Source organism: Thioalkalivibrio sp. ALE14, assembly GCF_000376845.1.
Taxonomy (GTDB): domain Bacteria; phylum Pseudomonadota; class Gammaproteobacteria; order Ectothiorhodospirales; family Ectothiorhodospiraceae; genus Thioalkalivibrio.
The window spans coordinates 1-92,632 of sequence record NZ_AQXY01000021.1; the positions used below are offsets into that span (position 1 = coordinate 1).

Consider the following 92,632-nt stretch of genomic DNA (forward strand, 5'->3'; position numbering starts at 1 on the left):
ACGGCTGGATGCGTTGGGCTTCGTGCCCTCCATGAGCCGCAAGGGCAACTGCTGGGACAACGCGGTGATGGAGCGCTTCTTCGGCGCACTGAAAAGCGAGTGGACCGACGCCCGGACCTACCGTACCCGCGAGGCCGCCCGACTGGATGTCGTGGAGTACATCGAAATGCAGTACAACAGCGTCCGACCCCACACGGCCCTGGGCCAACTTACCCCCCGGGAGTGGGAAAAGGCCGTTGCTTAGAGGGGTGTCCGTTCTCACTTGACCAGAACAACCCGACGTCACGAAGACGCAGAGCAGCCGGTTCTCTTGGGCTCAGAGATAGCGTGAAACGCGCGGCACGGCATCCAGCAGGTGGCGGGTGTAGTCGGCCTTCGGGTTGGCGAGCACCTCCGCGGTAGTACCGATCTCCTCCATGCGTCCGTCGTGCATCACCAGCATGCGGTCGGAGAAGTATTCCACCACGCCCATGTCGTGGGTGATGAAGATCATCGCCAGGCGTCTTTCCGCACGCAGCCGCCCGAGGATCTGCAGCACCTCGGCCTGCACCGAGACGTCCAGCGCACTGGTGACCTCGTCGCAGATGATCACGTCCGGGTCCAGCACCAGGGCCCGCGCGATGGCGATGCGCTGGCGCTGGCCGCCGGAAAACTCGTGGGGATAGCGCCACAGGGTGTCCTCCGGCAACGCCACCTGGTCGAGGACCCGACCGGCCAGGGCGATGCGTTCGTCCGTGTCCGTCCCGATGCCGTGCACCGCCATCGGCTCGGTCAGCAGCGTGAGCACGTTCAGGCGCGGATTCAGCGACGAGGCGGGGTCCTGGAACACCACCTGCAGGTGGCGCCGCAGCCGCCGCAGGGGCTTGCGCGGCATGCGCGTCAGCGACTCGCCGCGGTAGCGAATCTCGCCCCCGGTGGGTTCGATCAGGCGCAGGATCGCCCGCCCCAGCGTGGTCTTGCCGCAACCGGATTCCCCTACCACCGCCAGCACCTCGCCGTTCTCCAGGTCGAAACTGACGTCGTCCACCGCCCGGACCACATCGACCTGGCGGCGCATCAGCCCCTTCAGCACCGGGAAGTGCACCTGCAGACCGGAGACCTGCAGCAGGGCGTCGCGCCCCGCCCCCGGGACGGGCGGCAGCGGTGGCAGGTTCTCCGGCAGGGCCTGGATCAGCTTGCGGGTGTAGGCATCCTGCGGGTCGCGCAGCAGCGGCAGGCATTCGCCCTGCTCCACCAGCCGGCCCTCGCGCATCACCGCCACGCGGTCGGCCACCGAGGCCACCACGCCGAAGTCGTGGGTGATCAGCAGTACCGCCATGCCGTTCTTCTCGCGCAGGTGATCGATCAGCTTGAGGATCTCGGCCTGGATGGTCACATCCAGCGCGGTGGTCGGTTCGTCCGCAATCAGCAGGTCCGGCTCGGCGACCAGCGCCATCGCGATCATCACCCGCTGGCGCTGGCCGCCGGAGAGCTTGTGCGGATACTCGTCGCGGCGCTGTTCCGGGTTCGGCAGCTGCACCTCGCGCAGTACCTCCAGGGTGCGCGCGGCGCGTTGCTCCGGGCTCATCTGCGGGCGGTGCAGGCGCAGGACCTCCTCGATCTGGTCGCCCACGGTCAGCACCGGGTTCAGCGAGGTCATCGGTTCCTGGAAGATCATCCCGATCCGGTCGCCGCGGACCCGTTGCATCACCGCACCCGGCAGCCCCAGCAACTCCTGGCGCCCCTCGCGCCCGGCGAGCCAGACCTCGCCCGTGGGGCGTTCGAAGCCCTCGTCCAGCAGGCGCATGATGGCCAGCGCGGTAATCGACTTGCCGGAGCCCGATTCCCCGACCAGCGCGAACAGCTCGCCGCCGCGGATAGCGAAGCTCGCGCCCTCCACCAGAGGGGCCTCGGTGTCGCGATGGCGAATCTGCAGGTTGCGCACCTCCAGCATGCTCAGCGCACCCCGCCGCTGGTCGCGCCGCTGGCGCCGGCGCCGGCTGCCGGGCGCGCCCCGGCGTCGCGATTGGCGGTGCGCGCCGCCGAGCGGGCATGCGGGTCCACCGCGTCGCGCAAGGCCTCGCCGATCAGGTTGTAGGCGAACACGGTCAGGAAGATCGCCCCGCCCGGGAAGGCCGCCATCCACCAGTTGAAGGTCGAGCTTTGCACGGCCTGGTTCAGCATCTGGCCCCAGGAGGGATCATCGACCAGGCCCAGGCCCAGGAACGAAAGCGTCGCCTCGGCGAGGATCGCGGAGGCGACGCCGAAACTGGCGGCGACCAGGATCGGCGCGATCCCGTTCGGCAGCATGTGGCGGAACAGGATCGACGGCAGTGACAGCCCCGAGGCGATCGCCCCCTGCACGAAGTCCTGCTGGCGCAGGCGCAGGAACTCCGCCCGCACGTAGCGCGCGTAGCCGGACCACGACGTCAGGCCGATGATCAGCATCATCAGGTACAGCGAACGCCCGAAGAAGGCCACGAAGGTCAGCAGCAGGAACAGCGTCGGAATCGCCTCGAAGATCTCCACCAGGCGCATGCCGATCATGTCGACGATGCCCGAGAAGTAGCCCATGAGCCCGCCCAGGATCACCCCGATCCCCAGCGCGATGCCGGTGGCGATGAAGCCGATGGACAGCGCGATGCGCGAGGCATGGATCATGCGCGAGAGCACGTCCGCGCCGGTGTCGTCGGTGCCGAACCAGTGCACCCGGTCCGGGTCCTCGCGCGGGGCCTCCAGCCCGGTGTCGGCGTAGTCGCGCAGGTAGTCGCGCGGGGAATACGGGATCGGCGCGCGGATCACCGTCTGGTATTCGCCCATCCGCTCGGCCTCGCGGTACTGCTCGTGGATCACCAGCGACGGCGGCGAGACCGTCTGCCAGGCCACCACCGCCAGCACCGCACCGAGTACGGCCCACAGTCCGAAGCGCCGCCACGGGCGCCCGGGCAGCCGCCAGAAGACCAGCGCCAGCGCCAGCAGGCCGAACAGGGTCACGTCGGCCGCGGTCAGGTAGCGCAGGAACGGCATGGACCACGTGCCATCGGCGGTCTGGATCAGCAGCGGGTGGGACGTGGCCAGCACCGGCGCGAGGATCGCCACCAGCGTCAGCAGCGCGATCCAGCCGATCCCCAGGCGCGCGCCCCAGCGCAGCAGGACCTCGCCCACCACGCGCCGCGCCCAGGAACGGCTGCGGCGCCCGCCGGTTTCCGGGTTGGATCGGGCCTCAGTCATAGTTCACCCGCGGATCGACGATGGCATAGGCAAGATCGGCCAGAAGGTACCCCACCAGGGTGAGCAGGCCGGAGATCAGGGTGATCGACAGCACCAGTTCGCGATCGCGCGTCTGCACGGCCTCCACCGCCAGCTTGCCCATGCCGTCGATGGAAAAGATGGCCTCCACGATCACCGAGCCGGCCAGCAGCGAGGGCAGCAGGGTGGCCGACACGGTAATGAGCGGCAGCAGGGAGTTGCGGAACACGTGGCGCCACAGGACATCGTGCTCGGCGACGCCCTTGGCCCGCGCCGTGCGTGCATAGTCCGAGGTCAGGTTCTCCAGCACCGCCGAGCGCGACAGCTTGGCCAGGAACGCCAGCCCGCCGTAGGACAGACACAGCACCGGCAGCACCAGGTGCCAGGCACGGTCCAGCAGGAAGCCCGGCACGATCTCGCCCGGCGCCAGGCCCAGGGCCAGCGCCAGTCCCGCACCCAGCCCGAGGGTGCCCAGGTAGAAGCCGCGCAGCACGCCCCAGTCGCTGTGCGCCATCAGCCAGCCGACCGCGGCCCCGACGATCACGGCCACCCCGGTACTGACCATCCCGGCCACCGCCAGGTCGCGGAACATCAGCCAGCCACACAGCGCCCCGAACGCGGCCCCGATCCCGCCACGGATCAAGGCCGGCAGGGTACGGGCCAGGTAGATCCCCAGCGCCGCCCCGAGAAACGGCAGGATCAGCAGAAGCGGCAATGCCCAGACCACCTCCACCGTTGGCAGGAACGTCATATCCAGTGCCGCGCGCTGGCTGATGCCCCCGGTCGGGAACCACTGCCAGAACTGGTCGGAGGCGAAGAAGCCGATCATCAGCACGCCGGCCAGCATGGTCGGCACCGACCACAGGGCCAGCAGGACCACGCCGGATTGCGAGTCGAAGGCCTGGCCGTGCCGGGTCGCCGCCCGCACCCCCACCGCGACCGCAACGATATAGATCAGCGGGATCGACAGCACGTTCAGCAGCAGCGTGATCGGCAGACGCTCGGCGACCAGATCGGTCACCGGCCGCCCGTAGCGAAAACTGGTGCCCAGATCGGGGGCCTTGAAGTGCGGCCAGCCGGTCAGCGAGCCGTCCTCGTCCTGGGCAAAGCCGACCGGCGAGATATTGTTCAGCCAGCGTCCGAACTGCACCGGGGCCGGCTGATCCAGGCCATAGAGACGGTTGTAGTACTCCTCCATCGCCTTCTGCGCCTGCGGCTCCAGGCCCTGCCCCTCCACCAGGGTCAGGGCGCTGATGCCGCCGGGCGCGGCCGCCATCACGGCGAACACCACCACGGTGATGCCGAACAGGGTCGGCACCATCAGGATCATGCGGCGCAGGATGTAGGTCAGCATCGTGCGCGCCGGGTCCTTGTCGCTTCAGCTGCTGCGCGCATGAACCGCTACTGCCCGTGGCGCTGCTGTTCGAACGGGACGTAGATCTCCAGCGGCACCGCCCCGAGATTGAGCCCCAGCGCGGTCTGCTGCAGGTTCTGGATACGCCGGTCGATGAAGGCCAGCGTCTGGCGCCGCATCAGGAAGGTATACGGCTGGTCCTCGTGCAGGATGCGCTCGGCCTCGCGCCACAGCTCCATGCGCGCCGGCTCGTCGACCTCGCCGCGCGCCGCCTCGATGATCGCGTCCAGCTCGGGGTTCTGGTAGTGGATGAAGTTGTCGCCACCGGCGACGGTCTGGCTGGAGTGGAACATCTGGTAGATATCCACCTCGACGCCACTGGTCCAGCCGAGGGTAATCGCATCGAAGTCCTGGCGGCTGAGCTGCTCCAGCATCACCGACCACTCGGTCGGCGCCGGACGCATCTCGATCCCGGCCCGGGCATAGAGATCGCGCAGGAACAGCACGATGCGGCGGGTATCCTCGTTGTCCTGGAAGTACGCAAGCTCGAAGGAGAACGGCTCGCCATCCTCGTTCACCAGCACGCCATCGCGGTTGCGTTCGCGATAGCCGGCCTCGGCCAGCAGTTCCAGGGCCCGCTCGACGTCATAGGGGATCGGATCGAGATCCGGGTTGTGCTGATCGCTGCGCGGCGAGAAGGGCGAGATCGCCCGCTCGGCATACCCCAGCATGACCTCCTCGATCAGCCGGTCGACGTCGGCAAGATGGCTCATCGCCTTGCGTACCCGGGGATCGGCGAAGCGCGTTGGCTCCCCATCGCGGCGCTGGTTCCACGCGATGTAGGAATAACCGGCGGTGGGGCTCATGTACTCGTGGGTATCCGCGCGCTCGCGCAGCGCCTCGTCGTCGCGCAGTCGGGCGTACTCGCGCGGACGCGCGCCGTAGACATCGATATCGCGGTTGCGGAAGGTGGTCAGGCGCGCGCTGTCGTTCTGGATCACGCGCCACACCAACCGGTCCAGGGGTGGCTCCACCGGGCCCCAGTAGCGCGGGTTGCGCTCCAGCTCGATGCGGCCGGCATCCGGCGTCCATCCGGTCGGGTCCTCCAGGCGATACGGCCCGGACCCGAGCAGGATGCCGCGCGACTCGTTGAAGGTCTCCGGGTCATCGAGATAGCGCTCGTAGAAGTGCTTCGGCAATACGTCGAGCCCCCCGGCCACCCGCATCGCATCGAAGTACGGCTCCTCGAAGGTGAACCGGACCGTGCGCTCGTCCAGTGCTTCCACCGCCTCGACCTTCTCCAGGAAGGCACGCGCCCGCGGCACCGCGATGGCATCGGTCATCAGGAAATCAAAGGTGAATTCGATGTCGGCGGCCGTCAGCGGCTCCCCGTCGGAGAACTGTGGCCCGGAACGCAGGCGGAAGGTCAGCTCGGTCCCGCTGTCGTCGAACGCCCAGGACTCGGCCAGCAGGCCCTGCCATTCCAGGCTCTCCGGATCGCGCACCACCAGCGACTCCAGCACGTAGTTCTGCACCTCGGAGGCATAGGCATCCGAGGAGACATACGGCGTAATGGTGGCGAGCCCCGTGCCGAAAGCCTGCACCAGCCAGTCGCCCTCGGCGTAATCCTCCTGTTCCGCCGCCCGCGCCGCACGGCGGAAGGCCGACGGCACCTCGTCCGCCCGCGGGGCCTGACCGGCCTCCATGCCGGCGAAGCGCCCGGAGGCGAGATCCGCCTCCAGCCCCTGCAGGCTGCGCCGCAGAGCCCGCAGATCCCGGGCCTGCTCGCTCATGGTGTTCTGCATGGAGGCCATACGCTGCCACTGGCGGTCGATCTGGACCATCACCAGCAACAGCAGGATGCCCAGCACGATCAGGGTCACGATCCAACCAAAATGACGACTCACAAGGCCTCCGGGTTGTTGCGGTGGCGATCCGACGGCCCCGTTTCCGGGGCCGCGATCGGACGGTCGCCGGGACCGCCCATCTCGGGGAAACACCGGCACTATAGCAAGCCACCTGGCTCGGCTCATCGGGTGCTGGCCGCACTTGCGGCACATCGGTATGATCCGGGAGACAGTCGCGTCCGTCCCCGGTTCCGCCCGCGGCCGGACGCCGTCGAGACGACCCGCCCGGGTGCGTCGGCACGGATCCGAACCAAGGAGTTTCAAATGGGTTTTCTGAAGGGCAAGCGCGCACTGATCGTCGGCGTTGCCAGCAACCGTTCCATCGCCTACGGCATTGCCGCGGCCATGCACCGCGAGGGCGCCGAACTCGCCTTCACCTACCAGAACGAACGGCTGCGCGATCGCGTCGAGAAGCTGGTCGCGGATTTCGATTCCGACATCCTCGTCCCCTGCAACGTGGAAGACGACCGCGAGATCGAACAGGTCTTCGAACACCTGGACAACTACTGGGACGGCATCGACATCCTGGTGCACTCGGTGGCCTTCGCACCCAAGGAGCAACTGGAGGGCGACTTCCTCGACAACATGACCCGCGACGGCTTCCGCATCGCGCACGACGTCAGCTCCTACAGCCTTGCGGCCTTTGCCAAGGCCGGCCGCGCGATGATGAAGGATCGCGACGCCTCCATCCTTACCCTCAGCTATCTGGGTGCCGAACGCTCGATGCCCAACTACAACGTGATGGGCCTCGCCAAGGCGAGTCTGGAGGCGAACGTCCGCTATCTGGCCTATACGCTGGGGCCGGAGAGCACCCGGGTGAACGCGATCTCCGCCGGCCCGATCCGCACCCTCGCGGCCTCCGGAATCGGCGAGTTCAAGCGCATCCTGGATCACGTGGAGGCGAATGCGCCGCTTCGGCGCAACGTGACCACCGAACAGGTCGGGAACGCCGGCGCCTTCCTCTGCTCCGATCTCGCCTCCGGCATCACCGGCGAGATCATGTATGTCGACTCCGGCTACAACACGGTTGGCCTGGGCGCGGCCGAGATCGGCCTCGACAAGTAGGTCGCCGGCTTCCCGCCCCGTCAGGGGCGAGAACGTAAAAAAGCCCGGCCCGCGCAAGCGGAGCCGGGCTTTTTTGCCTGCGGGCCTCAATACCGTACACGCGAGCCCACGCCGGGGGTCACATCAGCCGTCGGACCACAGAAAGGCGCCTCGTCTGTGGTGAAAAGGCTGTTTGTCCTTCCCTTCTTCGTGCCTTCGTGTGCTTCGTGGTGCAAACGCCCTTGACCTTTACACTCGGCGCTTGAAGCTAGTCGAGCGCCTCCGGGAAGCGCTTGATGTCGGCCTGGTCTTCCAGCCAGGCCAGATAGGCCCGGAACTCGGCACTCCCGTAGGCATTGCCAAGCTGGTCGCGCGCCTGCTGCCGGGCGGCGGCATCGGCGATGTCATCGCCCATGCGCACCTGTTCCAGCACGGTCACCGCGAAGTCGCCATCCCCGACCCGGGCGCCGGCGATCTCCACCGCATTCTCGCCCGGGGCCGGCAGACGGAACAGGTGATCCTGCAACCCGGTCGGCAGCTCGGTCGCACGTTCGCGTGTCACCTCGACCGAACGACTCCAGTCGCCGTTCTCGTCCGCCTCCGCGGTCCAGTCGTCCGCTGCGTGCAGGCGCTCGATCAACGCCTCGCCGGCCTCGCGGGCGGCATCGGCGGCCGCCTGGCGCTGCAGGCGCTGGCGAATCTCGTCTGCCACCTCGGCCAGCGGGCGCACCTCGGAAGGCTCGTGTTCTTCGACGCGCAGGATCACGGTGGAGCCATCCTGCAGGTCGATTGCCTCGCTGTTATGGCCGTCCTCCAGCACCCGCGGATTGAAGGCCGCATTGCGAATCGCGCGGTGACGGGCGATGCCATCCCCGGAGCCGCGGGAGAACCAGCCACTGCTCTGGATCTCCAGTCCCGTCGCATCGGCGGCCGGTTCCAGGCTGTCCGGGAATTCGATCGCCAGGGCCATCAGGTCGTCCAGAGCGTCGATCTGCATCTGCTCGGCGGTGCGGTCACGCAGATCCTGCTCGACCTCGTCGCGGACCTCCTCGAATGGCTGCGGCTGGGCCTCCTGGATATCGGTGACCTCGAGGATGAACCAGCCGCGATCGGTGCGCACCGGCTGGCTGATCAGGTCCTGCGGCAAGGTAAAGATGATGGTCTCCAGCGTGGAGTCCAGGTCCCCGCGGGCGATCTCGCCCAGGCGCCCGCCACGGTCGGCGGTCAGGCTGTCCTCCGAGTGTTCCTCGGCCAGTTCGGCAAAGTCCTCGCCGGCATCCAGGCGCTCGCGCAGCTCGCGGATGCGGGCCTCGCCCTCCTCGCTCGTATCCTGGATACGGATCTGGCGCACCTCGCGCAGCTCCGGTTCCTCGTAGCGGCTGCGATTCACCCGATAGTGCTCGAGCACCTCTTCCTCGGTGACGTCGACCCCGGCCTCCAGCCCCGCCGGGTCCAGGCGCAGATAGTTCACGCGCACCCGTTCGGTCGTGGTGAACTCGCCCGGGTTGGCCTCGTAATAGTCCTGAATGGCGTCATCGTCGACCACATCCGGGCGGTCGAAGTCGTCCGCGGAGAAGATCGTCCAGCTTGCGACCCGGGTCTGGTTGCGCAGGCGGCTGTAGTCCTCCACCAGGGCCTCCGGGACCACGCCGGTGGCCTGGATACCACGCTGGATCTGCGACATGACGATGCTGCGCGCGATGTCCTGCTCGAAGTCTGCCGGACTGATGCGCTGGGCATTCAGCAACTGACTGTACCGCTCACGGCTGAAGCGCCCCTCTTCCTGGAACACCGGCATGCCCCGAATCTCGCGCAGGACGCTGTCGCCGGCGGCCTTGAACCCGGCGGAGTCGGCAGCCTGGCGCAGCAGCTCCTGGCGGATCAGGGTCTCCATGGCCTGCAGCCGGATGCCCTGCTCGTCGAGCACATCGGCCGGGATCTCGCCGCCGAACATGCGGGCCATCTCGTCGCGCTGGGCGCGGGCCTCCTGGTGCACGTCGCGCACCGCGATATCCGTGCCGTTTACCTCGGCCGCCACCAGCGGCCCGGCACCGCCGAAGTACTCGCCCAGGCCCCACAGGGCAAAGGGGATGGTGATCAGGCCGATGATCACATAGGCGAGCCAGCCGCTCGCCCGGTCACGAATTGCTTGCAACATGATGGTCTCTGCTCACTCCGCCGTGGAGAGGAAATCGGGAATCAGCGGCCGATGGTAGCAGGCGCGCCCGCGCACGTCTGCGCCTGAACCACCCACCACGAACCACACGAAGCAGGCCAAGGGCGTTTACAGGAAGATCAGAAGACTGGAAGGCGAGTTGGTGAAAACCTGAACTTCTGGACTGGCGTCCAGGTATGAAGCCGTGCGGACTCGCGGGGCCGGGACCGCCTGGTGTGGGGGCCCGCCTCGTCGTGGCCGGCGCGGAGCCCGGGGCGCTGCGTCCGAAGCTCCGTCACGAGGACAGCGCCCGCCCCGCATTCCCAAGATTCCTTTTCAGGGGTTCTTCCGTCCTTCCCATCTTCCTGTCGATTGATCTTGACCTTGATCCGGCCCTCCTTCGTGTCTTCGTGTGCTTCGTGGTGGCCCAAAAAAGAAAAAGGCGCCACAAGGGCGCCTTTCTCGGAGATGGCGGAGCGGACGGGACTCGAACCCGCGACCCCCGGCGTGACAGGCCGGTATTCTAACCAGCTGAACTACCGCTCCTAATTATTGCAGTGCAACCAGGGTCAGGGTTGCACTTGGTGGGTGCTGACGGGTTCGAACCGCCGACATTCGCCTTGTAAGGGCGACGCTCTACCAACTGAGCTAAGCACCCGATAAAGCGCGCTAGTTTACTCGATCCTTGAGCGCTTTACCAGCCTTGAACGAAGGCGTTTTCGATGCGGCAATCTGAATGGTCTGGCCGGTACGCGGGTTGCGGCCGGTGCGGGCTTCGCGCTCGCGCACCAGGAAGGTACCAAAGCCAACCAGGGAGACCTGGTCACCCTTGGCCAGGGTATCGCCAACAACACTCACCATGGCATCCACGATCCGGCCGGCCTGGGCCTTGGGGACATCGGCTTCCGCCGCGATCGCGTCGATCAATTCGGATTTATTCATGAAGCGCTTCCTTATCTCAGTGGTGACTCAGGCTTTCTGCCGGACGGGGCCTAGCTTACACCAGCCCCGGGCCTTTTCTCCATGGCCCGGTGGCTACCCTCGGCGAGAAATCAGATGATGCGGTTGGGGTTATAGCAAGCCCCCCGAAAACGAGTCAAACGCCGTTCGGCACGGGCCCGCGAACGGGTGTGACGCGGCGCACAAAAAAACCGCGGGAACCGGTCAACCCGGTGCCCGCGGTTTTCTGAGGATTACAACTGCTTAGTGATGCCGAACCCGCCGGCGACCGGATTCCTTGGCCGGCTTGACGACCTCCTCGACCTTCTCCGGGACCTCGCCCGCCTTGCCTTCCGGCATATGCGTCAGGGCCACCTCGAGCACCTCGTCGATCCAGCGCACCGGACGAATATCGAGCTTCTGCTTGATGTTCTTCGGGATGTCGACCAGGTCCTTCTCGTTCTCTTCCGGGATCAGGACCGTGCGGATGCCACCGCGATGGGCCGCCAGCAGCTTCTCCTTGAGCCCGCCAATCGGCAGGACCTGACCCCGCAGGGTGATCTCGCCGGTCATGGCGACGTCCGCACGCACCGGGATCCCGGTCAGCGCCGAGACGATTGCCGTGCACATGCCGATCCCGGCCGAGGGACCGTCCTTGGGCGTAGCGCCTTCCGGCACGTGGATGTGCAGGTCCTTCTTCTCGTGGAAGTTCTCTTCCAGCCCCAGGGCCTCGGCGCGCGAGCGCACCACGGTCAGGGCGGCGTGGATGGACTCCTGCATCACGTCGCCAAGCTTGCCGGTCTGCTGGGTCTTGCCCTTGCCCGGGACCACGCTGGCCTCGATGGTCAGCAGCTCGCCACCGACCTCGGTCCAGGCCAGGCCAGTCACCTGCCCGATCTGGTCGTTCTCCTCGGCCAGGCCGAAGCGGAAACGGCGCACGCCCAGGTACTTCTCGAGCGTCTTCGGCGTGACCGAAGTGGTCCGTGCCCGCTCCTTCTCGCTGGCCAGGAGACGCTGCTTGGCCACCTTGCGGCAGACCTTGGCGATCTCGCGCTCCAGCGAGCGCACGCCGGCTTCGCGGGTGTAGTAGCGCACGATGTCGCGCACCGCGGCATCGGAGATCTGGATCTCCGATGCCTTCAGGCCGTTGGCCTTGATCTGCTTGTCCAGCAGATAGTTGTGCGCGATATTGACCTTCTCGTCCTCGGTATAGCCGGACAGACGGATGACCTCCATCCGGTCCAGCAGCGGCCCGGGGATGTGCATGCTGTTGGCCGTGGCCACGAACATCACGTCGGACAGGTCGAAATCGACCTCCAGGTAGTGGTCGCTGAAGGTGTGGTTCTGTTCCGGGTCCAGCACCTCGAGCATCGCCGAAGCCGGATCACCACGGAAGTCCATCGCCATCTTGTCGATTTCGTCCAGAAGGAACAGCGGGTTGCGCACCCCGACCTTGGCCAGGTTCTGGATGATCTTGCCCGGCAACGAGCCGATATAGGTACGGCGGTGGCCACGGATCTCGGCCTCGTCACGCACCCCGCCCAGCGCCATGCGCATGAACTTGCGATTGGTCGCACGCGCGATGGACTGCCCCAGGGAGGTCTTGCCGACCCCGGGCGGACCCACCAGGCACAGGATCGGTCCCTTCAGCTTGCGCACGCGGGACTGCACCGCGAGGTATTCGAGGATGCGTTCCTTGACCTCCTCCAGGCCGTAGTGGTCCTCGTTGAGGATCTTCTCGGCACGCGCCAGGTCCTTGCTGACCCGCGTCTTCTTCTTCCACGGGACATTGACCAGCCAGTCGATGTAGCTGCGCACGACGGTGGCCTCGGCCGACATCGGCGACATCATCTTCAGCTTGTTCAGCTCGGCGGTAGCCTTCTTCTTGGCCTCCTCCGGCATTCCTGCCTTCTCGATCTTCTCGGCCAGGTCTTCCTGTTCGTTCGGCGCGTCCTCGAGATCACCCAGCTCCTTCTGAATAGCCTTCATCTGCTCATTCAGGTAGTACTCGCGCTGGGACTTCTCCATCTGCTGCTTCACGCGGCCGCGGATCTTCTTCTCGATCTGCAGCACGTCCATCTCGCCCTCGATCTTGGCGACCAGGTGCTCCAGGCGTTCGCGCACGTTGGCGATCTCGAGGACCTGCTGCTTCTCCTCGAGCTTCAGCGACATGTGCGCGGCGATGGTGTCGGCCAGACGCGAGGTATCGTCGATCCCGGCCAGCGAGGTCAGGATCTCCGGCGGGACCTTCTTGTTCAGCTTGATGTACTGCTCGAACTGGTTCAGCGCGGAACGGCCGAGGACCTCGAGTTCCTTGTCCTCGGTGTCGTATTCCTCGTCGATCAACCGGATGTCGGAGACAAAGTAGTCCTCCTCCTTCTCGGCATCGCCGGTGGTGGAAACATCCATCACGCGGGCGCGCTGAGCCCCCTCCACCAGCACCTTGATGGTGCCATCGGGCAGGCGCAGCAGCTGCAGGATATTGCCGAGGGTGCCGATCTCGTGCAGGTCGCCCGCCTCGGGCTCGTCGACCTCGGCGCTCTTCTGCGCGACCAGCAGGACCTGCTTGTTCTCGGCCATGGCCGAATCCAGCGCGCGGATCGACTTCTCGCGACCCACGAACAGCGGGATGACCATGTGCGGATAGACCACGACATCGCGCAGCGGCAGCACCGCGACGCGCTTGACGGGGGGGTCCACCTCGTTCTGGGAGGAGTGAGTATCGGTCATGTTGCCCCCTCAGGGCTGGACGAATGTACAGGAGGAAGTGGGGGCGGCGGCGCCCATTTCAAGGGCGCCGCGACACTTCCGCTCAGGAATCCGCGGCCGCCTGCTTCTTGACGAACGAGTCGTTCTCGTACACCAGGTACGGCTCGGCATCGCCGCGGATCACCGCCTCGTCGATCACCACCTTGCTGACCCCTTCCATGGACGGCAGTTCGTACATGGTGTCGAGCAGGATGTTCTCCATAATGGTGCGCAGGCCGCGGGCGCCGGTCTTGCGCTCCATCGCCTTGTGGGCAATCGCGGACAGTGCGTCGTCGCGGAATTCCAGCTCCACGCCTTCCATCTCGAACAGGCGGGCGTACTGCTTGACCAGGGCGTTCTTCGGCTGGGTCAGGATGGTGATCAGCGCATCCTCGTCCAGCTCGTCCAGGGTTGCCTGCACCGGCAGGCGACCCACGAACTCGGGGATCAGGCCGTAGCGCACCAGGTCGTCGGCCTCCAGCTGCTTGAGCCACTGACCACCGGACTTCGCCGCCTCGGTGGTACGCAGCTCGGCGCCAAAGCCGATGCCGCCCTTCTCGGCGCGCTGCTGAATGACCTTCTCCAGCCCGGAGAAGGCCCCGCCGCAGATGAACAGGATATTGCTGGTGTCCACCTGCAGGAATTCCTGTTGCGGGTGCTTGCGCCCGCCCTGCGGCGGCACCGAGGCGGTGGTGCCCTCGATCAGCTTCAGCAGGGCCTGCTGCACGCCCTCGCCCGAGACGTCACGGGTGATGGAGGGGTTGTCCGACTTGCGCGAAACCTTGTCGATCTCGTCGATATAGACGATGCCGTTCTCGGCCTTCTCGACGTCGTAATCGCACTTCTGCAGCAGCTTCTGGATGATGTTCTCGACATCCTCGCCCACGTAGCCGGCCTCGGTCAGGGTCGTGGCGTCGGCGATCGTGAACGGGACATTGAGTACCCGCGCCAGGGTCTCGGCCAGCAGCGTCTTCCCGGACCCGGTGGGGCCGATCAGCATGATGTTCGACTTGGACAGCTCGACTTCGTCCTTGCCGGCCTTGGCCTGCAGGCGCTTGTAGTGGTTGTACACCGCCACCGAGAGGATCTTCTTGGCGGAGTTCTGCCCGATCACGTAATCGTCCAGGATCGCGCGGATCTCGTGCGGGGTCGGCAGGGAATCGCGTTCGGCGTGGCCGGCCTCCTGCATCTCTTCGCGGATGATGTCGTTGCACAGCTCGACGCACTCGTCGCAGATGAATACGGATGGCCCGGCGATCAGCTTGCGCACCTCGTGCTGGCTCTTTCCGCAGAAAGAACAGTACAGGAGCTTGCCGTCGGCGGAAGGGGTGGTTTCGTCGCTCATCCGTTTGCCTCGGTTGCGATTTCAGTGTTCTTCAGAACATGCCCCGTTTGCCTGCGGGATGCAAACGAGCCAAGCAGAAGTCCGGTCTTGAGGCCCCACCCCGGAGTGGGTTCCGGGGCGCGGTTGCGAACGATGCGGACTCAATCGTTCGCGGAGTCGCGATGGGTCAGCACGTGGTCGATCAGCCCGTATTCCTTGGCATCGGTCGCGGTCAGGAAACGGTCGCGATCGGTGTCCTGCTCGATCTTCTCGATCGGCTGGCCGGTGTGGTGGGCCAGCACGCGGTTCAGCTCATCGCGGATCTTCAGGATCTCGCGGGCGTGGATATCAATATCCGACGCCTGACCCTGGAAGCCGCCCAGGGGCTGGTGGATCATCACCCGCGAGTGCGGCAGCGAATGCCGCTTGCCGGGGGCACCACCCGCCAGCAGCACGGCACCCATGCTGGCCGCCTGGCCCACGCAAAGGGTGCTGACCTCGGGCTTGATGAACTGCATGGTGTCGTAGATCGCCATGCCGGCGGTGACCGCACCACCCGGGGAATTGATGTACAGGCTGATCTCCTTGTCCGGGTTTTCCGACTCGAGGAACAGCAGCTGGGCCACGATGACGTTGGCCATGTAGTCCTCGACCGGACCCACGCAGAAGATGACCCGGTCCTTCAGCAGGCGGGAGTAGATGTCGTAGGCGCGCTCGCCGCGGGCGGTCTGCTCGACCACCATCGGGACGAGGTTCAGGCCCTGGGCATGCTGCGCGCCCTGGTCGGCCATGTCGTGGCTCATTCAGTCGACTCCTTGTTCGGATTCATCACGTCCTGGAAGCTGGTTTCCTTCTCGGTAACCTTGGCTTGATCGACCACCCAGTCGACCACCTGGTCTTCCAGCACCAGTGACTCCAGGTTGCTCTTGGCCTGGGGATTGGAGCGGTAGTAGTTCTTCACCTCTTCCGGGTCCTCGTAGGTCGCGGCCATCTCCTCGAGATCGCGCTCGACCCGCTCGGCGTCCACCTCGAAGCCCTTCTGCTCGATGATGGCCCGCAGTGCCAGGCCCAGACGGACACGGCGCTTGGCCTCGTCCTCGAACAGGCTGTCCGGCAGCGGCTGGGTCTGTTCGGCCCCGCCAAAGCGCTTTTCGGCCTCTTCGCGCAGACGGTTGATCTCCGACTTCACCAGGGCGTCCGGCAGATCGAAGCCGTGCTTCTCGACCACGGCCTCCAGCACCTGCTGCTTGACGCGGCCCTTCAGGGCCTGGCGCAGTTCCCGTTCCATATTGGACCGCACATCGGCGCGAAGTTTCTCGACCGAGCCGTCCTCGATGCCGAATTTCTTCGCGAATTCCTCGTCCACCTCCGGCAGCTTGGGCCCCTCGACCTGCTTGATGGTCAGGGCGAACTGCGCGGTCTGGCCCTTCAGGTTCTCCGCCGGATAGTCCTCGGGGAAGGTGACGTCGATGGTCGGTTCCTCGCCGGCCTTCACGCCCTTGAGCTGCTTCTCGAAGTCCTCGATCAGACGCCCGGCGCCCACTTCGACCTGAAAGTCCTCGGCCTTGCCGCCCTCGAACTCCTCGCCGTTCAGGCTACCAACGAAGTCCAGGGTTACCCGGTCGCCCTTCTTGGCCTTGCGCTTGACCTCGGCCCACTCCTTGTTCTGCTCGCGCAGGGAATCGATCACGCGATCGATGTCCTCGTCGCCCACCTCGGCCTTCGGGCGCTCGATCTCGACGTCGGAGAAATCGGCCACCTCGACCTCCGGGAACACCTGGAAGCTGGCGGTGAACTCGATGGCGTCGCCGCCCTCCAGGTTGGTCGGCTCGATACTCGGGTTGCCGGCCGGCTCCAGACCTTCCTGCTGCACCGCCTCGCGGTAGCTCTCCTGCAGGACCTCGCTCAGCACTTCCTGGTAGACACCGGTGCCATAGCGCTGGCGCACCACCTTCAGCGGGACCTTGCCCGGGCGGAAACCGTCCAGCTTGACCCTCTTGGCCAGGGACTTCAGGCGATTGTCGACCTCGGTGTCGACCCGCTCGGAGGGGACCTGGATGGTCATCTTGCGTTCCAGGTTGCCGGTGGCTTCAACAGAAACTTGCATGGAGGGCCTCGTCATAGTTCGGATATCGGTCATCCCTGCCGATCGCAGTGGTAACCTTCATGGCTTTTCGAAATGCGGACAGTGGTGCGAAAGGAGAGACTCGAACTCTCACGGGTTTTACCCCACTGGGACCTAAACCCAGCGCGTCTACCAGTTCCGCCACTTTCGCGATCTTGCAGAAAACTCTTGTTGCGTTCGCGCGTTAGCCGCGCATTCTAGCGTGTTCCCCGCCCACAAACACAAAAGGCCCGCATGAACGGGCCCATGTGCCGGCGCGGGGACCGGAGAATAATGGTGGGTCGTGTAGGATTCGAACCTACGACCAATTGGTTAAAAGCCAACTGCTCTACCAACTGAGCTAACGACCCTTTTCGGTTCGGCCCGGAGCGAACACCTGGATCGCCCTGGCCGTTGCAAAGTCGAAGGCCCGGGATCGCCGGGCCTCCAGTGCCGCGTAGTTTACGGCGCGACGGGGAAAACGCAAGACGCGCCCCCGTCGCTACGCCATCAGATGGCTTCCAGCTTGCGCATGCCACCCGGCAGCAGCTTCATGTCCACCAGTGAGGTAATCAGCGCCTTGCCGAAGCTGGCCTCGTCTTCGTAGACCATCTTGTAGTACTGGATCTTCATGGTCAGTGCGGCGCCAAAGACGATCATGATGAACGTCAGGAAGCCGCCCAGCGCGAGGGTGGAGATCCCGGTGATGCCCTGACCGATGGTGCAGCCCATCGCCAGCACGCCGCCGAACCCCATCAGGATCGCGCCGATGAAGTGGTTGACGAAGTCACGCACGGAGGCGAACCACTCGAAACGGAACGCACGGGTGACCAGCGCCCAGAACAGGGAACCGAGGATTACGCCGGCCAGCGCCATCACGCCGAAGTACAGAACGGTGTTGTCAAACCCGGTCGACACGTAGCGCAGGCTCTGACCCATCGGGTTGATGAAGGTGAACGACTGGTTGGCCCAGGGGCCGCCCTCGGCCGGACGTTCGGCATCCGCCGGCGCCACGAAGTCCCAGTCGGACACATAGGCCTGCGGGGTGTAGGTGTCCATGCCGTCGTCGATCTGGATGTTGCTGGTCAGCCACCAGGCGCCCAGCACCATCAGGCCGATTACCAGCCCGCCGAGGATGTTGTCGAAGCTCTTGCGGAAGTCGGCGGCCTTGAAGATCAGGGCCAGCAGCAGCACGCCGATCACCAGACCCAGCACCAGGCGCGCGGTCAGGCCGTTCTCTTCACCGGCCACGAGCGTGCCCAGATCCTGGCCCGCCGGGGTGGAGATCGCCAGCGCGGTGGTCCAGTCCATGAACAGCAGGGAGTACAGGGTGTCGGAGGTGCCCGGCAGCGGGCGCACCATGTAGAAGGCGATGATCGCGATCACGATCAGCACCATCAGCGACTTGATGTTGCCGCCGCCCACGCGGACCAGGGTCTTGTTCCCGCAGCCGGAGGCGTAGGTCATGCCGATCCCGAACAGGAAGCCGCCCAGGGCGTGCTCGACCCACTGGAACTCGCTCATGCGGTAGTTCGGGAAGGAGCCGTCGGCGCTCAGCACCCCGAAGAACTCGAGGATGGCCACACCCAGCATGGCCACGGCGATCGCCAGCAGCCAGGAGCGCATACGCCCGGTATCACCCATGTTCACCCAATCGGAGACGGCGCCCATGGTGCAGAAGTTGGTCTTGTTCGCCACGGCCCCCATGATGAAGGCGAGGATGAACGCCCCACCGAGGAACGCCATCGCGGCAGTTGAAAAACTGGAGAATTCCATCACGTATCCTCTCGACGAAAGATTTCAGGGCAGGCCTGCACCCACGGGGTGCGCAGCATACATCGGACGACTAGACGATATCGACCCCATTTTAATTCCGGGCTCGCGAATACCCGCCTCCGGGGCACCGCGCATGCGCCGGCACGGCGTCAGGACGGGGCGTAGCGGGTGGGATCCGGCACACCGGCGGCGGCAAAGCCCTCGCGCCGGATACGGCAACTGTCGCAGCGCCCGCAGGCCCGGCCGTCCGCATCGGCCTGGTAGCAGCTGACGGTCCGGCTGTAGCCCACCCCCAGACGGCTGCCCGCCTGGATGATCTCGGCCTTGGACAGGTGCATCAGCGGCGCCCGCACCTCCCACGGCGCGCCCTCCACACCACTGCGGGTCGCCACCCGGGCGAGATTCTGGAAGGCGTCGATGAAGGCCGGCCGGCAGTCGGGATACCCGGAATAGTCCACCGCATTGGCACCGACATACAGCAGACGCGCGTCCAGGGTCTCGGCCAGCCCCAGCGCCAGCGAGAGGAACACCGTGTTGCGCGCGGGTACGTAGGTTACCGGGATACCCTCGGTCGGGGCCGTGGGCACCTCGATCGCGGTGTCCGTCAGCGCGGAACCGCCGATGGCGCTCAGGTCCACCGGCACCACGCGGTGGTCGGTCACGCCCTGGTCCGCGGCGACCCGCCGCGCGGCCTCCAGCTCGGTCCGGTGGCGCTGTCCATAGTCGATGGACAGGGCGTGGCACTCCAGGCCCTCGGCACGTGCCATCGCCAGGCAGGTCGCCGAGTCGAGCCCGCCCGAGAGCAGCACTACAGCCTTCTCCGCACGCCCGTCCATGTCAGCGCCCCGGCTGATCGCCCCAGAGGAGCTTGTGCAACTGGACCTGGAAGCGCACCGGGACGCGTTCGGCCACGATCCAGTCCGCGAGGGTTCGCGGCTCCAGTTCGCCAAATACCGGCGAGAACAGGACCTCGACCTCCGGGTCCAGGCCCAGGCGGTCCAGCTCGGCCCGGGCCCAGTCGAAGTCCTCGCGCCCGGCCAGCACGAACTTCAGCTGATCGCCGGCCTTCAGCCGGGGGATGTTCGCGGCGAGATTACGCGCGGATTCGCCGGACGCCGGCGCCTTCCAGTCCATCACGATGGCCACCCGGGGGTCGACCCCGGCCACCTCCATGGCCCCGCTGGTCTCCAGCGAGACCGCGAACCCGGCATCGCACAGGGCCTCCATTAGCGGCAGACAGCCCGGTTGCGCCAACGGCTCGCCACCGGTCACGCAGACATGCCGGACGGCGGTGCGCCCGACCCAGTCCAGGACGGTCGGCAGCATCAGTGCCTCGCCGCCCTCGAAGGCGTATTCGCTGTCACACCAGCGACAGCGCAGGGGACAGCCGGTCAGGCGGACAAAGGCGGTGGGCCAGCCGACCTGCGCCGCCTCCCCCTGAAGGGAGACGAACATCTCGCTGATCCGGAGCCGCACGGATGCCGGGTCGGCCACCCCCGTGCCCCGGGCGTCACGCAACGGGGCGGTGGTCATTGGGCGCGGTCGATCCGCTGCAGGCGCTCGCGGGCCAGGCGGTCGAGCGTGGTACCGCCATAGTCGGCACGCACCGCTTCCAGCGCCTCGCGGGCCGCGTCGAAGTTCTCCAGCTCGTACTGGGAATACCCGATCTTCAGCAGGGCATCGCCACTCTTGTCGCTTTCGGGGAAGTCCTCGCGCAGACGCTGGAAGTCCTCCAGCGCGGCCTCGAATTCCCCGCTGGCGTACTTGGCCTCGGCCAGCCAGTACCAGGCGTTCGCGGTAAAGCTCCCGTCCGGGTAGTCCTCGATGAACCGCTCCAGCTTGCGCATCGCGGTGGTGTAGTCCCCCGCCATCAGATTATCGAAGGCGTCCTGGTAGGCGGCCTGTTCGTCGGCCTCCGGCAGATCCAGGTCGACGACCTCCTCGCGCGGGGCCGCCTCCGGCGCCGCCGCCCCGCCCTCGACGGCGGCCACCCGCTCGTCCAGGTGGCGAAACTGGTCGCGCTGGCGGGTGCTCAGGCGGTTCACCTCGTGGCGCAGGGTCTCCACCTCGCCGCGCAGCTCGCGCAGGTCCCGGTTCAGTGACTCGGAGACCTGCAGCAGCTCGTTCATCGCGCTGGAATCCAGCACGCGCTCGATGCGCTCCAGACGACGATCCAGCTGGCGGATCTGCGACTGGGTCGCGAACACCGTGTCGTCCTGGGCCCCGGCCGTCCCCGGCATCAGGGCCAGCGGGATCAGGATCATGGTCGCGGCCAGCATGGCTGCGGGGAGAAGGCCCGAAGGTCCCGGGCACCGAAACAGAAATGCCCCCGAGGGGGCATTTCCGCAAGACGTGTCGAACTGTGATGGCATCTCGTGTCCCGTCGCTCAGCGCCGGGATTCGTAGACCAGCTCGACCCGGCGATTCTTGGCCCAGGCCTCCTCGTTCTGCTGGAAGGCCACCGGCATCTCCTCACCATAACTGATGACCTCGAGCTGGTCATCCGAGGCGCCGTTGAGATTCAGCACCCGGCGCACCGACTGCGCGCGGCGTTCGCCCAGAGCCAGGTTGTACTCGCGCGTGCCGCGCTCGTCGGTATGCCCCTCCAGGCGCATGCGCGCGCCCGGGTTCTGCGACAGGTAGGCGGCATGCGCCTCCAGCATCGGCATGAATTCGGACTTCACCTCGTCACGGTCAAAGTCGAAGTACACCAGACGCTCGGCCAGCGGGCTGTCCGGGTCGTCCAGGGCGGCGGCATCGAACTCCCGGTCGCGGCCGATGCCGCGGGCCTCGGCGGCCTCGCGTTCGGCCCGCTCCTGCTCGGCGGCGGCCTCGCGTTCGGCGGCGCGCTCGGCATCCTCGGCATCGCGGGTCGGCGTGGCACAGGCCGACAGGGCCGCGATCACCACGGCGGCAAGGGTCAGACGAAACAGGTTGTTCATGATGTTGGTTCCTCGCGAGAAGGTGATAGTCAAAGGGTCCGAAAATCAGTTCAGGGGTGACCAGGCCGGCTCGCGCACCTCGCCTTCGCGGGCCGCCAGTCGCTGGTGCACCTGGCCGTCGCGGCTGACGGAACCGAGCACGCCTCGCCCCCCATCCGTCATGGCATAAAGAATCATGCTGCCATTGGGTGCAAAGCTTGGCGATTCTGCATCGCGTCCGTCCGTGAGCTGCGTCACACGGCGGTCATCCAGATCGAGACGGGCCAGCTGAAATCCGCCATCACCCCCGTGTACGTACACAAGCGAACGTCCATCCGGGGAGATCGTGGCGGCCGCCGCATAACCACTCTCGAAGGTGAGCCGGCGCGCGCTGCCACCCCCGACCGGCTGGGCATAGATCTGCGGGGCACCCGCACGATCCGAGGTGAAATAGATCGTCTGGCCGTCGGGCGACCAGACCGGCTCGGTCTCAATAGCGCTGGAACGCGTGACCTGGCGCAGATCCCCGGAGGCCAGGTCCATCACATAGATATTCGGCGAACCGTCCCGCGACAGGCTGAGCGCCAACTGGCGACCGTCCGGCGACCAGGCCGGCGCACTGTTGATGCCGGTAAAACTGGCGATGCGACTGCGCTCGCCGGTCTCCACGTTCTGGCGAAAGACCTCGGAGCGGCGGTTCTCGAACGAGACGTACACGAGCTCGCGCCCGTCCGGGGACCACTCCGGCGACATGATCGGATCCTCGGAACGGAACAGCGTGCGCGGGTTGGCGCCATCGGAGTCCGCAACCTCCAGACGGAACACGCGCGAGTCGTTCCGGCGTTCGACGCTCACGAAGGCAATGCGCGCGCTGAAGGCGCCCGGGTCACCGGTAATCTGCTCGTAGACGATATCCGACACGCGATGGGCGCCACGCCGGAGCATGTCCGCCGGCACCGGGATGCGCCAGCCGCCCAGGCGCTCCTCCGCCAGCACATCGAAGACGTGGAATTCCACGATCACGTTGTCGCCGTCCCGGCGCTTGGAGCCCACCACCAGGTACTCCATGCCGGCGTCGGCCCAGGGCTGCGCGATGAAGTCGGCCGGGCCCGAGGGGGCCCGCGGCAGCCCCTCGCGCTCGACGTCGAACAGCCCGCTGCGGGTCAGGTTCGCCGCCAGGATCCGGCTGACGTCCTCGTCCGGGCGCCCCTCACCTTCCCAGGTGAATGGGGCCACGGCCACCGGAATGGCCCCGGTCACCCCCTCGGTCACCGTCACTTCCAGCACCGCGTGGGCCTGCGCCGACCACAGCAGTGCCAGTCCCAGCAGCATCGCGTGAATCATTCGTTGCATGGTATTCCTCATGGGCCGGTTGGCAGCGGGCCGGTCAGTCAGGCTCGAAACGGATGCGCATTCCGCCACGCACGGCATCCGCATCCGGCGGGCGCGGCAGCGAGGACAGGCGGTCCATGGTCTGGCGAACCGATTCGCAGAAGGCGGCCCCGCCCGAGCAGCTCTCGATATCGAAATTGATGATACGCCCGGTCTCGTTGACGCGCACGAGAACGATGGCACGATCCGAGGCATCCAGCCCCGACGGCTGGCGCCAGCGTCGCTGCACCACGGACTGCACCTGGGCACGCCATTCATTCAGATCCCGGTCCAGTTGGGCCTGACGCTCCGCGGCCTCGCGCCGGGCCTGCGCCTCGGCCATGCGCTCCTGTTCGCGCTCCATCGCCTCGCGCCGTCGCTGTTCTTCCAGTTCGCGCTCCTGCTCGGCGCGGCGCTCCGCCTCCTCCCGCGCGCGGCGTTCGGCCTCCTCGCGCGCCCGCCGGCGCTCTTCCTCCGCCTCCCGGCGGGCCTGCTCGGCCTCTTCCAGCGCCCGCTGGCGCGCGCGTTCCTCTTCCTCGCGGCGGCGCTGTTCCTCGGCCTGACGACGCTCTTCCTCGCGCCGGGCCTGTTCCTCGGCGCGGCGGCGTTCCTCTTCGGCGCGCAGCTGCTCGGCGATCTGCTCCTGTTCGGCGACCTCGCGCTCGTGCTCGATGCGGTCGAAGGTCTCGGCATCCACCGCGACCGCGTCGATCACCTCGATATCCTCCTGCACCGCAATCTCCACCGCCGCCCGGGTGGAGGTCGGCGACATCAGGCTCACGTTCAGCAGCAAGGCCGCGAACAGCACCCCGTGCAGGAGCAGGACGAGGAGCAGGCTGAGGGGGTGACGGCGCAGGAGCTCGAACACGGCGTGTGGCTCAGTCCTGGTTGTTACGTGGCGGTTCGGTTATCAGGCCGACACGACCGCCCCCTGCGCGCTGCAGGGCGACCATTGCATCAATCACCCGGCCGTAGTCCACGTTGCGGTCCCCGCGCACGAAGGTCTGGGTGCCGGGGTTCTCGGCGAGGAACTCGCGCACGATCTCGGTCATCTCCTGCGGCGCCAGGGGCTCGTTCACGTACGGGCCCTGGTTCAGGCTCATGGCCCCGGACGCATCCACGGTGACCACCAACGGCTCGGCTGCGGATGGGTCCTCGTCCATGGCCTCGGCATCGGCCTCCGGCAGATCGACCTCCACGCCCTGCTGCAGCATGGGTGCGGTGATCATGAAGATGATCAGCAGGACCAGCATCACGTCGATAAACGGCACGACGTTGATCTGCGACATGGGCCGCCGCAGGCGGCGGCTGTTACGACGCGACTCGGCCATGGCTCAGGCCGGCGCCCCGGCGGCGCCCTCGGCCGGCTTGCCCGCGCCCTGGCGGTTCAGCAGGGCCACGAACTCGTCGCTGAAGTTCTCCAGCCGGACCGCCACACGATCGACGTCCCCCGCAAAGCGGTTGTAGGCGATCACCGCCGGGATGGCCGCGAACAGCCCCAGCGCGGTGGCGATCAGTGCCTCGGCGATCCCCGGTGCAACCATCGCCAGCGTGGCCTGCTGCACCCCGGACAGCCCGAGAAAGGCGTGCATGATGCCCCACACCGTCCCGAACAGACCGATGTACGGGCTGGTGGAACCGACCGTGGCCAGGAACTGCAGGTAGCGTTCCATCTCGTCGGTCTCGCGCGCGATGGCCACCCGCATCGCGCGGTGGGCGGGCTCGCCCGGCGTCATGCCGTGCTGCCGAGCACGCAGGAACTCCTTGAAGCCGGAGGAGAACACATGCTCCATGCCGGACATCTCGGCCTTGCGGCGCACCCCCTCGTACAGGTGCGAGAGGTCCGCACCCGACCAGAAACGCTCCTCGAACTCGTCACTGGCGCGCTGCGCCGCGTTCAGCGAGCGTGCCTTGATGATGATCACCAGCCAGGAGAGCACCGAGGCGATCACCAGGATCACCATGACCAGCTGCACGATCAGACTGGCGTCCATGATCAGCTGGTACATCGAAAAGTCGACTGTCACTTGTCCATCTCCCGTTATGCCTCTGTTCCTTCCGCCGCACGCATCGCGCGCGCCACTTCACTGGGGATCGCCACCGGCGCCTGCCGGGCCACGTCGACGCAGGCAATGGCGACCTCGCCGGTGGCCAGCGCCGTCGCCTCGCGCTGCACCACCTGCTCGAACTCGATGCTGGCGCGGCGCATGCGCTGTACCCGACAGGTGACCGTCAGGGCCTCGTTGAAGTGCGCGGGGCGCTGCATCTCCACAGCCAGACGCCGCACGGCGAACACAATTCCATATTCGGCCCGCAGCCGATCCTGCTCGAAGCCCAGGGCGCGCAGCCATTCGGTCCGCGCGCGCTCCATGAACTTCAGGTAATTCGCGTGGTAGACCACGCCGCCGGCATCGGTATCCTCGTAATACACCCGCACCGGCCATTCGAACGTCGCGGTCATGGCTGGCGCGAATCCTCCGCCGCGGGCATCAGCAGGTCGCCCTCGTCCATCCGGGTCAGGCCGAACATCGCCAGCGTGCGCCGGGTCGCCTGGCGCCCGCGCGGGGTGCGCTGCAGGTAGCCCTGCTGGATCAGGAAGGGCTCGACCACATCCTCCAGCGTGCCGCGCTCCTCGTTCATCGCCGTGGCCAGGCTCTCGACCCCGACCGGGCCGCCGTCGAATTTCTCCACCAGCACCTCTAGCAGGCGGCGGTCCTGGGCATCCAGCCCCGAGGCGTCGATCGCCAGCAGGTCCAGCGCCTGCGCCGCTACCTCGTGGGTCACCACGCCATCGGCCCGTACCTGGGCGAAATCCCGCACCCGCCGTAGCAGGCGATTGGCCAGCCGCGGCGTCCCGCGCCCGCGGCGCGCGATCTCCGCCGCGCCCTCGGCCTCGATCCCCACGCCCAGCAGCCCGGCCGCGCGATCCACAATATGCGCGAGGTCGGTGACAGTGTAATGATCGAGGCGCTGCACGATACCGAACCGGTCACGTAACGGGGCCGAGAGCAGCCCGGCGCGGGTGGTCGCGCCCACCAGCGTGAACGGCGGCAGGTCCACCTTGATCGAACGCGCCGCCGGGCCCTCGCCGATCACGATGTCCAGCTGGCCATCCTCCAGCGCCGGATACAGGATCTCCTCCACCACCGTCGGCAGGCGGTGGATCTCGTCGACGAACAGGACATCGCGCGGCTCCAGCGCGGTCAGGATGGCGGCGAGATCGCCGGCGCGTTCCAGCACCGGACCGGAGGTCTGGCGCAGGCCCACGCCCAGCTCGTTGGCCACGATGTGCGCGAGGGTGGTCTTGCCCAGCCCGGGCGGCCCGGCGACCAGGGTGTGGTCCAGGGCCTCGTCGCGCCGGCGGGCGGCCTCGATGAACAGCCCCAGCTGCTCGACCACGCGGGGCTGGCCGGTGTAGTCCGCGAGCCGCTTCGGGCGCAGGCTGACCTCCGCCCGATCTTCCTCGGACCGACTCTGCATATCCACCAGACGTGATTCCATAGCCCCGCAGTATGCATGGCCGCCGGTGCCGTTTACAGGGCCAACCGGCGGGTTCAGGGATTCACGCGCGCGCGGGCGCCGCGACCCGCTCCGGCCTCAGGCTGCGGGCAGGTCGCGGGCGTGGACCAGGAACACCCCGTGCCCGCCGGCCTCGAACTCCAGCCAGATCAACGGCAGGTCCGGGAAGGCCGCCTCCACCGCGGCCTGGCTGTTGCCGACCTCGACGAGCAACACGCCGTCTTCCGTCAGGTGCCCGCGGGCGCCGGCCAGGATGCGCCGCACGATATCCAGGCCGTCGCCACCGGCGGCCAGCCCCAGCGCGGGTTCGTGACGGTATTCGTCCGGCAGGGCCGCCATGTCCTCGGCATCGACGTACGGCGGGTTGGACACAATCAGTTCATAGCGATCCCCGGGCTCCAGCCCGTCGAACACGTCGGACTGCACGGCGCGCACCTGATCGCCCACCTGGTGGCGCTCGATATTGATTGCCGCCACCGCCAGCGCATCCGTCGAGACATCCGCCAGGTCCACTCGCGCCTGCGGCAGCGCCAGCGCCAGCGCGATCCCGATGCACCCGCCGCCGGTGCACAGGTCCAGCGCGCGGGTCACGGCATCGGGGTTGACCCAGGGCTCGAAGCCCGCGGCAATCAGTTCCGCCAGCGGCGAGCGCGGCACCAGAACCCGCTCGTCGACATAGAATGACAACCCGGCGAACCAGGCCTCGCGGGTCAGATAGGCGGCTGGCTTGCGGGTCGCGACGCGCTCGCGCAGCACCGCCACCACGCGCGTGCGCTCGGCCTCGCTCAGGCGCGAATCCCACCACGACTCGGGCAGATCCAGCGGCAGATGCAGGGTGTGCAGCACCAGCCAGGCGGCCTCGTCGAAGGCGTTGTCGGTGCCATGCCCGAAACTCAGGCCGGCCGCGCGAAACTGGCTGGCGCCGAAGCGAATGAAGTCGCGCAGGGTGCGCAATCCGGTGGTCGAATCCATTCCGGTCTTTCCGTTGCGTGCGAGGGCGGTCATCATACCGCCTCGGCCTCAACGCCACCCACCCCATCGGACACCGCATGAGCAAGATCGACCCCTGGCTGGCGCGCTTGTCGCACCTGCTGCCCCAGCACGCCCTTTCGCGCGTCGTGCACCGACTGGCGCGCATCGAGTCGCCGCACCTGCAACCGCTGCTGCGCGCCTTCGTACGCCGCTTCGGCCTGAACCTGGACGAGGCCGCCGAGCCGGATCTGGCCGCCTACCCCAGCTTCAACGCCCTGTTCACCCGGGCCCTGCGCGACGACGCGCGACCACTGGAGGGAGACGCAAATACATTGGTCAGCCCGGCCGATTCCCGGGTCAGCGCCGCCGGGCGCATCGAGGCTGGCCAGATCTTCCAGGCCAAGGGGCATCACTACACGGTCCGGGAGCTGCTGGGCGGGGAGGACGAGCTGGCGGAGGCCTTCCGCCATGGGCACTTCGTGACCCTGTACCTGTCACCGCGCCATTACCACCGGCTGCATATGCCGCTGGCCGGCACCCTGACCCACATGATTCACGTACCCGGCCGGCTGTTCTCGGTGGCCCCACGTATCGTGCGCCACGTGCCGCGGCTGTATGCCCGCAACGAACGGGTCATCGCCTGCTTCGACACCCCGGTGGGGCCGATGGCCATGGCCCTGATCGGCGCCCAGAACGTCGGTTCCATCGAGACCGTCTGGGCCGGGGAGGTCACCCCGCCGCGCGGGCGCGAAATCAGCGTGAGCGAATACCCCGACCGGGCCATCACGCTGGAGCGCGGCGCGGAGATGGGGCGCTTCAACCTGGGCTCGTCGGTCGTGCTGCTGCTGCCGGAACACCCGCTGAAGCTTGCGGACCACCTGACGCCCGAGACCGAGGTCCAGGTCCGCTCCGCACTCGGCCAGTTCTACTGACTTGACTCACCACGAAGCCCACAAAGGGATGCAAGGGCGTTTCACAGGAAGATAGGAAGTTCGGAAGGTTTTCGGGCTGGACGCCCGGGTTACCCGGGGGTGATCGGTTCACACCATCTTCCGGGTTATTCCCGCCGCCGTGTAACTGCAACTTCCCGTCTTCCCCTCTTCCTGTAAAAGCCCTTGAACTGGCTTTCGGGACGGGCGGGGAATTCAGGCGTGGGCGCGGGTCCCGGCGGGCGGGTTGAAGTAGGCGGCCTTCCAGCTTTCGTAGTCGGCGACCAGCTGTTCGACGTCGGCGGCATCGAACGGGCGCAGGCCGCTCAGCACCAGGTGCTTGCTGCCGTCGGCGACCACGGACTGGCCGATGACCAGCTCGTAGTCCAGGCGGATCTCGCCGCGCTTGCCGTTGACCGTCATCACCGCGTCCTTCAGGCGTGGCTCCGGCAGCCCGGCGCTCGCCGCCAGCGGCTCGGGCAGGCGAAAGCCCATGCGCTCGTACATCACCAGCGGCCGCTTCGGGTTCACCATCACGCCATGCTCCTCCATCAGCGGCACCAGCACGTGCGGGAAGTTTTGCCCGGAAAAGCCGACATAGCTGCGGATCAGGGACTCGATGGCATTGGGCTCGTCAATCACCGGCCCGGAGCGCTCCACCTCGATCACGCTCTTGCCACCCTCGTCGGTAATGGCAAAGGCCTCGCCCGGGTTGGCCGGGAAGACCAGTGGCACGTTGCCACCCACCATGCCGGTAAAGCGGAAGTGCATGTTCGCGCTGGCGCCGTAGGTATCCAGCACCAGTGCGAACAACAGGTCACCCGGCACGCAAAAGCGCCGGTTGTCGGCGTCATGGATCGGATTGAAGTCACCGGCGAGCGTCTTGGCAAAGTCGCTGCCCTGCTCCGGGGTCACGACCAGCTGCCCGTCGCGATGGCGGTAGAAGTCCTCAAGGAAGCTTTTTTCGGTCACGCGGTCTCCCCGAAATCATCGTTCAATGTGCAACTTGGTTCTTCCGCCACTATAGCCCGAAATGCCCCTCGATGGCCTGGATGAAGGCGTCACCATAGCGTTCCAGCTTGTGCTGCCCCACCCCTGAGATCCCGGCCATCTCGTCGCGCGTCCGGGGGGCCGCGGCCACCATCTCCAGCAACGTGGCATCGCTGAAGATCACGTAAGGCGGTACCCCCTGGTCGCGCGCGAGATCGGTGCGCAGCGTGCGCAGGGCCTCCCACAGGGCGCGATCCTCGCTGTCCATCGCCGCCACGCTGCGGGCCGTGTCGCGGCGGGCCGGACGCGCCGTGCGCGCCTCGCGCTCCGGGCGGGCCGCCTCCTCGCGCAGGTGGATCGTCTCCTCGCCCCGCAGCACCGGGCGGCAGGCCGGGTCCAGCTTCAGGCCGCCGTAGCCCTCCTCGTCCAGCCGCAACAACCCGCGTGCCAGAAGTTGTCGGACGACGCCCCGCCACTGCGCCTTGTCCAGTTCCTTGCCGATGCCAAAGGTGCTCAGACGGTCGTGTCCCAGGCGGCTCAGGCGCTCGCTTGCGGAGCCGCGCAGCACGTCGATCACGTGCCCCGCCCCGAAGCGCTCGCCAGTGCGATAGATACACGACAGGAGTTTCTGCACCGGCACGCTGGCATCCCACGTCGCCGGCGGCTCCAGGCAGTTGTCGCAGGCCCCGCAGGGCTCGGGCATGTGCTCGTCGAAGTAGCCCAGGAGCGCCTGGCGCCGGCAGCTGGTGATCTCGCAGAAGCCCAGCATGGCCTCCAGTTTTTGCTGTTCGACTCGCTGACGTTCGGCCCCGGCCTGCGAGCCCTCCAGCATCTGGCGCAGGGTCACGACATCCTGCAGCCCGAAGACCATCCAGGCATTGGCCGGCAGGCCGTCGCGGCCGGCGCGACCGGTCTCCTGATAGTAGCCCTCCAGACTCTTCGGCAGGTTCAGATGGGCGACGAAACGCACGTTCGGCTTGTCGATGCCCATGCCGAAGGCGATGGTGGCGACCATCACCACGCCCTCCTCGCGCAGGAAGCGGGTCTGGTTCGCCGCGCGCGTGGCCGCCGACAGCCCGGCGTGATAAGGGAGCGCGGTGACGCCCTGCTCCGCCAGCCACTCGGCCACCGCCTCGACCTTCTTGCGCGACAGGCAATAGACGATTCCCGCCTCGCCCGCGTGTTCCTCGCGGATAAAGCGCAGCAGGCGATCGCGCGCGGAACCGCCACGCCCCCCGTCCGCCTGGGCGATGCGGTAGCGGATATTGGGCCGGTCGAAGGAACTGACGAAGGCGCGCGCCTGCTCGAGGCACAACCGCTCGCGAATCTCCTGGCGGGTCGGGCCGTCGGCGGTGGCGGTCAGCGCGAGGCGCGGCACCTGCGGGAAGCGCTCGGCCAGCACCGCCAGCTGGCTGTACTCCGGACGAAAGTCATGCCCCCATTGCGAGACGCAGTGGGCCTCGTCGATGGCGAACAGGGCCAGATCAATGCCTTCCAGCCGCTCCAGCATGCCCGGGGCGAACAGCCGTTCCGGCGACATGTACAGCAGGTCCAGTTCACCGGCGTGCAGGGCCGCCAGCACGGAGCGCGCCTCGTCCGCCTTCTGGCCGGAGTCCAGGCTGGCCGCGGCCACGCCGTTCTGGCGCAGGGCGGCCACCTGATCCTGCATCAGCGCGATCAGCGGCGAGATCACGATGCCGCAGCCGCGCCGCGCCAGCCCGGGGATTTGATAACAGAGTGACTTGCCGCCGCCGGTAGGCATCAGCACCACGGCGTCACCGCCCGCGGTCACATGCTCGACGATGGCCTGTTGCTGACCGCGAAATTCCGTGTAGCCGAAGGTCTCGCGCAGGATCTCCAGTGGCGCCGCCGCCGGAGCGCTTCCCTGCGCTTCTCCAGCTGCAAGACCCGAGGGTTCCAATGGACGTACTCCAGACGGGAAGACAAGCCACGAAGACTGCCGAATGCCCGCCACCGCTGCAAGCCACCAGCGCCACAACCGCCCCGCGCCGGCCGCAATCCCTCCCGGTGCGCAGTCGCCCGCCGTGACCCGCCGCGATAAACTCCCCACCTGAATACCAAAATCCAGGACGCCCGATGCCGACAACCGCCCGCCTCCTGCCCGCCGCCTTGCTGGCCCTGTTCGCGTTGACCGCCTGTTCCGACGCCCCGGAACCGGACACCGCCGCCGAGCCGCCTGCGCAGGCATCCAGCGAAGACTCGAGCGCGGCCTCCGGCTCCACCGCGCAGCTCGACTACAGCCTGCCGCCAGAGGACTTCGCCGCCGACCCCGAGGCCGGGCGCTCGCTGTTCCGCGCCAACTGCATGCAGTGCCACGGCGAGGACGCCCGCGGCACCGACCAGGGCCCGCCCCTGATCCACCGCATCTACGAGCCTTCGCACCACCCGGACATCACCTTCCATCGCGCCGTGGCCCTGGGCGTGCACGCGCACCACTGGGACTTTGGCGACATGCCGCCGGTGGCCGGCGTCACCGGCGAGGAGACCGCCCACATCATCGCCTGGATCCGCCAGGAGCAGCGCGCCGTCGGCATCGACTGAACTCAACCCGTACATGACAGATCCACGCACGGAGGCGATCCGCGGCACGGTCCACGCCTACCTGGACGCCTGGCTGCGCCAGCGCGATCTCGCGGCCCTGCTGCGCCTTCACACCCCCGCGGTCAGCGGCTTTGGCACTGGTGCCGACGAGGCCGCCTTCACTCCGGAAGAGGTCGAACGCATCGCCGGGCGCGACATCGAACAGGTACCGGAGCCCTTCGACTTCGCGATCCACCGCGAGGACATCCGACTGCTGACGGATGACGTGGCGCTGGTCATGCTGATCTTCGACATGATGCTGGACACCCGTGGGCAGCGGGTCCGACTGAACGGCCTGCGCGCCAGCCTGGTGCTGCACGCGACCGCCGACGGCTGGCGCCTAACGCACCTGCATGGCTCCTTCCCCGCGAGCGTCCATGGAGACGACGAGCCCTACCCGGTGAAAGAGCTGGAGGAGCGCGCACAGGTGCTGGAACGCCTGGTACGGGAACGCACGCACTCCCTGGAGGCCGCCCAGCAACACCTGGAACACCTCGCCACCACCGACCCGCTGACCGGATTGAACAACCGCATGAAGGCCAGTCAGGCCCTGGCCGAAGAGATCCTGAGGGCCGAGCGTCACGCGAGCCCGCTCAGCGTGATCCTGCTGGACCTTGATCACTTCAAGCCGATTAACGATACCCTGGGACATGGCCGCGGCGACGCGGTACTGACCGCGGTCGGGCGGCTGATCACGGGCCGTATCCGCGCCACCGATCGGGCCGCGCGCTGGGGTGGCGAGGAGTTCCTCATTCTCTGTCCGCAAGACGACATCGCCGCCACAGCCCGGCTGGCCGAGGACCTGCGCCAGTGCCTGGAGATCCACGACTTCCAGACCGGACAGCCACTGACCGCCAGCTTCGGCGTGGCCCAGCTGGAGCCCGGCGAGAGCGCGGAATCCCTGGTGGACCGGGCCGACCGCGCCCTGTACGCAGCCAAGCACGCCGGGCGCAACCGGGTCCAGAGCGCGTGAAATAAATCCGGCGCCTGGGCGTCCCGTCCATGAACCACAGGAAAGCATTCACTCCTAACCGGCAAACGGAGCATTGCCATGTGCACAAAAAGCCTGACCCTCGCCGCCCTGCTGGGCCTTCTGGCCCTGCCCGCCCAGGCAGACCCGGTCGACATCCTGGAGGCTCAGCTGCATGCCAGCGGGCCGGACCAGTGGCGGGTCGCCGTCACCGTGGAGCACCCCGACACCGGCTGGGATCACTATGCCGATGCCTGGCGTGTGCTCGATGCCGACGGCAACGTCCTCGGTGAACGCATCCTGCACCACCCGCATGTAAACGAGCAGCCGTTTACCCGCAGCCTGCGCCGGCTGTCGATCCCCGATGGCGCGCGCTTCCTGCAAATCGAGGCCCGCTGCTCGCAGGACGGCTGGAGTCACCAGCGCCTGCGGATCGACCTCGAACAGGACCGGGGCGAGGGCTACCGCATTCACCGCTGACCTTCCGCGAACGCCGGGGAGGAGCCGCTACTGAACGCGCGCCCATGTGCGAATTCCGCCGCGCCTCTCTAAAGTAAGCGACCTACCCAGCCCCGGACTCCCCCATGCGCGGTCATTCCAGCGTGCACGATGCGCCCGACGAGGCGATCAACTGGCGCATCGTTCGCTCCCTGTTCCCCTATCTCGCGGAATTCCGCGGGCGACTGTTCCTCGCCCTCGGGCTGATGGGTCTGGCCAAGCTGGCGACCGTGCTGGTCCCGCTGGCACTGAAATACATCGTCGACCACTTCGAGGATTCCGGCACCGACGCGCTGGTCACGGTCCCGGTGGCGCTGGTCGTCGCCTACGGCCTGCTGCGCTTTGGCGGCACCCTGTTCGGCGAGCTGCGTGACGCGGTCTTCGTGCGGGTGGCCGAGCGCGCCATGCGGCGGGCGGCCCTGCGCGTGTTCGAACATCTGCATCGACTGGAGCTGAGCTTTCATCTGGCACGCGAGACCGGCGGGCTGGCGCGGGACATCGAGCGCGGAACCAGCGGTATCAGCTTCCTGCTGCGCTTCATGGTGTTCAACATCCTGCCGACGATCATCGAGATCGCGATGGTGGCGGTCATCCTGCTGGTGGCGGTGGGCCCGGTATTCACCCTGACGGTGATCATCGCGGTGGCGGCCTACATCGCCTGGTCAGTGTGGATTACCGAGTGGCGCACCCGCTTCGTGCGCGAGGCCAACCAGCGCGACAACGAGTCCAACACCCGCGCGATCGATAGCCTGCTGAACTACGAGACAGTGAAGTACTTCGGCAACGAGGGCTTCGAGGCCCGGCGCTACGACGAGGGCCTGGCCACCTGGGAGCAGGCGCGCACCAAGAACGTGCTGTCGCTGGTGCTGCTGAACTCCGGTCAGGCCCTGATCATCGCCGGGGCGATCACCGTGATGATGCTGCTGGCCGCCAGCCGCGTCGCCTCGGGTCAGATGTCGCTGGGCGACCTGGTGATGGTCAACGCCTACATGATCCAGCTGTTCATGCCACTGAACTTCCTCGGTTTCGTCTACCGCGAGATCCGCCAGTCGCTGGCGAACATCGAACGCCTGTTCGGGCTGCTGGAAAAACCGGTTCAGGTCGAGGACCGGCCGGACGCACCGGACCTCGAGGTCACGGGCGGACATGTACGCTTCGAACAGGTCGCGTTCCACTACCAGCCGGAACGACCGATCCTCGAGGACGTGTCGCTCGAGATCCCCGCCGGGCACAAGCTCGCGGTGGTCGGCCCCAGCGGGGCCGGGAAGTCCACGCTCGCACGCCTGCTGTTCCGGTTCTTCGACGTGACCGACGGGCGCATCACTATCGACGGCCAGGATATCCGCGAGGTGACCCAGCAAAGCCTGCGCCGTGCGATCGGCGTGGTCCCGCAGGATACCGTGCTGTTCAACGCGAGCATTCGCTACAACATCGCCTATGGGGATCCGGAGGCCTCCGAGGAGGCGATCCGGCGCGCGGTCCATCTGGCGCACCTGGACGATTTCATCCAGCGCCTGCCCGACGGCCTGGATACGGTCGTCGGCGAACGCGGCCTCAAGGTCTCCGGCGGCGAGAAGCAACGCATCGCCATCGCCCGCATGCTGCTGAAGGACCCGCCGATCCTGGTCTTCGACGAGGCCACCTCGTCCCTGGACTCGGGCTCGGAGAAGGCCATCCTGCAGGCGCTGAACGAGGTCTCGGCCCGGCGCACCACGCTGGTCATCGCGCATCGCCTGTCGACCGTGAAGGACGCCGAGCAGATCGTCGTGTTGGACCAGGGCCGCGTGGTCGAACGCGGCACCCACCGCGAACTCCTCGCCAGGAACGGCGCCTACGCCCGCCTGTGGCAACACCAGCAGGAACACGAACCAACCACCTCTAGCTCGAACCCGACCGCCAGCGGCTGACGTCATTCACCACGAAACGCACGAGAAAGGGCCAGGTCAACAGCGATTCACAGGAAGATGGGAAGGCTGGAAGAAACAATTATTGGATAAAAGGGCTCGGGGACGCCCCGGTGGTTTGGATCATTTTGCGCATGGCCCGCGATTAGCTCGAGCGCCAGCTGTTCTTCCAATCTTCCCGTCTTCCTGTCCGCTTTTGGCTATTGACCTGGGCCCTCTGCGCGCGCCACGGGGAACAAATCAGTCAGGGTCGACGCGGCCGCGCAGGGCCTTCTTGCGGCCGCGCTGGGTCTTGCCCTCCAGGCGGCGCAGCTTGGAGGCCCGCGTCGGGCGCGTCGGCTTGCGCGTCTTGATCGGGCGCCCAGCCTCGCGCAGGAGCTCCGCCAGACGCTCCAGCGCATCCTCGCGGTTGGCCTCCTGGGTGCGGTACTGCTGTGCTTTGAGGACGATCACGCCATCCTTGGTGATGCGCTGGTCCCGGCGGCGCAGCAGGCGCTCCTTGTAGACGTCGGGCAGGCTGGAGGCGCGGATGTCGAAGCGCAGATGAATGGCCGAGGCCACCTTGTTCACGTTCTGCCCGCCCGCCCCCTGGGCACGGATCGGGGTCAGCTCAATCTCGTGCTCGGGGACACTCACGCTGTTGGAGATGCGCAGCATCGCTCGATCAGCGGAACTCGCCATCGTGGATACGGCCATCCGCGTCCAGCTCGGCGAAGAAGCGGCTGTTATCCGTGCGGTATTCCTGGGTCACGATATCGCCCGGGAGGACCAGCATCACGTCGGGGTAGACACGCTTGAACTCCTCGGGCGTCGGCCGGCTCTCGAGGAAATGCAGGAACGGGTTCATCTGCTCCACCGTACCCGGGCGCGGCTCGGGCCCGTCGGCCTGGGTTTCAGCCTTGTACGCCGAACAGGCACCAACGCCCAGCGCCAGCACTACAACCACAAGGGCCGGGGTCCATCGGAAATTCAACTCCATGCAAACCTCCTGCGCACGCAAGATGCAACGTCATTGCGAGGCGCCGAAGGCGCCGCGGCAACCTCCAGAAGCTCGCACTCCAGCTAGATCCGATGGCCCACGGGAGATTGCTTCGTCGCTTCGTTCCTCGCAATGACAGGCGCGTACGCCGCGCACCGGGAAAGATCTGTTCGGAGCCCGGCGACCTACTCCGTCGGCTGGCCGTGCTCGCGGGTCGCCTCGAAGCGGATCTCTGGCCACTTTTCCATCGCCATCTGCAGGTTCACCCGGGTCGGGGCGATATAGACCAGGTCACCGCCGTGGTCGACGGCCAGGTTGGCCGCGGCCTTCTCCTTGAACTCCTCGAATTTCTTCGGATCATCGCTTTCGACCCAGCGGGCGGTCTGGACGTTCACGTTCTCGAACTGCGCCTCGACCTTGTACTCGGTGCGCAGGCGCTCGGCGACCACGTCGAACTGCAGCACGCCGACCGCGCCCAGGATCAGGTCGTTGTTGGTCAGCGGACGGTAGAGCTGGGTCGCGCCCTCCTCGCACAGCTCCTGCAGCCCCTTGGCGAGCTGCTTCATCTTCAGCGGGTCCTTCAACTGCGCACGGCGGAACAGCTCCGGGGCGAAGTTGGGCACACCGGTAAAGGTCAGATCCTCCCCCTGGGTGAAGGTATCGCCGATGCGGATGGTGCCGTGGTTGTGGATCCCGATGATGTCGCCGGGATACGCCGTCTCGACATGCTCGCGGTCGGAGGCCAGGAAGGTCAGTGCGTCCGGGATCTTCACGTCGCGCCCGATGCGCACGTGGCGCAGCTTGGCGCCCTTGTCGAAGGTGCCCGAGCAGATGCGCATGAACGCGATGCGGTCGCGGTGGTTCGGATCCATGTTCGCCTGGATCTTGAACACGAAGCCGGTAAACTTCTCCTCGGTCGGCTCTACCTTGCGCGAGTGGGTCGGACGCGGCAACGGGCCCGGGGCATACTCGACGAAGTCGTCCAGCAGCTCCTCGATCCCGAAGTTGTTGATCGCCGAGCCGAAGAACACCGGGGTCTGCGCACCGCTCAGGTAGGCCTCCGGGTCAAATGCGTGCGAGGCACCCTGCACCAGTTCCAGTTCCTCGCGCAGCTCCTGCGCCTGGTCGCCCAGCACCTCGTCCAGGCGCGGGTTGCCCAGGCCCTCGATGATCTCGCCGGTGGATTTCTTGCCGCCCTCTTCGGGGTCGTACAGATGCACCGCGTCCCGGCGGAGGTGATAGACGCCACGGAAGCGCTTTCCCGAGCCGATCGGCCAGGTGATCGGGGCGCACTCGATCTTCAGCACCTCCTCAACCTCGTCCAGCAGCTCGATCGGGTCGCGTCCCTCGCGGTCCATCTTGTTCACGAAGGTCATGATCGGCGTGTCGCGCAGCCGGCAGACCTCCATCAGCTTGATGGTCCGCTCCTCCACGCCCTTGGCCGCGTCGATGACCATCAGCGCGGAATCCACTGCGGTCAGCGTGCGATAGGTGTCCTCGGAGAAGTCCGCGTGTCCCGGGGTGTCCAGCAGGTTCACCATGCGGCCCTTGTACGGGTACTGCATGACGGAAGAGGTGACCGAGATGCCACGCGATTTCTCCATCTCCATCCAGTCAGAGGTGGCATGGCGCGCTGACTTGCGCCCCTTGACCGTACCGGCGAGCTGGATCGCGCCGCCGTACAGCAGGAGCTTTTCGGTCATGGTGGTCTTGCCGGCGTCCGGGTGCGAGATGATCGCGAAGGTCCGGCGTCGGCGGGTTTCCTCGATAAAGGACATGCATTCGGGCCGCTGGGAACAGCCCGCAAGTTTAAGGAAACACCGATCAATGTACACCCTCGCGTTGGCACCCCAGGTTTTCCGAGACAAGGCGCGGTGCGCAGCCGGTAGTGGATCTACCGGCAAAGGCCGCAACGCAGGATCGGGGAACCTGGGGGGCCAACCCCGAAGGGGCTCGGCCGCTTTTGCATGCGCACGGCGTTGCGGCTCCCTTGTGCAGAATGACTGCACGGCAGTCACCGCGCCTTGTTCGCACGCAAAAGCGACTCGAGCGCGAGCGTGTACATTGATCAGTGTTTCCTTAACGCGAAACCGGGGCTCCGGTTCAGGGTGGCAGCCCCTGACACGAAAACGGCCCCGGAAACCGGGGCCGTCGTGCGGCGCCAGACTGGCGGCTGCAGGCTCAGCGCGCGGCGGCCGCCTGGATCGCCGCGTTCTGCTCTTCCAGACGCCCGCGGGCGGTCACCAGATCGCGGTTGTTCATGCGGGCCTCGAGGCTGGCGATGCGCTCCTCGTCCTGGGCCAGGCTGTACCAGACGTGGGCCTGGACCAGGTCGCGTTCGACCCCGCGTCCGTTCTGGTGCAGGCGGCCCAGTCCGATCTGGGCATGCCGGTAGCCTTGCTCCGCCGCGGCGGTGTACCAGCGAGCGGCCGCGGCCGCATCGCGCGTGGTGCCCTGGCCATTCTCGTGCAGCAGGCCGACGTAATACTGCGCGGCGGGCATGCCCTGGTCCGCGGCCCTGGTCAGCCATTCGAGGCCGGCCACCGGATCCTGTTCGCCATTGGCCAGGTGGCTCCCCAGCCAGTACTGGGCGTCGGCATGTCCCAGTTCGGCGGCGCGGGTGTAGTGCTCGCGACTGCGGTCGGCATCCGCCGCGGCCCCCTTGCCGGTGGCGAAGAGATAGCCCAGATAGTAGTGCGCGCCGGCATGATCGGCGTCCGCGGCGCGGGCAAACCAGCGCACGGCCTGATCGTGATCCACCGCCGTGCCGCGACCGGAGTAGTTGGCCATGCCCACGTCGAACATCGCGGCCGGATCGCCCTTCTGCGCATTGCTTTCGCGGATTTCGTACCAGACGCCCAGCAGTTCCTGCTGGCGCTCGGCCTCGTCGTAGCCAAAGGCTTGCTGGGCCTGCACGGCACCGGCGGAAACCAGCAGCGGGAGGGCCAGCGGAAGCGAGAAGAACATTGCACGCAGGGATCGGGACATGGGAAACCTCATCCGGTGTCGGGGCGAATACCGGTCTTGATCATAGACCGGGGGGCGAACCGCCACAACGCGAAGCCCTCGGGACGAGAACCGAGGGCGACAAAACGTGGCCAAATCCCGGAAACCGTCGCATAACCTGTGAACGGGTTCACGACCCGCGCGGGAACCCGGGGTTCAGGCGCCGGCGGGTGCGGCGCAGCGACGCGTCAGCACCCAGGCATCCTCGCGGCCGCTGGGAAGCGGGTAATAGCGGGGCCGCGTACCGATATGCTCGAAGCCCTCGGAGCGGTACAGCTGGACCGCGGCCACATTGGACGGGCGCACCTCGAGAAACAGGGCCTCGGCATCCTGATCGCAGACATAGTCGAACAGGCGCCGGACCATGAATCGGCCGAGCCCGTTACCCTGCCAGCGCGGATCCACGGTCAGGTTGAGCAAATGCGCCTCGCCAGCGGCGACGGTGAGCACGCTGTGACCCACCTGGCGCCCGTCCACCTCGAGGATCCAGCAGTCATAGCCCACGCGGATGCAGTCCTCGAAGATCCGGGCGGTCCACGGGTAGTCATAGGCCTCGCGCTCGATACGCATCACGCCCTCCACATCGACCGACTCCATGCGGCGCAACTCGGGCTGGACGCGGGGTTCGGCACTCATGACGCGGGCTTCTCCGGCAGCAGTGAAGGGACGAGGGACGAACGGTTCCTGTGGTGTGGGAGCCCGCCGATGCCGCGCGGGTTCCCATTTCCACAGTATTTTTCAGGCTATGTCAGGCAGGCACGGGCCCGTTGCAGATCCTGCCAGGCCCGCGCCTTGTCGGCCGGCTTTCGCAGCAGGTAGGCCGGATGGTAGGTCACGACCAGCGGCACGCCCTGATAGCGATGATCCCCACCGCGCATGCGCCCGAGTGGCTCATCCGAGGCAAGCAGGCTCTGGGCCGCGACCCGCCCCAGGGCGACGATCACCTCCGGCTGGATCAGGGCAATCTGGCGGTCGAGGTAGGCGCGGCAGGCTGCCGATTCCTCCGGTTTCGGATCGCGGTTCCCCGGGGGGCGGCACTTCAGCACGTTGGCAATAAATACGTCGTGATGGCGGTCCAGGCCCAGTGCCAGCAGCATGTTGTCCAGCAACTGCCCGGCCCGGCCGACGAAGGGCTCCCCACGCCGATCCTCCTCCGCACCCGGAGCCTCGCCGATGAACAGCCAGCGGGCCTTGCGATCCCCGACGCCAAACACGGTCTGCGTGCGCTCGCACGCCAGTTCGGCGCAGGCCTGGCAGCCGCGTACGCGCGTCTCCAGGGCCTCCCAGTCCAGTGTCTCGACCGCAACACCCTGCGCCCCACTGCCGGCATCCACCCACTCGGCCACCGCTTCGGGGGCTGGCGCGGCGGCCCCGGTTTCGCTAAAGGACGTTTCGGCATCCGGGGCGGGCGCGAGGCGCGACCGCCATACCGGTATGCCCATGTCCGCGAGGATGCGGCGCTGGCGCACCGACAGCGTCACGCGGCTATTCCCCGGTGGGCGCACGGCGACGATGGCGGCGCCAGCGCTCCAGTGTCAGCAGCGGGCCGGACAGGGCATAGATCACGAAGCCCGCCAGCAGGACCTTGGGCGGGTCCAGCGCCAGCAGCATCAGCGCCACCACCACCCCGACAATCGCCAGGAAAGGTACCCGGTGCTTGAAGTCCATGTCCTTGAAGCTGAAGTAGGTCAGGTTGCTGACCATCGCCGCACCCGAGAGCACGGTCACCACCAGGATGCCAACCACGTACGGATCGGCGAGCTCCGTGGGGATCCCCCAGTCCTCCAGCACCCAGACCATGCCCACCAGGATCGCGGCGCTGGCGGGGCTCGGCAGCCCCTGGAAGAAGCGCTTGTCGCTAACCGCGAGGCGGCTGTTGAAGCGCGCCAGGCGCAGCGCGGCGGCAGTGGCGAAGAAGAAGGCCGCCACCCAGCCGAAATTGCCCAGGTCGTGCAGTTGCCACAGGTAGACGATCAGCGCTGGCGCGACACCGAACGAGACCAGGTCCGACAGCGAATCGTACTGCGCGCCGAACTCGCTCTGGGTATCGGTCATGCGGGCGACTCGCCCGTCCAGGGTATCCAGCACCATGGCCACGAAGATCGCGATGGCGGCGGTGATGTATTCGCCGTTGATCGCGGAGACGATGGCGAAGAACCCGGAGAACAGCACCCCGGTGGTGAACAGGTTGGGCAGCAGGAACACACCACGCCGGCGGCGGCGATGCGGTGGCTGGTCGTCCGCCACGGTATCCTCGCCCTCGATGTAGTCCGGCTCGGACGGCCGGTCGCCTTCGTCCCCTGCGCTCATTGCAGCATCTCCACGGTCCCCTCGCTTTCCCCGGTGGCTTCGGACTCCGGCAACCCGCCCAGCAGGGCAGATCCGGCCAGCACGCGCTGGCCCGGCTCGACCATGACCTGCGAGCCCGCCGGAAGCCACACCTCGAAGGTACCACCAAAGCCGGCGAACCCCATGCGCTTGCCGCGTCCGAGACGGTTGCCCGGAACGTTGTTCTGCATGCGGATCATGCGCGGCCAGTGATCGACACTGAGGGCCAGCGTCAGCCGCGTGCCCTCGTCGGTCTCCAGCGCATAGGCCAGGCGGCCCGCCAGCTGGGCGTCCGGGGGTTCGTCGGTCTCCTTGCCGGGCCAGACCCGTTCGTGGATCTCGGCCTCCTGCGGGGCATGCACGTTGTATTCGCCCAGCCGCCGCTGGCGCAGGCGGATGCAGACCGCCGGCTTCTGCGTGAACGGGTCACGGGCCTCGGAGATCGACTCGATGGTGCCATCGGCCGGGGCGATCACGCCCAGGGCTGGTGCCGGGGCCTTGCGCCGCATATCGCGGAACAGCGCCATCAGGAACACGGTGAGGATCACCATGAACAGGCCCAGCTCCGCCTCCCCGACCAGCAAGGTGACGACCGCCATCCACGCGGCGATGATCACGAACAGGCGACCCTCGGGGGCTAGCGGAAACAGCATCGGACGCTCGGCAGGAAAGAAAGGCCGCGGCGGGCCGGAACGCCCGCCGCGGGGAGCCGCATCAGTTGCGGGACTTGTCGACCAGCTGGTTGGCCTTGATCCACGGCATCATGGAGCGCAGGCGTTCGCCGACCTGCTCGATCTCGTGGGCCGCGTTCAGGCGACGGTTGGCGGTCATCGACGGGTAGTTCATCGCGCCTTCCAGGATGAACTGCTTGGCGTACTCGCCGTTCTGGATGTTGCGCAGCGCCTCGCGCATGGCCCAGCGCGACTCTTCGTTGATCACCTTCGGGCCGGTCACGTACTCGCCGTACTCGGCATTGTTGGAGATCGAGTAGTTCATGTTGGCGATGCCGCCCTCGTACATGAGATCGACGATCAGCTTCAGCTCGTGCAGGCACTCGAAATAGGCCATCTCCGGGGCGTAGCCCGCCTCGGTCAGGGTCTCGAAGCCGGCCTTGACCAGTTCCACGGCCCCGCCGCAGAGCACGGCCTGCTCGCCGAACAGGTCGGTCTCGGTCTCGTCCTTGAAGGTGGTCTCAATGATGCCGGTGCGGCCGCCGCCGATCGCGGAGGCATAGGACATGGCGATGTCACGGGCCTTGCCGGAGGCGTCCTGCTGGATGGCGATCAGGTCGGGGATGCCGCCGCCGCGCACAAACTCGGAGCGCACGGTGTGGCCCGGGGCCTTGGGCGCGATCATGATCACGTCCAGGTCCTTGCGCGGCTCGATCTGGTTGTAGTGAATCGCGAAGCCGTGGGCGAAGGCCAGGGTCGCGCCCTGCTTCAGGTTCGGCTCCAGCACATCGCGGTACAGCGCGGCCTGGTACTCGTCCGGGGCCAGCACCATGATCAGGTCGGCGCCGGCGGTCGCGGCGTCGACATCGGCCACCTTCAGGCCGGCCTCTTCGGCCTTGGCGCGGGAGCCGGAGCCCTCGCGCAGACCCACGGTCACGTCCACGCCGGAATCCTTCAGGTTGTTCGCATGGGCGTGGCCCTGCGAACCGTAACCGATGATGGCCACCTTCATGCCCTTGATGATGGAGAGATCGGCGTCTTTGTCGTAGTAGAGATTCATCGCAATTTCCTTGATATCGGGCAAACAAACGGGTCCGGCCCCGGAAACCGGGGCCGGACCCGGGGATTCAGATTTGCAGGCTGACGTCGCCCCGGGCGATGCCCATGACGCCGGAGCGCACGACCTCCAGCACCGGGAACGGCTGGAGCGCCTCGAGGAAGGCATCCAGCTTGGACCCCTCGCCGGTGATCTCGATCACATAGGTGTCATGGGTCACGTCGATGATCCGGCCGCGGAAGATGTCGGCCAGGCGCTTGGCCTCCTCGCGGTCGGCAGCCTCCGGGACGCGCACCTTGACCAGCGCCATCTCGCGCTCAATGTGCGGATAGGCGGTCATGTCCAGCAACTTGATCACGTCAATCAGCTTGTTCAGCTGCTTGGTGATCTGCTCGACGATCTCGTCGGAGCCGCTGGTGACAATGGTCATGCGCGACAGCGACGGGTCGTCGGTCGGCGCGACGGTCAGCGATTCGATGTTGTAGCCACGCGCGGAGAACAGCCCGGCCACCCGCGAGAGGGCACCGGCTTCGTTTTCCAGCAGGACACTGATGATATGACGCATACGGCTCTTCCCTGTACCCGGCTCAGACCAGGATCATTTCGTTCTGGCCGGCACCGGCCGGGATCATCGGATAGACGTTCTCGGACTGGTCGGTGATGAAGTCCAGGAAGACCAGGCGCTCCTTCTGCGCCAGGGCCTCCTTGATCGCACCCTCGACATCCCCGGGCTGGGTAACCTGGATACCGACGTGGCCGTAGGCCTCGGCCAGCTTCACGAAGTCCGGCAGGGCGTCCATGTAGGACATGGCGTAGCGGCCCTGGTAGAAGAACTCCTGCCACTGGCGGACCATGCCCAGATAGCGGTTGTTCAGGTTCAGGATCTTCAGCGGCAGCTGGTACTGGAAGCAGGTGGACAGCTCCTGGATACACATCTGGATACTGGCCTCGCCGGTGATGCAGCCCACGGTCGCGTCCGGATGCGCGAACTGCACGCCCATCGCGAACGGCAGACCGACGCCCATCGTGCCCAGGCCACCGGAATTGATCCAGCGGTTGGGCTTGTCGAAGCGATAGAACTGCGCGGCCCACATCTGGTGCTGGCCGACATCGGAAGTCACGTAGGCATCGCCCTCGGTCAGCTCCCAGAACTTCTGTACCACGTACTGCGGCTTGATCAGTTCGGAGGTCTGGTCGTACTTCAGGCAGTCCTGCGCCTGCCATTCCTCGATTTGCTTCCACCAGGTCGCCAGGGCCTCGGCATCCGGCTTGCCGCCGTTCTCGTTGAGCCCCTTGATCAACTCGCGCAGTACCGGCTCCACCTCGCCGACGATCGGCACGTCCACCTTCACGTTCTTGGAGATGGAGGACGGATCCACGTCCACATGCACGATCTTCGCGTGCGGGCAGAACTTCTCGATGTTGCCGGTCACCCGGTCATCGAAGCGCGCGCCGATGGCGATCAGCACGTCGGCGTGGTGCATGGCCATGTTGGCCTCGTAGGTCCCGTGCATGCCCAGCATGCCGAGGTACTGCTTGTCCGACGCCGGATAGCCGCCCAGCCCCATCAGGGTATTGGTGATCGGATAGCCCAGCTGGCGGGTGAACTCGGTCAGCGCCTCGGAGCCCCTGCCCAGGATTACGCCACCACCGGTGTAGATCATCGGCTGCTTGGCCGACAGGATCAGCTCCACCGCCTTGCGAATCTGGCCGGTGTGTCCCTTCGTGGTCGGGTTGTAGGAGCGCATGTGGATGCTCTCCGGGTACTCGAACTCGCAGCTGTCGGCGGTCACGTCCTTCGGGATGTCCACCACCACCGGGCCGGGGCGCCCGGTGGTCGCCACGTAGAAGGCCTTCTTGATCGTGGTCGCCAGGTCCTTCACGTCCTTGACCAGGAAGTTGTGCTTCACGCAGGGACGGGTGATCCCCACGGTATCAACCTCCTGGAAGGCATCGTTGCCGATCAGGCTGGTCGGCACCTGGCCGGTGAACACCACCAGCGGCACCGAATCCATGTAGGCGTCGGCAATGCCGGTGATCGCGTTGGTCGCGCCGGGACCGGAGGTCACCAGCGCCACGCCGGGCTTGTCCGAGGACTTTGCGTAGCCCTCGGCCGCGTGTACCGCGCCCTGCTCGTGACGCACCAGTACGTGGGAGACCTTGTCCTGCCGGTACAGCGCATCGTAGATGTGCAGTACCGCGCCGCCGGGATAACCGAATACGACCTCGACACCCTCGGCCTGCAGGCTGCGGCAGAAGATTTCGGCGCCGGTGATGGCGGTGGAGGAACTTGCGGTCTCGGACATGATGGTCGACTTCCTTACCGGGGGCTTGTGCACGATCGTCAGGCGATCACACACCACGAATCAAAATAGCCCACCATCCTAATATGAAATCGCCCCCATTTCACGCCATAAAGCGGATGGGCACGCGGCAGACGTCGCGAGGAGCCAGCGATTTAGCCACCTGCCAACGAAGCTGGCCAAGCCCGCCGGCCTGCCGGTCCCGCGAGATTGCCACGGCCCCTGCGGGGCCTCGCAATGACGGGGTTGCGAGCACCGTCATCGCGTGGCGCGCAGCGGCGTGGCACAAAAGCGCGGAGCGCGTTGAACGGCCGCAGGCCGGCCCGCAGGGCGAGTGCAGCGAGTAATCTCCCTGGGTGCCCTCTGAGTCAGCTGCGGTCTGCGTCGACGCCTGCCTGCGCGGTGGGCAGCTCGGCGAAGTGCTCGCGGGCCCGCGCCACCAGTTGCGGCGGCAGGCCGTTCTTCTCGGCGATGGTCAGGCCGAAGGAGACCCCCGGTTCGCCGATCAGCAACCGGTAGGTAGGGGACAGGGTCGCGGCGTCGAACTGCATCGAGGCGTTGACGATGCCCGCATGCTGCGCGGCGTAGTCCTTCAGCGGCGCCAGGTGGGTGTTGACGATCCCGCGCGTGCCGCGGGCCCGCAGCTCGTCCAGCATCGCCATCGCCAGGGCCGCGCCCTCGTCCGGGTCGGTCCCGGTACCCAGCTCGTCCAGCAGGATCAGGCTCTCGGGGCCGGCGTGGTCGAGGATGCGTTTGAGGACCTCGACGTGTCCGGCAAAGGTCGACAGGTGGTGGAACAGGCTCTGGTTGTCGCCCACGTCCACCATCACCTGGTCGAAACGCCCGATGCGGCAGTCCTGCTCCGCCGGGATGTGCAGCCCGCACCAGGCCATGGTGACCAGCAGGCCGAGGGTCTTCAGCGCGACCGTCTTGCCGCCAGTGTTCGGCCCGGTGATGAGCAGCAGCGGCTGCTCGCCGTCCAGACGAATCGACAGCGGCACCGGCTGGGGGCCGTTGCCCTCGGCGAACTGCAACAGCAGCAGCGGGTGATAGGCCTCGACCAGTTCCACGCCGGCCTCGGCCTCCAGCCGCGGGGCATGGGCATTCATCTGCGCCGAGAGTTGCGCCGCCGCCGAGGCGAGATCGATCCAGGTCAGCGCGGTCAGCATCAGGTCCAGCGGTTCGCCGTACTGGCGCACCACGTCGGTCAGCTCGCGCAGAAGGCGTTGCTGCTCGGTGTTGATCTGGTTATTGACCGTATCCAGCTGGTTGTTGAGCGGCACGGCCTCGATCGGCTCGACGATCTGGTCGCGCCCGCCCATGGCCGTGCCCCGGCGTACGCCCTTGACCGCATTGGCCGCCTCGCCGCGCAGCACCATCACCGCGCGCTCCTGGTGCCACTGCACCTTCAGCGCGTCCTCGCCCTTCTGCGCGAGATCGGAAGCGGCCAGGCGCTTTTTCACCACCGCCTCGACCTCGTCGCGCAGCCGCCCGCGCTGTCCGAAGGCCTCGACCAGCGACGCACTGGCATCCTCGCGCAGCGAGCCGCCGGGGTTCAGGCAGGCGGACAGGCGCTCTTCCAGCGCCTCGGGCGGATACAGCTTGTTCAGGTCGGCCGGGTAGATCTCCGGGGTGTCAGCAAGTTGATCCGCCAGCTCGCGGGCATGGCGCATGATGGTCTGCAGATTATGCAACGCCTGCACCGGCAGGGCCGAGCCGGGGTTGCCCGCCTGGCGCAGCGCCGCGCGCACGTCCGGCAACTGTCCCAACCGCGGCAGCGTGCCGGCATCCAGACGCTGGCGCGCGACCGTCACCGCCTTCTGCAGGGCCCGGGCCGCATCCAGGTTCGGCGCGGGCTCGAGCCCGCGCGCGGCGTCGGCGCCATAGGGCGTGGCGGTCAGGCGCTCCAGCAGGCGCTGGATCGCGGGGAATTCGAGGGCCTTCAGATCAACCTGCATGGCATACCCTTGTGTGAAATCTCTACCAGAACCTTGTAGGAGCCGGCTGGCCGGCGAAGCCTCTGCCCGCATCCAGCTTTGGCAGGGGCTTCGCGTGCAAGCACGCTCCTACACGAAGGGCGAGGATCCTGGTTACTCCTCGGCCTTCTTGAACATGCCGAGATAGGCCTTCTTGTCCATCATCGGCTCGCGCATCACCGCCAGCATGTCGTCCAGGTGCTCCGGCGTGCTCATGCCCACCAGCGAGGTGCCCAGACCCGGCGTAGACCGGTTGAACTGCATGGCGCGCTGGGCCGGATTGGGCAGACTGCCAAGTTGCTGCTCGACCACCTCCACCGACTGCTTCGCCAGGTGCCCCTTCAGCATGGAGTGCGAGGCGATCATGTACACCTCCAGCTGGTGCGCGGCCTGCAGCGGGCTCGCCACATTGCCCTGCCCGGTCGCCGTGTTGAAGCGTGTAAAGCCTTCCAGCATCACCTGGTTGAACGGGAGCATCCCGATCTTGAAGTGATGCCGCGCATGGTCGTCACCGGTTGCCGTCTGTGCGGCGCGCTCGGCCAGCCCCTGCATGGACGTAAGCGACTGGAACACGGCCGCGTCGGTCTCCTCGCGGAAGCCCTCGAAGGTGGAGATACCGTAGGTCCGGATTTTCTTCTCGCGCACCGCCCGCTCCAGCATCTCGAATACCGGCTCCAGCTTGCGGTTGGTCGGTTCCTTGCCGATCTCGTGGATATGTACCTCCGGCTGGTCGATCAGGAACGCGTCCAGCGTCTCCACTCCCATCAGCGAGCGCGACAGCTCCATCTGGTAGTGGAGGTACTCCGGCGTCAGCAGATGCGCGCCCTTGGCCAGGTCCTCCTTCGTACCCATGCCCTGGGCCTCGATCTCGCGCTGGAACCAGGCCTCCATGTCCTCCGGCGGTCCGCCACGCAGGGTCAGGAACCCGCCCTTGGAGATCAGGAACATCGCCTCGCGCGGGACCCCGGCCTCCAGCGCCGTGCGCACGCCGGCCCCAACCGCGGCCAGCGACCGGCCGTAGCGGTAGTGGGCGCCGGTATCCACCACGTTGACGCCCTCGGCCAGCCCGCGCGCGACGATCGCGGAGATCTGCGCATCCACCTCCGCGGTGGCCGCCCCGCCAAAGGTGCCGATACCCAGGCTCGACAGGCGCATCTTGGCGCGCGAGAACTCGCTGTAATGCCCCTCGGCGGCCTTGCCCTCGGACACGAACTGCTCCGCATAGCGACGCGTCGCCTTGGCATTGGCATATCCGGGTATCAGTTTCTGCACGGGCTCCATGCGTCTCCTCGATCAGTCGCGGGTCGAACGTGCCGGGTCCGTTGGCCCGGGAAGCCTGCGAATCCTACGTCAGCGGACGGGATTTGCGAAAAACCGCAACGGGAGCGGCAACTCCTCCGCCGTCCCCAACCCGCCTCACCCCAGGAGCGGATGAGTCCCGAACAATCGCTCCAGACACTCGGTCAGTTCGGGGCGTACGGGGCCTGAACGGTTCGCGTCGAGGCGGGAGACGAACAGGTTGTCGTACCACTCCTCTTCCTCGTCCATGTCCCAATCGACGTCGCGCAGCAGGGCCTGGCCCGTCGCGGGGATCTCGGCGGGGAGTTCGCGCCCGGTCAGCAGGGCCCAGACGCCGGTCCAGCAGCGGGCGAGCGCCAGCGGATGGTAGCCGCCACCGCCGAGGACCAGGAGCTTCGGCGTGCCATCGGCGTGGCGCGGGCTGGTTTCGATCACGTCGTCGATGCAGGCGAGGAAGCACTGGGTGGAGATGCCGAACTTGCCGAGCGGATCCGGCAGCAGGGCATCGGTGCCGGCCTGGACCACGATCACGTCCGGCTGCCAGCGATCCCGCACCGCACCCCAGACCCGGGTGAAGGCGGCGCGGAATTCGGTGTCGTTGGTCTCCTTCGGCAGCGGCACATTCACCGCGTTGCCGAGCGGGCCGGTGTCCTCGATGCGGCCGCCCTCGAAGGGATAGCCGTATTCGGTATCCATGTGCAGGGAGACGGTGAGGACATCCGCGTCATCGACGAACGCGGCCTCGACGCCGTCGCCGTGGTGGGCGTCGATATCGAGATAGAGCACCCGCTGGCCGGCCTGGCGCAGGCGCAGGATCGCGAGCGCCGGGTCGTTGAAGTAGCAGAACCCGCGTGCCTGGTCGGGTGCGGCGTGGTGCATGCCGCCGGCCGGATTGAAGGCCATCCGACCGCCCAGCACGACCTCGGCGCCCTGGATGGAGCCGAAGGTCGCGGTGGCCGGGGTGGCGAAGAAACCGGCGAAGAACGGGTTTTCGAAGTTGCCAATGTTGTGGCGGTCGCGGTAGCGCTGGAACACCTTGCCCAGCGCCTCGGCGCGCTGCATCGCGGAGACATACTCGCGAGTGTGGAACCATTCGAGCTCGGCCGGCTGCGCACGGCGGGTGACGGCCATCTCCCCGGGGGTGATTGCGTCATAGGCCTCGATCAGGTCAATGGTCAGCGAGACACGCGGGATACCCAGTGGATGATTGTCACCGTAGCTGTGCCCACGATAGCGCGGCGCATGCAGCAGGGTCGCGTGGCGCCGGGCCGGGGCGCGCCCGGACCCTTGTACCGTGGCGTCCGGGTCGATCGCTTCGGGAGTAGCACTCACTGGCGCAGCCTCAGGTAGATCTCGGGCAGACGGCGCGGCAGCTCGTCCACGTGGTCGATGATGGTGTAGTGGCCGGGACCGAAGATCGCCGGCAGGTACTCGGAGCCGGACGGGTCCAGGGTGATGCAGAAGGGGTGTACGCCGGCATCCACCGCCTCCTTCATCGCCATGCGCGTGTCCTCGTGCAGGTAGCGCTGGTCGCCGCCGTCGTCGTAGTCGGCCGGACGACCGTCGGACAGGATCAGCAGCAGACGGCGCTGGCTGGAGTTGCGCCGGAACGCCTCCAGCGAATGGCGGATGCCCGCGCCCATGCGTGATGCCAGACGCCCGGACACCCCGGCGATGCGCCCGCGCACAGTGTCGTTCAGGTCCTCGTTGAAGTCCTTCAGCCAGTAGTAGTTGACCTGGTCGCGCTGCTTGGAGGCGAACCCGGCGATCGCGTAGGGGTCGCCGACCTTCGCGATCGCCTCGGCGAACAACATCATCCCCTCGCGCACGCGGTCGACGATCTTGCCCTGCCCGCCCGGATGGCGCGCCATGATGCTGGTGGACATGTCCGCCAGCATCAGCACCGAGGTATCACGGTGCTGCACGGCACGCCGGCGGTAGATGAAGGCCTTCGGCGACAGCCCCGCCTTCTTGTCGGCGATGTAGTCGATCACCGCCTCGGTATCCAGCTCGTCACCGTCCAGTTGTTTCCTGAGCGGCGCCAGGCGCATCGGGCGCTGCATCTCCAGGCCGCGGGTCAGGCGCTTCAGGGTGTCGGCATTCTCGGACAGGATGGTTGCGGCCCGCTCCGGGTCCTCGTCGTCAAACACGCGTTCGTAGAGGTTGACCCAGTCGGAGACGTAGCGCTGCTCGCGGTAGTCCCATTCCGGATACGGGATGCCGTCCTTCTTCGGTGTGTAGGGGGCGGCGCGCTTGGCCACCTGGGCCGGCTGCGGGATGCCGGTGCCGATGCGGCCGCCGGTGCCGGAGGTCTCCTGCTGCGGGGTCTGGATGTCGGCGTCCGGATCCTTCTGCGCCTGCTCCGGGGCCTGCTGCGGCTGCTCTTCCTGCTTCTGGTGCTCGAACTTGTGTTCGTCGTGCGCCTCGTGGTCGCGGAAGTCGGCCAGGCTGCCGTCGCGCTTGCGCTGGGGGTAGACCGGCAGCGACTGGTTCAGCGACAGCCCCGGGAGGTAGGCCTCGGCGCGCTCCTCGATGGTGATCTCCGGGAAGGCCTCGTCGGCGAACAGTTCCTCGCCCACGGCCCAGGCGGTCACAACATCCGCATCCGGCTCCAGCACACGTGCCAGACGCGGGTCCTGTGCTTCGCCGCGCAGCAGGGCCTGCTGGGCCTTCAACGCAAAATCGAAGTACACGCCGGCGGCACCCTCCGGGCGCTCGTGGGCTTGTGCCAGCTCCACCAGGCGCGACAGGAAGTTCGGAATGCGCGGGGCCAGGCGCGCGTTCACGCGCAGGTCCTCGGCCAGGTCGAACAGCACCTGGAAGCGGAACATGCGTCCCTCGAACGGGGCGAACAGCGGACGCCAGGTGATACGCGACTTGTCGTCCAGCGGTGGATGCTCGGCGCCCGCGCGCTCGAACAGCCGCTCGACATCGCTCTGTGCATAGGTGTCGAAGGCGAGATGGGCGGCCGCATGCTGGGTGGCGACAATCGCCTCCTCTCGGGAATCCATCACCGCCGGCATGAACAGGCGCCGGCCATCGGTCTCGAGCATCGGGCGGCCCTCGCCCGGCTTCCAGCTGGAATCGGCCAGCGGGATGTCGGCATCCAGCCAGGCCATCAGCACCAGGCGCAGGAAGCGCCCGTTCATACGCGGGCGAAAACCCGGCAACGCCTCCAGCAGGAGCTTGAGGCTCTCGTCGCTCTCCAGGCGGAAGTACGCCTCGCCGCGCGAGCGTCCGGCCTTCAGCAGGTCCGCGCCGCGACGGGCCCAGGACAGCAGGCCCTCGTCGCCGACCAGGTTGCGCGCGATCGGAGCACCCTCGAGGTAGGCATCCAGGGTCAGGCCACGCTCGTCGAACAGCTGCTCGGCCGGCTCGATCAGGGCGCGCAGGCCCTCGATCCCGCGCCCGCCGGCGAGCTTCTCGAAGTCGGTCTCGAAATAGGCCCGGGCATCCGGCAGGCTGCGCGCGCACCAGCGCAGGCCGATCTCGGCCCACTCGCGCTCGCCGGCCTCGCCCCAGGCGTCGTACACGCGATCGGCCTGGGCCATGAAGCCTTCCAGGGCGTAGTTCGAGTTCACCCACTCCTGGAAGCGCGCGGCCTGCTCCAGCCACAGCTCCACCGTCTGCATGTGCTCGGCCAGCCGGGCCGAGTGGCGCATGAAGCTCTTGCCGGACTCGCGGTCATGGAAGAACAGGTCACGCGCGGTCTCGATCCAGCGCCGCGCGATGGTGGCGCCGAACGGACGGATCGCCGGCAGCGCCTCCTTCGTGTCGCGGTGGGCAACGAAGCTGATGTCCTCCAGGTGCTGGAGGATCTCCTCGATCTCGACGAGTTCTTCCGCCTCCGGTTTCGCGCCGCCGTTGGTCGCGGTGTCGCTCACGCCGCTGCGGACTCGGGGAAGTGGGCGTCGAAGATCTCCTCCAGCGCCTGGATCAGCTCGGGGTCATCGGTGATCGGGGCGATCATCGCCGCGCGGCAGGCCACACGCGGGCTCAAGCCCGCCTGCATCAGCTCGCCGGCATAGGCGAGCGCGCGGGTGGAAGTGGCCTCTTCCAGGCCATGGTCCTTGAGGGCACGCGCCTTGCGCCCGGCGGCCACAAGCTTCTCGACGCGGTCGGCGTCGAGGCCACCGGATTCCTTGGCCACAATCTCGCGCTCGACGTCTTCCGCCGGGTAGTCGAAATGGATGCCGACGAAACGCTGCTTGGTGGACGGCTTCAGGTCCTTCAGCACGGTCTGGTAACCGGGGTTGTAGGAGATCACCAGCATGAAGTCCTCGTGCGCGTCGATGATCTGCGCCTTCTTGTCCAGCGGAAGCTGGCGGCGGTGGTCAGTCAGCGGGTGGATGACCACGGTGGTATCGGTACGCGCCTCGACGATCTCGTCGAGGTAGCAGATCGCGCCTTCCTTGACCGAACGGGTCAGCGGGCCGTCCTGCCAGACGGTCTCCTCTCCCTCCAGCAGGAAACGGCCGACCAGATCGGAGCTGGTCAGGTCCTCGTGGCAGGACACGGTCACCAGCGGCTGGCCAATGGTGTGGGCCACATGCTCCAGGAACCGGGTCTTGCCGCAGCCTGTCGGTCCCTTGAGCATCACCGGAAGGCGTTTGGAGTAGGCGGCCCGGAAGATCTCGATCTCGTCGCCCTGGGGCTTGTAGAACGGGGCGTCGCCCGCGTCCCCCGGCTTTTCGATGACGTCGCGTTCCACACCGCGGATGCGGTTGATCAGGTTCTTCATGGGATCTCCGGGCAGGACTGGTGTATGCGCGGGTGTAGCGTTACCCTCCAGCGCGCTGGGCGGGCTGCCAATCGTGTTCGCGCAGGCTTTGTTGTATCATTTGCTGTTTATATTCTATCGAACCTGCGCACTTGCATGAACCAAATGCCCCATCACTGCGGGGTTGGGCTTGCGAAGGCGCCCGTCACTCGGATTCAGCGCTTCAATAGAGGACCCGGTATGAAACTTGTCAAACTCGTCAAGCTGAACAATCTGCAGTACAACCCGAACCGTGACCCGGAGGTGTACCGCCGTCCGATCAACGAGGAATTCCGGGTTCAGGCCTCGCTCAATGGTTCCGGCACCGCCCAGTGCAAGTTCTCGGTGGAAGGCGAGACCCTGTGCGAAGGCAGTGTGTCCCTGCCGGGCACCTTTGACTGCAAGTTCAGCTACGACACCGCCGGCACCCGCATTGGCGACCTGGTAATCGAGGGCAACGGCGAGACCTTCCACGAGAAGATCCGCATCGACGTGCTGGAACACGCCTGGATCGGCTGAGTCCGGCTCGACCCACCCCGGCTTGGTTCCGGGGCGCGTCACTCAAAGGCCCCGCGGCAACCTGCCCGGGGCCTTTCGCGTTTCAGGTCCAGCCACACCTCTCTTCTCGTCTGCCCGACCGCATGCCCCCTCGCAATCCCGGCCGCAGCGAAGCCGAGCGCCGGGATCTCCCGGGCGAGCCCCCTGACGTCCGGGTTATCTCCAGCGGTGGAGATCCCGGATAACCGCTGCAGGGTTTCCGGGATGACGAGGGGGAGAACGTCATGGTGACCGGAGAAGGCCGACAACGTGTTCCGATCGACCCGTCGCGCGTCCCCGAATCGGGTTTCTCCGTGCTCTCCGTGTCCTCCGGGGTGCAACCGCCCTTGCCCTTCTTCGTATCTTCGTGCGCTTCGTGGTGAAAAATGGAGACGGCCCCCAGACGAAGAAAGCCCCGCCGGAGCGGGGCTTTCGGGCGTTACGGATGCCTGCCGTGATCAGTCGATCACGCCGGTCACCCAGTACTGCACGTACTTCGGGTTGTCCTCGATAAAGCGGTCCACCGCCTCCTCGTAGGAGTTCTCCTGGGCGTAGAACATCGCGTCTTCCAGCACCTCCAGATCCAGGTGCATGCGCGAGATCATCATCGCCACGTCGTGGTACTCCTCGGCGAAGCCCTCACGCGCCAGGGCGTGGATACGCTCGAACCCGCCCAGAGCGCCTTCCGGGTCCTCCAGGTAGCGCAGGTCGTAGGCCCCGAACTTCCAGTGCGGGCTCCAGCCGGTCACCACGATCCATTCATCGCGGCGGATCGCCCGATCCAGCGCGGAGGTCATGCCCGCCCCGGAGGAGATCTGCAGGTCGTAGCCATCCAGCCCGTAGGTCTCGATGGCCTCTTCCGACAGCCGGGTCAGGCCCGCGCCCGGATCGATGCCGGTGATGCGGCCATTCAGCTGGTCACGCACGGAGTCCTTCTTCAGGTCTTCGATGGAGCCGAGTTCATCCTCGGGCACGTAGTCCGGCACGACCCAGCCGAGGCGGGCATTGCCATACAGGGGACCGAGATTCACCACGTCCTGACCGACGCGGTCCATGTAGTCCGCGTGGGTGCCTGGCAGCCAGGCCATCAGCATCATGTCGATGTCACCGGACGCGAGGCCCTGGTACTGCGGGGCAATGTCGGTCTGGATCAGTTCGACCGAATAGCCCATCTCGTCCTCGATGACGCGCTCGGCCAGTTTGGTCACGAACTCGGCATCGGACCACGCGGTCCAGCCGATCTGGATATCGTCGGCCTGGGCCGTCGCGAGGCCCATGGAGGCGGCCAGGACGCCGCCCAGAAGGGTTGAGGTCAGTGTCTTGTTCATCGCGCTACTCCTTCCTTCGTGTGAAACGGATGGCGCGACGCACGGAACGGCCCTAGCCGCTTGCCTTGCGCCGCAGCCCTACGCTCTGAGTGATCCGGTCGAGCAGGATGGCGAGGATCACGACCCCCAGGCCGCCCTCGAAACCCAACCCGACATCGAGCCGCTGGATACCGGTCAGCACGGTGTTGCCGAGGCCGCCGGCACCGATCATCGACGCGATCACCACCATGGAGAGTGCCAGCATGATGGTCTGGTTGATGCCCGCCATGATCGACGGCATCGCCAGAGGTAACTGAATCTTGGTCAGAAGCTGGCGTCGATTGCAACCGAAGGCCAGCCCGGCCTCGATCTGCTCTCGATTCACCTGGCGAATGCCGAGGTTGGTCAGGCGCACCACCGGCGGCATGCAGAAAACCACCGTGGCGATCGCGCCCGGCACCGTACCCAGCCCGAAGAAGATCGCCGCCGGGATCAGGTAGACGAACGGCGGCATGGTCTGCATCAGGTCCAGCACCGGACGAATCGACGCCTCGACCCAGTCGCTGCGCGCCATCGCGACCCCGACCGGCATACCAATCGCCAGTGCCACGGCCGTGGCCGCCAGCACCAGCGACAGGGTCTTGATGGTGGGTTCCCACAGGTCCATCCCGAGGATCAGGCCCAGCGCGACAATGGCGAAGATGCCGAAACGCCAGCTGACCCGCCACCAGCTCAGACCCACCAGGGCCAGCACCAGCAGCCAGGCCGGGATCGCCAGCAGCGCGCCCTCGAAGGAGTTGGTCAGGAGCCCGAGGAACCAGGCGATGCCATCCAGGGCCGGTTCCAGATTGGCGAGGATCCAGTCGACTGCGGCCTCGATCCAGTCGCCCACGGGGATATTGATGCGGTCTTCCATGTCAGTGATCTCCGTTGGCGACGGCCACGTTCCGGCTGCGGTCCAGGGCCTCGACCAGCCGCGGCAGAGTCACCAGCCCACGGAACGCCCCATCGGCGTCCACCACCGGGATGGACACCGGGCTCTTCGCGGCGCGCCCCGGCAGATCCGCCAGTGCCACATCCTCGGTGACCGGCTCCACCTCGACCGCGACCTCGCTTGCCGGGCGGTCCACGGTCAGCTCGCCGAGGCGCTTGGCCTGGACGACCGACCGGAACCGGCCCTCGGCGTCGACAATCACGGCCTCGTTGCCCGGCACATGGGCGATGCGGTTGCGCGCCTCGCCGGCCGTGGTGTCGGCATCCAGCACCGGGATATTCTCGCTGTCCATGATGTCACAGGCCTGAAATACCTGGGTGATGTCCACGCCGTGGAAGAACGAGCGAACATATTCGTTGGCCGGATCGACAATGATCTCTTTTGGCGTCCCCACCTGCACCACTTCGCCGCCCTGCATGATGGCGATGCGATCGCCAATGCGGATGGCCTCGTCCAGGTCATGGGAGATAAAGACCACGGTGCGTCGGCGCTCGTGCTGCAGGTCCAGCAGTCGATCCTGCATCTCGGTGCGGATGAGCGGGTCCAGCGCCGAGAAGGCCTCGTCCATCAGCATGATGGAGGGATCAGTCGCCAGCGCCCGCGCCAGACCCACGCGCTGCTGCATCCCGCCGGAGAGTTCATCGGGGTAACTGCGGGCATGGGCCTTCAGACCCACTTGGTCGAGCGCCTCCAGCGCCCTTTCACGACGCCGGGCGCGGCCGACGCCGGCAATCTCCAGCCCGAACGCGGCGTTGTCGATCACAGTCTTGTGCGGCATCAGGGCGAAGGACTGGAACACCATGGCCATGTCCTCGCTGCGGAGCCGGATCAGTTCGCGCTGGTTCATCCGCGTCACATCGCGCCCGCGGACCTCCACGGTGCCGGCAGTGGGCTCGATCAGCCGGTTGAGCAGGCGCACCAGGGTGGACTTGCCCGAGCCGGACAAGCCCATGACCACAAAGATCTCGCCCTCGGCGATATCCAGGTTGCAGTCCTTCACGCCCACCGTGTTGCCGGTGCGCTCGAAGATGGTGTCCTTGTCCAGCCCGTCCTGGATCAGCCGCAGACCCTCCTGGGGGTTCGGACCAAACACCTTGAACAGATCGCGCACCCGGATGATGGGTTCCATGCCACGCTCTCCCTGCCAGTAACGTCGCGATGCCGAGCCCGGCTGGCAGCGGACTACCAGTCGTACTGGCGAATGAATTCGGGCAGCTTGTCGATCATCTCGTCACGCCCGAAGAAGCGGTCGGCGCGGGCCAGGCGCATTTCGTCCTGGATGTCCTGATCGCCGCCAAAGCAGAATACCGGAAGATTGATCTGGTATTCCATGCGCAGCATACGGATCACGTCGAGCGGGTCGAAGACCTCGATCTCGTCCAGATCCAGCAACAGGAACCTGTATAACAGGATCTCGTTCCATGGCCCAAGTTCATCGAGATCGGTGACCCGGTGCAACTGCCAGTCTGACGGTAACTGGGCCTGCAGGCGTTCGGTCATCCCGGCATCCTGGGTCATCAGGATCAGGCGTTTCTCGAGGCGGCGCTCGATTGTCGGTTCGGACATGAGGCGACTCCGGCGTTTGGGGGTCGTGGGGCGCGAAACGGGCGGTTCAGGCCGCCACAATCCCGCGATAAAGCCCGTCGATTCGGGCACTGATCTCATCGACCATATTGGGCTGAAGCTGGCCGTTGAGCCGCGAGCGCACGCGCAGGCGCTCCGGCGACTCGCCCACCAGCCGTTCTTCGAGGATCGCCGTGGTCGCCGGATCCTCGCACCAGATGCGCGCGATGTGCGAGCCCTGCACGTGGAGCCGCAGGCGCCCGCAAGCCCCGCGGGTCTCGAACACATGGTTGTCGCGATTCACGCGGATGCCGTCGCGCACGGACGGCGAACCCTGCCCGTCGGCCAGGTCCTCCAGTTCCTCGAGCCCGACGGTCAGCCATTGCTCGATCGTCTCCGGATCCGGATCGACGGCACGCACGGGACCCCCGAAACGACGTTCCAGGACCGCCCGCAGTGCTGCCTCCACCTGCGCGGGCTCCGGGGGGTGCAGGCACTGGCGGGCGCAGTCGGTCATGCCCGTCTCCAGGGCCGGACGCAGCCAGTCGCGGTAACCCTCGCTGGGCGCGTGCACGCAGGCCAGAAAGCGCTCGACCGGGAAATGCCGCAGGAAGCTAGCGCCGAAGACGCAGCCCTCGTCCAGCGTTGCCGCGCCGGTGCCCATGATCTTGCGCCCCTGCACCCAGACGTCCTGCCCCCGGGCCTCAACGCCTTCCAGCCCGAGTTCGCGCAGGACATCCATCGCGATCCCGAGGCCCATGGCGAACAGGTGCCGATGGCCCCGCGCGAGGACATGGCGCGGCTGGATCAGGAAAAAGCAGGCCTGGTCGGCATCCACCCAGACCGAACCGCCCCCCAGGGGGCGGCGTACCACGGGCACCCCTTGCTCGGCGCAGGCCGCCAGGTCGAGATCGGTCCCGGCATCCTGGCTGGCCCCGACCGAGATATGCGGCTCGTGCGCGTGCGCCCACAACAGGCGCGGCGGCGCGTCCGGTGCGGTGGAGGCCGCCAGACCCGTGTAAAGCGCGTGGAGTTCTTCGGCGGACCGGGCCCCGGCGTCGATCCACTCCGGGGTTACCGTGGATGCGACCAAGTGTCAGCCCTCGGTCTTGCCCTGCCCGGCGCCGGGGTCGTCGGCCTTGTCCTCCTCACCGGGCTGATAGAAGTAACGGAAATAGAAGTCACTGCGCGAGAGGTCCTCGTACAGCTTGGCGCGCTCCTCAACCCCGCTGCGCATGATCTCGACCATGGCCATGGCCTGCTCGCCATCGATGATGTGGATGCCGCCGGTCAGTTCCTGATCGGTGTCGAGGAAGTGCGCGGCCAGCTCCTCCGGCTCCTGGATGTAGACCAGGAAGGACTTGCAGTCGGGATCCTCAAGATCCAGGGGCTGCATCACGATCTTGCCCAGCCAGGCCAGACGCGCCACCTGGTTAAACTGGTGGATATCGAGCTTCTTGCCCTTCTTGTACTTGTTGAGTTCGTTACGGATCTCGCCAATGTTGGCGATCTTCATCGATTTCATGGATGTGCATCCTGCCGCGAGTGTTGCGGGAGCATAAAACAACTGCCTGCCGCGAACGTAAAAAAACCCCGGCAGACCGGGGTTCTTGAGTGGGGCACACGGGAATTCCGCACCCCCTTGCGCCATTCCATGGCGCAGGCGGTCTCCAACGGTCTTACCACTGGAAACCGGTATCCTCTTCTTCGTAACCCGCGACTTCCTTCAGGGTCTCCTCCAGGGCGCCGGGCGAGCTGCGCAGCCGCATGAAGCTGTTGTCACCCAGCATGCGCAGATCCGGGAAGTGCAGGGCCTTGCGGAAACGCATGTGCAGGGCCTCGACCTCGCCGCCGCGGACCAGGATCTCGATCGGCACCGTCGCGGTATGGCGGAACTCGCCCACGTCCACGATGCCAAGCTGGTGCAGATCGGCCGAGTCCTGGGCCGCCCCGTCGGACTCGCGCACGGCCACACCGATCACGGTCACGTCCTGGCCCGGAATATCCACCCGGTAGATCTCGCTGACCCCCGCGACCCGGTTGCCCAGGTTGCTGTCCAGCTCGCTCAACGCGCCCCTCCGGTTGCCATGACTGGCCAGCTCGTAGGGCGCATCGAAGCGCTCCATGCCGAAGGTGTAGCGATAGCGATTCAGGTCGCGGTCGCTCATCCCGTCTTCGGAACCGAACTCCCGCTCGGCACCCAGGGTGCTGGCCAGACGGCTGGCGACGCCCGTTACCGGACGGTCCAGACGATAGGCGTGACGGAAATACTCCAGGTTGTTGTAGCTCACCTGAAGCTCGCCATCGACCGCCGTAACGGCCACCCGGATCGGGGCGATATACCCGCCGCGCTCCTCGGAACCGGCGACGGACAGCAGGTCATCGTGGGTGACCACGACCACATGCCGGTCGTCACTGACCGGGTACTCGCCCAGGAACCGGAAATCTGCTTCCTCCAGGCGTTCCCGCACACTGGCGGCCTCGGCGGAGACATCCGTCCCCGCTTCAGTGTAGGCCAGCACGAACGGACGGTAGTTGTCCGCCGCCACGGTCTGGCTCGCCGCGAACAGCGCAACCGCCGCGAACATGCCGACGGCACGGACACTCCGGCGCAATGCGTGGATTGCTCGCATGGCATCCTCCTTTGAATTCTCTAATAAGTTCGAGCGGAACGCTCGGCAGGAAAAAGGGCCCGGAACGCACCCCCCGGTGCGTCACGAACTTCAGAATCACCCGCCCTCCTTGGCGGATCCGGCCTTCCCCTCAAGACCGGCGCGCCCCTCCCGGACGCGCAATACCGAAGCCCGCGGCGGTCAGGCGACCGCCCCGGACCTCCCCATCAGAACCGGTACGCGTACCCGATCTCGAGCTCGTACTGCTCCATCTCGATCTTCACGTCCGTTCCCTGCTGCATCATATGCGCACCGGATACACTCTTGCTCGGTGCATACATGGCCGCGAAATTCAGCTCATGCTGGCCGAATGCCTTGGTGAATCCGGCGGTGAAGTGATCTTCCATCACGGCCGGCGCCAGGATATTGAGCGTTACGTCACGTGCATGGATCGGGTTCTGTCCCCGGTTGTAGCCCACACGCCAAGTCCAGTCGTTGGCCGTTTCGAACTGGGCACCAAGCTTGAATACCCCGATGTCGCGCCAGCCGAAACCGGGGCCACCTTCGGCGCCGAAGGGCATACCGGTCATGCTCGGGTTGGAGATCGAATCAATCTCGGAATAATTGATACGCGTGTAATCGGCGGAAACCGTAATGCTCGGCGTCACGTCAACGGCAATACCCAGACCCAGGGTCGATGGGATGTCGAAGCTCCCTCCGTCTGCAAAGAGCCCGCTGTAGTCATCAAATTCACTGTTCCGGATTTTGGTTCGGTAACTCCCGCCCAAGGTCACGGACTCGGCAAGTTCAGCCTGGAAACCGATCTGCGCCCCGTACCCCCAAGTGGTATCAGTGCCATTGTTAGTGAGGTTCTCGGGGTCGCTGCTCATCCCCTGAAACGCGCCCAACCCCTTCGCGCTGAAACGCTGGTAACTGATAATCGGACTAAAGCCGACGCTGAAACCGCCGTTCGCCGATTGCTGAGCGTAGGTCGGAATAATCGCCAACTGCTCCAGGTCCACACCAGCCGGCCCTCCGCAGAAGATCCCGCCTCCCCCTTGGTCACAGTTCGAATCACCGGTCATGTAGCCGGGATAATCGGTATTCATGCCACCGTTGCCCAGCAGTGCGATACCCCAAGAACGGTTGCTATCAATCTGCTGCACGTAGCCGAACGAGGGAATGAAGAAGTCTTCACTGCCGGAATCAACCGTCATCGACCCCATCTGGTTCTCGAAGGTCACGGAACGTTCGGGGCGGAAGTAGGCGAGGGAACCGTCGATACGGCTTTCCATGCCGGCGATGCCGGCGGGGTTGATGCCCGGGGCGTAGGCGTCCTGGGAGATCGCCATGCCGACGCCCCCCATGCCCTTGGCCTTGGTGCCGTAACCGTGGGCGAAGTAACCGTTGGTGGCGTGGGCGACGCCGGCGGAGCCCATGGCCAGGCCGACCGCGATCGTCACCAGGCTGCGGCGAATAATGCGTGCTTCCATTTTGTATCTCCTTTGGTGGTCTTCTTGTTGTCTTGTACGAACACCCCGGTTCCGCGCGGCCCCCTTGTATCGCCGCCGGTCCGGTCTTGGTGGTGTTCCCACGGCCCGCGCCACGGTGACCGACCGTGCCGCGAGTTTTTCGGCAGGAGTGTTCAAGGGCACTCACACGAATGGCCTTGATAACCCTGCTCGAAACCTGAATATTCAAAAAACCTTATTGACCCCCTAACGTGCGAAAGCCCCGGGGGTGCCGGGGCTTTCGCTGGATACTACCACTATCAATTTCAGGCTGTCTTCTCGTCTTCCGCCTCGTCGGCGTCGAAGTCGAAGGTCCCGACATCCTCCCCGGCCATCTGCCGCTGGACGAACCCGACATCGGTCGAGTTCAGCGCAAACGGGAAGGACAGGATGTCGGTCGGGCTGGAATCGCCGTACGGGCGGTTGCAGGCCGAGACTTCCTCGTCCGACTTGCCGGGGCAGCCGGAGGTCTGGAACGGCTTGCCGGAGGCGATCAGCTCCTCGACCTCGGACTGCGGCAGACCGAAGTCCACCACCTGGCCGTCGGCATTGAACTTCATGTCGTCGATGCGGCCACCGGCATAGTCGATGACGAAGCGACCCAGCTGCACGCGGCGCCACTGGTCACGCGGGACCGGGTTCCAGTCTTCCATCAGCGAGCCCTCTTCCGGGAAGAAGGCAAACATGTGGTTGTGGCCACCCAGGTCACGGATGCGCTGGCAGACCTGCAGGATCTCTTCCTCGGTCTCGCCCATGCCGCAGATCAGGTGCGCGCCGAACTTCTCGGGACCGAAGATCTCGGCGGCCCACTCGATGGACTGCCAATACTTGTCCCAGGTGTGCGGGCTCTCCACCGATTTGCCGCGGGTGCGCTCGAAGATCTCCGGGGTCACCGCGTCCAGTGCGACGGTGAAGATGTCCGCACCCTTGTCGCGCAGGAGCTGGAGGTCTTCATAGCTCATGGTAGTCGGGTTCGACAGGATCGACACCGGGATATGATTGACCTCGGCGACCCAGCGCTCCAGCAACTCGACGGTGTCGGCATCGGAGTTCGGGTGCGTGATCATGGAGATACACATGCGCTCGAACTGGCCGGCGTCGGCGTGGTTCTTCACGCGTTCGATCACCTCGTCGTACTTGGCCGTGGGCCAGTCGACGCGGATGAAGTTGCGATCGGCGTAGTCGCGCGATTCCTCACGATGGCGGGCCAGGCCGCAGTAGGAGCAGTTGGCGCGGCAGCCTTCCGGATAGGTCACCAGGAGGTTCAGGCAGTGCGTGCAGGACGTGCGATGCATGGTGCCCGGCACCAGGCCCAGCGTGATCGCGGCCGCGGTGGACATCTGCACGTACTCCGGCGAACGCATGTCCGGGGTCTTGATGTGATAGTCGGGCCGGTAAAAGTTGATCGGCGCGACCATCTCCTCTGCACTTGCACTCATGGGGTTCCTCCAGCGTTGTCTCGGGGATGCCAGGCATCCGTCGACCGGGGCCGATTACGCGGCCCGGTCACCATCGTTGAAATACTCGGAAAATGCAATCCATCCGCGGCGCTGGGTGGCATCTTCCTGCGCCCGCGGGGTTCGCCAGTGTTCGTTGAGAAAGGCACGCCGCTCGCAGGCTCGGTCCAGCGCCGGCCCGTACTGGTCGCGCATCTCCTCGTCATAGTCGGCGAAGGCCTCGTCGTCGCCTTCCAGGTGGCCACTCGCGGCCTCGCCCGCAGCCTCGCCCGACACCACGGCTGCGGCGATCCCCGCCCCGGTGATCGGGTGGGTCAGGCCGGCGGCGTCGCCGACAAACAGCACGTCGCCCGCCACCAGCGAGTCGCGCAGTCCGCCGACCGGGATCGCCCCGCCGGTGCGGTAACGGATCTCCTCGCCCAGCAGGCCCTGCTCCACCAGCTGGCCGTGCAGCGACTCGAGAGGCTCCTTCAGATCACCGGCGATGCGTTTGTCCGCACCCAGGCCGAGGTTGGCCCATTCGCCCTTGGGGAACAGCCAGGCGTAGCCACCCGGGTAGTCGTCGGACAGCCAGACGTCGGTGGCGGTGTAGGCCTTTTTCAGCGGTACGGTGTACTGACGGGTCTGCACCGTCGGGAGGGCCGGCAGCCCCAGCGACTCGGCCACCGGAGAATGCGGGCCGTCGGCGGCGATCAGCACGCGATACTCGACCTCCTGCTCCTGCCCCTGATGCTTCACCCGGGCGACGTGGCTCTCGGCGTCCACTGCCACCAGCGGCGTGGAGGTGACCAGCTGCGCCCCGTTCGCCTCGGCCGCGCGGATAATGGCGCGGTCGAACTCACCGCGATCCACCATGAGGCCAGGGAAGTCGGAATGCTCCACGGCGCCGGACGGCAGAAAACTCTGCATGGAGTCAATGCGCTGCAGCAGCACGCCCTCGGGCTTCGCGTAGGCACCCATCGGGTTGGGGATAAACTCGGCGCACTGCACCGGCTCGCCGAAGGCCTTGTTGCGCTCCACCGCGAGCACCGACAACCCGGCTGCGGCGCACACACGCGCGGCGGAGGCGCCGCCGGGCCCCAGCCCCACCACCAGCACATCCACCCTGCCCGGCAGCATCAGCGATGACTCCGGACGAGGATCATTGCGCGGCGGCCTCGTCGACCTCGGCCTGCGCCAGGGCGGACTGGATGGCGGCGATGAAATCATCCGCCGTCAGCTGCAGCATCTCGACATCGCGCTCGGCGAAAAAGGCGCGGACACGATCTTCCATCTCGGCCTGCGGTGTATCACGCAGCGCGGCTTCGAGATCCGCGATGGTACGGGCCGGTTTCACGAAGATATCGCCGGTAATCCAGAGCTGCTTGAGGCGCTTGCGTTCGGGATCCAGCGCCACACCCACGCGCATCAGGCCGCCGTCGGACTTGAAGATGCTCTCGAACATCGGGGCATCGGTCGCCGGGCGGTTGCGCTGGTAGACCCACTCCTCGGTATCGATCTCGGCCAGCGCCTCGTCGAATGCCTCGCGTTCTTCCGGCAACAGGTCCGCGGCCTCGGTGCGGACACCGAACTCCTCGGCGAAGGCACGCGCGATGGCGTCCTTCACTACGTCCAGTGCGGGCATGTCGTCCAGCAGCGTGGCGAGGTTCACCACGCGGTCGCGGGCGGATTCGATCGCCTTGTTGGAGAGCTTCTCGGCCGGGATACGCAGAATGCGCAGCATGTCCTCGACATCGAACTCGATCAGCAGCGTGCCCTGGTACATGATCGATTCGCCATCGAAGGCGCCGCCGGTACCGGAGATCTTGCGGCCATCGACCTCGATGTCGTTACGCGGGCGGAACTGCGCGTCCACGCCCAGCGAGCGCATGCCCGCGGCCGCCGCGTTGCAGATGCGGGCGGCGATCTGGCCCATGTCCGCCGTGCCGAGGAAGCGCTTGTCCAGGTACAGCTCCCAGCCGAGCTGCGTGGCATCGAAATAGATCGCACCGCCGCCGGTAATGCGCCGCTGGATCGCGATCCCGTGCTCCTTGCAGTACTCGGTGTTGATCTCCTGGTCGACGTTCTGGTGAAAGCCCACCAGCGCGCAGGGCTCGAACTGCAGGAAGCGCAGGGTATGCGGCGAAACGCCTTCCTGGTGACACTCCAGCAGCGAGCGGTTGAAGGCCATGTTCTCGGCCGCCGGACGCAGCCCGGTATCGAGGATACGCAGGGTCTCTTGATCGCGTTCAGGCATGACAGCCGCCCCCGGCCGCCACCTCGCCGCCCTCGGTCACGATGCGAATGCCGCCCAGGCCCTGGCGCGCCTTGCGTTCCTGCTCGCGGCGACGGGTCTCCTCGGCCACGATGGTATCGAGATCCAGCTCGACACCGCTCCCGGCGCCGGCATCCTCGGCCATGACCTCGTCCCCGACGGCGATGGAGCAGCAGGCCGGCGTTACCCGCACCTTCTTGCCCAGACGGGCCGCCAGTTCAACGACACCCTCGGCCGGATGCGCAATCCCCGAAAGCCCCGCCATTACGGCGTAGCTGTCGATCTGGCTCTTGGCCTCGCCCGGCGGACGCGCACAACCCAGCAGCAACGACGTATCCCCCAGCCGCTCGCGGGCGTCGTGGAAGAAGCGACCGACCGCGTGCACGTCGGGGGTTTCGAACGGCCGGCTGGCCGGAGCGTAGAACGGCATCACCACCACCAGCACCACCGCATCCGGCAGATGCCGCGCCAGCATCTCCAGCGCATTCCACTCACCCAGGAGCTTGCCGTAATGCAGACCGATCACGATATGCGGGACGACCTTCATGTTGGTGTTCACCAGGCTCTCGAGGGTTCGCTCGAAGTCGTCGACACTGCGGCGGAGGTGATAGACCTGCGTGATCGTATCCTGAGCGCCGATCACGTCCATCATGGCCGCATCGATCCCGGCCTGCTCCATCGACAGCGCAATGTCGTCGTCCACCAGCGCGGTGTGCATCGCGATCCGGAACTCGGGGAACTCGTCCTTGATGCGACGGATCGTCGAGTAATAGGGGTCGTACTCCACCTCGTTTCGGTGGTTCGAGCCGCCGGTCAGCAGCATCCCCTGGGCACCCGACTCGATCACGCCGTTCACCTGGCGCCAGAGATCCTCCGGGGTGCGGACGGGGATCATCGGTTCCAGGATCTTGGCCTTGCAATGATCGCAGGCCAGCTTGCAGTCGCCGCCGGTGATCGACATCGCCGGCCAGGCACTCTTGCCACAATCGGCAATCTCGCTGGACTGGTAGGACTTGAAGGTCGGGGTATAGAAGTGCACCGAACCCGGGTCCCCGGCGTGTCGCAGGCTATGCTGGAGGTCATCAACCAGCGACGGATCGACAGGGACATCCTCGAGGGGCTCTACCCGCTGGATCACATCATTCCAGCTCATCATGGGCATTCTCCGGGTCGGCGAATTTCTTGAAGGTTTTACTCGGGTATTACCGAAAAAAAGGGGCCGCCGACCTCAAAGGAACGGCGGCCCGGACCGGAACCGGGATCAGCAGCCGCCGAAACCGTCCGCTTCCATCTTGGCCTCGAAGGCCGCCAAGGCATCGGAGCCGGTCTTCAGATCGCCGATTTCGCCGTCCCAGTCTTCCGGCTTCAGCTTGATCAGCCAGCCTTCGCCGTAGGGATCTTCGTTGATCAGGCCCGGGTTCGCCGCAACCTTGTCGTTGGTCTCGGTGACTTCACCGGTGACCGGGGTCTTCGCCGGGCCCACCCACTTGCCGGATTCGACGGTGGTGCAGGACTTGTCCTTCTTGACCGTCTTGCCGACCTTCTTCGGGGTGTAGGACACAATCGTGCCCGCCAGCGAACAGGCGTAGGAAGTCAGGCCGACCGTGGCGGTACCGTCGCCTTCCTTGCGCACCCAAACGTTGTTTTCAACGTTGTACATCAGATCTTCCGGAATATCACAACCCCGAACTGCACCCATGTCTTCCTCCAGGAATATTCAAATAAAGCGGGAAAATTAAAACGTTATCGTTTTATCACTGCGTAGAATCAGGTCGGCTAGCTCGCTCGCCCGATTGACTGCATCGACTTCGTCGATGAGATCCGAAGACGCGTCGATTCTATACCCCGGCAGCGCGGGCTGGCAAACGTGCAGCCGCACTCCGGCGCGTTTTGCGTCCTGGATAAAATCCTTGATCAGCTTGCCGTCCTCCATGGCCCGCAGATCGTCTGCCACACCCTTCTCCATCAGGCGCACACCTTCCATCGTAAAGAAGATGTACACGTCCACATCCATGGACGCCATCACGGAACCGAGATAGAACGGCGTGGCACAGCGCCCCGGCGTCGACGGGCCCGAGGTCATGATGATCACAACCAGCTGCTCGTCGTTGTCCAGGTAATAGTCGTCGTCGAGATCCGCCATCGTATCGCTCACCGAAGTTTGCGCTGGCACTGGATGTCGTCATCCTTGGCCCGCTTGCAGTAGCCCTCTTCCGCCTTGTCCCCGGTCAGGAATTCCTCCAGCGCGGCTTCCACGCCGTTGGTCGGCTCCACCCGGGCAATCCAGGCGTTGTAGGGATCGGAGTTCAGCAGCACCGGGTTCTCCAGGACCTCGTCATTCCCCTCGACGATCTTGCAGTCGATGAAATTCGGGATCGGGCCCGCCCACTTGCCGCTCTCGATGGTGGCGACGGGCTTGCCCGGCGGGCGCCGGGTACCCGGGCGTCGCACACGCACATGGATGATCTTGCCCGCAATGGTCTGCGACAAATCCGTCATCCCGACCGTCAGGGTGCCGTCGTCCTCGCGGCGCAACCAGATCTGGAACTCGTCGTCGTAGAACAGTTCAGGGTGAAACTCGCAGCCGTTGCAATCCATGTTTCGCCTCGTTCCCGGGACCGAGCGGACCCGTGCCTCCACAAAAAACGGGCGCCAGGCGCCCGTCTTCTGAACTTATCGATGGGCCATGCAGGGCATGGAGCCAGGGGTCAGATGACCCCCTTCTCCTTCAGCAGGCCGATCGAGTCACTCACGTTTTCGTGAATGCCCAGCTTGCGCGGGGACAGGCCCATGGCCAGACCCAGCAGCTGCGTGAAGTACAGCACCTTGACGTCGGTCTTGATACCGAACTCGGTCTCGGCCCGTACCTGGTGCATCTCCAGACCGGAGTGGCAGGTCGGGCATTCGGTGGCGATCACTTCCGCCCCGGAGTCCTCCGCCGACTGCAGCAGGTTCAGCACCAGCTGGGTCGAGGTGTCGGAATCCGACAGCGTATGCGCACCGCCACAGCAGGAGGTCTTCAGCGGGTATTCCACGTTGACCGCGCCCGCGGCGCCCAGCAGGTCATCCATGAAGTGCGGCTGGTAGCTCGACTCGGAACCCGGGCCGTTGTCCTTCTCGGGGAAGATCTGGCGCGGACGGGTGTACATGCAGCCGTAGTAGTTGGCGACCTTGATGCCGTTCAGGCTCTTGGTCATCTTCTGCTTGATGCCTTCCGGGCCGAGTTCTTCCATCAGCCATTCGAGCAGGTGCAGGGTACGCACGTCGCCGCTGTAGACCGGATCGTCCGACTTGCGCGCCAGGTCCTGGACGGTATTCATCGCGTCCTCGGAGGTGGCAGTCTCGTACTCGGCCTTCTTGAGGTTGTGGTAGCAGCCATTGCACGGCGCCATCACGGTATCCATGCCCATCTGCTCGGAGGCGATCGCCATGTTCCGCGCCGACAGGTAGGTCTGAAGCATGGGATGAACGTTCTTCACCTCCATCGCGCCACAGCAGTTCCAGTCGCGCAGGTTCTCCATCTCGAGACCCAGCGCCTTGACCAGCACGCGGGTGGAGCGGTCATACGGGCCACCGGAGCCCTCGAGCGCGCAACCCGGATAGTAAGCAACCTTAGCCATGAGCGGCCTCCTTCTGTTCGCGCACGTAGTTCTTCAGTACGTCCCCGGTCTTGCCCCAGGACTTGGTGCGCGGCGTATGAATCGTGTTGAAGCCCATCGTCATCAGGTGCTTCACGGGCAGGTGCTTCATCATGCGGAAGACGAAAACCTTCAGCCATTCCTGCAGCAGCGGCTGACCTGTCTTCTTGAAGAAGTTCTGCATGACCTTGCCGTCTTCGATGCGGCCGGTCTTGTAGATCTGATCGGCGAACTCTTCGTCGAAGTGCGTGGACGGGGCCTTCTCGGTGATCCCTTCCTCTTCCATCCAGTGCGCCAGCGCCTTCATCACGCCTTCGGGCTTCACGTCCTTCGGGCAGATGTTCGTGCACTTGTTGCAGGACACGCACTGCCAGATGATGTCCTTGTCCTTGACCAGCTCTTCCTTCATGCCCAGACGGGTCAGGTAGATCCAGTAGCGCGGATTGAACTGCACGTTCTGCGCATACATCGTGCAGGAGTTCGTGCAGGAACCACACTGCCAGCAGCGGTGGACGTTCTCGCCCCCCGCAAAGCTCTGAATCTTCGCCTCGAAGTCGTCGTCGTAGTCGCGAACCGTGCGCGGGGCGATCATGGTGTTCCAGTGCCCGGACACATCCACCCCGTCGACCACCAGCTCGTCGTGCTGCTGGAGTCGTTCGTCTTCGATCAGTGCCTTTTCATGTATTGCCATGACGTCTCTCCGAAAACCTGTGTAGCCAGGCTCAAGTTCGTTCCGTTATTCAATGCAGCGACGCATCGGTTCCTTTCAGGCGACCTTCCGGGGAATCGATCCCCAGCATCTTCACGGCCAGCTCCAGCGGGTCCTGCTTGGCCCCGAACTGGTTGTCGATCATCCCGAGACTCATCGACAGGGCCCGGGCGTAATCCGAATAGGCCTGCACCCAGACCAAGTCCGTCACGAACGGCAGGTCGCGGTAGAAGCCCTCTTCGGCGAGCGCGTCGTAAAACCAGCGTCGTGCGCCCTCGATGGCCCCGACCGAGTCCCCGATCGGGATGGACCGGAGCGTGTCGTTCCCGCGGATGAACTCCCGCAACGCCCCGGTCGTGGTCGACGTATCCCAGACCCAGCGGCACGCAAGTGGCATCGCCTCCGGATCCGCGAAGTGCAGGATCTCGGCACCGAAGTCCCAGATCGCCCGACGCAGCTTTTTGTCATCGGCCGCCAGGTCCGCAAAGGCCGCCAGGCGTTCGTTGACATCCATGTCCGGGCGAGCCAGGCCCCGCACGCCGTCGACCAGGGCCCCCTGGCGCTCGGCCATCAATGACCCGAGCTTGCGACGCACCGAGAACACCAGCCCGCCCAGGGTGCGAACATCCTCGGCATCGATCTCGTCGCCCTTGGCGACAATCGCCGCGAACACTTCGTGCTTGGATCGCAGCGCCTCGATGAAAGTCTCCAGCCCATCGACCCCGCCCGCTTCGGCGATGGCCTCGCGGAGGCTGGATAGCTTCGTCGCCAGGATCTCCTTGTCGAAGCTGACCTCGAGCGGCTCCGGGGCAAGCCCCGCAGCCGCTTCGTCGCTGACGACCTCAGCCGGCTTTCTGAACCAGCGCATGCAGATCCGCAACCGCGCGGCCACCAGCGGCGGCACCCTGGGCGATCGAGTCATCGATCGTCTCGGGACCATAGGCCGCACCGCAGGAGTAGATCCCCTTGCGGGTGGTGCCACAGGTGTTGGTGTACTGCTCGGCGCGCTCCAGGAAGCCGTGCTTCTCGAGACCCACGCCGAACACCTGCGAGATCTCGGGATTGTCGGCATTCGGATCCATGCCGATGGCATGCACGACGATGTCGAACGGGATCACGATCGGGCGCTTGACCAGGGTGTCCTCACCCTTGACCAGCAGACGACCGTCGCCGGACGCGGTCACTTCCGCGATACGGGCCTTGACGAACTTGGTTTTGAACTCTTCCTGGGACTTCCAGTAGAACTTGTCTTCGTACAGGCCGAAGGTCCGGATGTCCATGTAGTAGATGAACACATCGGTTTCCGGCGAGATCTCCTTGATCTCCATCGCCAGGTTGGCGGACACGGTGCAGCAGATCTTGGAGCACCACTCGCGGCCGATCTGGCGGTCACGGGAACCGACGCACAGCAGGATGCAGACCCGCTCGGGCACACGGCCGTCGGACGGGCAGGCGATCTTGCCGCTGGCGACCATCTGCTCCATCTGGGTGGTGGTCAGGACGTCTTCGTACGTCCCGAAGCCCCACTCCGGCTTGTTGATGGAGTCAAAATGGGTGAAACCGGTGGCCAGCACAACGGCACCGGCCTGGACCAATTCGCCGTTGGTCAGGGTCGCGGTGAAGTTGCCGGCTTCGCCATCCAGCTTCTCGACCTTGGCACCCTTGTGCACGGTGGAGTTGGCATCGTCTTCGACGCGCTTGACCATGCGGCCGATGGCGTCCTTCGCCCACTCGCCGGAAGGCACCAGCTTGGCGTAACCCGAGAGGATCGGGGCACCGCCCAGGACGTCTTCCTTCTCGACCACCACCGCCTTGTAACCAGCGGAATTCACATTCGCGGCGGCGGCCAGACCGGCCGGGCCACCACCCACTACTAGAACGGTATCTTGCTGCATCAGACCTTGCCCCCGTAAGCGAGTTCAGGATTGTAGAGGTATTCGATATTGCCGGCCTCGACTTCCTTCAGGTATTCCTGGAAAGTCTTCTTGGCCTCGGACCAGGACATGCCCATCTTCTCGACCAGATCCTCGCAGGGCGACGCGTGCCACTGGAGCTGGACGATCTTGAACGGGTCCGCGCCGCAGGCCAGGGCCGCGAACTGGACTTCCGCCATGATCGGAATCTGGAAGTTCTGGTTGTGGGCCTTACCGATCCACTGGTTCTTGTCCATCGTCGTGACACAGCCGGTGTCGTTGGCCAGCATCACGTCGGCGTTGGCTTCCTCGCGGGCCACGCGGATCTTGCGATCCATCGTGAACGAGCGGGTGAATTCACGCTCGGAGATGATGTGGCGGAAGCCGAAGCCGCAGCAGTCGTACCAGGTGGAGTAGTCGATCACCTGCGCACCCAGAGCCTGGGCGGTGGAGGTAATGATCGCGGTACGGTTGCCGCCCAGCACGGACGGATCGTACACCGCGTCCTCGTGGACCATCTTGTAGTAATGGCAGGCCACGTGGGCGGTGGTGCGGATGTTGGACACGTCGATGGTCTGCAGCTCGGAGGCGATGCGGTTACGCATCACGTGCACCCACTCGGAGTAGTGGATGATCTCTTCCGGGATGACCAGCTTGCCGTCGACCAGGCGCCCCAGCTTGCCGAGGATCTTGGTGACCTTCTCGCGCAGCTCGGCGGATTCGACCAGGTACTTGCGGATCTCCTTGTAGTTACCGAAGGATGTGCCGCAATGCACCAGCGGGAAGAAATGACCCAGCTCGTGGCCGTGCTGCTTGCCGGAGACGTACGCCTGGTGGAAGTTGCGCAGGAATACAGCGGCGAGCGACTCGACGTTCCCGATACCGGAGCCGTGATAGTTCCACGCGGTGCAGGAGGTCTGGTCGGTCTCGTCCAGGTAGTCCTTGCCCGGCTCGAAGCCGAACTTGTTCATGAACCACAGCAGCGAGGTCGGATAGCCCGGAATGTTGCCGCACTGGCCACAGGACTTGTGATGCCACAGCTGCTTGGTCGGGACCTTCTTTTCCCAGCCGAACAGGGTGTTCACCGTGGCCGGCTCGTGGTCATCCCCGATGCGGTGGATGATGAGCTGGCCGTCCTTCTCGAGCTCGTACATGTGCTCGCGGACGTCGTCCATGCGGTCGCCGAGGTCGATGGTGCGGCGGTCGACGTGCTTGCGCACCCAGTCGGTGGCCTTGACCGCGTCTTCCTTCGACAGGTCGGTCGACTGGAAGAAAGAGCCGTGGCCGGCGATGCCCTGGCCGTCGGTGTTGTGGTAACCGGGCTTCATGGTGCCAGCACCGGCACCTTCGCCGTTCTGGTTGTGGTTGCCTGGGGTCTGTTCACTCATAACGCTTCTCCTGATGTCTTGGATGCGGGAGTCGGGCGACGAATTACTCGTCGTCTTCCTCTTCCTGCTCCTCGAGCCAGTCTTCGTAGTCCTCGCGCTTCTCGTCGATGAAGTCTTCGATCACGTCGAAGAGGTTCTCGTCCATCAGCTCGAGGGACTTCAGGACCCCGGTCATTTCCCAGATGGTGTACATCTCGACCGAAGTCTTCAGGGACACTTCCCAGGCGGTCTCGACCGTCTGCAGCGTCTTCACCGGAATCGCCTTGCGCAGGATGCGCAGGTCGCCTTCCACCTTCTGGATGTTGGGACCCCAGTCGGGGAAGTGATCGGGCTGGATCATGTCGGGCGACAGCTGGTTGCCCGTGGTGATCAGCTTGAGCATGACGCGGCCGAACGGACGGAGGACGTCCTTGGCGGACTGCATCTCGTGCTTGATGGCCACTTCGCGCATGATCGCGACCAGGCCACCGGGGGAGTTCTTGAACGGGCAGCGCGCCGCGCAGGTCATGCACTGGGCGCAGGCCCAGATCTTTTCCTGCATCGCGTCGTAGATCTGCTCGACGTTTTCGGTCCAGAGCAGCTGCACGATCTCGCGCGGCGAGTAATCGTAGAACTGGGCGGACGGGCACGTGGCCGTGCAGATCCCGCAGTTCAGGCAGCCGTTAAGCTCGTGGTCGTAGCGAAAATCCCCGCGAATATCGTCGAAGATTTGCTGCATCTCAGCGTATGTCGCCATATCTCACACCTCTTCGCTTTAGGCGATGCAGGTTTCTTGTGAACCTTGCGCAGCCAGCCTAGACCTCGTCCAGGCACCAATCCAGTTACCGCATGGCAACCGTCGTTATTCAGGATTCGGGGCGGCCAACCCTTGCGGATTGCCGCCCCGAATCAAGCGTTTGAAACGCTTCAGGCCTTCTTCACGAGGAAGTAGAACTTGCCGCCTTCTTCCTTGTGTTCCATCAGCTCGTTGCCGGTCTGCTTGGCGAAGGCCTGGAAGTCCTTCACGGCGCCCGGGTCGGTGGCGATGATGTGCAGAACCTGGCCGGCGTCCATCGCGGCGAGCGCCTTCTTGGCGCGCAGAATGGGCAGCGGGCAGTTCAGGCCGGAAGCATCGAGTTCTTGGTCAAAGTTGGCCATCGTTTCTCTCCTTTGAGTGCGTTTTATCAGTCGGGTACTGCAGTCCGGATCGGGGCCTGAACGCGGCAGCCACGATCGAACGATTACCTACCGAATTCCCCCTTATAGGCGAAACGGAATCGGAATACAACCGAATTCTAATCCGGGCTTACCACCGGCTTGCCCGTCTGTGCCCAGCCTACAATGCCGCCGCGCAGGTTGTTTGCGGTGTCCACACCCTGCTGCGCAAGGAACGCACAGGCCTGGGCGGACCGCGCCCCGCTCTGGCAGTAAATCACCAGGGGCGTATCGTCGCCGGTGAACTCGTCCTTGCGCATCGGCAAGGTCGCCAGCGGGATCAACTCGGCGCCCGGAATAACGCCGCGGCCGGTCTCGCCTGGCGAGCGCACGTCGAGGAGGCGAAAGGTCTTGCCTTCGTTGCGCCACTGTTCCAGTTCGTCCGGGGTGATCTCGGTAAATCCGTACACGCTGCGCTCCGGGTGTCCTTTACTCGTAAAAGCCGTACTCTCGCGAGAGCCGCCGAATGGTGCGGACGGCACATGAGTGGGCGCGGAGCATAGCGAAACCCGGCACAAATGCAAACAAGACCAACTGCCGCCGGGTGGATGGTCGCCCGCGGCAAAAACTTCTGCTATGGTCGCTCCCGCTTAAGAAAACGCTGATGCATACTGATCAGCTTCATTGCTTCGCGGAGGATATCCCGGTGGACAAGAGCGAATTCCAGGTGGACGGCCATTACGCCGTCACGCTGAAAGACGAAAACGGCAAGCTGCGCCCCGCCAACATCTACGTGCACGACATGCAGGACAACTACATGATCGCGCGCCGGACCTCCGGTGGTGATGTCGGTCTGCTGTTCAAGATGAGCTATGACGACATCATCAAGAAGGTCCGGACCCACAAGGTTCTGGACCGCAAGAAGTTCATGGTCCCCGAGGCGATGCTGAAGCCGAAGCTGTGGGAAACCCGTGACAGCATGCGCACCTATTCGTCGGCCCCGGGGCTTGGCAAGTAATCACGCCCCCCGGCATGACCGCATGAGGGGGCCGGCGCCCGCCGGCCCTCGCGGCATGCATGCACTACTTCATTTCCTGCTCGCCAGCGTCCTGGTGCTCGCGAGTCTGGCGGCCCCGCCCGCCCAAGCAAGCGGTGTTTCCCTGCCCGATCTGGGCGAAGCCTCCGGGGGTGTACTGACCCCTGCGGAAGAACGCGAACTCGGTCGCTCGCTGTTGCGCGAGGTGCGGCGCACCGCGCCTCTGGTGACCGATCCGGAAGTCGTCTTCTATGTCGACTCGCTGGGGCGCCAGCTACTGGCGAATGCCCCCAGCGCGGACGGCCCGTTCTACTTTCTGACCATCGACAACGACCAGGTCAACGCCTTCGCCATGCCCGGGGGGATCATCGGGATCCATGCCGGACTGATGCTCGAGGTCCGCGACGAGGCGGAACTCGCGGCCGTCATGGCGCACGAGATCGCCCACGTGACCCAGCGTCACCTTGCGCGCATGTTTGCCCGCGGGCGCGAAATCAACTTCACCACCGGGCTCGCGATCCTCGCCGGCATCCTCGCGTCGGCGGTGGATCCCACACTGGGCTCGGCCGTCATTACCGGGGGCGTGGCCGGCGGGATCCAGCAGCAGATCAACTTTACCCGTGCCAACGAGGCCGAGGCGGACCGCGCCGGAATGCAGATCCTCCAGGGCACCGGCTTCGACCCCCACGCGATGGCCGACTTCTTCGAACGTCTCCAGGAGCTCTCACGCGGGGTCGGCGACCAGGTCCCGGAATACCTGCGCACCCACCCGGTAACCCTCGACCGCATCACCGATGCCCGCAACCGGGCCAGCCAGATGGCCGCCACCGACACCCGCGAACGCGGGCCCGAGTTCCAGTGGATGCAGGCGCGGGTACAGGCCCTGAAGGACCCGCGCCGCACCCTGCAACGCTTCCGCGCGACCGACTCCCCCTCCCCTTCACAGCGCTACGGTGCGGCAGTGGCGCATCTTGAACGGGGCGAGGCCGGCCGCGCCCGGGAACAGCTCGAGCGTATTGACGCCAAGGACGCCCCCGGGCTGACCCTTGAACTCGCCTTCGCCGCGCTGCTCCGCGAGGAGGGTCAGCACAAACAGGCGCTGGAACGCCTGCAGGATCTGGACGCGGTATACCCCGGCCATCCCGTGATCCGCGAACGGCTGGCCCGCGTTCACCGCGACCTCGACCAGCCCGACCGCGCGATTCGCATCCTGTCCGACATGATCCGGCAGGAGTCCGCCCCCAACCCGGAGCTCCTGCGCCTGCAGGCCGACATCGCGGACGCGGCGGGGTATATTGCAATCAGTCGCGAGGCCATGGCCGAATACTTCTTCCACCGCGCCCAGTACGAAGAGGCGGTACGTCAGTTCGAGGCCGCCATGGACGCCTCGGATGCCAGCGAGCGGGACCGCCAGCGTATCGAGGACAAGCGCGACTCGGCGCGCGAGACCGCGCGCGAGGCCCGCGAAGGGCGACGATAGCCGCCCGCAAGGGAATGCGCTCCAACGACGGATCGTCTAATCCGCGTCGCAACACATTCTTTACTGTCACTCCCCATCAACCCGGAACAGAGAGGTAGGATTCCTCATGCACATCTCACGCCGAGAATTCATGCAGTTGCTGGCCGCCGCCAGCGCCGCCGGTTTCCCCCTGGGCACGACCGCCTGCAGCAACAACAAGGGCGGTACCGCGGGTGACCCGTATGACACCCTGGATCGCTTCGGCAACGTGCATCTGCTGCACTACACCGACTGCCATGCCCAGCTGAAGCCGATCTACTTCCGCGAGCCGAACATGAACCTCGGCGTGGCCAACATGCGCAACCGCCCTCCGCACATCGTGGGCGAACACTTCCTGAAGCACTACGACATCGACCGGAACAGCATCTACGCGCACGCCTACACCAACCTGAACTTCATGGAGGCCGCCGAACAGTACGGTCGCGTCGGTGGCTTCGCGCATCTGAAGACCCTGGTCAACAAGCTGCGTGACTCCCGGCCCAACGCCCTGCTGCTCGACGGCGGCGATACCTGGGGCGGCGGTTCCGGCTCCGCGCTGTGGACCAACGCGCAGGACATGGTCGATGCACAGAAGCTGCTGGGCATCGATATTGCTACCGGGCACTGGGAATTCACCTATGGGGCCGACCGCGTCGAAGAGGTCGTCAATGGCGACTTCGCCGATGCCGGCATCGACTTCGTCGCCCAGAACGTGCGCGACGTGGACTGGGGTGACCGCATCTTCAAGCCGTACGTGATCCGCGAGATGAACGGCGTGAACGTGGCCGTTGTGGGTCAGGCCTTCCCCTACACCCCGATTGCCAACCCGCGCTGGATGGTCGAGCAGTGGTCCTTCGGCATCCGCCCGGACGACATGCAGGAGACCGTTAACGACGCGCGCGCCGAGGGTGCCGAGATCGTCGTCGCCTTGTCGCACAACGGCATGGACGTCGACATCAAGATGGCCGGCATGGTCGAGGGCCTGGACGCCATCATGGGCGGCCATACGCACGACGCCGTCCCGCAGCCCCTGCCAGTGGAGCGCCCCGACGGCGGGACCTGCCTGGTCACCAACGCCGGCTCCAATGCCAAGTTCGTCGGTGTGCTGGACTTCGACTTCCGCGACGGCGCGATCAAGGACTGGGAATACCGCCTGGTGCCAGTGTTCGCCGAGATGCTGCCGGAAGATCCCGCGATGGCCTCGTTCATCCACAACATGCGCAACAGCGAGGTCACCTGGAAGGGCGAGACCTTCAACATGGAGGACAAGCTGTCCGAAGAACTGGCCGTCACCGACGACCTGCTCTACCGCCGCGGCAACTTCAACGGCACCTTCGACCAGCTGATCTGCGATGGTCTGATCGAATACAACGATGCCCAGATCTCCTTCTCCCCGGGCTTCCGCTGGGGCACCACGGTGCTGCCGGGCATGCCGATCACCTTCGAGCACGTGATGGACCAGACCGGCCTGACCTATCCGGAGATGACCCGCAACACCTTCACCGGGGCCCAGATCAAGGACATCCTGGAAGACGTGGCGGACAACCTCTACAACGCCGACCCGTTCTATCAGCAGGGTGGGGACATGGTCCGCGTCGGCGGCCTGAAGTACGCCATCGACCCGACCGCCGAGATCGGCAACCGCATCTCCGAGATGGAACTGGACGGACGGAAACTGGACGCCGACAAGGAATACGTCGTGGCGGGCTGGGCCAGCGTGCAGGAGAGCGTTCCCGGCGGTGTCGGGGTCGACATCTGGGACGGCGTCGCCGATTACCTGCGCAGCCAGGACGGCAACGTGCGTATCAGCGACCTCAACGAACCGAAGATCAAGGGCATAGGCGAGGACAACCTCGGTTTCATCCCGACCACCGAGGACATGTACCGCAGGTCCTGATCGGCTCGCACCCCATCCGGGTCCGTCCCGGAACGAGAAAGCCCCGCTCATGCGGGGCTTTTTTGTGCTCGCATCCCGACCTTGCGGCCGTTCCTACACGTTCACCCAGCGCCCACTGGCATCGCGACAGGCGGTCCCGGTAATCGTCTCGGGGTATCCGTCCATCGTGGCCTGCACCTGGTACTCGCGACAGTCCTGTCCCGAGGAACGGTAGGTCCGGGTGGGCGTCGCCTGGTACTGACGCCCGGTGTTCGGGTTGCGCCAGGTCGAGCTCTGCCGATCCGGTACGGTCTCCAGCGTGCGCGACACGCGCATCCGGTCCACATCGTCCATGCTGCGCCCCACGGAACCGCCAACCGCCGCGCCCGCCAGAGTCCCGGCAATGATGGCCGCGGTACGCCCGCGCCCGCCCCCGATCTGGCTGCCAAGCGCGCCACCGGCCGCGCCCCCGATCAAGGCCCCGGTCTGCTGCTTGCTGATCGTCTGGCACCCCGCCAGCCAGGTCACCGAACCCACCAGCACCAGCGTCAAAAGGATTCTGCCCTTCATCTTCAACCTCCCGACGGCACAAGCCGCCTCGATCCGCGAACACGCCAACAGGCTACGCCCGCGGAACTGAATGGAAGGTGAAACCAAAGCCCGAGCCCGTGCTCACCCAGGTGCCAGACACACCGAAGGGATACGCCGTCTGCAGCGAAGCTTGTCGGGAAGTCACCGAAAAAGGAAAAGAAATGGTGGGCCGTGTAGGAATCGAACCTACAACCAATGGATTAAGAGTCCACTGCTCTACCAATTGAGCTAACGGCCCCCGATACAAGAAAGGGGATGGGGTGACCGATGGGACTCGAACCCACGACAACCGGAGTCACAATCCGGGACTCTACCAACTGAGCTACGGTCACCACCGTGTCACTGTACAGCTACTTGCGCGAAGGGCGGCTCTGGCGCGCCCGGCAGGACTCGAACCTGCAACCGTCGGCTTAGAAGGCCGATGCTCTATCCGGTTGAGCTACGAGCGCGTTACCGCCGAGCATTGGGGCCATGCTGCCTGATTCGGGCCTGCCTGCAAGCCTTGGCCGGGAGCCATGGTCGGGGTAGAGGGATTCGAACCCCCGACATCCTGCTCCCAAAGCAGGCGCGCTACCAGACTGCGCTATACCCCGTCGAGCCGTCCCCGCAAAAGGGCCTACACAGCGAGCGCAGGATGGTAGCCCCGGCGCGGGGCCCCGGTCAAGATAAAGGTGGAAATTCGGACCGGGTGAGCACTATCGGCCTGCCACTCGTGATAACGTCAGAACCACACGTTCGCAAGGCCGCGACGCAGGGGAAGACGGATGCTCAATTGGGTAGCCAGTACGGCCATCGTGCTGGGGGCAACAGGCCTCCTCTATGCCCAGTGGAAGCTCGCCCAACTGCTGCGCGAGCTTCCGGAGAGCCGCGTCCGCACGGGCTGGAAGACGATGACCCTCCTGGTCCCGGTATTCACCCTAGCCTACTTCGGCTACATTCCCTTGAACTGGGGCCACTATCAAGGCCTGCCGGACCTCCTCGTCCCGGTGATCTTCCTGCTGGGCGGGTGCTTCGTCTGTACCGTCGTCGCCCTGACCCACAGTTCCGTGGAAAAAATTCGCCGCATCACGCGGCTGGAACATGAATCAATCACCGACCCTCTGACCGGCTTGTTCAACCGACGGCATATGGACCGCCGGCTTGACGAGGAAGTCTCTCGCGCGCGGCGGTACGGCCAGCCCCTCTCCGTAGTGATGCTGGACATCGACCAGTTCAAGCCGATCAACGACCGCCTCGGCCACCTGGTCGGCGACTACATCCTGACCACCCTCGCCGACCGCGTGCGGATGGTGCTGCGGCGCTCCGACCTGGCCGCGCGTTTCGGCGGGGAAGAATTCATCATCATCGCCCCGCACACCGATCTCGAGTCGGCAATGACCCTGGGGGAAAAGTTGCGCGACACCATCGCCGGCACCCCCATCACCCTGACCGGCCACCAGGCCGCCCCGCCCTGCGCCCCGGACAACCTGACGGTGACGGTTAGTGTCGGCATCGCCAGCCTCTCCAACGATCCGCAATCCGTTGACACCGCCGAGACCCTGATCGCCCGCGCCGACGACGCGCTCTACCGGGCCAAGCAGGACGGGCGCAACCGCTGCGAGGCCAGCCCCGCTGCCACCGGCCTGTCAGCCGCCCTGTAGGCAACCCTCCGGCGTCCGCGGGCGGACCGGGTTCCCCGCCGAGGCGGCTTGAGCGTCCGTCCCCGCCGTGGGAAGATCGCGAGCATCCCTTCCAAGGCGAGAACCCATGACGGCCCAGCTCATCGACGGACGCGCGATCGGACAAAGCCACCGCGCACGGATCGCGACCGAGATCGAATCCATGACCGCCCGCGACCTGCGTCCGCCGGGTCTCGCCGTGGTGCTGGTCGGGACCAACCCGGCCTCCGAGGTCTATGTCCGCAACAAGCGCAAGGCCTGCGAGCAGGTCGGCGTGGTCTCGCACTCCTACGACCTGCCGGCCGGCACCCCGCAGACCGACCTGCTGGCGCTGATCGATCAGCTCAATGCCGACCGCACCATCGACGGCATCCTGGTCCAGCTCCCCCTGCCCGACCACATCGACCCGGAAACGGTGATCGAGCGCATCTCCCCGGCCAAGGACGTGGACGGCTTCCACCCGTACAACGTGGGCCGCCTGGTGGCGCGCGTGCCGCGCCTGCGCCCGTGCACGCCCTGGGGTGTCATCCAGCTGCTGCGGCACATCGAGGAACCGTTCAAGGGCCGTACGGCCTGCGTGATCGGCGCCTCCAACATCGTCGGGCGCCCGATGGCCCTGGAACTGCTGCTGGCCGGCGCGACCCCGACCATCTGCCACCGCTTCACGCCGGACACCGCCGCGATCGCGCGCCAGTCCGACATCGTCGTGGCAGCGGTGGGCAAACCGGGCCTGGTGAAGGGCGACTGGATCAAACCGGGGGCGACAGTCATCGACATCGGCATCAATCGCCGTGACGACGGCACGCTGACCGGCGACGTGGAGTTCGACGCCGCCGCCGAGAAGGCCGCCTGGATCACGCCCGTGCCGGGTGGCGTCGGCCCGATGACCGTCGCCATGCTGCTGGACAACACCCTGCGCGCCCGCGCCTTCGGGACCCACGAGGCCGCCTGACGCCTCGCCCCGGAAGGAATCTCAACCGGCCGCGGCGATCTCTTGCGCGGCCCGCAGCCGAGCCCGCACTCGCTCGCGTCCCAGGTACTCCCAGATCCGCGGCAACTCCGGGCCATAGGTCTGGCCGGACAGGGCCGCGCGCAACGGCATGAACAGCTTGCGCCCCTTGGCACCCGTCGCGGCACCCACGGCCTTGGCCAGCGCCGGAAAATCCCCGGCATCGTCCAATGCCGCCAGCGCCGCGCCATAAAACTCCGACCCGGCCCCCACCAGCTCGTCGCGGGCACTGTCGCTGTACGGCATCGGATCGTCCGCGAACGCCGCGACCCACACCGGCGCCTCGGCCGCCCGGCTGATGTTGTCACGCAGCAGGCGCGCCAGTGCCGGGCGCTCCCCGGCGGCGACCCCATCCAGCACGCCGGCCGCCTCCAGATAGGCCTGCAGCGCCTCGTCCGGCAGGCCGCGCAGGGCCTCCGACTGCCAGTGTTCCAGCTGCTGCGGGTCGTGCCGGGCCGCGCTGTGCCCGATACGTTCGGGGCTGAAACCGGCCGCCAGGGCCTCGGAGGAGAGCAGCTCGTCCGACTCGAAGCGATGCCCGAGCCGCGCCAGGTGATTCAGAATCGCCAGCGGCAGATAGCCATCCGCGCGCAGCTCCTCCACGCTCGCGGAGCCATTGCGTTTGGACAGCGGCGCGCCGTCCTGCCCCATCACCAGCGGCAGGTGGTGGTACGCCGGCACCTCCAGACCCAGCGCCTCCAGCAGCAGCATCTGCCGCGGGGTGTTGGCAATATGGTCCTCGCCGCGCACCACGTCGGTCACACCCATCAGGGCATCGTCGATCGCGTTGGAAAAGAAAAAGGCCGGCGTGCCGTCGGAGCGACGGATCACGAAATCGCCGATCTCGTCAGTGCGGAAGCTGACCGGTCCGCGCACCCCGTCCTCGAAACGGATCGTGCGGCCCAGCGGTACGCGAAAGCGCAGCGTCGGCTTCTGCCCCTCGGACTCGCGCCGCGCCACCTCGTCCGCGCTCAGGTGGGCGCAGGTCCCGGGATAGCGCGGCGGCTTGCCCTGGGCGCGCATGCGCTTGCGCCCCCGTTCCAGTTCGGCAGGCGAGCAAAAGCACGGATAGGCCAGCCCCTGGTCGATCAACTGCCGGTAATAGCCCGCGTAGAGCTCGCCGCGTTCGGACTGCGCATAGGGTCCTGCATCGCCGCCAGCACCAAAGCCCTCGTCCCAGTCCAGCCCCAGCCAGCGCAGGTCGCGCTGCAACGCCTCGACAAACTCCGGTCGCGAGCGCTCGGCGTCGGTATCCTCGATGCGGAGCAGGAAATGCCCCCTGCGTGACCGGGCCAGCAGCGCGCTGAACAACGCCGTGCGTACATTGCCCAGGTGCAGCAGGCCAGTGGGGCTGGGGGCGAAACGGGTTCGGGTCATCGTGTTCGTCATCGCGCGCATGGTAGCGGAGCGCCCGCGGGCTCACCAGCGCCACGCCCCCACACCCAACCGGCGTGCTGGCAGGCCCCGCCGGTGGCGGGTACCATGCCCAACTCAAATTTCCCGGAGGTCAGACCCATGCAGCGCATCCGTATCCGGCTCGGCATCGTGCTGGCCACCGCCCTTCTTGCCCTACTGCTTTCAGGAGCCCCCATGGCCGATACCAACCCGCAGGTCGCGATCGAAACCAACCACGGCCGCATCGTGCTGGAACTCAACGCCGAGGCCGCCCCGGAGACGGTTGCCAACTTCCTGTCCTACGTCGATGACGGCTTCTACGACGGCACCATCTTCCACCGCGTGATCCCGGGCTTCATGGTCCAGGGCGGCGGCTTCGACAAGAACATGAGCCAGAAGTCCACCGGCGAGCCGATCCGCAACGAGGCGGACAACGGCCTGAAGAACGAGGTCGGCGCAATCTCCATGGCGCGCACCCAGGACCCGCACTCGGCCACCGCGCAGTTCTTCATCAACGTGAACGACAACGACTTCCTCAACCACACCGCGCCGAACGCCCAGGGCTGGGGCTATACCGTGTTCGGCAAGGTCAGCGAAGGCATGGACGTCGTGCGCCAGATCGAGGGCGTGCCCACCAGTCGCTCCGGCATGCATCAGGACGTGCCGCAGGAGCCGGTCGTGATGGAAAGCGTCAAGCGCGTCGACTAATCCCGTGGGTGCCACCGCGCCGGCCCTGGTCATCTCCGACCTGCACCTGGACCGCGAACCCGGCCCCCTGCTGGATGCCGTGCTCGCGTTTCTGGAGGGCCCGGCGCGCACCGCCTCCGCGCTGTACATCCTCGGCGACCTGTTCGAGTACTGGGTCGGCGACGATGCCGGCTTTCCCGCCGCCGAACGCCTCGCCACCGCCCTCAAGTCACTGGACATCCCGGTCGCCTTCATCCATGGCAACCGGGATTTTCTTGTGGGTGAGGCCTTCGCCGCGCGCGCCGGGATGCAGCTCGCCCCCGAACCCCTGCACGCCGCCCTGCCCTGCGGACCCGCCGTGCTCCTGCACGGCGACTCCCTGTGCACCGACGACACGGAGCACATGGCCTTTCGCCAGCAGGTGCGTAGCGGCGAGTGGCAACGGGACTTCCTGCGTCATCCATTGGAAGAACGCATCCGCCAGGCCGAGCACATGCGCGCCACCAGCCGTGACAACAGCCAGATGAAGGCCGCCGCGATCATGGACGTGAACGACGCCGCGGTTGCCGACGTCTTCCGCGATGCCGACGTCCCGCTGATGATCCACGGCCACACCCACCGCCCGGCCATCCACGAACTGACCGTCGACGGCCAGCCCCGCCAGCGCTGCGTCCTGCCCGCCTGGGACGAACACCCGGGATACCTGGAGATCGACGCGACCGGTCCGGTCCTGCGCCAGCTGGACGGCGCGCCCTACCCGGCGCACCTGCTGCACGCCTGAACTCCTGCATTCCTCACGGCGAGCCCGCCTTGTCGTGTCCGTGGCTAGGCCCCTGTTCTCATCCGGTGTTTATGGTGCCTGCGGTCGGCCGCCTGCCATACGGTGGCTGGCCCTGGTTCGTCGCCCGGTGTTTACGTGCCTTCGTCCGGCCGCCTGCCAGGCGCTGACTCGCCAGCGCGCCCCGAGGTACTTCTTTGCTCGTGCAAAGAAGTACCCAAGAAACACGCCCGACTGCCGCGACCCCGGGGAGGAAGGCCCAAACAACGGCTGGTCTGACAATCGTGCTCATGGATGAGGACTAGGTTTTCGGGACATCTTCGGCACGCTCGGCCTGCGGCCGTTGCGTGCCGCGCCCGCGAAGCGGGCGCCGGGGGCTTTCGGGCGGCGATGTGCGTGGTCAGGCAGCAGTGCGCGGATACCGCTTGTTTGGACCTGCCCATCCCGATATGAGCCCCTTGCGGAGGGCGTGCCAGGCCGGAATCAAGGCGCTGGATGTCTGAGCGAAGCGCAGCGTAGCGAGTTCAGCGCCGCCGGCCTGGCGCGTCCGGAGCAAGGTCCCCGGGCGAATTGCGGGCGATTTTCTTGGGTACTTCTTTGTTCGCACAAAGAAGTACCTCGGGGCGCGCTGGCGAGTCAGCGCCTGGCAGGCGGCCGGACGAAGGCACCGTAAACCCGAACGACAAACCAGACCCAGACCCAGAACCAGCCTTAGTACGCGAGAGAACGCTCGGTATCGATGCGATTCGCTGCGCTCATCGGCATCCTACAGCGAGGTCGCGGCGGCAGCCTGGGCCTCCAGCTGGGCCATCTCGGATTCGGTGAAGCCGGCGGCGTGGCGCGCAGCATGCGCGAAGGGCGGACGCACGCGGCCGGGCATGTATTCGGCCAGCAGGTCGAGGAACAGCGGCTCGGGGTCGAGCCCCCGTGCCCGGGCCAGCTCGCGGAACCAGCGCGTGCCGATGGCCACGTGCGCGACCTCCTCGCGCTGGATGATCTCCAGCAGCGCCACGGTCGCGTGATCACCCGCCGCGGTCAGACGCTCGATCATCCCGGGCGTCACGTCCAGCCCGCGCGCCTCCAGCACCCGCGGCACCAGCGCCATGCGGATCATCACGTCGTGGTCGGTCGCCAGCGCCGCCTCCCACAACCCGTTGTGGGCGGGGAGATCACCATAGTCGGCACCTAGTTCGGTGAGGCGCGCCCGCAGCAGCCGGAAATGGCGTGCTTCCTCCGCCGCGACCTGCAGCCAGTCACTGACAAACGGCGCCGGCATGTCGCGAAAGCGGTACACGGCATCCAGCGCCAGGTTGATGGCGTTGAACTCGATATGCGCGACCGCATGCACCAGCGCGACCCGCCCGGCGGTGGTGTGCAACCCGCGCCGCGGCAGATCCTTCGGGTGCACCAGCACGGGCTGCTCGGGCCGCCCCGGCACCTCCATACGTTCCGGCGCCGGGGCGTTCCCGCCCTGCAGCTCGTCCGCCCACCACGCGTGCATGAGTTCCAGCGCCCGCTCGCACTTGGCCTGGGGATCGCACTCGCGCAGCGCGCGCTCTGCCGCTTCATAGACGGCCGGATGCGGCCGCGCTTGTTCCGTCATGGGCTCCCTTTCGCTTGCCAGCGCGTCGGTCAGGCCCGGACGCGCACGTTCACCATCATGTCGTTGTCCTCATGTTCCAGGTTGTGGCAGTGGAACACGTAGAGCTGGTCTCCTGCGTAATCATGCGTGAAATCGATCGCGATGCGCACCGTCTCGCCCGGCCACAGCAGGACCGTGTCCTTCCAGCCCAGGTCGGCGACCGTCAGCCCCTGTTCGTTCACGGCCTGTTCGCGCACGAAGTCGGGACCGCCCGAACGCGACAGCACCTGAAACGAAAAGCCATGGATATGCATGGGATGCGGCATGCTGTGGTCGGCATTGCGGATCGACCATACCTCGGTGGTATTGGCATCCACCTCGATCGGCACGCGGTCCGGATCATACACCTCGCCGTTGATGCGCCACTGCATCGGTGCCATGTCCAGACGGATATCCCGTTCGGCTGCATTGGTGACGTCGATGGGCTCGATGCGCGACAGGCGCCCGGGGACCTCGGCAGAGGTCGCCTCGCCCGCGCGGACGACAAACTCGAGCAGTACGAGCGGGTCGCCGTCGTGCATGCCGCCGCCCATCATTCGGCCCATGCCACCACCGCCCATCATGCCGCCGCCGGCCATCGGGTCGAATTCCAGGCTGTGCAGTTCCACCCGGTCGCCGCCGGCCAACACGGCGAAGTCGACCAGCACCTCCAGGCGTTCTCCCGGCGCCAGGAAGGCCTCCCGGGCCTCCCGGGGCGACTCCAGCAGCCCGGCGTCCGTGCCGATAACCCGGAACGGAATGGCCTCCCCGCCCGCGCGCAGGGCCAGGCGGTAGACCCGTGCAGTGGAACCGTTCAACAGGCGCAGGCGATGGATGCGCCGCTCCACCTCATGGGTCGCAGCCGGCGTCATGTTCACCAGCACCTCGTCGCCGAGATACCCCATCATCCCCTGCATCGGGTTTGGTCGGTACACCAGATGACCGAGCCGGTCGAAGCGCTTGTCCTGCAGCACCAGCGGCAGGTCGGTCTTGCCGAGTTCCAGCCCCAGCGCCTCGTTCAGCGCCTCGTTGTCGTCGTCGCTCACCAGCAGGAAGCTCGCCAGCCCCTGGTGGGCCTGGCGCGCCGTCCGGTGATGGGCATGGGTGTGATACCAGTAAGTACCGCCGCGATTGGTGACCCGGAACCGGTACTCGTACTGCTGGCCCGGGTCTACCGTCTGCATCGGATGTCCGTCCACCCGGCCCGGCACGTGCAGGCCATGCCAATGGATGATCGTGCCCTCGTCGAGCTGGTTGTCCAGGGTCACGTCCAGTTCATCGCCGCTGCGCAGCAGCAGGATCGGATTCTGGTACTCGGTCCCATTCACCTGGGTGCGGTACCAGAGGAACGGCGTCTCCTCGCGTCCCGGCACCGGCAGCCACCCCTGTTCGGCCACCAGGGTGAACGGGTTGTCAGGTGCCAGCACGGCAAACGGTCCATCGGCGCCCGGCAGAAACAACGGGTTGTCGAAACGCGGAGCGGACACCGCATGGTTGAACAGCGTCCAGCCACCAAACGTGGTGGTTACGGGCAGCGCGGCGGCCAGCCCAAGAAACTGACGGCGTTTCATCATTGTTCTCCTTGCGAACGCGGCGCCGGCATGCTCCGGCGCAGCAGGATGGAGTTGCCGATCACCGAGAGCGAGCTGGCGGTCATTGCGATTACACCGATCATCGGGTGCAGCAGGCCGGCCGCGGCGATCGGGATCGCGGCGGAGTTGTAGCCCCAGGCCCAGAACAGGTTCTGCACGATCTTGCGGAAGGTCAGACGCGAGAGCTGAACCGCCTCGACCACCTTGGTCAGTTCGCCGCGCACCAGGGTCACGTCGGCCGCCTCGATGGCCACATCCGCACCGGCACCGATGGCGATGCCGACATTGGCCTGCTGCAGGGCCGGAGCGTCGTTGATGCCGTCGCCCACCATCGCCACGTGGGCGCCGTACTGCGCCTGAAGCTCGCGGATGGCCTCGACCTTGCCCTCCGGCAGCACCCCGGCACGGACCTCGTCGATCCCCACCTGGGCGGCCACGGCATTCGCGGTGCGCTCATTGTCGCCGGTGACCATTACGCAGCGGATGCCCAGGGCATGCAGCTGTTCGATGGCGACCTGCGACTCCTCCTTGAGCGTGTCGGCGACCGCGACGATGCCGGCCGGCCGGTCGCCAATGGCCACCAGCATCGCCGTCTTGCCCGCATCCTCAAATCGCCGCAGCGATTCCAGCAGGCTGGACGGATCCAGGCCCTGTTCCTCCAGCAGCCGCTGGCTGCCGACCAGGACCCGCTCCCCGTCGAGGCGGGCCTCCACCCCGCGCGCGGTATGCGACTGGAACTGGTCGACCTCGGCGATCTCCAGTTCGCGGTCGCGCGCACCCTGCACGATGGCCTCCGCCAGTGGGTGCGCGGAACCGGCCTCGACGGCCGCTGCCGCCCGCAGCACGCGGGGCTCGTCGAAGCCCTCGGCCGGGATGACATCGGTCAGTGCCGGCTGCCCGCGGGTGATGGTGCCGGTCTTGTCGAGCACGATCACCGCAATGTCCTTGAGCGTCTGGATCGCGGAGCCGGAGCGGATCAGCACGCCGCGCTCGGCGCCCATGCCGGAGCCGACCATCAGGGCGGTGGGCGTGGCCAGCCCCAGCGCACAGGGGCAGGCAATGACCAGCACCGCGATCGCCGCGAGGATCGCCAGCACCAGCGGGGGACGCTCGGAGTCCACCCACGGCAGGAAGCCCTCGCCCCAGATCAGGACCGGCTGCAGCGCCCCGGAAAACGCCAGCCAGGCCGCGAACGCCGCCAGTGCGATGACCAGAACGGCCGGCACGAAGCGCGCGGTGATGCGATCCGCCAGCTCCTGCACCGGTACCCGCGAGCCCTGCGCCTCGTTGACCAGCCGGATCACCTGCGACAGGAAGGTATCGGCCCCGACGCGGGTCGCGCGCACCTTCAGCCGCCCCTGCTGGTTCAGGGTCGCGCCCAGCACGGTGTCGCCCTCGCCCTTGTCCACCGGGACCGACTCGCCGGTGGCGATGGACTCGTCCACGGTGCTCTCGCCGGTCACCACCTCGCCGTCGGTGGGCACCTTCTCGCCCGGGCGCACGATCATCACGTCACCGATCTTCAGCGACTTCACCGGCACTTCGACCTCCTCGCCATCGCGCTCGACCCGGGCGGTCTTCGCGCCCAGATCCAGCAGCTTGCGAATTGCGGAGGAGGCCTCGCCCTTCGCGCGGTACTCCAGATAGCGCCCGAGCATGTGGAAGGCCATGATGGTCGCGGCCATCTCGATGAACGAGGTCATCGGATAGACGAAGCCGATCAACCCCAGCAGATAGGGTGGCAGCGAGCCCATGGAGATCAGCACGTCCATGTTGAGGCTGCCGCTTTTCAGCGCGCGCCAGGACGAACGGTGCGTCGCCGCGCCGCCCGCCATAAAGACCACCGGGAAGGCCAGTACCGCGATGATCAGGAGGTAGCCGGGGATCTCCTGCCAGAACATGTGCGGCATCATCAGGACCATGATCGCGATGGTCGGGATCATCGCGATCCACAGCCGGCGCCAGGCCTGCTTCAGATACGCCGCGTCGATCTCGGCGTCGTCCGCCTCGCTGCCGGGCTCTTCGGTCTCCACCGCCGCCACGTCATAGCCGGCCCCCTCTACCACGGCGCGCAGGGCCTCGCCGTCGGGACCGCCAGGTGCGGGCTCCACCGTCACACGGTGGTCCCCGATGTTGGTGCGCACCGACTGGATGCCATCCAGCTTCTCGATCGCACCGCGCACGATCCCCGCGCAGTGGTCCGAGCCCATGCCCGGCACCACCAGGCGCACGGTCGCGGAGCCGCCCGACTCGCCCTCCACCTGCGCGACGTCGTAGCCGGCGCCCTCCACGGCCGCACGCAGGCCGGGCGGGTCCACCTGATCAGGGTCGTAGCCGACGGTCACCCGGTGCCGGGCGATGTTGGTGCTCACTGTCTGCACGCCCGCGGTCTTTTCCAGGGCCGCGCGCACGATGCCCGCGCAATGGTCCGAGCCCATGCCGGGTACGATCACCACCGCCTCGCGCGGGGGTTCCTCGCTGTTGGTCTTGTTCATCAAACGACTCCTCAGCGGTTGCCGAAGAGGTACTTGATCAGCGCCGCGATGCCGAGAATCAGGAGCACCAGGACGAGCAGCCCGATCAGGCCTCCACCCAAGCCCATGCCGCCCATCCAGCCAAAACCTTGTTCATTCATCATGATGTAGTCCTCCCGGGACATTGATACAAACACGGTGCGCGAAACGGCGCACCGAAACGACGATCGTGGATCGCCGGATGCCGGGCCAGATTCCCGGCGGGGGGGGAGGGCTCAGAGAGGCGGGCGCAGGTCCGGACCGGAGCGGGTATCAGGGGCGATGGCCACGGCCCCCGGAACGAGGCGGGAGGGATCTGCGGTGACCGGCATGGTAACGCTGGAAGGCAGGGCCGAGACCCCGCAGACACCACAAACCGCGCAGGGCAGCTCGCAGGGCGAGGCATCGACCTGGGTCACGGGATCGACGGAATGCGCGCCCGCATCCTGGTCCGGGCAGTGGGCCTGGGTGGCCACCCCCGGCCCGGGCTCCCCGTGCACCATCCCCGCACTGGCGATCGGCGCCACGAGCAGCGCGGCGGCGATCAGCAGGGTCAGCAGGTGGTGCGGGGCTCGCGACACGGGCAGGCCTCGAAAACGTATTCTGGCTACAAGTCGAGCACCGGCATGGAGTGGCCACATGACCCAGATCAAGCCACGTGATCACCGCGCGGAACGCTACAGCACGGGAGCCAGCAGGTAAGCGGCCCGCGCGGCCACGCGACGCCACAGCGGCAGGTCGTCCACGTCCTGCCAGGTCATCTCGCGCGAACGCACAAAATCGGCCTCGAACATGCGCGCGGTCTCGCTGGCAAAGGCCGGGTCCATCACCAGTGCAGTGACTTCGAAATTGAGCCGGAACGAGCGGTTGTCCAGGTTCACGGTCCCCACGGCCGCGCCCATGTCATCCACCACGAACGCCTTGCCGTGCAGGAAGCCCTCCTGGTAGCGGTAGACCCGCACGCCGGCATCCAGCAGCGGCCCCAGGAAGGCATAGGCGGCGTGCGTGGTGAGCCAGTTGTCGGTCACCTCGGGGATCAGCACGCGCACGTCCACACCACTGAGGGCGGCCAGCTTGAGCATGCCCTGCACGCCCTCGTCCGGGACAAAATACGGGCTGGCAATCCAGATGCGCCGCTCCGCCGAGTGGATCGCCTGCTGCATCATTAGGCTGGCGGTCTCGAATTCGTCCGCCGGACCGGAGGGCAGGATCAGCACCGGGACGCCGTCATCCGCCATGGTCGCCGGCTTCCATTCCAGCTCGGGCACCGCCTCGGTGGCCCAGTGCCAGTCCTCCAGGAACAACGACTGCAACGCGAGCGCGGATGGCCCCGCAATGCGCAGGTGGGTGTCACGCCACGGTCCGATCTGTGGATCGCGGCCCAGGTACTCGTCGCCCACGTTCAGCCCGCCGACCCAGGCCTGTTCGCCATCGGCCACCATGATCTTGCGACCTGATTAGCAACGAGAGTCAGCTAGTCGCAGAACCCGCTCGGGCACGGGCCGGCAGTGCACGGCGGCGACCAGCAGTCGCGCCGGCAACGTCGCCAGATCAAAGCGTCGGTTGAAGCGGTAGGCGAATGCCGCGAGGTAACGGGCCGCGTACTTGGCGAACGCAAATGCATGGTAGCTCCCGCTGAGGCTGGTCTTGAGGTTGCCGAGCACGGTGTTGATCCATTGGAATTCGGGAAGATCCTGGGGTTTGCGCCCGGCCACGACCGTCGGCTGGT

Annotated in this window: 86 protein-coding genes, 8 tRNA genes and 2 pseudogenes; 16 read left to right on the forward strand and 80 right to left on the reverse strand. The window is 66.2% G+C overall.

The window, feature by feature from the left end; all coding sequences use genetic code 11:
• Positions 1-244, forward strand: a 244-nt coding sequence (locus F572_RS0102835; RefSeq protein WP_018158394.1) for an integrase core domain-containing protein, incomplete at its 5' end; no start/stop codon positions are given.
• Positions 245-316: 72 nt separating this feature from the next.
• On the opposite strand, the gene F572_RS0102840 is transcribed toward F572_RS0102835, so the two are convergent.
• The 4 genes from F572_RS0102840 to F572_RS0102855 are packed head-to-tail and all read right to left on the reverse strand — an operon-like array spanning position 317 to position 6,489.
• Complete coding sequence (locus F572_RS0102840) at positions 317-1,933, reverse strand: ABC transporter ATP-binding protein (RefSeq protein WP_017940831.1); 1,617 nt, start codon at positions 1,931-1,933, stop codon at positions 317-319.
• Between the two features lie 2 nt (positions 1,934-1,935).
• Complete coding sequence (locus F572_RS0102845; protein ID WP_017940832.1) at positions 1,936-3,210, reverse strand: ABC transporter permease; 1,275 nt, start codon at positions 3,208-3,210, stop codon at positions 1,936-1,938.
• A complete protein-coding gene (locus F572_RS0102850; protein WP_017940833.1) occupies positions 3,203-4,582 on the reverse strand; it encodes an ABC transporter permease in 1,380 nt (459 codons plus the stop codon). The genes F572_RS0102845 and F572_RS0102850 overlap by 8 nt, the downstream gene beginning before the upstream one ends.
• A 47-nt stretch (positions 4,583-4,629) precedes the next feature.
• Positions 4,630-6,489 carry a peptide-binding protein gene (locus tag F572_RS0102855; RefSeq protein ID WP_018158395.1) on the reverse strand — a complete coding sequence of 620 codons (1,860 nt, stop codon included), beginning with the start codon at positions 6,487-6,489 and terminating at the stop codon, positions 4,630-4,632.
• 264 nt (positions 6,490-6,753) lie between these two features.
• Between F572_RS0102855 and F572_RS0102860 the strand changes: the two genes are divergently transcribed.
• The gene (locus F572_RS0102860) at positions 6,754-7,554 is read left to right on the forward strand and encodes an enoyl-ACP reductase (protein ID WP_017940835.1); all 801 of its coding nucleotides are present in this window, start codon (positions 6,754-6,756) and stop codon (positions 7,552-7,554) included.
• Between the two features lie 247 nt (positions 7,555-7,801).
• On the opposite strand, the gene F572_RS0102865 is transcribed toward F572_RS0102860, so the two are convergent.
• From F572_RS0102865 to prmB, 22 genes are all read right to left on the reverse strand, one after another.
• A complete protein-coding gene (locus tag F572_RS0102865) occupies positions 7,802-9,691 on the reverse strand; it encodes a SurA N-terminal domain-containing protein (protein ID WP_017940836.1) in 1,890 nt (629 codons plus the stop codon).
• Between the two features lie 466 nt (positions 9,692-10,157).
• Positions 10,158-10,234: transfer RNA gene (locus F572_RS0102870), tRNA-Asp, on the reverse strand.
• A gap of 36 nt (positions 10,235-10,270) precedes the next feature.
• Positions 10,271-10,346, reverse strand: a tRNA-Val gene (locus F572_RS0102875).
• Positions 10,347-10,357: 11 nt separating this feature from the next.
• On the reverse strand, positions 10,358-10,630 hold the full coding sequence (locus tag F572_RS0102880) for an HU family DNA-binding protein (protein ID WP_017940837.1): 273 nt from the start codon (positions 10,628-10,630) through the stop codon (positions 10,358-10,360).
• A gap of 261 nt (positions 10,631-10,891) precedes the next feature.
• Positions 10,892-13,357, reverse strand: coding sequence for an endopeptidase La (gene lon / locus F572_RS0102885; RefSeq protein WP_017940838.1), 2,466 nt, complete (start codon positions 13,355-13,357; stop codon positions 10,892-10,894).
• 82 nt (positions 13,358-13,439) lie between these two features.
• Complete coding sequence (gene clpX, locus F572_RS0102890; protein WP_017940839.1) at positions 13,440-14,720, reverse strand: ATP-dependent Clp protease ATP-binding subunit ClpX; 1,281 nt, start codon at positions 14,718-14,720, stop codon at positions 13,440-13,442.
• 140 nt (positions 14,721-14,860) lie between these two features.
• Positions 14,861-15,502: an ATP-dependent Clp endopeptidase proteolytic subunit ClpP gene (gene clpP / locus F572_RS0102895; protein ID WP_017940840.1), complete on the reverse strand. Its 642-nt coding sequence runs from the start codon at positions 15,500-15,502 to the stop codon at positions 14,861-14,863.
• Positions 15,499-16,806 (reverse strand): trigger factor, encoded by a 1,308-nt coding sequence (tig, locus tag F572_RS0102900; protein ID WP_017940841.1) that lies wholly within the window; start codon positions 16,804-16,806, stop codon positions 15,499-15,501. The genes clpP and tig overlap by 4 nt, the downstream gene beginning before the upstream one ends.
• Before the next feature lie 82 nt (positions 16,807-16,888).
• Positions 16,889-16,975, reverse strand: a tRNA-Leu gene (locus F572_RS0102905).
• A 123-nt stretch (positions 16,976-17,098) separates the two neighbouring features.
• Positions 17,099-17,174 (reverse strand) — tRNA-Lys (locus tag F572_RS0102910).
• A gap of 139 nt (positions 17,175-17,313) precedes the next feature.
• A complete protein-coding gene (locus F572_RS0102915; protein ID WP_038034009.1) occupies positions 17,314-18,579 on the reverse strand; it encodes a YeeE/YedE family protein in 1,266 nt (421 codons plus the stop codon).
• Positions 18,580-18,728: 149 nt separating this feature from the next.
• Positions 18,729-19,415 carry a 7-cyano-7-deazaguanine synthase QueC gene (gene queC, locus F572_RS0102920; protein ID WP_017940843.1) on the reverse strand — a complete coding sequence of 229 codons (687 nt, stop codon included), beginning with the start codon at positions 19,413-19,415 and terminating at the stop codon, positions 18,729-18,731.
• Position 19,416: 1 nt separating this feature from the next.
• On the reverse strand, positions 19,417-20,112 hold the full coding sequence (gene queE, locus F572_RS0102925; protein ID WP_017940844.1) for a 7-carboxy-7-deazaguanine synthase QueE: 696 nt from the start codon (positions 20,110-20,112) through the stop codon (positions 19,417-19,419).
• Complete coding sequence (gene ybgF, locus F572_RS0102930) at positions 20,109-20,858, reverse strand: tol-pal system protein YbgF (RefSeq protein ID WP_017940845.1); 750 nt, start codon at positions 20,856-20,858, stop codon at positions 20,109-20,111. The genes queE and ybgF overlap by 4 nt, the downstream gene beginning before the upstream one ends.
• Before the next feature lie 108 nt (positions 20,859-20,966).
• A complete protein-coding gene (gene pal, locus F572_RS0102935) occupies positions 20,967-21,521 on the reverse strand; it encodes a peptidoglycan-associated lipoprotein Pal (protein WP_017940846.1) in 555 nt (184 codons plus the stop codon).
• A gap of 45 nt (positions 21,522-21,566) precedes the next feature.
• The gene (gene tolB, locus F572_RS0102940) at positions 21,567-22,853 is read right to left on the reverse strand and encodes a Tol-Pal system beta propeller repeat protein TolB (RefSeq protein WP_038034010.1); all 1,287 of its coding nucleotides are present in this window, start codon (positions 22,851-22,853) and stop codon (positions 21,567-21,569) included.
• A gap of 34 nt (positions 22,854-22,887) precedes the next feature.
• Positions 22,888-23,739 (reverse strand): TonB family protein, encoded by an 852-nt coding sequence (locus F572_RS0102945; RefSeq protein ID WP_017940848.1) that lies wholly within the window; start codon positions 23,737-23,739, stop codon positions 22,888-22,890.
• Between the two features lie 10 nt (positions 23,740-23,749).
• A complete protein-coding gene (gene tolR / locus F572_RS0102950) occupies positions 23,750-24,202 on the reverse strand; it encodes a protein TolR (RefSeq protein ID WP_017940849.1) in 453 nt (150 codons plus the stop codon).
• A gap of 3 nt (positions 24,203-24,205) precedes the next feature.
• Positions 24,206-24,880, reverse strand: coding sequence for a protein TolQ (gene tolQ, locus F572_RS0102955; protein ID WP_017940850.1), 675 nt, complete (start codon positions 24,878-24,880; stop codon positions 24,206-24,208).
• A gap of 32 nt (positions 24,881-24,912) precedes the next feature.
• The gene (gene ybgC / locus F572_RS0102960; RefSeq protein ID WP_017940851.1) at positions 24,913-25,332 is read right to left on the reverse strand and encodes a tol-pal system-associated acyl-CoA thioesterase; all 420 of its coding nucleotides are present in this window, start codon (positions 25,330-25,332) and stop codon (positions 24,913-24,915) included.
• Positions 25,329-26,372, reverse strand: coding sequence for a Holliday junction branch migration DNA helicase RuvB (ruvB, locus tag F572_RS0102965; RefSeq protein WP_017940852.1), 1,044 nt, complete (start codon positions 26,370-26,372; stop codon positions 25,329-25,331). Before ruvB ends, ybgC begins: the two co-directional genes overlap by 4 nt.
• A 96-nt stretch (positions 26,373-26,468) precedes the next feature.
• Entirely contained in the window at positions 26,469-27,362 is an 894-nt protein-coding gene (gene prmB / locus F572_RS0102970) for a 50S ribosomal protein L3 N(5)-glutamine methyltransferase (protein WP_017940853.1), read from the reverse strand.
• A gap of 77 nt (positions 27,363-27,439) precedes the next feature.
• On the opposite strand from prmB, the gene asd reads away from it, so the two are divergent.
• Positions 27,440-28,294 carry an archaetidylserine decarboxylase gene (asd, locus tag F572_RS0102975; protein WP_017940854.1) on the forward strand — a complete coding sequence of 285 codons (855 nt, stop codon included), beginning with the start codon at positions 27,440-27,442 and terminating at the stop codon, positions 28,292-28,294.
• Positions 28,295-28,507: 213 nt separating this feature from the next.
• On the opposite strand, the gene F572_RS0102980 is transcribed toward asd, so the two are convergent.
• Entirely contained in the window at positions 28,508-29,263 is a 756-nt protein-coding gene (locus tag F572_RS0102980; protein ID WP_017940855.1) for a DUF3581 family protein, read from the reverse strand.
• Between the two features lie 49 nt (positions 29,264-29,312).
• Positions 29,313-31,202: a DNA helicase RecQ gene (gene recQ / locus F572_RS0102985; RefSeq protein ID WP_017940856.1), complete on the reverse strand. Its 1,890-nt coding sequence runs from the start codon at positions 31,200-31,202 to the stop codon at positions 29,313-29,315.
• Positions 31,203-31,378: 176 nt separating this feature from the next.
• Between recQ and F572_RS0102990 the strand changes: the two genes are divergently transcribed.
• The 4 genes from F572_RS0102990 (at position 31,379) to F572_RS0103005 (ending at position 35,257) form a co-directional block, all read left to right on the forward strand.
• Positions 31,379-31,843, forward strand: a complete 465-nt coding sequence (locus tag F572_RS0102990) for a c-type cytochrome (RefSeq protein WP_017940857.1) — start codon at positions 31,379-31,381, stop codon at positions 31,841-31,843.
• A 13-nt stretch (positions 31,844-31,856) separates the two neighbouring features.
• The gene (locus tag F572_RS0102995; RefSeq protein ID WP_017940858.1) at positions 31,857-32,855 is read left to right on the forward strand and encodes a diguanylate cyclase; all 999 of its coding nucleotides are present in this window, start codon (positions 31,857-31,859) and stop codon (positions 32,853-32,855) included.
• 78 nt (positions 32,856-32,933) lie between these two features.
• Positions 32,934-33,332, forward strand: coding sequence for a hypothetical protein (locus F572_RS0103000; RefSeq protein WP_017940859.1), 399 nt, complete (start codon positions 32,934-32,936; stop codon positions 33,330-33,332).
• 104 nt (positions 33,333-33,436) lie between these two features.
• On the forward strand, positions 33,437-35,257 hold the full coding sequence (locus tag F572_RS0103005; RefSeq protein ID WP_017940860.1) for an ABC transporter ATP-binding protein/permease: 1,821 nt from the start codon (positions 33,437-33,439) through the stop codon (positions 35,255-35,257).
• 237 nt (positions 35,258-35,494) lie between these two features.
• Here F572_RS0103005 and arfB read toward each other — a convergent pair whose 3' ends face one another.
• From arfB to F572_RS0103085, 16 genes are all read right to left on the reverse strand, one after another.
• Positions 35,495-35,911, reverse strand: a complete 417-nt coding sequence (gene arfB / locus F572_RS0103010; RefSeq protein WP_017940861.1) for an alternative ribosome rescue aminoacyl-tRNA hydrolase ArfB — start codon at positions 35,909-35,911, stop codon at positions 35,495-35,497.
• A gap of 7 nt (positions 35,912-35,918) precedes the next feature.
• Complete coding sequence (locus F572_RS0103015) at positions 35,919-36,233, reverse strand: hypothetical protein (protein ID WP_017940862.1); 315 nt, start codon at positions 36,231-36,233, stop codon at positions 35,919-35,921.
• Positions 36,234-36,418: 185 nt separating this feature from the next.
• Complete coding sequence (locus F572_RS0103020) at positions 36,419-38,011, reverse strand: peptide chain release factor 3 (RefSeq protein ID WP_017940863.1); 1,593 nt, start codon at positions 38,009-38,011, stop codon at positions 36,419-36,421.
• 403 nt (positions 38,012-38,414) lie between these two features.
• Entirely contained in the window at positions 38,415-39,221 is an 807-nt protein-coding gene (locus tag F572_RS0103025) for a tetratricopeptide repeat protein (protein WP_038034012.1), read from the reverse strand.
• Between the two features lie 174 nt (positions 39,222-39,395).
• Positions 39,396-39,875, reverse strand: a complete 480-nt coding sequence (gene rimI / locus F572_RS0103030; protein WP_017941175.1) for a ribosomal protein S18-alanine N-acetyltransferase — start codon at positions 39,873-39,875, stop codon at positions 39,396-39,398.
• Positions 39,876-39,982: 107 nt separating this feature from the next.
• Positions 39,983-40,720: a uracil-DNA glycosylase family protein gene (locus F572_RS0103035; protein WP_017941174.1), complete on the reverse strand. Its 738-nt coding sequence runs from the start codon at positions 40,718-40,720 to the stop codon at positions 39,983-39,985.
• Between the two features lie 4 nt (positions 40,721-40,724).
• Positions 40,725-41,549: a CDP-diacylglycerol--serine O-phosphatidyltransferase gene (gene pssA, locus F572_RS0103040; protein ID WP_017941173.1), complete on the reverse strand. Its 825-nt coding sequence runs from the start codon at positions 41,547-41,549 to the stop codon at positions 40,725-40,727.
• On the reverse strand, positions 41,546-42,220 hold the full coding sequence (locus F572_RS0103045) for a phosphatidylserine decarboxylase (RefSeq protein ID WP_017941172.1): 675 nt from the start codon (positions 42,218-42,220) through the stop codon (positions 41,546-41,548). Before F572_RS0103045 ends, pssA begins: the two co-directional genes overlap by 4 nt.
• Positions 42,221-42,281: 61 nt before the next feature.
• Positions 42,282-43,298, reverse strand: a complete 1,017-nt coding sequence (ilvC, locus tag F572_RS0103050; RefSeq protein ID WP_017941171.1) for a ketol-acid reductoisomerase — start codon at positions 43,296-43,298, stop codon at positions 42,282-42,284.
• 67 nt (positions 43,299-43,365) lie between these two features.
• Positions 43,366-43,860 carry an acetolactate synthase small subunit gene (gene ilvN, locus F572_RS0103055; protein WP_017941170.1) on the reverse strand — a complete coding sequence of 165 codons (495 nt, stop codon included), beginning with the start codon at positions 43,858-43,860 and terminating at the stop codon, positions 43,366-43,368.
• A 22-nt stretch (positions 43,861-43,882) separates the two neighbouring features.
• The gene (gene ilvB / locus F572_RS0103060; protein WP_017941169.1) at positions 43,883-45,601 is read right to left on the reverse strand and encodes a biosynthetic-type acetolactate synthase large subunit; all 1,719 of its coding nucleotides are present in this window, start codon (positions 45,599-45,601) and stop codon (positions 43,883-43,885) included.
• 365 nt (positions 45,602-45,966) lie between these two features.
• Entirely contained in the window at positions 45,967-47,556 is a 1,590-nt protein-coding gene (locus F572_RS0103065; RefSeq protein WP_017941168.1) for a DNA mismatch repair protein MutS, read from the reverse strand.
• 132 nt (positions 47,557-47,688) lie between these two features.
• On the reverse strand, positions 47,689-48,855 hold the full coding sequence (locus tag F572_RS0103070; protein ID WP_017941167.1) for an aldo/keto reductase: 1,167 nt from the start codon (positions 48,853-48,855) through the stop codon (positions 47,689-47,691).
• Between the two features lie 135 nt (positions 48,856-48,990).
• Positions 48,991-50,205: an acetoin utilization protein AcuC gene (locus F572_RS0103075; protein ID WP_017941166.1), complete on the reverse strand. Its 1,215-nt coding sequence runs from the start codon at positions 50,203-50,205 to the stop codon at positions 48,991-48,993.
• Complete coding sequence (locus tag F572_RS0103080; protein WP_017941165.1) at positions 50,202-52,757, reverse strand: nitric oxide reductase activation protein NorD; 2,556 nt, start codon at positions 52,755-52,757, stop codon at positions 50,202-50,204. Before F572_RS0103080 ends, F572_RS0103075 begins: the two co-directional genes overlap by 4 nt.
• The gene (locus F572_RS0103085; RefSeq protein WP_017941164.1) at positions 52,754-53,614 is read right to left on the reverse strand and encodes a CbbQ/NirQ/NorQ/GpvN family protein; all 861 of its coding nucleotides are present in this window, start codon (positions 53,612-53,614) and stop codon (positions 52,754-52,756) included. Before F572_RS0103085 ends, F572_RS0103080 begins: the two co-directional genes overlap by 4 nt.
• Before the next feature lie 219 nt (positions 53,615-53,833).
• Here F572_RS0103085 and F572_RS0103090 point away from each other — a divergent pair, with 219 nt between their 5' ends.
• Positions 53,834-54,151: a hypothetical protein gene (locus F572_RS0103090; protein WP_017941163.1), complete on the forward strand. Its 318-nt coding sequence runs from the start codon at positions 53,834-53,836 to the stop codon at positions 54,149-54,151.
• A gap of 476 nt (positions 54,152-54,627) precedes the next feature.
• Here the strand turns inward: F572_RS0103090 and F572_RS0103100 are convergent, their stop codons facing one another.
• The 23 genes from F572_RS0103100 to F572_RS0103210 form a co-directional block, all read right to left on the reverse strand.
• The gene (locus F572_RS0103100; protein WP_017941161.1) at positions 54,628-55,497 is read right to left on the reverse strand and encodes a glycine betaine ABC transporter substrate-binding protein; all 870 of its coding nucleotides are present in this window, start codon (positions 55,495-55,497) and stop codon (positions 54,628-54,630) included.
• Between the two features lie 52 nt (positions 55,498-55,549).
• The gene (locus F572_RS0103105) at positions 55,550-56,392 is read right to left on the reverse strand and encodes a proline/glycine betaine ABC transporter permease (protein ID WP_017941160.1); all 843 of its coding nucleotides are present in this window, start codon (positions 56,390-56,392) and stop codon (positions 55,550-55,552) included.
• Between the two features lies 1 nt (position 56,393).
• Positions 56,394-57,599 (reverse strand): glycine betaine/L-proline ABC transporter ATP-binding protein, encoded by a 1,206-nt coding sequence (locus F572_RS0103110; RefSeq protein WP_017941159.1) that lies wholly within the window; start codon positions 57,597-57,599, stop codon positions 56,394-56,396.
• A 53-nt stretch (positions 57,600-57,652) separates the two neighbouring features.
• Positions 57,653-58,036 (reverse strand): hypothetical protein, encoded by a 384-nt coding sequence (locus F572_RS0103115; protein WP_017941158.1) that lies wholly within the window; start codon positions 58,034-58,036, stop codon positions 57,653-57,655.
• Positions 58,037-58,082: 46 nt separating this feature from the next.
• The gene (locus tag F572_RS0103120; protein ID WP_017941157.1) at positions 58,083-59,126 is read right to left on the reverse strand and encodes a lipoate--protein ligase family protein; all 1,044 of its coding nucleotides are present in this window, start codon (positions 59,124-59,126) and stop codon (positions 58,083-58,085) included.
• A gap of 3 nt (positions 59,127-59,129) precedes the next feature.
• Positions 59,130-59,558 carry a hypothetical protein gene (locus F572_RS0103125; protein ID WP_017941156.1) on the reverse strand — a complete coding sequence of 143 codons (429 nt, stop codon included), beginning with the start codon at positions 59,556-59,558 and terminating at the stop codon, positions 59,130-59,132.
• Between the two features lie 154 nt (positions 59,559-59,712).
• Positions 59,713-60,666, reverse strand: a complete 954-nt coding sequence (locus F572_RS0103130; RefSeq protein ID WP_026142926.1) for a hypothetical protein — start codon at positions 60,664-60,666, stop codon at positions 59,713-59,715.
• Between the two features lie 206 nt (positions 60,667-60,872).
• On the reverse strand, positions 60,873-62,138 hold the full coding sequence (locus tag F572_RS0103135; RefSeq protein WP_017941154.1) for an OmpP1/FadL family transporter: 1,266 nt from the start codon (positions 62,136-62,138) through the stop codon (positions 60,873-60,875).
• 284 nt (positions 62,139-62,422) lie between these two features.
• Positions 62,423-63,595 carry a radical SAM protein gene (locus F572_RS0103140; protein WP_017941153.1) on the reverse strand — a complete coding sequence of 391 codons (1,173 nt, stop codon included), beginning with the start codon at positions 63,593-63,595 and terminating at the stop codon, positions 62,423-62,425.
• Between the two features lie 54 nt (positions 63,596-63,649).
• Positions 63,650-64,732 (reverse strand): NAD(P)/FAD-dependent oxidoreductase, encoded by a 1,083-nt coding sequence (locus F572_RS0103145; RefSeq protein WP_017941152.1) that lies wholly within the window; start codon positions 64,730-64,732, stop codon positions 63,650-63,652.
• Positions 64,733-64,754: 22 nt separating this feature from the next.
• On the reverse strand, positions 64,755-65,849 hold the full coding sequence (locus F572_RS0103150) for a biotin/lipoate A/B protein ligase family protein (RefSeq protein WP_017941151.1): 1,095 nt from the start codon (positions 65,847-65,849) through the stop codon (positions 64,755-64,757).
• Positions 65,842-67,023 (reverse strand): radical SAM protein, encoded by a 1,182-nt coding sequence (locus F572_RS0103155; RefSeq protein WP_017941150.1) that lies wholly within the window; start codon positions 67,021-67,023, stop codon positions 65,842-65,844. The genes F572_RS0103150 and F572_RS0103155 overlap by 8 nt, the downstream gene beginning before the upstream one ends.
• A 105-nt stretch (positions 67,024-67,128) precedes the next feature.
• Positions 67,129-67,566 carry a glycine cleavage system protein H gene (locus tag F572_RS0103160; RefSeq protein WP_081601999.1) on the reverse strand — a complete coding sequence of 146 codons (438 nt, stop codon included), beginning with the start codon at positions 67,564-67,566 and terminating at the stop codon, positions 67,129-67,131.
• 36 nt (positions 67,567-67,602) lie between these two features.
• Positions 67,603-68,010 (reverse strand): DsrE family protein, encoded by a 408-nt coding sequence (locus F572_RS0103165; protein WP_026142925.1) that lies wholly within the window; start codon positions 68,008-68,010, stop codon positions 67,603-67,605.
• Positions 68,011-68,018: 8 nt separating this feature from the next.
• Positions 68,019-68,465, reverse strand: a complete 447-nt coding sequence (locus F572_RS0103170) for a glycine cleavage system protein H (RefSeq protein ID WP_017941147.1) — start codon at positions 68,463-68,465, stop codon at positions 68,019-68,021.
• A gap of 110 nt (positions 68,466-68,575) precedes the next feature.
• The gene (locus tag F572_RS0103175) at positions 68,576-69,487 is read right to left on the reverse strand and encodes a CoB--CoM heterodisulfide reductase iron-sulfur subunit B family protein (RefSeq protein ID WP_017941146.1); all 912 of its coding nucleotides are present in this window, start codon (positions 69,485-69,487) and stop codon (positions 68,576-68,578) included.
• Entirely contained in the window at positions 69,480-70,196 is a 717-nt protein-coding gene (locus F572_RS0103180) for a 4Fe-4S dicluster domain-containing protein (protein WP_017941145.1), read from the reverse strand. The genes F572_RS0103175 and F572_RS0103180 overlap by 8 nt, the downstream gene beginning before the upstream one ends.
• Positions 70,197-70,245: 49 nt before the next feature.
• Entirely contained in the window at positions 70,246-71,118 is an 873-nt protein-coding gene (locus F572_RS0103185; protein WP_017941144.1) for a hypothetical protein, read from the reverse strand.
• Positions 71,057-72,085, reverse strand: a complete 1,029-nt coding sequence (locus tag F572_RS0103190) for an FAD-dependent oxidoreductase (RefSeq protein WP_017941143.1) — start codon at positions 72,083-72,085, stop codon at positions 71,057-71,059. The genes F572_RS0103185 and F572_RS0103190 overlap by 62 nt, the downstream gene beginning before the upstream one ends.
• Before the next feature lie 23 nt (positions 72,086-72,108).
• On the reverse strand, positions 72,109-73,515 hold the full coding sequence (locus F572_RS0103195; RefSeq protein WP_017941142.1) for a heterodisulfide reductase-related iron-sulfur binding cluster: 1,407 nt from the start codon (positions 73,513-73,515) through the stop codon (positions 72,109-72,111).
• 43 nt (positions 73,516-73,558) lie between these two features.
• Positions 73,559-74,233, reverse strand: a complete 675-nt coding sequence (locus tag F572_RS0103200; RefSeq protein ID WP_017941141.1) for a 4Fe-4S dicluster domain-containing protein — start codon at positions 74,231-74,233, stop codon at positions 73,559-73,561.
• Between the two features lie 188 nt (positions 74,234-74,421).
• Positions 74,422-74,652, reverse strand: a complete 231-nt coding sequence (locus F572_RS0103205) for a sulfurtransferase TusA family protein (protein WP_017941140.1) — start codon at positions 74,650-74,652, stop codon at positions 74,422-74,424.
• A 137-nt stretch (positions 74,653-74,789) separates the two neighbouring features.
• Positions 74,790-75,119: a rhodanese-like domain-containing protein gene (locus tag F572_RS0103210; protein ID WP_017941139.1), complete on the reverse strand. Its 330-nt coding sequence runs from the start codon at positions 75,117-75,119 to the stop codon at positions 74,790-74,792.
• A 194-nt stretch (positions 75,120-75,313) separates the two neighbouring features.
• On the opposite strand from F572_RS0103210, the gene F572_RS0103215 reads away from it, so the two are divergent.
• The 3 genes from F572_RS0103215 to soxB all read left to right on the forward strand — a co-directional run bounded on the left by F572_RS0103215 (position 75,314) and on the right by soxB (position 79,080).
• Positions 75,314-75,667, forward strand: coding sequence for a hypothetical protein (locus tag F572_RS0103215; RefSeq protein ID WP_017941138.1), 354 nt, complete (start codon positions 75,314-75,316; stop codon positions 75,665-75,667).
• A gap of 55 nt (positions 75,668-75,722) precedes the next feature.
• A complete protein-coding gene (locus F572_RS0103220; RefSeq protein WP_017941137.1) occupies positions 75,723-77,165 on the forward strand; it encodes a M48 family metalloprotease in 1,443 nt (480 codons plus the stop codon).
• Between the two features lie 106 nt (positions 77,166-77,271).
• Positions 77,272-79,080, forward strand: a complete 1,809-nt coding sequence (gene soxB / locus F572_RS0103225) for a thiosulfohydrolase SoxB (protein ID WP_017941136.1) — start codon at positions 77,272-77,274, stop codon at positions 79,078-79,080.
• Positions 79,081-79,173: 93 nt separating this feature from the next.
• Here soxB and F572_RS0103230 read toward each other — a convergent pair whose 3' ends face one another.
• From F572_RS0103230 to F572_RS0103250, 5 genes are all read right to left on the reverse strand, one after another.
• Positions 79,174-79,629: an RT0821/Lpp0805 family surface protein gene (locus tag F572_RS0103230; RefSeq protein WP_017941135.1), complete on the reverse strand. Its 456-nt coding sequence runs from the start codon at positions 79,627-79,629 to the stop codon at positions 79,174-79,176.
• 183 nt (positions 79,630-79,812) lie between these two features.
• Positions 79,813-79,888 (reverse strand) — tRNA-Lys (locus tag F572_RS0103235).
• Between the two features lie 18 nt (positions 79,889-79,906).
• Positions 79,907-79,982, reverse strand: a tRNA-His gene (locus F572_RS0103240).
• Positions 79,983-80,022: 40 nt separating this feature from the next.
• Positions 80,023-80,099 (reverse strand) — tRNA-Arg (locus tag F572_RS0103245).
• A gap of 67 nt (positions 80,100-80,166) precedes the next feature.
• Positions 80,167-80,243: transfer RNA gene (locus F572_RS0103250), tRNA-Pro, on the reverse strand.
• Between the two features lie 171 nt (positions 80,244-80,414).
• Between F572_RS0103250 and F572_RS0103255 the strand changes: the two genes are divergently transcribed.
• Complete coding sequence (locus F572_RS0103255; protein WP_017941134.1) at positions 80,415-81,290, forward strand: GGDEF domain-containing protein; 876 nt, start codon at positions 80,415-80,417, stop codon at positions 81,288-81,290.
• Between the two features lie 106 nt (positions 81,291-81,396).
• Positions 81,397-82,260 (forward strand): bifunctional methylenetetrahydrofolate dehydrogenase/methenyltetrahydrofolate cyclohydrolase FolD, encoded by an 864-nt coding sequence (folD, locus tag F572_RS0103260; RefSeq protein ID WP_017941133.1) that lies wholly within the window; start codon positions 81,397-81,399, stop codon positions 82,258-82,260.
• A 21-nt stretch (positions 82,261-82,281) separates the two neighbouring features.
• Here the strand turns inward: folD and gltX are convergent, their stop codons facing one another.
• Entirely contained in the window at positions 82,282-83,715 is a 1,434-nt protein-coding gene (gltX, locus tag F572_RS0103265; RefSeq protein WP_018158396.1) for a glutamate--tRNA ligase, read from the reverse strand.
• Positions 83,716-83,907: 192 nt separating this feature from the next.
• Here gltX and F572_RS0103270 point away from each other — a divergent pair, with 192 nt between their 5' ends.
• The 3 genes and pseudogenes from F572_RS0103270 to F572_RS16050 all read left to right on the forward strand — a co-directional run bounded on the left by F572_RS0103270 (position 83,908) and on the right by F572_RS16050 (position 85,680).
• On the forward strand, positions 83,908-84,420 hold the full coding sequence (locus tag F572_RS0103270) for a peptidylprolyl isomerase (protein WP_026142922.1): 513 nt from the start codon (positions 83,908-83,910) through the stop codon (positions 84,418-84,420).
• Between the two features lie 4 nt (positions 84,421-84,424).
• On the forward strand, positions 84,425-85,180 hold the full coding sequence (locus F572_RS0103275) for a UDP-2,3-diacylglucosamine diphosphatase (protein ID WP_017941130.1): 756 nt from the start codon (positions 84,425-84,427) through the stop codon (positions 85,178-85,180).
• 313 nt (positions 85,181-85,493) lie between these two features.
• Positions 85,494-85,680, forward strand: a pseudogene (locus tag F572_RS16050) (hypothetical protein).
• Between the two features lie 263 nt (positions 85,681-85,943).
• Here the strand turns inward: F572_RS16050 and F572_RS0103280 are convergent.
• The 7 genes and pseudogenes from F572_RS0103280 to F572_RS0103310 all read right to left on the reverse strand — a co-directional run.
• Positions 85,944-86,780, reverse strand: a complete 837-nt coding sequence (locus tag F572_RS0103280; RefSeq protein WP_017940985.1) for a ferritin-like domain-containing protein — start codon at positions 86,778-86,780, stop codon at positions 85,944-85,946.
• Positions 86,781-86,809: 29 nt separating this feature from the next.
• Positions 86,810-88,372: a multicopper oxidase family protein gene (locus F572_RS0103285; RefSeq protein WP_026142913.1), complete on the reverse strand. Its 1,563-nt coding sequence runs from the start codon at positions 88,370-88,372 to the stop codon at positions 86,810-86,812.
• Complete coding sequence (locus F572_RS0103290) at positions 88,369-90,885, reverse strand: heavy metal translocating P-type ATPase (RefSeq protein WP_017940983.1); 2,517 nt, start codon at positions 90,883-90,885, stop codon at positions 88,369-88,371. The genes F572_RS0103285 and F572_RS0103290 overlap by 4 nt, the downstream gene beginning before the upstream one ends.
• An 11-nt stretch (positions 90,886-90,896) precedes the next feature.
• Positions 90,897-91,028 (reverse strand): hypothetical protein, encoded by a 132-nt coding sequence (locus F572_RS16005; RefSeq protein ID WP_017940982.1) that lies wholly within the window; start codon positions 91,026-91,028, stop codon positions 90,897-90,899.
• A gap of 111 nt (positions 91,029-91,139) precedes the next feature.
• Positions 91,140-91,484, reverse strand: a complete 345-nt coding sequence (locus F572_RS0103300) for a hypothetical protein (RefSeq protein WP_017940981.1) — start codon at positions 91,482-91,484, stop codon at positions 91,140-91,142.
• 96 nt (positions 91,485-91,580) lie between these two features.
• Positions 91,581-92,354: pseudogene (locus F572_RS14720) on the reverse strand (phospholipase D-like domain-containing protein); the annotation flags it as partial.
• A 6-nt stretch (positions 92,355-92,360) separates the two neighbouring features.
• A partial coding sequence (locus F572_RS0103310; protein ID WP_018158398.1) for a transposase occupies positions 92,361-92,632 on the reverse strand: 272 nt, incomplete at its 5' end.

What these genes read in the sequence shown, in the direction of transcription:
- F572_RS0102840 (WP_017940831.1), bottom strand. Translation starts at nt 1,933, where the DNA reads ATGCTGGAGGTGCGCAACCTGCAGATTCGCCATCGCGACACCGAGGCC.
- F572_RS0102845 (WP_017940832.1), bottom strand. Translation starts at nt 3,210, where the DNA reads ATGACTGAGGCCCGATCCAACCCGGAAACCGGCGGGCGCCGCAGCCGT.
- F572_RS0102850 (WP_017940833.1), bottom strand. Translation starts at nt 4,582, where the DNA reads ATGCTGACCTACATCCTGCGCCGCATGATCCTGATGGTGCCGACCCTG.
- F572_RS0102860 (WP_017940835.1), top strand. Translation starts at nt 6,754, where the DNA reads ATGGGTTTTCTGAAGGGCAAGCGCGCACTGATCGTCGGCGTTGCCAGC.
- F572_RS0102865 (WP_017940836.1), bottom strand. Translation starts at nt 9,691, where the DNA reads ATGTTGCAAGCAATTCGTGACCGGGCGAGCGGCTGGCTCGCCTATGTG.
- F572_RS0102880 (WP_017940837.1), bottom strand. Translation starts at nt 10,630, where the DNA reads ATGAATAAATCCGAATTGATCGACGCGATCGCGGCGGAAGCCGATGTC.
- lon (WP_017940838.1), bottom strand. Translation starts at nt 13,357, where the DNA reads ATGACCGATACTCACTCCTCCCAGAACGAGGTGGACCCCCCCGTCAAG.
- clpX (WP_017940839.1), bottom strand. Translation starts at nt 14,720, where the DNA reads ATGAGCGACGAAACCACCCCTTCCGCCGACGGCAAGCTCCTGTACTGT.
- clpP (WP_017940840.1), bottom strand. Translation starts at nt 15,502, where the DNA reads ATGAGCCACGACATGGCCGACCAGGGCGCGCAGCATGCCCAGGGCCTG.
- tig (WP_017940841.1), bottom strand. Translation starts at nt 16,806, where the DNA reads ATGCAAGTTTCTGTTGAAGCCACCGGCAACCTGGAACGCAAGATGACC.
- F572_RS0102915 (WP_038034009.1), bottom strand. Translation starts at nt 18,579, where the DNA reads ATGGAATTCTCCAGTTTTTCAACTGCCGCGATGGCGTTCCTCGGTGGG.
- queC (WP_017940843.1), bottom strand. Translation starts at nt 19,415, where the DNA reads ATGGACGGGCGTGCGGAGAAGGCTGTAGTGCTGCTCTCGGGCGGGCTC.
- queE (WP_017940844.1), bottom strand. Translation starts at nt 20,112, where the DNA reads ATGACCACCGCCCCGTTGCGTGACGCCCGGGGCACGGGGGTGGCCGAC.
- ybgF (WP_017940845.1), bottom strand. Translation starts at nt 20,858, where the DNA reads ATGCTGGCCGCGACCATGATCCTGATCCCGCTGGCCCTGATGCCGGGG.
- pal (WP_017940846.1), bottom strand. Translation starts at nt 21,521, where the DNA reads ATGAACAACCTGTTTCGTCTGACCCTTGCCGCCGTGGTGATCGCGGCC.
- tolB (WP_038034010.1), bottom strand. Translation starts at nt 22,853, where the DNA reads ATGCAACGAATGATTCACGCGATGCTGCTGGGACTGGCACTGCTGTGG.
- tolR (WP_017940849.1), bottom strand. Translation starts at nt 24,202, where the DNA reads ATGGCCGAGTCGCGTCGTAACAGCCGCCGCCTGCGGCGGCCCATGTCG.
- tolQ (WP_017940850.1), bottom strand. Translation starts at nt 24,880, where the DNA reads ATGTACCAGCTGATCATGGACGCCAGTCTGATCGTGCAGCTGGTCATG.
- ybgC (WP_017940851.1), bottom strand. Translation starts at nt 25,332, where the DNA reads ATGACCGCGACGTTCGAATGGCCGGTGCGGGTGTATTACGAGGATACC.
- ruvB (WP_017940852.1), bottom strand. Translation starts at nt 26,372, where the DNA reads ATGGAATCACGTCTGGTGGATATGCAGAGTCGGTCCGAGGAAGATCGG.
- prmB (WP_017940853.1), bottom strand. Translation starts at nt 27,362, where the DNA reads ATGGATTCGACCACCGGATTGCGCACCCTGCGCGACTTCATTCGCTTC.
- asd (WP_017940854.1), top strand. Translation starts at nt 27,440, where the DNA reads ATGAGCAAGATCGACCCCTGGCTGGCGCGCTTGTCGCACCTGCTGCCC.
- F572_RS0102990 (WP_017940857.1), top strand. Translation starts at nt 31,379, where the DNA reads ATGCCGACAACCGCCCGCCTCCTGCCCGCCGCCTTGCTGGCCCTGTTC.
- F572_RS0102995 (WP_017940858.1), top strand. Translation starts at nt 31,857, where the DNA reads ATGACAGATCCACGCACGGAGGCGATCCGCGGCACGGTCCACGCCTAC.
- F572_RS0103000 (WP_017940859.1), top strand. Translation starts at nt 32,934, where the DNA reads ATGTGCACAAAAAGCCTGACCCTCGCCGCCCTGCTGGGCCTTCTGGCC.
- F572_RS0103005 (WP_017940860.1), top strand. Translation starts at nt 33,437, where the DNA reads ATGCGCGGTCATTCCAGCGTGCACGATGCGCCCGACGAGGCGATCAAC.
- arfB (WP_017940861.1), bottom strand. Translation starts at nt 35,911, where the DNA reads ATGCTGCGCATCTCCAACAGCGTGAGTGTCCCCGAGCACGAGATTGAG.
- F572_RS0103015 (WP_017940862.1), bottom strand. Translation starts at nt 36,233, where the DNA reads ATGGAGTTGAATTTCCGATGGACCCCGGCCCTTGTGGTTGTAGTGCTG.
- F572_RS0103020 (WP_017940863.1), bottom strand. Translation starts at nt 38,011, where the DNA reads ATGTCCTTTATCGAGGAAACCCGCCGACGCCGGACCTTCGCGATCATC.
- F572_RS0103025 (WP_038034012.1), bottom strand. Translation starts at nt 39,221, where the DNA reads ATGTCCCGATCCCTGCGTGCAATGTTCTTCTCGCTTCCGCTGGCCCTC.
- rimI (WP_017941175.1), bottom strand. Translation starts at nt 39,875, where the DNA reads ATGAGTGCCGAACCCCGCGTCCAGCCCGAGTTGCGCCGCATGGAGTCG.
- pssA (WP_017941173.1), bottom strand. Translation starts at nt 41,549, where the DNA reads ATGAGCGCAGGGGACGAAGGCGACCGGCCGTCCGAGCCGGACTACATC.
- F572_RS0103045 (WP_017941172.1), bottom strand. Translation starts at nt 42,220, where the DNA reads ATGCTGTTTCCGCTAGCCCCCGAGGGTCGCCTGTTCGTGATCATCGCC.
- ilvC (WP_017941171.1), bottom strand. Translation starts at nt 43,298, where the DNA reads ATGAATCTCTACTACGACAAAGACGCCGATCTCTCCATCATCAAGGGC.
- ilvN (WP_017941170.1), bottom strand. Translation starts at nt 43,860, where the DNA reads ATGCGTCATATCATCAGTGTCCTGCTGGAAAACGAAGCCGGTGCCCTC.
- ilvB (WP_017941169.1), bottom strand. Translation starts at nt 45,601, where the DNA reads ATGTCCGAGACCGCAAGTTCCTCCACCGCCATCACCGGCGCCGAAATC.
- F572_RS0103065 (WP_017941168.1), bottom strand. Translation starts at nt 47,556, where the DNA reads ATGCAGGTTGATCTGAAGGCCCTCGAATTCCCCGCGATCCAGCGCCTG.
- F572_RS0103070 (WP_017941167.1), bottom strand. Translation starts at nt 48,855, where the DNA reads ATGGAGCCCGTGCAGAAACTGATACCCGGATATGCCAATGCCAAGGCG.
- F572_RS0103085 (WP_017941164.1), bottom strand. Translation starts at nt 53,614, where the DNA reads ATGAAGAACCTGATCAACCGCATCCGCGGTGTGGAACGCGACGTCATC.
- F572_RS0103090 (WP_017941163.1), top strand. Translation starts at nt 53,834, where the DNA reads ATGAAACTTGTCAAACTCGTCAAGCTGAACAATCTGCAGTACAACCCG.
- F572_RS0103100 (WP_017941161.1), bottom strand. Translation starts at nt 55,497, where the DNA reads ATGAACAAGACACTGACCTCAACCCTTCTGGGCGGCGTCCTGGCCGCC.
- F572_RS0103105 (WP_017941160.1), bottom strand. Translation starts at nt 56,392, where the DNA reads ATGGAAGACCGCATCAATATCCCCGTGGGCGACTGGATCGAGGCCGCA.
- F572_RS0103110 (WP_017941159.1), bottom strand. Translation starts at nt 57,599, where the DNA reads ATGGAACCCATCATCCGGGTGCGCGATCTGTTCAAGGTGTTTGGTCCG.
- F572_RS0103115 (WP_017941158.1), bottom strand. Translation starts at nt 58,036, where the DNA reads ATGTCCGAACCGACAATCGAGCGCCGCCTCGAGAAACGCCTGATCCTG.
- F572_RS0103125 (WP_017941156.1), bottom strand. Translation starts at nt 59,558, where the DNA reads ATGAAATCGATGAAGATCGCCAACATTGGCGAGATCCGTAACGAACTC.
- F572_RS0103130 (WP_026142926.1), bottom strand. Translation starts at nt 60,666, where the DNA reads ATGCGAGCAATCCACGCATTGCGCCGGAGTGTCCGTGCCGTCGGCATG.
- F572_RS0103135 (WP_017941154.1), bottom strand. Translation starts at nt 62,138, where the DNA reads ATGGAAGCACGCATTATTCGCCGCAGCCTGGTGACGATCGCGGTCGGC.
- F572_RS0103140 (WP_017941153.1), bottom strand. Translation starts at nt 63,595, where the DNA reads ATGAGTGCAAGTGCAGAGGAGATGGTCGCGCCGATCAACTTTTACCGG.
- F572_RS0103145 (WP_017941152.1), bottom strand. Translation starts at nt 64,732, where the DNA reads ATGCTGCCGGGCAGGGTGGATGTGCTGGTGGTGGGGCTGGGGCCCGGC.
- F572_RS0103150 (WP_017941151.1), bottom strand. Translation starts at nt 65,849, where the DNA reads ATGCCTGAACGCGATCAAGAGACCCTGCGTATCCTCGATACCGGGCTG.
- F572_RS0103155 (WP_017941150.1), bottom strand. Translation starts at nt 67,023, where the DNA reads ATGATGAGCTGGAATGATGTGATCCAGCGGGTAGAGCCCCTCGAGGAT.
- F572_RS0103160 (WP_081601999.1), bottom strand. Translation starts at nt 67,566, where the DNA reads ATGGGTGCAGTTCGGGGTTGTGATATTCCGGAAGATCTGATGTACAAC.
- F572_RS0103165 (WP_026142925.1), bottom strand. Translation starts at nt 68,010, where the DNA reads ATGGCGGATCTCGACGACGACTATTACCTGGACAACGACGAGCAGCTG.
- F572_RS0103170 (WP_017941147.1), bottom strand. Translation starts at nt 68,465, where the DNA reads ATGGATTGCAACGGCTGCGAGTTTCACCCTGAACTGTTCTACGACGAC.
- F572_RS0103175 (WP_017941146.1), bottom strand. Translation starts at nt 69,487, where the DNA reads ATGGCTAAGGTTGCTTACTATCCGGGTTGCGCGCTCGAGGGCTCCGGT.
- F572_RS0103180 (WP_017941145.1), bottom strand. Translation starts at nt 70,196, where the DNA reads ATGGCAATACATGAAAAGGCACTGATCGAAGACGAACGACTCCAGCAG.
- F572_RS0103195 (WP_017941142.1), bottom strand. Translation starts at nt 73,515, where the DNA reads ATGAGTGAACAGACCCCAGGCAACCACAACCAGAACGGCGAAGGTGCC.
- F572_RS0103200 (WP_017941141.1), bottom strand. Translation starts at nt 74,233, where the DNA reads ATGCAGCAAATCTTCGACGATATTCGCGGGGATTTTCGCTACGACCAC.
- F572_RS0103205 (WP_017941140.1), bottom strand. Translation starts at nt 74,652, where the DNA reads ATGGCCAACTTTGACCAAGAACTCGATGCTTCCGGCCTGAACTGCCCG.
- F572_RS0103215 (WP_017941138.1), top strand. Translation starts at nt 75,314, where the DNA reads ATGCATACTGATCAGCTTCATTGCTTCGCGGAGGATATCCCGGTGGAC.
- F572_RS0103220 (WP_017941137.1), top strand. Translation starts at nt 75,723, where the DNA reads ATGCATGCACTACTTCATTTCCTGCTCGCCAGCGTCCTGGTGCTCGCG.
- soxB (WP_017941136.1), top strand. Translation starts at nt 77,272, where the DNA reads ATGCACATCTCACGCCGAGAATTCATGCAGTTGCTGGCCGCCGCCAGC.
- F572_RS0103230 (WP_017941135.1), bottom strand. Translation starts at nt 79,629, where the DNA reads ATGAAGGGCAGAATCCTTTTGACGCTGGTGCTGGTGGGTTCGGTGACC.
- F572_RS0103255 (WP_017941134.1), top strand. Translation starts at nt 80,415, where the DNA reads ATGCTCAATTGGGTAGCCAGTACGGCCATCGTGCTGGGGGCAACAGGC.
- folD (WP_017941133.1), top strand. Translation starts at nt 81,397, where the DNA reads ATGACGGCCCAGCTCATCGACGGACGCGCGATCGGACAAAGCCACCGC.
- gltX (WP_018158396.1), bottom strand. Translation starts at nt 83,715, where the DNA reads ATGCGCGCGATGACGAACACGATGACCCGAACCCGTTTCGCCCCCAGC.
- F572_RS0103270 (WP_026142922.1), top strand. Translation starts at nt 83,908, where the DNA reads ATGGCCGATACCAACCCGCAGGTCGCGATCGAAACCAACCACGGCCGC.
- F572_RS0103280 (WP_017940985.1), bottom strand. Translation starts at nt 86,780, where the DNA reads ATGACGGAACAAGCGCGGCCGCATCCGGCCGTCTATGAAGCGGCAGAG.
- F572_RS0103285 (WP_026142913.1), bottom strand. Translation starts at nt 88,372, where the DNA reads ATGATGAAACGCCGTCAGTTTCTTGGGCTGGCCGCCGCGCTGCCCGTA.
- F572_RS0103290 (WP_017940983.1), bottom strand. Translation starts at nt 90,885, where the DNA reads ATGAACAAGACCAACAGCGAGGAACCCCCGCGCGAGGCGGTGGTGATC.
- F572_RS16005 (WP_017940982.1), bottom strand. Translation starts at nt 91,028, where the DNA reads ATGATGAATGAACAAGGTTTTGGCTGGATGGGCGGCATGGGCTTGGGT.